Origin of the sequence: Microbacterium sp. NPDC058021 (genome assembly GCF_042885955.1) — a bacterium.
In the GTDB taxonomy this organism is placed as follows: Bacteria; Actinomycetota; Actinomycetes; order Actinomycetales; family Microbacteriaceae; genus Microbacterium.
Map to the genome: position 1 here is coordinate 132112 of NZ_JBHVRF010000001.1, position 110509 is coordinate 242620.

At 70.8% G+C, this 110509-nt stretch carries 122 protein-coding genes and 1 tRNA gene (2 of these 123 running past the window's edge); 67 read left to right on the forward strand and 56 right to left on the reverse strand.

From position 1 onward, the window contains the following. The 7 genes from rpsF to ACFVR6_RS00605 all read left to right on the forward strand — a co-directional run. Positions 1-87: the 3' portion of a 30S ribosomal protein S6 gene (gene rpsF / locus ACFVR6_RS00575; RefSeq protein ID WP_386958801.1), read on the forward strand. 270 nt of this gene lie to the left of the window's left edge; 87 of the gene's 357 nt are visible here — the last part of the coding sequence; its start codon lies beyond the left edge, outside the window; its stop codon occupies positions 85-87. Between the two features lie 5 nt (positions 88-92). Then, on the forward strand, positions 93-611 hold the full coding sequence (locus tag ACFVR6_RS00580; protein ID WP_386957806.1) for a single-stranded DNA-binding protein: 519 nt from the start codon (positions 93-95) through the stop codon (positions 609-611). A gap of 34 nt (positions 612-645) precedes the next feature. After that, positions 646-900 carry a 30S ribosomal protein S18 gene (gene rpsR / locus ACFVR6_RS00585; protein ID WP_133541417.1) on the forward strand — a complete coding sequence of 85 codons (255 nt, stop codon included), beginning with the start codon at positions 646-648 and terminating at the stop codon, positions 898-900. Positions 901-911: 11 nt separating this feature from the next. Continuing rightward, the gene (gene rplI / locus ACFVR6_RS00590) at positions 912-1364 is read left to right on the forward strand and encodes a 50S ribosomal protein L9 (RefSeq protein WP_386957808.1); all 453 of its coding nucleotides are present in this window, start codon (positions 912-914) and stop codon (positions 1362-1364) included. A gap of 380 nt (positions 1365-1744) precedes the next feature. Continuing rightward, positions 1745-3106 (forward strand): replicative DNA helicase, encoded by a 1362-nt coding sequence (gene dnaB, locus ACFVR6_RS00595; RefSeq protein WP_386957810.1) that lies wholly within the window; start codon positions 1745-1747, stop codon positions 3104-3106. Between the two features lie 125 nt (positions 3107-3231). Continuing rightward, positions 3232-3969 (forward strand): tyrosine-protein phosphatase, encoded by a 738-nt coding sequence (locus ACFVR6_RS00600; RefSeq protein WP_386957811.1) that lies wholly within the window; start codon positions 3232-3234, stop codon positions 3967-3969. Between the two features lie 111 nt (positions 3970-4080). Continuing rightward, on the forward strand, positions 4081-4485 hold the full coding sequence (locus ACFVR6_RS00605; RefSeq protein ID WP_386957813.1) for a DUF5684 domain-containing protein: 405 nt from the start codon (positions 4081-4083) through the stop codon (positions 4483-4485). Between the two features lie 63 nt (positions 4486-4548). On the opposite strand, the gene ACFVR6_RS00610 is transcribed toward ACFVR6_RS00605, so the two are convergent. Further along, positions 4549-5439 (reverse strand): aldo/keto reductase, encoded by an 891-nt coding sequence (locus ACFVR6_RS00610; RefSeq protein WP_386957815.1) that lies wholly within the window; start codon positions 5437-5439, stop codon positions 4549-4551. Between the two features lie 193 nt (positions 5440-5632). On the opposite strand from ACFVR6_RS00610, the gene ACFVR6_RS00615 reads away from it, so the two are divergent. Next, positions 5633-6583 carry a manganese catalase family protein gene (locus ACFVR6_RS00615; RefSeq protein ID WP_386957817.1) on the forward strand — a complete coding sequence of 317 codons (951 nt, stop codon included), beginning with the start codon at positions 5633-5635 and terminating at the stop codon, positions 6581-6583. Between the two features lie 132 nt (positions 6584-6715). On the opposite strand, the gene ACFVR6_RS00620 is transcribed toward ACFVR6_RS00615, so the two are convergent. From ACFVR6_RS00620 to ACFVR6_RS00635, 4 genes are all read right to left on the reverse strand, one after another. After that, positions 6716-7549: an MBL fold metallo-hydrolase gene (locus ACFVR6_RS00620; protein ID WP_386957819.1), complete on the reverse strand. Its 834-nt coding sequence runs from the start codon at positions 7547-7549 to the stop codon at positions 6716-6718. Between the two features lie 63 nt (positions 7550-7612). Then, positions 7613-8452 carry a DMT family transporter gene (locus ACFVR6_RS00625; RefSeq protein ID WP_386957821.1) on the reverse strand — a complete coding sequence of 280 codons (840 nt, stop codon included), beginning with the start codon at positions 8450-8452 and terminating at the stop codon, positions 7613-7615. 73 nt (positions 8453-8525) lie between these two features. Beyond that, positions 8526-8942, reverse strand: coding sequence for a TfoX/Sxy family protein (locus ACFVR6_RS00630; protein WP_386957823.1), 417 nt, complete (start codon positions 8940-8942; stop codon positions 8526-8528). Continuing rightward, positions 8867-9208 carry a YciI family protein gene (locus tag ACFVR6_RS00635; RefSeq protein WP_386957825.1) on the reverse strand — a complete coding sequence of 114 codons (342 nt, stop codon included), beginning with the start codon at positions 9206-9208 and terminating at the stop codon, positions 8867-8869. The genes ACFVR6_RS00630 and ACFVR6_RS00635 overlap by 76 nt, the downstream gene beginning before the upstream one ends. Before the next feature lie 156 nt (positions 9209-9364). On the opposite strand from ACFVR6_RS00635, the gene ACFVR6_RS00640 reads away from it, so the two are divergent. Further along, the gene (locus tag ACFVR6_RS00640) at positions 9365-9745 is read left to right on the forward strand and encodes a DUF2255 family protein (protein ID WP_386957827.1); all 381 of its coding nucleotides are present in this window, start codon (positions 9365-9367) and stop codon (positions 9743-9745) included. 189 nt (positions 9746-9934) lie between these two features. Here ACFVR6_RS00640 and ACFVR6_RS00645 read toward each other — a convergent pair whose 3' ends face one another. After that, positions 9935-11653: a long-chain-fatty-acid--CoA ligase gene (locus tag ACFVR6_RS00645; protein ID WP_386957829.1), complete on the reverse strand. Its 1719-nt coding sequence runs from the start codon at positions 11651-11653 to the stop codon at positions 9935-9937. Positions 11654-11782: 129 nt separating this feature from the next. Here ACFVR6_RS00645 and ACFVR6_RS00650 point away from each other — a divergent pair, with 129 nt between their 5' ends. Then, on the forward strand, positions 11783-12757 hold the full coding sequence (locus ACFVR6_RS00650; RefSeq protein WP_386957831.1) for a capsular polysaccharide synthesis protein: 975 nt from the start codon (positions 11783-11785) through the stop codon (positions 12755-12757). 15 nt (positions 12758-12772) lie between these two features. On the opposite strand, the gene ACFVR6_RS00655 is transcribed toward ACFVR6_RS00650, so the two are convergent. Together ACFVR6_RS00655 and ACFVR6_RS00660 are read right to left on the reverse strand one after the other, a co-directional pair. Further along, on the reverse strand, positions 12773-13615 hold the full coding sequence (locus ACFVR6_RS00655) for an SDR family NAD(P)-dependent oxidoreductase (protein WP_386957832.1): 843 nt from the start codon (positions 13613-13615) through the stop codon (positions 12773-12775). Then, complete coding sequence (locus ACFVR6_RS00660) at positions 13612-14214, reverse strand: TetR/AcrR family transcriptional regulator (RefSeq protein WP_386957834.1); 603 nt, start codon at positions 14212-14214, stop codon at positions 13612-13614. The genes ACFVR6_RS00655 and ACFVR6_RS00660 overlap by 4 nt, the downstream gene beginning before the upstream one ends. Before the next feature lie 82 nt (positions 14215-14296). Between ACFVR6_RS00660 and ACFVR6_RS00665 the strand changes: the two genes are divergently transcribed. Continuing rightward, the gene (locus ACFVR6_RS00665; protein WP_386957836.1) at positions 14297-15682 is read left to right on the forward strand and encodes an MFS transporter; all 1386 of its coding nucleotides are present in this window, start codon (positions 14297-14299) and stop codon (positions 15680-15682) included. Positions 15683-15744: 62 nt separating this feature from the next. On the opposite strand, the gene ACFVR6_RS00670 is transcribed toward ACFVR6_RS00665, so the two are convergent. The 3 genes from ACFVR6_RS00670 to ACFVR6_RS00680 all read right to left on the reverse strand — a co-directional run bounded on the left by ACFVR6_RS00670 (position 15745) and on the right by ACFVR6_RS00680 (position 18298). Continuing rightward, positions 15745-16527 (reverse strand): SDR family oxidoreductase, encoded by a 783-nt coding sequence (locus ACFVR6_RS00670; protein WP_386957838.1) that lies wholly within the window; start codon positions 16525-16527, stop codon positions 15745-15747. Between the two features lie 126 nt (positions 16528-16653). After that, a complete protein-coding gene (locus ACFVR6_RS00675; RefSeq protein ID WP_386957840.1) occupies positions 16654-17673 on the reverse strand; it encodes a zinc-dependent alcohol dehydrogenase family protein in 1020 nt (339 codons plus the stop codon). A gap of 34 nt (positions 17674-17707) precedes the next feature. Beyond that, positions 17708-18298 (reverse strand): NADPH-dependent FMN reductase, encoded by a 591-nt coding sequence (locus tag ACFVR6_RS00680; RefSeq protein ID WP_386957842.1) that lies wholly within the window; start codon positions 18296-18298, stop codon positions 17708-17710. Between the two features lie 207 nt (positions 18299-18505). On the opposite strand from ACFVR6_RS00680, the gene ACFVR6_RS00685 reads away from it, so the two are divergent. The 7 genes from ACFVR6_RS00685 to ACFVR6_RS00715 all read left to right on the forward strand — a co-directional run bounded on the left by ACFVR6_RS00685 (position 18506) and on the right by ACFVR6_RS00715 (position 23485). Then, entirely contained in the window at positions 18506-20023 is a 1518-nt protein-coding gene (locus ACFVR6_RS00685; protein WP_386957844.1) for an MATE family efflux transporter, read from the forward strand. A 117-nt stretch (positions 20024-20140) separates the two neighbouring features. Then, positions 20141-20521 carry a helix-turn-helix transcriptional regulator gene (locus ACFVR6_RS00690; protein ID WP_386958803.1) on the forward strand — a complete coding sequence of 127 codons (381 nt, stop codon included), beginning with the start codon at positions 20141-20143 and terminating at the stop codon, positions 20519-20521. Positions 20522-20525: 4 nt separating this feature from the next. Continuing rightward, positions 20526-20942 (forward strand): VOC family protein, encoded by a 417-nt coding sequence (locus tag ACFVR6_RS00695; protein ID WP_386957846.1) that lies wholly within the window; start codon positions 20526-20528, stop codon positions 20940-20942. A 2-nt stretch (positions 20943-20944) separates the two neighbouring features. Next, positions 20945-21400: an iron chaperone gene (locus ACFVR6_RS00700; RefSeq protein ID WP_386957848.1), complete on the forward strand. Its 456-nt coding sequence runs from the start codon at positions 20945-20947 to the stop codon at positions 21398-21400. Between the two features lie 103 nt (positions 21401-21503). Beyond that, on the forward strand, positions 21504-22406 hold the full coding sequence (locus ACFVR6_RS00705; protein ID WP_386957850.1) for a VOC family protein: 903 nt from the start codon (positions 21504-21506) through the stop codon (positions 22404-22406). A 102-nt stretch (positions 22407-22508) separates the two neighbouring features. Next, a complete protein-coding gene (locus ACFVR6_RS00710) occupies positions 22509-23165 on the forward strand; it encodes an acyl-CoA synthetase (protein ID WP_386957852.1) in 657 nt (218 codons plus the stop codon). After that, positions 23162-23485, forward strand: coding sequence for an amino acid transporter (locus tag ACFVR6_RS00715; RefSeq protein ID WP_386957853.1), 324 nt, complete (start codon positions 23162-23164; stop codon positions 23483-23485). The genes ACFVR6_RS00710 and ACFVR6_RS00715 overlap by 4 nt, the downstream gene beginning before the upstream one ends. Before the next feature lie 139 nt (positions 23486-23624). On the opposite strand, the gene purB is transcribed toward ACFVR6_RS00715, so the two are convergent. Continuing rightward, on the reverse strand, positions 23625-25010 hold the full coding sequence (purB, locus tag ACFVR6_RS00720) for an adenylosuccinate lyase (RefSeq protein ID WP_386957855.1): 1386 nt from the start codon (positions 25008-25010) through the stop codon (positions 23625-23627). Between the two features lie 34 nt (positions 25011-25044). Next, a complete protein-coding gene (locus tag ACFVR6_RS00725) occupies positions 25045-25551 on the reverse strand; it encodes a low molecular weight protein-tyrosine-phosphatase (protein ID WP_386957857.1) in 507 nt (168 codons plus the stop codon). Positions 25552-25664: 113 nt separating this feature from the next. On the opposite strand from ACFVR6_RS00725, the gene ACFVR6_RS00730 reads away from it, so the two are divergent. After that, on the forward strand, positions 25665-25937 hold the full coding sequence (locus ACFVR6_RS00730) for a hypothetical protein (protein WP_386957859.1): 273 nt from the start codon (positions 25665-25667) through the stop codon (positions 25935-25937). Continuing rightward, positions 25934-27268 (forward strand): hypothetical protein, encoded by a 1335-nt coding sequence (locus ACFVR6_RS00735; protein WP_386957861.1) that lies wholly within the window; start codon positions 25934-25936, stop codon positions 27266-27268. Before ACFVR6_RS00730 ends, ACFVR6_RS00735 begins: the two co-directional genes overlap by 4 nt. On the opposite strand, the gene ACFVR6_RS00740 is transcribed toward ACFVR6_RS00735, so the two are convergent. Next, positions 27237-27632: a phage holin family protein gene (locus ACFVR6_RS00740; RefSeq protein WP_386957863.1), complete on the reverse strand. Its 396-nt coding sequence runs from the start codon at positions 27630-27632 to the stop codon at positions 27237-27239. The two genes, ACFVR6_RS00735 and ACFVR6_RS00740, sit on opposite strands and share 32 nt — an antisense overlap. 85 nt (positions 27633-27717) lie before the next feature. Here ACFVR6_RS00740 and ACFVR6_RS00745 point away from each other — a divergent pair, with 85 nt between their 5' ends. The 4 genes from ACFVR6_RS00745 to ACFVR6_RS00760 all read left to right on the forward strand — a co-directional run bounded on the left by ACFVR6_RS00745 (position 27718) and on the right by ACFVR6_RS00760 (position 32401). Next, entirely contained in the window at positions 27718-28827 is a 1110-nt protein-coding gene (locus ACFVR6_RS00745) for a histidinol-phosphate transaminase (RefSeq protein ID WP_386957865.1), read from the forward strand. A 91-nt stretch (positions 28828-28918) separates the two neighbouring features. Further along, positions 28919-30046, forward strand: a complete 1128-nt coding sequence (locus ACFVR6_RS00750) for a thiamine pyrophosphate-dependent dehydrogenase E1 component subunit alpha (protein WP_386957867.1) — start codon at positions 28919-28921, stop codon at positions 30044-30046. Further along, the gene (locus ACFVR6_RS00755) at positions 30043-31026 is read left to right on the forward strand and encodes an alpha-ketoacid dehydrogenase subunit beta (RefSeq protein ID WP_386957869.1); all 984 of its coding nucleotides are present in this window, start codon (positions 30043-30045) and stop codon (positions 31024-31026) included. The genes ACFVR6_RS00750 and ACFVR6_RS00755 overlap by 4 nt, the downstream gene beginning before the upstream one ends. Positions 31027-31057: 31 nt before the next feature. Continuing rightward, positions 31058-32401, forward strand: coding sequence for a dihydrolipoamide acetyltransferase family protein (locus ACFVR6_RS00760; RefSeq protein ID WP_386957871.1), 1344 nt, complete (start codon positions 31058-31060; stop codon positions 32399-32401). Positions 32402-32572: 171 nt separating this feature from the next. On the opposite strand, the gene csrA is transcribed toward ACFVR6_RS00760, so the two are convergent. The 27 genes from csrA to ACFVR6_RS00895 form a co-directional block, all read right to left on the reverse strand. Continuing rightward, positions 32573-32836, reverse strand: a complete 264-nt coding sequence (csrA, locus tag ACFVR6_RS00765; RefSeq protein WP_386957872.1) for a carbon storage regulator CsrA — start codon at positions 32834-32836, stop codon at positions 32573-32575. Between the two features lie 19 nt (positions 32837-32855). Next, positions 32856-34856 (reverse strand): flagellar biosynthesis protein FlhA, encoded by a 2001-nt coding sequence (locus ACFVR6_RS00770; RefSeq protein WP_386958805.1) that lies wholly within the window; start codon positions 34854-34856, stop codon positions 32856-32858. A gap of 50 nt (positions 34857-34906) precedes the next feature. Further along, positions 34907-36001, reverse strand: a complete 1095-nt coding sequence (locus ACFVR6_RS00775) for an EscU/YscU/HrcU family type III secretion system export apparatus switch protein (protein WP_386957874.1) — start codon at positions 35999-36001, stop codon at positions 34907-34909. Further along, a complete protein-coding gene (locus ACFVR6_RS00780; RefSeq protein ID WP_386957875.1) occupies positions 35998-36759 on the reverse strand; it encodes a flagellar biosynthetic protein FliR in 762 nt (253 codons plus the stop codon). The genes ACFVR6_RS00775 and ACFVR6_RS00780 overlap by 4 nt, the downstream gene beginning before the upstream one ends. A 1-nt stretch (position 36760) precedes the next feature. Continuing rightward, complete coding sequence (gene fliQ, locus ACFVR6_RS00785) at positions 36761-37036, reverse strand: flagellar biosynthesis protein FliQ (protein WP_386957877.1); 276 nt, start codon at positions 37034-37036, stop codon at positions 36761-36763. Beyond that, on the reverse strand, positions 37033-37839 hold the full coding sequence (fliP, locus tag ACFVR6_RS00790; protein WP_386957879.1) for a flagellar type III secretion system pore protein FliP: 807 nt from the start codon (positions 37837-37839) through the stop codon (positions 37033-37035). The genes fliQ and fliP overlap by 4 nt, the downstream gene beginning before the upstream one ends. Continuing rightward, positions 37836-38246, reverse strand: coding sequence for a FliO/MopB family protein (locus tag ACFVR6_RS00795; RefSeq protein WP_386957881.1), 411 nt, complete (start codon positions 38244-38246; stop codon positions 37836-37838). The genes fliP and ACFVR6_RS00795 overlap by 4 nt, the downstream gene beginning before the upstream one ends. 49 nt (positions 38247-38295) lie before the next feature. Continuing rightward, the gene (gene fliN, locus ACFVR6_RS00800) at positions 38296-38946 is read right to left on the reverse strand and encodes a flagellar motor switch protein FliN (RefSeq protein ID WP_386957883.1); all 651 of its coding nucleotides are present in this window, start codon (positions 38944-38946) and stop codon (positions 38296-38298) included. Continuing rightward, positions 38943-39851, reverse strand: coding sequence for a flagellar motor switch protein FliM (locus ACFVR6_RS00805; RefSeq protein ID WP_386957885.1), 909 nt, complete (start codon positions 39849-39851; stop codon positions 38943-38945). Before ACFVR6_RS00805 ends, fliN begins: the two co-directional genes overlap by 4 nt. 43 nt (positions 39852-39894) lie before the next feature. Beyond that, positions 39895-40725, reverse strand: a complete 831-nt coding sequence (locus ACFVR6_RS00810; protein ID WP_386957887.1) for an OmpA/MotB family protein — start codon at positions 40723-40725, stop codon at positions 39895-39897. Then, positions 40722-41525, reverse strand: a complete 804-nt coding sequence (locus ACFVR6_RS00815) for a motility protein A (protein WP_386957889.1) — start codon at positions 41523-41525, stop codon at positions 40722-40724. Before ACFVR6_RS00815 ends, ACFVR6_RS00810 begins: the two co-directional genes overlap by 4 nt. After that, positions 41525-41743: a flagellar FlbD family protein gene (locus ACFVR6_RS00820; protein WP_386957891.1), complete on the reverse strand. Its 219-nt coding sequence runs from the start codon at positions 41741-41743 to the stop codon at positions 41525-41527. The genes ACFVR6_RS00815 and ACFVR6_RS00820 overlap by 1 nt, the downstream gene beginning before the upstream one ends. A 130-nt stretch (positions 41744-41873) precedes the next feature. Beyond that, positions 41874-43031, reverse strand: a complete 1158-nt coding sequence (locus tag ACFVR6_RS00825; RefSeq protein ID WP_386957893.1) for a flagellar hook protein FlgE — start codon at positions 43029-43031, stop codon at positions 41874-41876. A 21-nt stretch (positions 43032-43052) separates the two neighbouring features. Next, entirely contained in the window at positions 43053-43475 is a 423-nt protein-coding gene (locus ACFVR6_RS00830; protein ID WP_386957895.1) for a flagellar hook assembly protein FlgD, read from the reverse strand. Between the two features lie 14 nt (positions 43476-43489). Continuing rightward, positions 43490-44914 (reverse strand): NlpC/P60 family protein, encoded by a 1425-nt coding sequence (locus ACFVR6_RS00835; RefSeq protein ID WP_386957896.1) that lies wholly within the window; start codon positions 44912-44914, stop codon positions 43490-43492. Beyond that, entirely contained in the window at positions 44911-45333 is a 423-nt protein-coding gene (locus ACFVR6_RS00840; protein WP_386957898.1) for a hypothetical protein, read from the reverse strand. Before ACFVR6_RS00840 ends, ACFVR6_RS00835 begins: the two co-directional genes overlap by 4 nt. Beyond that, positions 45330-46625 (reverse strand): FliI/YscN family ATPase, encoded by a 1296-nt coding sequence (locus ACFVR6_RS00845; protein WP_386957900.1) that lies wholly within the window; start codon positions 46623-46625, stop codon positions 45330-45332. Before ACFVR6_RS00845 ends, ACFVR6_RS00840 begins: the two co-directional genes overlap by 4 nt. Further along, a complete protein-coding gene (locus ACFVR6_RS00850; RefSeq protein WP_386957902.1) occupies positions 46625-47224 on the reverse strand; it encodes a FliH/SctL family protein in 600 nt (199 codons plus the stop codon). Before ACFVR6_RS00850 ends, ACFVR6_RS00845 begins: the two co-directional genes overlap by 1 nt. Further along, positions 47214-48218, reverse strand: a complete 1005-nt coding sequence (fliG, locus tag ACFVR6_RS00855; RefSeq protein WP_386957904.1) for a flagellar motor switch protein FliG — start codon at positions 48216-48218, stop codon at positions 47214-47216. The genes ACFVR6_RS00850 and fliG overlap by 11 nt, the downstream gene beginning before the upstream one ends. Next, complete coding sequence (gene fliF, locus ACFVR6_RS00860; RefSeq protein WP_386957906.1) at positions 48215-49831, reverse strand: flagellar basal-body MS-ring/collar protein FliF; 1617 nt, start codon at positions 49829-49831, stop codon at positions 48215-48217. The genes fliG and fliF overlap by 4 nt, the downstream gene beginning before the upstream one ends. Continuing rightward, entirely contained in the window at positions 49831-50130 is a 300-nt protein-coding gene (gene fliE / locus ACFVR6_RS00865) for a flagellar hook-basal body complex protein FliE (protein WP_386957908.1), read from the reverse strand. The genes fliF and fliE overlap by 1 nt, the downstream gene beginning before the upstream one ends. Then, positions 50130-50522, reverse strand: coding sequence for a flagellar basal body rod protein FlgC (gene flgC, locus ACFVR6_RS00870; protein WP_386957910.1), 393 nt, complete (start codon positions 50520-50522; stop codon positions 50130-50132). The genes fliE and flgC overlap by 1 nt, the downstream gene beginning before the upstream one ends. Then, complete coding sequence (locus ACFVR6_RS00875; protein ID WP_386957912.1) at positions 50519-50860, reverse strand: flagellar basal body rod protein FlgB; 342 nt, start codon at positions 50858-50860, stop codon at positions 50519-50521. Before ACFVR6_RS00875 ends, flgC begins: the two co-directional genes overlap by 4 nt. Before the next feature lie 99 nt (positions 50861-50959). Beyond that, positions 50960-51235: a hypothetical protein gene (locus tag ACFVR6_RS00880; protein ID WP_386957914.1), complete on the reverse strand. Its 276-nt coding sequence runs from the start codon at positions 51233-51235 to the stop codon at positions 50960-50962. Beyond that, positions 51232-51618 carry a flagellar export chaperone FliS gene (fliS, locus tag ACFVR6_RS00885; RefSeq protein ID WP_386957915.1) on the reverse strand — a complete coding sequence of 129 codons (387 nt, stop codon included), beginning with the start codon at positions 51616-51618 and terminating at the stop codon, positions 51232-51234. The genes ACFVR6_RS00880 and fliS overlap by 4 nt, the downstream gene beginning before the upstream one ends. Further along, positions 51615-52994, reverse strand: a complete 1380-nt coding sequence (gene fliD, locus ACFVR6_RS00890; protein WP_386957917.1) for a flagellar filament capping protein FliD — start codon at positions 52992-52994, stop codon at positions 51615-51617. The genes fliS and fliD overlap by 4 nt, the downstream gene beginning before the upstream one ends. An 84-nt stretch (positions 52995-53078) precedes the next feature. After that, the gene (locus tag ACFVR6_RS00895) at positions 53079-53885 is read right to left on the reverse strand and encodes a sigma-70 family RNA polymerase sigma factor (protein WP_386957919.1); all 807 of its coding nucleotides are present in this window, start codon (positions 53883-53885) and stop codon (positions 53079-53081) included. A 237-nt stretch (positions 53886-54122) separates the two neighbouring features. On the opposite strand from ACFVR6_RS00895, the gene flgN reads away from it, so the two are divergent. From flgN to fliW, 4 genes are read left to right on the forward strand one after another with little or no spacing between them, the layout of a single operon-like run. Continuing rightward, complete coding sequence (flgN, locus tag ACFVR6_RS00900) at positions 54123-54605, forward strand: flagellar export chaperone FlgN (protein ID WP_386957921.1); 483 nt, start codon at positions 54123-54125, stop codon at positions 54603-54605. Between the two features lie 13 nt (positions 54606-54618). Next, positions 54619-56022, forward strand: coding sequence for a flagellar hook-associated protein FlgK (flgK, locus tag ACFVR6_RS00905; protein ID WP_386957923.1), 1404 nt, complete (start codon positions 54619-54621; stop codon positions 56020-56022). Between the two features lie 14 nt (positions 56023-56036). After that, complete coding sequence (gene flgL, locus ACFVR6_RS00910) at positions 56037-56918, forward strand: flagellar hook-associated protein FlgL (RefSeq protein WP_386957925.1); 882 nt, start codon at positions 56037-56039, stop codon at positions 56916-56918. Then, positions 56915-57286: a flagellar assembly protein FliW gene (gene fliW / locus ACFVR6_RS00915; protein ID WP_386957927.1), complete on the forward strand. Its 372-nt coding sequence runs from the start codon at positions 56915-56917 to the stop codon at positions 57284-57286. The genes flgL and fliW overlap by 4 nt, the downstream gene beginning before the upstream one ends. Positions 57287-57327: 41 nt before the next feature. On the opposite strand, the gene ACFVR6_RS00920 is transcribed toward fliW, so the two are convergent. Next, positions 57328-58395 carry a sugar-transfer associated ATP-grasp domain-containing protein gene (locus ACFVR6_RS00920; protein ID WP_386957929.1) on the reverse strand — a complete coding sequence of 356 codons (1068 nt, stop codon included), beginning with the start codon at positions 58393-58395 and terminating at the stop codon, positions 57328-57330. A 90-nt stretch (positions 58396-58485) separates the two neighbouring features. Beyond that, a complete protein-coding gene (locus ACFVR6_RS00925) occupies positions 58486-59313 on the reverse strand; it encodes a flagellin N-terminal helical domain-containing protein (RefSeq protein ID WP_386957931.1) in 828 nt (275 codons plus the stop codon). A 235-nt stretch (positions 59314-59548) separates the two neighbouring features. Between ACFVR6_RS00925 and ACFVR6_RS00930 the strand changes: the two genes are divergently transcribed. From ACFVR6_RS00930 to ACFVR6_RS00990, 13 genes are all read left to right on the forward strand, one after another. Next, positions 59549-60514, forward strand: coding sequence for a metal ABC transporter solute-binding protein, Zn/Mn family (locus ACFVR6_RS00930; RefSeq protein ID WP_386957933.1), 966 nt, complete (start codon positions 59549-59551; stop codon positions 60512-60514). Continuing rightward, positions 60511-61341, forward strand: a complete 831-nt coding sequence (locus ACFVR6_RS00935; protein ID WP_386957935.1) for a metal ABC transporter ATP-binding protein — start codon at positions 60511-60513, stop codon at positions 61339-61341. Before ACFVR6_RS00930 ends, ACFVR6_RS00935 begins: the two co-directional genes overlap by 4 nt. Beyond that, positions 61338-62207 carry a metal ABC transporter permease gene (locus ACFVR6_RS00940; protein WP_386957937.1) on the forward strand — a complete coding sequence of 290 codons (870 nt, stop codon included), beginning with the start codon at positions 61338-61340 and terminating at the stop codon, positions 62205-62207. Before ACFVR6_RS00935 ends, ACFVR6_RS00940 begins: the two co-directional genes overlap by 4 nt. Before the next feature lie 57 nt (positions 62208-62264). Next, positions 62265-62696 (forward strand): Fur family transcriptional regulator, encoded by a 432-nt coding sequence (locus ACFVR6_RS00945; protein ID WP_386957938.1) that lies wholly within the window; start codon positions 62265-62267, stop codon positions 62694-62696. Beyond that, positions 62693-63721: a permease gene (locus tag ACFVR6_RS00950; protein WP_386957940.1), complete on the forward strand. Its 1029-nt coding sequence runs from the start codon at positions 62693-62695 to the stop codon at positions 63719-63721. Before ACFVR6_RS00945 ends, ACFVR6_RS00950 begins: the two co-directional genes overlap by 4 nt. A gap of 49 nt (positions 63722-63770) precedes the next feature. After that, the gene (locus ACFVR6_RS00955; RefSeq protein ID WP_386958807.1) at positions 63771-64637 is read left to right on the forward strand and encodes a TIGR03943 family putative permease subunit; all 867 of its coding nucleotides are present in this window, start codon (positions 63771-63773) and stop codon (positions 64635-64637) included. Then, positions 64627-66048 (forward strand): hypothetical protein, encoded by a 1422-nt coding sequence (locus tag ACFVR6_RS00960; protein ID WP_386957941.1) that lies wholly within the window; start codon positions 64627-64629, stop codon positions 66046-66048. Before ACFVR6_RS00955 ends, ACFVR6_RS00960 begins: the two co-directional genes overlap by 11 nt. Continuing rightward, the gene (locus tag ACFVR6_RS00965; RefSeq protein WP_386957943.1) at positions 66045-66707 is read left to right on the forward strand and encodes a DNA-3-methyladenine glycosylase; all 663 of its coding nucleotides are present in this window, start codon (positions 66045-66047) and stop codon (positions 66705-66707) included. The genes ACFVR6_RS00960 and ACFVR6_RS00965 overlap by 4 nt, the downstream gene beginning before the upstream one ends. 256 nt (positions 66708-66963) lie before the next feature. Next, on the forward strand, positions 66964-67200 hold the full coding sequence (gene rpmB / locus ACFVR6_RS00970; RefSeq protein ID WP_386957945.1) for a 50S ribosomal protein L28: 237 nt from the start codon (positions 66964-66966) through the stop codon (positions 67198-67200). Then, positions 67200-67370 carry a 50S ribosomal protein L33 gene (gene rpmG / locus ACFVR6_RS00975; RefSeq protein WP_005051772.1) on the forward strand — a complete coding sequence of 57 codons (171 nt, stop codon included), beginning with the start codon at positions 67200-67202 and terminating at the stop codon, positions 67368-67370. The genes rpmB and rpmG overlap by 1 nt, the downstream gene beginning before the upstream one ends. A 3-nt stretch (positions 67371-67373) precedes the next feature. Next, entirely contained in the window at positions 67374-67679 is a 306-nt protein-coding gene (gene rpsN, locus ACFVR6_RS00980) for a 30S ribosomal protein S14 (protein ID WP_386957949.1), read from the forward strand. Between the two features lie 262 nt (positions 67680-67941). Then, positions 67942-68229 (forward strand): HU family DNA-binding protein, encoded by a 288-nt coding sequence (locus tag ACFVR6_RS00985; protein ID WP_257507304.1) that lies wholly within the window; start codon positions 67942-67944, stop codon positions 68227-68229. Positions 68230-68328: 99 nt separating this feature from the next. Continuing rightward, positions 68329-70311 (forward strand): cytochrome c oxidase assembly protein, encoded by a 1983-nt coding sequence (locus tag ACFVR6_RS00990; RefSeq protein ID WP_386957951.1) that lies wholly within the window; start codon positions 68329-68331, stop codon positions 70309-70311. Positions 70312-70341: 30 nt separating this feature from the next. Here ACFVR6_RS00990 and ACFVR6_RS00995 read toward each other — a convergent pair whose 3' ends face one another. Next, entirely contained in the window at positions 70342-71469 is a 1128-nt protein-coding gene (locus ACFVR6_RS00995) for a hypothetical protein (protein ID WP_386957953.1), read from the reverse strand. Positions 71470-71576: 107 nt separating this feature from the next. Here ACFVR6_RS00995 and ACFVR6_RS01000 point away from each other — a divergent pair, with 107 nt between their 5' ends. Beyond that, the gene (locus ACFVR6_RS01000; protein WP_386957954.1) at positions 71577-72932 is read left to right on the forward strand and encodes an ATP-dependent DNA helicase; all 1356 of its coding nucleotides are present in this window, start codon (positions 71577-71579) and stop codon (positions 72930-72932) included. 138 nt (positions 72933-73070) lie between these two features. Here ACFVR6_RS01000 and ACFVR6_RS01005 read toward each other — a convergent pair whose 3' ends face one another. Beyond that, entirely contained in the window at positions 73071-73727 is a 657-nt protein-coding gene (locus ACFVR6_RS01005; protein WP_386957956.1) for a biliverdin-producing heme oxygenase, read from the reverse strand. A gap of 74 nt (positions 73728-73801) precedes the next feature. Continuing rightward, positions 73802-74110 carry a DUF2470 domain-containing protein gene (locus tag ACFVR6_RS01010; RefSeq protein WP_386957958.1) on the reverse strand — a complete coding sequence of 103 codons (309 nt, stop codon included), beginning with the start codon at positions 74108-74110 and terminating at the stop codon, positions 73802-73804. Positions 74111-74164: 54 nt separating this feature from the next. Here ACFVR6_RS01010 and ACFVR6_RS01015 point away from each other — a divergent pair, with 54 nt between their 5' ends. Both ACFVR6_RS01015 and ACFVR6_RS01020 read left to right on the forward strand, forming a co-directional pair. After that, a complete protein-coding gene (locus tag ACFVR6_RS01015) occupies positions 74165-75475 on the forward strand; it encodes a serine hydrolase domain-containing protein (RefSeq protein WP_386957960.1) in 1311 nt (436 codons plus the stop codon). Between the two features lie 279 nt (positions 75476-75754). After that, the gene (locus ACFVR6_RS01020; protein ID WP_386957962.1) at positions 75755-76633 is read left to right on the forward strand and encodes an SDR family oxidoreductase; all 879 of its coding nucleotides are present in this window, start codon (positions 75755-75757) and stop codon (positions 76631-76633) included. Positions 76634-76785: 152 nt separating this feature from the next. On the opposite strand, the gene ACFVR6_RS01025 is transcribed toward ACFVR6_RS01020, so the two are convergent. Further along, the gene (locus ACFVR6_RS01025; RefSeq protein WP_386957964.1) at positions 76786-78825 is read right to left on the reverse strand and encodes a hypothetical protein; all 2040 of its coding nucleotides are present in this window, start codon (positions 78823-78825) and stop codon (positions 76786-76788) included. A gap of 29 nt (positions 78826-78854) precedes the next feature. After that, complete coding sequence (locus tag ACFVR6_RS01030; RefSeq protein WP_386957966.1) at positions 78855-79658, reverse strand: hypothetical protein; 804 nt, start codon at positions 79656-79658, stop codon at positions 78855-78857. A 109-nt stretch (positions 79659-79767) separates the two neighbouring features. On the opposite strand from ACFVR6_RS01030, the gene ACFVR6_RS01035 reads away from it, so the two are divergent. The 3 genes from ACFVR6_RS01035 (at position 79768) to ACFVR6_RS01045 (ending at position 83580) form a co-directional block, all read left to right on the forward strand. Further along, entirely contained in the window at positions 79768-81069 is a 1302-nt protein-coding gene (locus tag ACFVR6_RS01035) for a M23 family metallopeptidase (protein ID WP_386957968.1), read from the forward strand. A 118-nt stretch (positions 81070-81187) separates the two neighbouring features. Continuing rightward, entirely contained in the window at positions 81188-82942 is a 1755-nt protein-coding gene (locus tag ACFVR6_RS01040; protein WP_386957970.1) for a sensor histidine kinase, read from the forward strand. Then, the gene (locus ACFVR6_RS01045; RefSeq protein WP_386957972.1) at positions 82915-83580 is read left to right on the forward strand and encodes a response regulator transcription factor; all 666 of its coding nucleotides are present in this window, start codon (positions 82915-82917) and stop codon (positions 83578-83580) included. The genes ACFVR6_RS01040 and ACFVR6_RS01045 overlap by 28 nt, the downstream gene beginning before the upstream one ends. Positions 83581-83709: 129 nt before the next feature. Here ACFVR6_RS01045 and ACFVR6_RS01050 read toward each other — a convergent pair whose 3' ends face one another. Next, a complete protein-coding gene (locus ACFVR6_RS01050) occupies positions 83710-84378 on the reverse strand; it encodes a ThuA domain-containing protein (protein WP_386957974.1) in 669 nt (222 codons plus the stop codon). A 68-nt stretch (positions 84379-84446) separates the two neighbouring features. On the opposite strand from ACFVR6_RS01050, the gene ACFVR6_RS01055 reads away from it, so the two are divergent. Then, on the forward strand, positions 84447-85580 hold the full coding sequence (locus ACFVR6_RS01055) for a M24 family metallopeptidase (protein ID WP_386957976.1): 1134 nt from the start codon (positions 84447-84449) through the stop codon (positions 85578-85580). Between the two features lie 86 nt (positions 85581-85666). Then, positions 85667-86008: a hypothetical protein gene (locus tag ACFVR6_RS01060; protein ID WP_386957978.1), complete on the forward strand. Its 342-nt coding sequence runs from the start codon at positions 85667-85669 to the stop codon at positions 86006-86008. A 7-nt stretch (positions 86009-86015) separates the two neighbouring features. Here ACFVR6_RS01060 and ACFVR6_RS01065 read toward each other — a convergent pair whose 3' ends face one another. After that, entirely contained in the window at positions 86016-86597 is a 582-nt protein-coding gene (locus ACFVR6_RS01065) for an Lrp/AsnC family transcriptional regulator (RefSeq protein WP_386957980.1), read from the reverse strand. Positions 86598-86721: 124 nt separating this feature from the next. Here ACFVR6_RS01065 and ACFVR6_RS01070 point away from each other — a divergent pair, with 124 nt between their 5' ends. Genes ACFVR6_RS01070 through ACFVR6_RS01090 form a run of 5 tightly spaced genes read left to right on the forward strand, consistent with a single transcriptional unit; the run spans position 86722 to position 92023 of the window. Next, the gene (locus ACFVR6_RS01070) at positions 86722-88305 is read left to right on the forward strand and encodes an ABC transporter substrate-binding protein (protein WP_386957982.1); all 1584 of its coding nucleotides are present in this window, start codon (positions 86722-86724) and stop codon (positions 88303-88305) included. Position 88306: 1 nt separating this feature from the next. Continuing rightward, positions 88307-89371, forward strand: a complete 1065-nt coding sequence (locus ACFVR6_RS01075) for an ABC transporter permease (RefSeq protein ID WP_386957984.1) — start codon at positions 88307-88309, stop codon at positions 89369-89371. Beyond that, entirely contained in the window at positions 89368-90357 is a 990-nt protein-coding gene (locus tag ACFVR6_RS01080) for an ABC transporter permease (RefSeq protein ID WP_386957986.1), read from the forward strand. The genes ACFVR6_RS01075 and ACFVR6_RS01080 overlap by 4 nt, the downstream gene beginning before the upstream one ends. After that, a complete protein-coding gene (locus tag ACFVR6_RS01085; protein WP_386957988.1) occupies positions 90354-91178 on the forward strand; it encodes an ABC transporter ATP-binding protein in 825 nt (274 codons plus the stop codon). Before ACFVR6_RS01080 ends, ACFVR6_RS01085 begins: the two co-directional genes overlap by 4 nt. Beyond that, a complete protein-coding gene (locus tag ACFVR6_RS01090) occupies positions 91175-92023 on the forward strand; it encodes an ABC transporter ATP-binding protein (protein WP_386957990.1) in 849 nt (282 codons plus the stop codon). Before ACFVR6_RS01085 ends, ACFVR6_RS01090 begins: the two co-directional genes overlap by 4 nt. A 165-nt stretch (positions 92024-92188) precedes the next feature. Here ACFVR6_RS01090 and ACFVR6_RS01095 read toward each other — a convergent pair whose 3' ends face one another. Together ACFVR6_RS01095 and hpaD are read right to left on the reverse strand one after the other, a co-directional pair. Next, on the reverse strand, positions 92189-92908 hold the full coding sequence (locus ACFVR6_RS01095; protein ID WP_386957992.1) for an RraA family protein: 720 nt from the start codon (positions 92906-92908) through the stop codon (positions 92189-92191). Further along, positions 92908-93903: a 3,4-dihydroxyphenylacetate 2,3-dioxygenase gene (hpaD, locus tag ACFVR6_RS01100; RefSeq protein ID WP_386957993.1), complete on the reverse strand. Its 996-nt coding sequence runs from the start codon at positions 93901-93903 to the stop codon at positions 92908-92910. The genes ACFVR6_RS01095 and hpaD overlap by 1 nt, the downstream gene beginning before the upstream one ends. Positions 93904-94044: 141 nt before the next feature. Here hpaD and ACFVR6_RS01105 point away from each other — a divergent pair, with 141 nt between their 5' ends. Further along, positions 94045-94953 carry a LysR family transcriptional regulator gene (locus tag ACFVR6_RS01105; protein WP_386957995.1) on the forward strand — a complete coding sequence of 303 codons (909 nt, stop codon included), beginning with the start codon at positions 94045-94047 and terminating at the stop codon, positions 94951-94953. Between the two features lie 7 nt (positions 94954-94960). On the opposite strand, the gene ACFVR6_RS01110 is transcribed toward ACFVR6_RS01105, so the two are convergent. Together ACFVR6_RS01110 and ACFVR6_RS01115 are read right to left on the reverse strand one after the other, a co-directional pair. Beyond that, positions 94961-96268, reverse strand: a complete 1308-nt coding sequence (locus ACFVR6_RS01110; RefSeq protein WP_386957997.1) for a DUF3500 domain-containing protein — start codon at positions 96266-96268, stop codon at positions 94961-94963. Between the two features lie 5 nt (positions 96269-96273). Continuing rightward, positions 96274-97323, reverse strand: a complete 1050-nt coding sequence (locus tag ACFVR6_RS01115) for an amidohydrolase family protein (protein ID WP_386957998.1) — start codon at positions 97321-97323, stop codon at positions 96274-96276. Positions 97324-97524: 201 nt separating this feature from the next. Between ACFVR6_RS01115 and ACFVR6_RS01120 the strand changes: the two genes are divergently transcribed. From ACFVR6_RS01120 to ACFVR6_RS01165, 10 genes are read left to right on the forward strand one after another with little or no spacing between them, the layout of a single operon-like run. Further along, positions 97525-99063, forward strand: coding sequence for an ABC transporter substrate-binding protein (locus ACFVR6_RS01120; protein WP_386958000.1), 1539 nt, complete (start codon positions 97525-97527; stop codon positions 99061-99063). A gap of 51 nt (positions 99064-99114) precedes the next feature. Further along, positions 99115-100059: an ABC transporter permease gene (locus ACFVR6_RS01125; RefSeq protein ID WP_386958002.1), complete on the forward strand. Its 945-nt coding sequence runs from the start codon at positions 99115-99117 to the stop codon at positions 100057-100059. After that, a complete protein-coding gene (locus tag ACFVR6_RS01130; RefSeq protein ID WP_386958004.1) occupies positions 100056-101969 on the forward strand; it encodes a dipeptide/oligopeptide/nickel ABC transporter permease/ATP-binding protein in 1914 nt (637 codons plus the stop codon). The genes ACFVR6_RS01125 and ACFVR6_RS01130 overlap by 4 nt, the downstream gene beginning before the upstream one ends. After that, positions 101966-102829: an ATP-binding cassette domain-containing protein gene (locus ACFVR6_RS01135; protein ID WP_386958006.1), complete on the forward strand. Its 864-nt coding sequence runs from the start codon at positions 101966-101968 to the stop codon at positions 102827-102829. Before ACFVR6_RS01130 ends, ACFVR6_RS01135 begins: the two co-directional genes overlap by 4 nt. Before the next feature lie 33 nt (positions 102830-102862). Next, on the forward strand, positions 102863-103762 hold the full coding sequence (locus ACFVR6_RS01140; protein ID WP_386958008.1) for a LysR family transcriptional regulator: 900 nt from the start codon (positions 102863-102865) through the stop codon (positions 103760-103762). Between the two features lie 34 nt (positions 103763-103796). Continuing rightward, a complete protein-coding gene (locus ACFVR6_RS01145) occupies positions 103797-104564 on the forward strand; it encodes a dienelactone hydrolase family protein (RefSeq protein WP_386958010.1) in 768 nt (255 codons plus the stop codon). Next, the gene (locus tag ACFVR6_RS01150) at positions 104561-105841 is read left to right on the forward strand and encodes an FAD-dependent monooxygenase (protein WP_386958011.1); all 1281 of its coding nucleotides are present in this window, start codon (positions 104561-104563) and stop codon (positions 105839-105841) included. The genes ACFVR6_RS01145 and ACFVR6_RS01150 overlap by 4 nt, the downstream gene beginning before the upstream one ends. A 4-nt stretch (positions 105842-105845) precedes the next feature. Further along, a complete protein-coding gene (locus ACFVR6_RS01155; protein ID WP_386958012.1) occupies positions 105846-106310 on the forward strand; it encodes a nuclear transport factor 2 family protein in 465 nt (154 codons plus the stop codon). Beyond that, positions 106307-107161: a fumarylacetoacetate hydrolase family protein gene (locus ACFVR6_RS01160; RefSeq protein WP_386958014.1), complete on the forward strand. Its 855-nt coding sequence runs from the start codon at positions 106307-106309 to the stop codon at positions 107159-107161. The genes ACFVR6_RS01155 and ACFVR6_RS01160 overlap by 4 nt, the downstream gene beginning before the upstream one ends. 13 nt (positions 107162-107174) lie before the next feature. After that, positions 107175-107546, forward strand: coding sequence for a RidA family protein (locus ACFVR6_RS01165; RefSeq protein WP_386958015.1), 372 nt, complete (start codon positions 107175-107177; stop codon positions 107544-107546). A gap of 604 nt (positions 107547-108150) precedes the next feature. Here the strand turns inward: ACFVR6_RS01165 and ACFVR6_RS01170 are convergent. Continuing rightward, complete coding sequence (locus ACFVR6_RS01170) at positions 108151-108930, reverse strand: hypothetical protein (protein WP_386958017.1); 780 nt, start codon at positions 108928-108930, stop codon at positions 108151-108153. A gap of 192 nt (positions 108931-109122) precedes the next feature. Then, positions 109123-109196: transfer RNA gene (locus tag ACFVR6_RS01175), tRNA-Gly, on the reverse strand. Between the two features lie 72 nt (positions 109197-109268). On the opposite strand from ACFVR6_RS01175, the gene dcd reads away from it, so the two are divergent. Both dcd and ACFVR6_RS01185 read left to right on the forward strand, forming a co-directional pair. Beyond that, entirely contained in the window at positions 109269-109874 is a 606-nt protein-coding gene (dcd, locus tag ACFVR6_RS01180) for a dCTP deaminase (protein WP_386958019.1), read from the forward strand. 84 nt (positions 109875-109958) lie between these two features. Next, positions 109959-110509, forward strand: partial view of a BCCT family transporter gene (locus ACFVR6_RS01185; protein ID WP_386958021.1) — the 5' portion only. The gene runs 1186 nt beyond the window's last position; the window shows 551 of its 1737 coding nt (coding positions 1-551); the start codon lies at positions 109959-109961; its stop codon lies beyond the right edge, outside the window.

The following is a 110509-nucleotide window of genomic DNA, read 5'->3' on the forward strand; positions in this document are numbered from 1 at the left end:
ATCGCTATGGTCGCCTCCGAGAAGGAGCGTTCCGACGCGAAGGCTGCTCGCAAGGCTGCCGCGCCCGCGAAGGCCCCGAAGGCGTAACCACGATGGCTGGCGAGACCGTCATCACCGTTGTGGGAAACCTCACGGCAGACCCCGAACTGCGTTACACGCAGGGCGGACTGCCCGTCGCGAACTTCACGATCGCGTCGACGCCGCGCACCTTCGACCGTCAGGCGAACGAGTGGAAGGACGGCGAAGCGCTGTTCCTCCGCGCGTCCGTGTGGCGCGATTTCGCCGAGCACGTGGCCGGTTCGCTCACCAAGGGCATGCGGGTCATCGCCAGCGGTCGCCTGAAGCAGCGGTCCTACCAGGACCGCGAGGGGCAGAACCGCGTCTCGATCGAGCTCGAGGTCGATGAAATCGGCCCGTCGCTGCGTTACGCGACCGCACAGGTCACGCGCACCAGCGGCAGCGGCGGCAACAACAGCGGCGGCGGCGGGGGCGGACAGCAGTCCCGCCCGCAGCAGCAGCAGGTTGCCGACGAGCCGTGGGCGACGCCCGGTTCGGCAAGTCCCGACGCGTGGAGCGCCCCCGGCGCCTACGGCGACGACACACCCTTCTGATCCTCGGATCAACCAACACTCGTAAGGAAACACCATGGCTGGAAAGTCGAGCGGCGACCGCCGCAAGCCGCGGAAGGGCGCGAAGAACGCTGCCCCCGCGAAGGCGATCCGTGTCGGCGTCATTGACTACAAGGACGTCGCCACTCTCCGCAAGTTCATCTCGGAGCGCGGGAAGATCCGCGCCCGTCGTATCACCGGGGTCTCGGTGCAGGAGCAGCGTCTGATCGCCAAGGCGATCAAGAACGCACGCGAAATGGCGCTCCTGCCCTACGCCGGCGCTGGCCGGTAAGGGGTCCCGACATGGCAAAGCTGATTCTCACGAATGAGGTCGCCGGGCTCGGAAGCGCCGGCGACGTGATCGAGGTCAAGAACGGGTACGCCCGTAACTACCTCATCCCCCAGGGCTTCGCAGTGGCATGGAGCCGCGGTGGCGAGAAGCAGGTGGCGTCCATCCGCGCCGCTCGCGAATCGCGCGCGATCCACGACCACGAAGAGGCCGTGGCGCTGAAGAACTCGCTCGAGGGCACCAAGGTGCGCCTGGCTGTCAAGGCCGGCGCCGAGGGTCGCCTGTTCGGTTCGGTCAAGACCGGTGACGTCGCTGACGCGGTCAAGGCTGCCGGCCTCGGCGAGCTGGACAAGCGCAAGATCCACATCACCTCCCCGATCAAGTCGGTGGGCGAGCACGAGGCGACCATTCGCCTGCGTGACGACCTCACCGCCGTGATCACGCTGCAGGTGGTCGCCGCCAAGTAAGCGGTTCGACAGGACGGATGCCGTGGCCCCTCGGGTCCACGGCATCCGTCTTTTTTGGATGCACGAACCCGCCGTTTCTGCTACGCCTGCGGGCCGCAGGCTGTGCATAACGCAGATGTCATCCCCAACCTTCAACATCCACTTCAAGCACAATCCCATCCACAGGGTGTGAATTAAAAAAGCCCTGGTAGAAAGTAATAAATTGATCGTCGACTTGAGTGATCCCGGGCGTTTTCCACAGGTGTTGTACACAGGCAGGGCGGCGTTTCGCGCAATCTCTCCACAGAGTTATCCACAGGCTCGGTTGCGTGTGTCGGAGGCCGTGCATAGCGTGAGTTCGTCCCACCCCGACATCCCCAACCCGACGGAGGTACGCGCGCGTGTCGATCGCTGACATCTCCGACGAACGACTCGGTGGCCGCCGAGAGCACGAGCGCACCCCGCCGCACGACATCCTCGCCGAGCAGAGCGCCCTGGGCGGCATGCTGCTGTCGAAGGATGCCGTCGCCGACGTCATCGAGACGCTGCGCGGTGCCGACTTCTACGTGCCCAAGCACGAGCTGATCTTCGAAGCGATCCTCAGCCTCTACTCGCACGGTGAACCCACCGACGTCGTCGCCGTCACCGACGAGCTGATCAAGTCGGGTGAGCTGCAGCGCGCCGGCGGTGCCGACTACCTGCACTCGCTCACGTCGATCGTGCCCACCGCCGCCAACGCCGGCTACTACGCCTCCATCGTCTCCGAGCGGGCGCTGCTGCGCCGCCTCGTCGAGGCGGGCACCCGCATCGTGCAGATGGGGTACTCCGGTCAGGGCGAGGCCGTCGAGCTCGTCAACAACGCACAGGCCGAGATCTACGCCGTCACCGGCGCCGAGACCGCCGAAGACTACGTGCCGCTCGAGACCGCCGTGACCTCCGCCATCGACGAGATCGAGGCCGCCCGTGGCCGCGACGGGTCGATGACCGGCATCCCGACCGGCTTCGCCCAGCTCGACGAGCTCACCAACGGCCTGCACGGCGGTCAGATGATCGTCGTGGCCGCCCGTCCCGCCATGGGTAAGTCCACGCTCGCGCTGGACTTCGCCCGCGCCGCCGCGATCAAGCACAACATGCCCACGATCTTCTTCTCGCTCGAAATGGGGCGCAGCGAGATCGCCATGCGCCTCATGAGCGCCGAGGGCGCCGTGCCGCTGCAGAACATGCGCAAGGGCACCTTGGATTCCCGCGACTGGACCACCATCGCCGCGACCCGCGGCCGCATCAACGATGCGCCGCTGTACATCGACGACAGCCCCAACATGACGCTGGTCGAGATCCGCGCCAAGTGCCGTCGCCTGAAGCAGCGCGTGGGCCTGCGCATGGTGATCATCGACTACCTGCAGCTGATGACCAGCGGCAAGAAGGTCGAATCGCGCCAGCAGGAGGTCAGCGAGTTCTCGCGAGCCCTCAAGCTGCTCGCGAAGGAGCTGCAGGTGCCCGTGATCGCGCTGTCGCAGCTGAACCGTGGTTCGGAGCAGCGCACCGACAAGCGCCCCCAGGTCAGCGACCTGCGCGAGTCGGGCTCGATCGAGCAGGATGCCGACATGGTCATGCTGCTGCACCGCGACTCGGTGTACGACAAGGACACCCGTCCCGGTGAAGCCGACCTTATCGTCGCGAAGCACCGTAACGGCCCGACCGCGACGATCGAGATCGCCTTCCAGGGGCACTTCTCCCGCTTCACCGACATGGCGCCGGTGTAGCTCAGCACCGCGCGCAGGTTCTGTGGGGTTCCGCTCGGACCCGTCCATTTCGCCGACGAGGTGCCCGGTCCGTCCCCATCGGAGACCTCTGGGAGTGCCGCGCGCGCGTGTGAGAACCTGGCCGCATGCGTACGGCTCTCTCGGTGGACGGGCTCGCGAACGCACGCGACCTCGGCGGTATGGACCGCAACCACGGTTCGCTGACGCCGGAGGGCGTGTTCGTTCGGGCCGAGATGCTGGACCGTCTGGACGAGTCCGGGTGGACCTTCCTGCGAGCCCACGGGGTGCGCACCGTCATCGATCTGCGGCGGCCGGAGGAGACCACAGGGGCTGTGCCCGACGACATGGTCTTGCGGCGCGTAGATCTCGACGGTGATGAACGGAACTTCTGGTCGCCTTTCGAGGCGGATGGGCGGTGGGGAACCCCGCTGTACTACGCCGCACACCTGCAGCAGTTGCCGCATCGACTCGCCCAGGTCGTACAGGCGATCGCGTCAGCTCCCAGGGGAGCGGTGCTGTTCCACTGCGGAGCCGGCTGGGACCGAACAGGGCTCGTCGCCGCCTTCCTGCTGAAGTCGATCGGCGTCAGCGAGGATGCCGCAGTGGCCGACTACCTCGTCTCGTTCGCCAACGCTGACGCGATGGCCGCGCTGCATGGTCGGTCCTTCGACGTCGAGGAGCGTCACGCCGTGCTCGCCGCATTCGGCCACACGCCGGAGTCGGCCTTCCGCGGGATGTACCGGCAGCTCGATGTGGACGAGTGGTTCCGTCATGCACGAGTCGACGAGGACGCAGCCCGCGCGATCGTCACCTGGCGCGGACACGTCGACGCGAGCCCGGGTGGATCCGGGGAGGGCGATTAAGCCTCGGCGTCGTCGTCGTGGATGCGCAGGCTTCTCGGCGAGCCGAGGGGTGCGTTCTCGACCTCCGCCGCCGTCACGGGCGCGGTCCGCCGCGGCTCTAGACTCACGGACATGCACAGCTTCCTGCACGTCCTGCCGGTCCTCGCCGAGGTCACCTTCAACGACGACCCCGGGGCCGTCTTCGGCGGCGCCGCGGGAGGGTTCTTCGGCTACGTGCTGTTCGTCGCCGCCGTGTGGCCCTTCCTGAACAAGGCGGGTCAGCCCGGGTGGACGGCGCTCATTCCGTTCGTCGCCGCGTTCTTCATCGTGCGCGCCGCGGGGCTGTCGGCGTGGTGGACGCTGCTGTACATCGTCCCCATCGCGAACATCGTCCTCGCCATCGTCGTGGCGCTGCGGCTCGGGCGCGCGTTCGGGCACGGCGCGGTCTTCTCGGTCTTCCTCCTCTGGTTGCTCTCGCTGATCGGCTATTTCGTCATCAGCTACTCCAGCGACACCTACGACCCCGCGCGCATCTGAGCCCGGCTCCACCGCTCGCGGGCGACGAGCCGTGGGGCGGTGCGCCGCAGACCCGCCGTCGCGTCAGTCGAAGATCGCCACCGATTCCGACAGCCGAGTCACTTCTTCAGGGGTGAGCTCGAGGTCGGCGGCTTTCGCGGAGTCCGTGATGGATGCCGCACGCCGCGCGCCGGGGATCGGGATGACGTGCGGGTCGAGGGCGAGTTCCCACGCCAGCACGGCCTGCTGCGGGCTGACCCCGTGTGCATCGCCGACGTCACGGAAGGCCGAGAACCGGTCGCCGACGCTGCTGGCGCCTCCGCCGGTGCCGCCGAGAGGGCTCCACGGCAGGAAGGCGATGTCGTGAGCGGCGCAGAAGCGCAACTCGTCGATGCTTCCCGGATGCTTCGGTGAGAACTCGTTCTGCACGCTGGCGAGGTTTCCTTCGCCGAGCACGTCGAGAGCGATCTGGATCTCTTCGACACTCGCGTTCGAGATGCCGATCGCGCGGACGAGGCCGTCGTCCTGCAATGACTTCAGTCCCTTCATGATGTCGGCGTAGACACGGGTGCGGTCGGGACGGTGGTACTGGTACAGGTCGATCTGGTCGACGCCGAGGATCTCGAGGGACTTCTCGGCGGCCGAGCGCAGGTACGCCTCCGACCCGTCGCGTCCCTTGGCTCCGTCTTCTCCGAGCGTGATGCCGCCCTTGGTCGCGACGAAGATGTTCGAGGAATCCCCGTCCCAAGTGCGGAGCGCCTCGGCGACGATGCGCTCGTTGTGCCCCATCTCTTCGCCATCCGGGGCGTAGATGTCGGCCGTGTCGATGAGCGTCACGCCTGCGTCGAGGGCGGCGTGCACGGTTGCCACGGCATCCTCGAACGACGGATACCGCTTGTCGTTGTTCATGGACAGCGGCATGGCGCCCAGGCCGATCGCCGAGACCTGTCGTCCTGCCAGAGTGCGCTGCTTCATTGCTTCTCCTCGTCGCGTCTCTCCCAGACTGCCAGGCGTGCACCCGGGCAGGGGTGGGGCTGGACAGCCGGCGGGACGCCGTAGTAGCGCGGCAGGCGGGGAGGGTACGCGGTGTGCGGCGTCTTGGCGAGGGGGTTCGGTAGGTGCGCGCCCGCCCGGGAGTCTGGCCGGATCGAACCCATTGGAGGAAAACATGTACTTCCATGTTCAGCAGCTGATCAACGAGATCGACCAGGACGAGCCTGATCCCGATGCCGCCAACGCGCTGCAAGAGGGCCTCGGTGGCCAGTTCGGCGAAATGCGCACGATGATGCAGTACCTGTTCCAGAGCATCAACTTCCGCGGCCCCTCGGCCAAGCCCTACAAAGACCTCATCCAGGGCATCGGGACCGAGGAGATCAGCCACGTCGAGCTCATCGGCACCACGATCGCGCGGCTGCTCGACGGTTCGCCGCGCTACAAGGGCAAGCCGACCGACCCTGTGGACGCGCCCGGCGCGGGCGGGGCGACACCGCTGAAGATCGCGACGTCGGAGAGCAACATCCACCACTACCTCGTCGGCGCGCAGGGGGCCATGCCGGTGGATGCCGCCGGCAACCCGTGGATGGGAAGCTACGTCTACAACTCCGGCAACCTCGTGCTCGACCTGCTCTACAACCTGATGCTGGAGTCCACCGGACGCCTGCAGAAGTGCCGCCTGTACGAGATGACGTCCAACAAGACCGCCCGCAGCACGATCTCGTACCTGATCGTGCGAGACCAGGCCCACGAGAACGCCTACGCCAAGGCGCTGGAGACCCTGGGCGTGAACTGGCGCACCGCGCTGCCGATCCCGAAGACCAACGCGGAGAAGTTCCCCGAGGTCGCGCGGCTGCTGGAGCTCGGCCTGCAGAGCAAGCAGTACTCGTTCGACCTCAGCAACCTCTCCGAGGCGGGGAAGATCTTCCAGGGGCTGTCGCCGTCGAACGACGGCACGCAGCTGGATGCCAGTGAGCAGGCCCCGGCCGGCGTGCCGATGACGATCGCGGCGGAGCGGCCCGAGGAGTTCTCGCCCGGCGCCGACGACGACCTGCGGGCGCTGATCGAAGCCACAGCCGCGATGGAGATGGCCGACATCGAGCGCACGTTCGGCGAGATGTCCTGACATCGCCGGGAGGGGGCCGCGGCGACCGTCGTCGCCCCTTCCCGCTGAGCGGCCTCGGCGCGCACCGCCCTCGCCTTCCGACACGGCGGTCCCCCGCACCGCTGCGGCACGAGGCGATGTCGCCTGCCGCACTCACCCCGCGGCGTCCGCCTCCCCGGCCCGGCGTCGCGCATACGCCTCCACCTGCCCGGCGTGCAGGTCGCCGACCCACTCCCAGCCGGGTTCCGGTGCGTCGATGCGCGGATCCCGGAACTCCCCGCCGCCGCGAAGGGCCTCGATGTAGGCGCGGTCGCGTGTGAGCCGCTCCCGCAGCCCGGTCCCGTCTCCCGGCGATCCGTGCCCGGGGATGACGACGTCCACCTCGTCGGCGACGCCGGCCAGCACGTCCAGCCCGACGAGGTAGTCCGCCAGCGGATCCGCCGCGCCCTCGAGGTCGGGCATCGGCACGAAGACGTCCGACAGCATGTCTCCGGCGATCAGCACGCGGCATCCCTCGACCAGGAGAGCCGCGTGACCGGTCGCGTGCGCGGGATGCGCGAGCACCCGCACCGACGGGCCGTCCCACGGCAGGTGTGTGGCGTCCGCCGGCAGGGCGGTGAGCAGGCCGAACGGCTCGACGGGGACCTCGTCGACGATCTCCGGCGGCAGCGCTTCGCGCACGCGGTCGCGCCAGCCGGGCTGTGAGCGCAGGTCGCGCATGAACGACGCGGCGTCGGCGGTGGCCCAGCGCGGGGCGTCGCCGAGCTCGGGATGCCACAGCACGTGATCCCAGTCGGGGTGCGTCGCGAAGCCCGCGACGACCGGCAGACCGAGGTCCCGCAGGTCGTCGGCGAGGCACTGCATCTCGGCCCCGGTGATGCCGGGGTCCACCAGCAGCACACCCTCGGCGCCCTGCACGACGACGGTGTTGTTGCGCAGCAGGTCGCTCCGGTGCACGAACACCCCGTCGGCGACCGGGGTCAGCATGCGGGGCATCCCGTCGCGAGGGGTGGGGCGGTGACGGTCATGGGTCCTCCTTCGTGGTGCGGTTCAGTCCAGCGACAGCGCGATGATGGCGAGCGTGCAGATGCCGATGCCGGCGCCCTGCGAGGCGGTCAGTCGCTCCCGCAGCACGCCGGCGGCCAGCAGCACGGTGACGGCGGGGTAGAGCGAGGTGAGCACGGCGGCGATGCCCAGACTCGTCGCGCCGCTGGAGAGCACGAACGTGAGCGTGCCCGCAGCGCCCAGGAGCCCCGATGCACCACCCCAGGCGAGCACGTCGCGGGTGGGGCGCCAGGGCTGGCGCAGCAGGAGCGCGGCGCCGAGGGTGAGCACCGCCCCGGTGAGCTGGTTGGCGGCGAGGGGGAGCAAGCCGGCATCCGCCCGGATCTGAGCGAGGGCGATGAACAGCAGACCGAATCCGGCGCCGGCCACCGCGCCGTCGAGGAGGGCGGCCCACGAGCGCGGCGGCCGGTCGCGACCGGCTTCGCGGGACACGAGCCAGATCCCCGGGAGGGCGATGGCGATGCCCGCCCAGACCAGCCAGCTCGACCGCTCCCCCAGCGCGACGCCCACGAGCACCGGGAGCGTCGCCGCCCCTACGGCCGAGATCGGAGCGACGAGGCCCATCCTTCCGCGGGCCATGCCACGGAAGAGGAAGAGCCCGCCGGCAGCCGAGCCGACCCCCGCCAGCACGGCCCAGGCGAAGTCGGATGCCACGGGCTCCCCCCGCCGCAGCAACGCTGCGATGAACAGGGCCAGCATGCCCGCGACCTGCCCCACGAGCAGGATCTGCCAGGGTGAGGACCGCCGGGCGCCCACACCGCCGACGAAGTCGCTGGCGCCGTACGACACCGCCGATGCCAGCGCCAGCAGGATCCCGGGGTTCACGGCATCCAGCCTGGAGCCGGAGCGGTCGCGGCGGAAGGCCCGCGCGCGCGAGCCGCCGTGGCCGGCTGAGCGGTCAGCGGCCGTCGCGCCGGCGCAGCGCCTGCTCGAGCCAGAACTCCAGCATCCCGTCGTCGCGCACGGCGTCGCCGTCCACCCGGATCCATCCCTCGCCCATCGACCGGCCGGCGCCCATCTCGGCGCGGGCGGCCTCGGGGCGGGCCACGAGCGCGGCATCGTCGTCCACGGCGACGCGCACGAGCAGGCCGAGGTCCTTCTGCGCGGCGACGAGCATCGCCTCCTCGAACATCACCGCGATCGCCCCGAACATCGCCACCTCGCGCACGGCGCCCTCAGGGAGGCGCCGCTCGATGCGGTCGAGCAGTTCGCGCCTGGCATCCGGCTCCACCACGATCGTCAGCTCGCCGGGTCGTACATGAAGGCCCGCAGCTCCTGCGGGCACCGGCAGGCGGCCGCGATCTTCGCCGCCCACGCCTCGGCCTCGACCCGGGTGGGCACCTCCAGCACGGTGTACCCGCCCTCAATCCGGGCGGTCTGCGGGTAGGTCCCCTCGGTCACGGTGCCATCCGCGGCGACCCGCACCGGGGTGATGTCCTCGTCGATGCCGCCGCCGAACACCCACACGCCGGCATTCTTCGCTTCCTGCACCACGGCATGCGATGCCGCCGACACGGCCGCCATGTCGGCGGGGGTGGCATCCATCTCTCCGCTCGGGAACGAGATCAGGTATTTGGTCATGGCCCACTCCTTCGTCACGGCGGATGCCGGTCAGCGTAGGGCGCGGGCGTGACGACGTCGAGAGGGCGACGGCAGAGCACCCTGGCGCGGCTGACGCTGTCGTCGTAGCGTCGGACCCAGCCGCCCGCGCCCGGCCGGGCCGAACGAGGAGCACAGATGACCTGGGACGCCCAAGACCTCACCCGCGTCGGCGGAGCCGAAGAACTCCAGGTCTCCTCGCCCCGCAAGGACGGCAGCGACCGCCCGTTCGTGACCATCTGGACGGTGCGCGCCGGCGACGACCTCTACATCCGCTCCGCGTACGGCCCCGACAACCCCTGGTACCGCCGCGCGCGGCATGCCGGCATCGGGCGCATCCGCGCCGGCGGAGTGGACAAGGCGGTGACCTTCACGCCCATCGACGCGGCCGACACCGCGACGCAGGAGGCGGTGGATGCCGCCTATCACGCCAAGTACGACCGCTTCGGCCCGCAGATCGTGGGCACCGTCACGGGCGCGGCATCCCACGACACGACACTGCGCATCGACCCGCGCTGACCGCCGGTGGCCGCGCCTGCGGTGGATGCCGCGGCCGCGCCGGCCGGGACGAGGGGATCTGCCCGGATGCGGATGGTTCAGGCCCAGGGGTCCGCGTTTCGGCAGATCTCCGCATCTCGGGCGGGGGCCGGAGGGGCGGATGCCGCAGGCGGGCGAGCAGGCGGGCGAGCAGGCGGGCGCGCCGCCGGGTCAGCCCTCGTCGGGGAGGGCGCGCACGGCGTTGCGGTCGGCGATGAGGGTGTCGCGCACACGGCGGCGCAGCACCTTGCCGATGAGCGAGGTAGGAAGCTCCTCCCACACCCGGTAGGCGCTGGGGCGCTTGTACTCGGCGAGGTGCTCGCGCGCGGCGGCACGGGCGGCATCCTCGTCGAACGTGGCACCCGGCTCCAGCACGACGACCGCCGTCACGACCTCGGCACCGCCCCCGCGGGGGATGCCGACGACGGCCACCCCGGCGACGCCGGGGACCGCGCCGATGACCTTCTCCACCTCACTGGGGGCCACGTTGAACCCTCCCGTGATGATGATCTCCTTCTTGCGGTCCACGACCGTCACGAACCCGTCCTCGTCCTGCACGACGAGGTCACCGGTGCGCAGCCAGCCGCCCTCGAGCAGCGCCTGCGCGGTCTCTTCCGGCTTGTTCCAGTAACCCTGGAACACCTGCGGGCCCTTGATGAGCAGCTCGCCGGTCTCCCCCAGCTCCACCTCGCGGGTCGGCTCGTTCGGGTCGACGACGCGGATGTCGGTGGAGGGGAACGGGATGCCGATGGCCCCGATCTTGCGGGAGGAGTTGAACGGGTTCGCCAGGGCGACGGGGCTCGTCTCGGTGAGGCCGTAGCCCTCGTTGAGCATGCTGCCGGCCAGTTCCTCCCAGCGCTTCACGATCGCGGGGGTCAGCGTCATCGCACCGGAGATGGCGTACACGACGCCCGACAGGTCGAGCTTGCCGTCGCGGGCGACGCGGGCGAGCCGGTCGAACATCGGCGGCACGGCCGGGATGAACGTCGGCGGGTACTTCTCGGCCGCCTGCGAGACGAGCTCGGGGTCGAAGGTCGGGAAGAGCACCGCGTTCGAACCGGTCTCGACGGCGTAGATCACCGACAGCAGCACGCCGAACGAGTGGAACATCGGCAGCAGGCCGTAGATGCGGCCCTCGCCGTGCGCGAAGCGCGGCATCCACGCCGCGCCCTGGCGGGCGTTGGACCACAGGTTGCCGTGCGTGATGATGGCGCCCTTGGGGGTGCCGGTGGTGCCCGAGGTGTATTGCAGGCACGCGATGTCGGTGACGGAGGGCCGCGGAACCGAGGCAGGCAGCGGCGCCGCGCTTTCGAGGCGGGCGAACGGCACCGTGCCGGGCGCGGCGGCGGTGAGCTTCGCGCGCGAGGCCCGGGCCTTGGCCACCGGCAGGCGCAGCGCCAGGCGTGTGGTCCACGGCATGGCGCGGGTGATGTCGACCGAGACGACGGTGCGGATGCCGAGATCGGCGGGCAGCGACTGGATGACCGGCGCCACCTTGTCCCAGGCGATCACGTGCTGGGCGCCGTGGTCGCGGAACTGCACCTCCAGCTCGTCGCGGGTGTAGAGCGGATTGTGCTCGACGACGATCGCGCCCAGGCGCAGCACGGCGTAGAACGCCGCGAGGTGCTGCGGCGCGTTGGGCAGCACCAGGGCGACCCGGTCGCCGGCCTTCACGCCCAGCTCGGACAGGCCGCCCGCCACCCGAGCGACCCGATCGGCGAGTTCGCGGTAGGTCTGCGAGTTGCCGAAGAAGGTGACGGCGGGGCGGTCGGCGTACTGCGCGGCGCGTTCGTCGAGCAGATCGACGAGCGAACCCGTCGCCGGCTCGATGTCCACGGGGGTCCCCTCGGCGTAGAAACGGTTCCAGGCCCGGGATTCATTGAGCTGCACTCATCAAGATTACGGCGCTGCGAGGCCTGTGCGTTGCCATGATGGGGTCATGGCTACCCACACCTCGGCCCGCCGGAACCGTCCGGCGTCCGCCGAGCCGACCGCCCGTCTTGGTGAGGGCGGGTAGACATGGGCACCATCGGAGGCGAAGACGCAGCGGCGCAGCGACGCCGCGACGAGGGTGCACTCTCGGCGTTCGTCGCCGGGCTCGATGCCCAGTTCGCCCGCGTCGAGAAGTTCAAGGACACCGCCGACCCTGCCGCTGAGCGGCGAGCCGGCCGCCTCGTGACGGACTTCCTGCGGCCTCGGCTGCCGCAGCTGCGTGCCGCCGCCGGCCTCCCGGCCGGTCACGGCAGCCGGGCGCGAGGGCGGCAGCTGGCCCGCGAGGCGCGCATCCGGGCGGTCGAGAACGACCTCCCGGTGTTCTGCTACTGGAACTCCGGCGCCGACAACGCCCCCGAGGTCGCCCGCGCCTGCATGGCGCAGCTGCGCGAGCTGCATCCGGAAGCCCACATGCTCGACGCCGGCAGCGTGCGCGAGTTCATCGACATCCCCGCCCGCATCGCGTCGGTACTCGAGCACGACCGGCCCGCGCACTTCGCCGATTACGTGCGTGTCGCGCTGCTGGAGAAGCACGGCGGCATCTGGGTGGACGCGACCTGCTGGGTCCCGGAGCCGCTCGAACTCGCCGTGCTCCCCTACCTCGAGGCCGGCGTGGTCTATCCGCGCTGGACCTCGGGCCAGATCGGCAACTGGTTCATCGCCGCGGCGTCGGACTCGCTCGTCATCACGCTGCAGCGCATCGCCTTGGAGATGTGGTGGACCGAACGGTCCGACCTGCCCGACTACTTCCTGTACCACCGCATCTTCGAAACGCTCCACACCCTCGTCCCGGAGTTCCGCGGGCAGTGGGCTGAAGCCACGACACTGTCGAGCGCGGCGAGCCATCTGCTGCAGCTCAGCATGATGCAGCCCTGGTTCCCCGGGTTCGGGGACATCATGGACAAGCTGTCGATCGTGCAGAAGCTCAGCTACAAGTACGACCCGGCCAGCGTCCCCGACGGCTCGATCCTGCGGCACCTGCTGGACACGCGCTCGCTCTGATCGCCCCGCCCAGCGTCACGCCCCGGTGCGGCCGGTGAAGTGGTCCATCGACGAGTACACGTGGAAGACGCGGCCGCCCACGACATCCCAGACGCGGGTGGGCAGGATGCCGCGCAGTGCCATCGCAAGCTTGACCGTCCAGGGCCGCAGCACCATCGGGGTGCCCCGCAGCATCCCCTGCCATGCCGCGTGCGTCGCGTCGCGCGGCGTCATGATGGGGGTCAGCAGCGGCCCGCGGGCACCGGCGAACATGCCGGTGGAGATGTAGCTCGGGCAGAAAGTGGTCACCGCGACATGGCGGTGGCCGCTGCGCGCCAGCTCGAGCCGCATCGAGTCGCTCCAGCCGATCATCGCCCACTTGGATGCCGCGTAGACGCTCATGTTGGGGTTGGCCAGCGTCCCGGCGGCCGAGGCGATGTTGAGGATGCGCTTGGGGCGGGAGGTGTCGGCGATCATGGCCGGCAGCACCTCTCGGGTCAGCCACATCGCCGCGAGCGTGTTGACCTGGATGGTGGCCTCGATGTCGCGGTGCGGGTCGTTCTCCCAGAACACCCCGGCCCGCACGATGCCGGCATTGTTGACCAGCACGTCCGGCATCCCCATGTCTTCGCGCACGCGCTGGAGTGCCGCGACGATCTCGGCCTGCTGGGAGACGTCGACGCGGTAGGCGCGCACGTCGACGCCCGAGCGCCCGAGATCTGCCGCCAGGGCGGTTGCCGCAGCCTCGTCGACGTCCCACAGCGCGATGGCCCGGGCGCCGCCGGCGATCGCCCGGCGTGCGAACAGCTCGCCCATCCCGCGCGCTCCGCCGGTGATCAGCACCGTCGCGCCTCGTACCGCCGCGTCGTTCGTCGTCATGTGGGTTCCTTCCCCGCTTCGTCGTCGGGTGCGGCGCGCCACACGCCCTCGGCCGACCGCGCGATCAGCTCTCGTGCCTGCTCATGATCGATTTTGGCCGACAGCACCTGGTCGAGGGCGAGCTTCATGAGCGCATGGAGCGCGTCGATCAGCCACTCCGCCGGCAGGTCGGTGCGGAAGACCCCCGTCCGCTGTCCGCGCAGCAGCAGCGCCCGCGCCCGCTCGGCGGGTTTGTCGTGGAGCGTGCGGATCTGCGCGGCGGACAGCGACTCCCGTGCGGCGGCCCAGATGTTGCTGCTGACCGCCGACAGCTCCCACCCCGCCGCCACGAGGCGGTGCAGCGCCTGAACCGGGTCGCCGTCGAGGTCGACCCCCGACATCACGGCGTCGCCGCGGTCGATCACCCGCGCCAGCGCCGCCGACACCAGCGCCGTCCGCGAGGAGAAGTGGGCGTAGGCGGTGACCCGCCCCACACCCGCCTCGGCGGCGATCTGCTGCATCGTGGCATCCGGATTGCGGCTGAGGCAGACCACGGCTGCGTCGAGCACGCGATCGATGTTGCGCCGCGCGTCGGCCCTCAGTGCCTGCGGGTTGCTCATCAGCCCTCTTTCCGTACGGCCATGTACGGGTTATCGTACCGTTCTAAACCGTACACACGTGTTCGACTAATTGGAGGATGACATGACATCGCCCACTCACCGCGCGTCCATGCAGGCCGCGCACCCCCGCAGGTGGGGCATTCTGTGGCTGCTCGCCGTCGCCCAGCTCATGCTCATCCTCGACATCACCGTGGTCACCATCGCCCTGCCGCAGATGGGCGCCGACCTCGGGCTCGACCGTGAGGCGCTCACGTGGATCATCAGCGCCTACACGCTCACCTTCGGCGGTCTGCTGCTGCTCGGCGGGCGCCTGGCCGACGTCGTCGGGGCGCGCACCATCGTGCTCACCGGCCTCGCCGTGTTCACCCTGGCCTCGCTCGCGGTCGGCTTCGCGCCCGATGCGACGCTCGCCATCGCCGGGCGGGTCGGTCAGGGGGTCGGGGCGGCGCTGCTGTCCCCGAGCGCCCTGTCGTGGGTCGTGACGCTGTTCGAGGGCAAGGAGCGTGCCCGAGCACTGGGGGTGTGGTCGGCGCTCGGCGGCGGCGGCGCGGCACTGGGGGTGCTCGTCGGCGGTCTGGTCACCGCCTTCTTCGGCTGGCGGTGGGCGTTCTTCCTCAACGTCCCGATCGGGGCGGTGCTGTTCGTCGCGCTGGCGGTGCTGCTCCCCCATCGTGTGGGTGCGCCCGCCTCGCGCCGCATCGACGTGCTCGGGGCGCTGCTGGTGACCGCCGGCACCGGTGCGCTCATGTGGACGATCATCAGTGCGGCCGACCCTGTCGCGTGGAGCGTCGGGCTGATCGTGGCGTTCGCCCTGTACGCCGCGTTCGCGCTGCGTCAGCGGACGGCGGCGGTCCCCCTCATGGATCTGCGACTGCTCACCCGTCGGCCGGTTGTGGCGGGTGTCTTCCTCATCTTCATGGCCACCGCGCTCATGATCACGGTCTTCCTGCTCGGCTCGTTCTTCTTCCAGCAGCACCTCGGCTTCGGGCCGTTGCTGACGGGGCTGCTGTTCCTGCCGGTGGCGGTGGCCACCATGATCGGGGCCAACCTCGCCGGGCGCCTCGCCGCCCGCCTGGGCCTGGCTCCCCTGGCCGCCGCCGGCCTCGTCGCCGCAGCGCTCGGGCTCGGCATCGCCGTGATCTGGCTCGATCCGGTGGCCGTGACGATCGGCATCGCGTTGGCTGCGGCCGGCACCGGGGTGCTGTTCGTCGCGGCGTCGGCGACGGCGCTGGGCAGTGTCGCGCCCGAAGAGGCGGGCGTGGCATCCGGGGTGCTCAGCACGTTCCACGAGTTCGGTGCGTCGACGGGCGCCGCCGTGATGTCCAGCGTCGCCGCCGCCAGCCTGCTCGGCACCAGTCATGACGGCTACATCGCGGCGCTGCTGGTCGCGGCAGCTGCGGCGCTCGTGGCCGCGGTGCTCGCCGCGGTCATCATCCCGCGCGCGACGCCGGATGCCGCGACCGCGTGAGAAACGGATGACCGCATGGCCCCGACATCGCCGGGGACCACGCGGTCACGCCGCGGCGCGGGTCACCAGGTGGAGTCGCCCCGGATGACGGCGTCCGAGCCGCCGTCGATGAAGATCATCTGGCCGCAGAGGTGGGCGTTCTCTTCGCTGGCGAGCCAGGCGATGAGGTAGGCCACGTCGATGGCGTCGAAGATGCCGTTGAGCGGCATCGGCACCTGGGTGAGCAGGGCCGCCTTCGCTTCTTCGGTCGCGGTCAGGTCGCTCGTCATGGGGGTGGCGACGATGCCGGGCGCGACGCCGTTGAGTGCGATCCCGGCGCCGGCCCATTCGGGTGTCGCCGCCTGGCGCCGCAGCCATCGGGCCAGCGCCCGCTTGGACGTGCCGTAGATGAGCGACGCCTCCTGCGGGGTGCCGGCGGCCAGTTCGGCAGCCCGGGCCAGCGCGCCCTCCTCGTCGCCGTCGAGGAACGCGGCCAGCAGCGCCTCGTCCGGCGGGAACAGCGACGCCATCGAGGCCGTCGCCACGGCGCGTGGGGAGGCCGATGCCGCCAGCAGCGGCCGGAGCCCCTCGAGGGTCGCGACGGCGCCGAAGTAGTTCACGGCGGCGGTCGCGACCGTCGGCGAGGACAGCCCGGCATTGGCGACGACGACGTCGACGACCCCACCCGAGCGTTCACCGACTTCCTTCACGAGCGTTTCGCGGCCGGCGGCGGTGGTGAGGTCGACGTTGACGTCGGCGCCGGCGATGTCGACGCCGATCACGCGGTAGCCGCGTTCGGTGAGGAGTTCGGATGTGGCCTTGCCGATTCCGCTGGCGGAGCCGGTGATGACCGCTGTGCGGGCCATGGCTGTCTGCCTTTCGCTGCGAGGTCCGCTCCGGCGGAGAGGCTCCTCACGCTCATCCTTCCACGTGGTCAGACCATAGGGAAGGGGCAGTTCATGCCGCAATCCGGCCGGTTGCCGGTCGGTGTCTCAGAGCGTCAGCATCACCTTCGTGGCGCGCCTGGCGTCCATCGCGCGATAGCCCTCGGCGGCGTCCTCGAGTGGCAGCGTCAGGTCGAACACGCGGCCCGGATCGATCGAGCGATCCCAGATGCGTGCGATGAGGTCGGGGAGGAACCGGCGCACGGGCGCCGGGCCGCCGTGCAGATGCACGAGCGCGAAGAACAGTTCGCGCCCGGGCAGGGCGACATCGTGCGAGACGCCGACGAAACCGATGTGCCCGCCGGGCCGCGTGGAGCGGATGGCCTGCATCATCGACTCCTGGGTCCCCACCGCCTCGATCGCGCAGTGCGCGCCCAATCCGCCGGTGAGCTCCTTGACGCGTGCCACCCCCGCTTCGCCGCGCTCCTCGACGATGTCGGTCGCGCCGAACTCACGTGCCAGTGCCTGGCGGTCGGCGTGGCGGCTTATCGCGATGATGCGCTCGGCTCCGAGTTCGCGCGCGGCGAGTACCGCCATCAGCCCGACAGCGCCGTCGCCCACAACGACGACCGTCTTGCCCGGGCCCACGTCGGCCGCCACCGCGGCGAACCAGCCGGTGCCGAGCACGTCGGAGGCTGCCAGCAGCGACGGGATGAGGTCGGGATCGGGCTGGCCGGGCGTGGCCACGAGGGTGCCGTCGGCGAGCGGGATGCGGGCGAACTCGGCCTGCGTGCCGATGCGCCCCATCGGCACGGCGTGCACGCACCGGGACTGATAACCGGCACGGCATATGTCGCACGTGTTGTCGGACGCGAAGAACGATCCGACGACGAAATCGCCGACCGCGACGGTGCGCACCTCCTCGCCGATCTCGGTCACGACACCGACGTACTCGTGCCCCATCGGGGTGTGGTCCACGCGGTCCGCGCCGCGATACGGCCAGAGATCCGAGCCGCAGATGCAGCTCGCCGCGAGGCGGATGATGGCGTCGGTCGGTTCGACGATCGTGGGGTTCTCCCGCTCCTCGACGCGAACGTCGCCGGGGGCGTGCATGATGACGGCGCGCATGCGCTCTCCTGGGGTGTGAGGTGGTGGTGGGTGGTCAGCGTTGCGGTACGACGGTGAGCACGCGGCGGACGAACAGCGAGTACTCGGACATATACGTGCGAAGGAATTCAGCCGTTCCGTCGTCGGTGACGTCACCGTCGGGCGTGAACAGGCCGGGCGTCATGTGGATGTAGGCCTCGACCGAGTTGAACATGGGGGAGTTGCAGAAGGCCATCATGCCCTTGAGGCTCTGCTGTGCGACAGCCGTCCCGATGGCGCCGATCGACCCGCCGATGACCCCCGACGGCTTGCCGGCGAACGAGTTGGTCCCCCACGGGCGGCTGGCCCAGTCGATGGCGTTCTTCAGCCCGCCGGGCACCGACCTGTTGTACTCGGGGGTCACGAACAGCACGGCATCCACATCGGCGATGGCCTGTTTCAGCGCCCGCCCCGCAGGCGGGTAGTCGGCGTCGTAGTCGTAGCTGTACAGCGGCAGGTCGCCGATGCCGATCTCGCGGAACTCCAGCTCCGGCGGGGCGAGGGCGATGAGCGCCTTGGAGAGCGTGCGGTTGATGGACTCCTTCGCCAGACTGCCGACGAAGTAGCCGACGGTGTACGGCGGCTCGTGATGGATGATCTCGGTCATGACGTCTCCTGTCGTCCGGCGCCGATGCGCCCTGCTCAGTCTCATCGTGCGGCGGCGCCGACGGCAGGCCTTGTCGAGGCGACGAGGCAGTGGTAGCCGACACGCGCAGCCTCGATTCGAATCGATTCGATCCGTTGGATAGGATGGCCCGTCGGCATTCGCGGATGTCGCCGGATCCCCCTGTCTCGAACGTCGAAAGCCGCCGGTATGTCCACCTCCCTGACCACAGGCAGCCCCTGGCGCGTCATCCTCGTCTTCTCGGTCCCGCTGCTGCTGGGCAACGTCGTGCAGCAGCTGTATCAGCTCGCCGACGCGGTCGTCGTGGGACGCCAGCTCGGTGTCGAGGCACTGGCGGCGGTGGGTGCGACGGGAAGCATGTTCTTCTTCCTGCTGGGGTTCGTGTGGGGTCTCACGAGCGGGTTCGCCATTCCGACCGCGCAGGCCTACGGTGCCCGTGACGCGAAGGGCGTGCGGCGCTCGGTGGCGGCGGGGACGATCCTCACCGCCGTGGCCACCGTGATCCTGACGATCGTCGGGCCCCTGCTGTCGCAGCCGATGCTCGAGCTGCTGCGGACGCCCCCCGAGCTCATGGCGCAGGCCACCGTCTTCGCGCAGGTGAGCTTCCTCGGCTCCGGCGCCATGCTCTTCTTCAACTACCTCGCCGCGATCATCCGCGCCATCGGCGACTCGCGCACGCCGCTGATCTTCCTCACCGTCTCGTGCGTGCTGAACGTGGGCCTCGTCGTGCTCATGGTCGGCCCGCTCGCGTGGGGCGTGGGCGGCGCGGCGCTGGCCACCGTCATCGCGCAGGGCGTCTCGGTCGTGATGTGCCTGGAGTTCGTCCGCCGGCGCGTCCCCGCGCTGCAGATGCGCCGCACGGACTGGCGGGTGACCCGCGCCGACATCGCCGAGCACCTGCGACTGGGTCTGCCGATGGGCTTCCAGGCCTCGATCATCGCGATCGGCGCGCTGGCGGTGCAGGTGCGGCTGAACGAACTGGGCGCCGACGCGGTCGCCGCGTACACCACGGCATCCCGCGTCGACGGCCTCGCCGTCGCCATGCTGCAGTCGCTCGGCCTCGCCGTGTCGATGTTCGTCGCGCAGAACCTCGGCGGGCGCCGCCCCGACCGCATCCGCCGCGGGGTCGTGCAGGCCACCTGGATGTCCATCGCCGCCTCGCTCGTGCTCGGCGCCCTGCTGGTCGCGTTCGGGAGCCACATGGTGCGCCTGTTCGTGGGGGAGGGGTCGGATGCCGTGGTCGACCTCGCCGCGCTCATGCTCGTCATCAACGGCGTCGCCTACAGCCTGCTGGGCGTGCTCTTCGTGCTGCGTGGCGCCCTGCAGGGCCTCGGCCACACCCTCATCCCGACCGTCACCGGCGTCGTCGAACTCGTCATGCGGGTCGGCGCGGCGGTGATCCTGGGTGGTCTCATCGGGTTCGCCGGCGTCGCCTGGAGCAATCCGCTGGCCTGGTTCGGCGCCATCGTGCTGCTCGTGCCGGCGTACATCCGAGAGCACCGGCGCCTCGCGACCCTCCCGGTCGAGCCGACGACGGTCACCCCGACCGTGCCGATCCCGGTCGTCGGTCCCGTCGACGGTTCGATGATCGTCGACGCCGTGGTCACGCAGCCGGTGCCGGTGATCGCTGCGCCGACGCGGTCACGGCGACTGCAGCACCGGCTGCGCGAGCGAGGCACGCGCCGGCGGGACCGCGCCGGCCGCTGAGGCGACGCCGCGGGAGCCGTGGCAGGGCGGCATCCGCCGTGCGATCATCGGTGCGTGCCCTCCCGGACGCCGCAGGACCTGCAGACCCTCGTCCTCCTCCGGCGTGTGCGCGATCGCATGGACCGCGAATACGCCCAGCCGCTGGACGTGACCTCCCTTGCGCGCGACGTCAACCTGTCGGCGGGGCACCTCAGCCGGCAGTTCAAGCTCGCCTACGGTGAGTCGCCGTACTCCTACCTCATGACCCGGCGCATCGAACGGGCGATGACGCTGCTGCGCATCGGCGATCTGAGCGTGACCGAGGTGTGCTTCGCCGTCGGATCGTCGTCGCTCGGAACGTTCAGCACGCGCTTCACCGAGCTCGTCGGGGTGCCGCCGAGCGTCTACCGCGCGCAGGGCGCACCCTTCCGGCCCGGCATGCTGCCGTGCATCGCGAAGCACCTCACCAAACCGGTCAGGAATCGAGAAGCGCACCCGGATGCCGCGCTCGTAACGTGACGGCATGGAGATCACGATTCAATCGAGCTTCCTCCCGCACACCGACCCGGAGGCCTCCCTGGCCTTCTACCGCGATGTCCTCGGTTTCGAGGTGCGTCTGGACGTCGGGTACGAGGACATGCGGTGGATCACGGTGGGCCCTCCCGGCCAGCCGGACACCGCGATCGTGCTACACCCGCCGGGGGTCGGCAACGATCTCACCGAGGACGAGCAGCAGATGCTGCGCGAGATCATCGCGAAGGGCAGCTACTTCGGCGTGAACCTCGCCACCGATGACCTGGACGGCGCGTTCGCCGACATCCAGGCCCGCGGTGCCGACATCGTGCAGGAGCCCATCGACCAGGACTACGGCGTGCGGGATGCGGCGTTCCGCGATCCCGCAGGCAACCTCATCCGCATCCAGCAGAACCGAAAGGAATGATCATGGCCGACACCCGCACCGCCGCCGCCGACGGTACGTTCAGTGCCGACGAGCGAGCGGCGATGAAACAGCGCGCCACCGAGCTGAAGGCGCAGAGCGCATCCGGCAAGGGAGCCGCGAAGCGGCAGAAGGAGGCGCAGGCGTGCCTCGACGCGATCGCGGCGCTGCCCGAACCCGACAAAACCATCGCCGAACGCTTCCACGTCGCCGTCACCGAGACGGCCCCGCACCTGGAGCCGAAGACCTGGTACGGCTTCCCCTCCTACGCCCTGGACGGCAAGGTGCTGACCTTCCTCCAGCCGGCATCCAAGTTCGACACCCGCTACGCGAGCATCGGCTTCAACGAGGTGGCCGCCCTCGACGACGGCGACTTCTGGCCGACGTCGTTCGCGGTCACGGAGTTCACCGACGCCGTGGACGAGGCGGTGCGACAACTGGTCGCGCGCGCCGTCGCCTGACGGCGCGCCCCTCGGGCCCGGCCCCCCGCACCCGCGCCGGGCCTTGCGCGTGCGGGGGGCCGGGCGGATGCTGGGCGGTGACGCCATCGAGGAGGAGGCATCCGTGCAGAAGATCGTTCCGAACATCTGGTTCAACCGAAACGCTGCGGAGGCTGCGGCGTTCTACACCGCGGCGTTCCCCGGGTCGACCTCGACGGTCACCGCGCGCTATCCCGACGAGGGCCTGCCGGGGTTCCAAAGCGAGTTCGCCGGGGCCGAGCTCACCGTGGACGTCGAGATCGACGGCTACCGGCTGTCGCTCATCAACGCCGGGCCCGAGTTCACGCCGAACCCGTCGGTGTCGTTCATGCTCAATTTCGACCCGCTGCTGTTCCGCGGCGATGCGGACGCCGCCCGGGCGCGGCTCGACGAGCTCTGGGGGAGCCTCACCCAGGGCGGCACCGTGATGATGGAGCTGGGGGACTACCCGTACAGCCCGCGCTACGGGTGGGTGCAGGACCGCTACGGGGTGAGCTGGCAGCTCATGCTGAGCGACTCCGACGGCGATCCGCGCCCGTTCCTCATGCCGAGCCTGCTGTTCGGCGGCGCCGCGCAGAACCGTGCCCGCGAGGCCGTCGAGCTGTACACGTCGCTGTTCGAACGCTCGCGCGTCGGGACGATGGTCGAGTACACCGAGCAGACGGGGCCCGCGACGCCCGGCGCGGTGATGTTCAGCGACTTCCAGCTGGAGGGGCAGTGGTTCACCGCGATGGATTCCGGCGTCCCGCAGGAGGACTCGTTCACGTGCGGGGTGTCGCTGGAGGTACGGTGCCGCGATCAGGCCGAGATCGACCGGCTGTGGGATGCCCTGTCCGCGGTGCCCGAGGCGGAGCAGTGCGGCTGGCTCGCCGACCGGTTCGGGCTGAGCTGGCAGATCGTCCCCGAGAACATGGGGGAGCTCATGCGGCATCCCGGCGCCTACGCCCGCATGCTCGAGATGCACAAGCTCGTCATCGCCGAGCTGTGATCGCCGTCGGTGGCGGTGTGCGGCCGCCCCGCGACAGCCCGGCCGCCGGGCGGGGACGACCTAGACTGGAAGGGTCCCGCCTTCCGACCTGACGAGTTCACTGTGACTGACACCCCCGCCCGCACGTTCGACGTGCGCCACCTCCAATTGGCGCGCGCCCTCTTCGCGCTCGCCGCGGGGATCATGATCACCTTCTCGGGCGATCACTCCGCCCCCGTCGGGCTCGCCGTCTTCGGCGGCTTCGCCGTCGCGACGGCGCTCGTGCTGCTGCTGTCGGCGTGGCTCGTCTTCCCGGCGGGCAGCCGGTGGCCGTCGGTGCTGCTCGGCATCCTCACGCTCATCGCCGGCATGCTCGCCGGCGCACCGGGACTGCGCACCACCACGATGTTCTTCGTGCTCGTCATCGTCTGGGCGCTGACGACCGGCATCACCGAGACCGCCGCGGGCATCGCCGCCCGCCGCCGCGCCCGCGCGCAGGGCCTCGTCGACGGCGACGCGCGCGACGCGATGGTCGTCGGCGTCATCACGGTGATCCTCGGGCTCGCACTGCTGGCGGTTCCCGCCGGCTACCAGCTGGACTACTTCGTCGACGAAGCCGGTCAGTGGTTCACGCTCACCGGCACGACGATCGCGGTCGGGGTCTTCGGCGGCTACGCCGCGGTCATCGGCGTGTACCTCGGCATCGCCGGGTTCTCGCCGCGGCGTGCAGACATCGACACCGCTGACCCGGTCGTCACCGAAACCGGAGGCCAGTCGTGACCGAACCCACCCGTCCCACCCGCCGCGAGCTGCTCAAGCCCGTCCAGCTGCTGGGCCTCGCCTTCGCCGCCGCCGCCTTCGGTGGTCTCGTCACCCTGTTCTCGATGGGCGCGCTGCAGGAGGGTCCGGCCGATCAGCTGCAGCGGGCGGTCGTGGTCGCCCTCATCGTGGCCGGCATCTCGTTCATCGTCACGCTCGTGGGGCTCGCGCTGCTCATCCTCGTCGTCGACCCCGCCCAGGTCTCCAAGCCCATCGACCGCCCGGTCATGCGCACCGACGGCGACGACGACACCGCTCCCGGCACCGACGACCGCCGCTAGCGCGCCGCGCCTCTCACACCGACCGATCGCTGAGACGACAACCGGCGGCCGAAACCATGGGTGATACCCACTGTCTCGGCCGCCCGTTGTTGTCTCACCGGGGAAGGCGGATGCCACCGGCCACGCGGGCGCGGACCCGTTACGGCAGGCCGTCCACCAGGCGTGCGGCGAGGCCGGTGTAGCCGGCGGGCGTGAGCGCGAGCAGGCGCTGCTTGGCGGCGTCGCCGATGTCGAGACCCTCGACGAACTCCGCCAGCTGCGATGCCCCCACCCGGCGGCCGCGCGTGAGGTCCTTCAGCAGCGCGTACGGGTCGGTGATGCTCGACCGGCCGGCAGCGATCTCGGCGCGCACGACGGTCTGGATCGCCTCGGCCAGGACCTCCCAGTTGGCGTCGAGGTCGGCCAGCAGCACGTCGCGCGACAGCGAGATCTCGCCCAGGCCCCGCTCGAGGTTGTCCAGGGCCAGCAGCGAGTGGCCGAACGCGACGCCGATGTTGCGCTGCGTCGTGGAGTCGGTGAGGTCGCGCTGCTGCCGTGAGGTGACGAGCGTCTGGGCGAGGGTCTGGAACAGACCGCCCGCGATCTCGAGGTTCGCCTCGGCGTTCTCGAAGCGGATGGGGTTGATCTTGTGCGGCATGGTCGAGGACCCCGTCGCCCCCGCCACCGGGATCTGCGCGAAGAACCCCATCGAGATGTACGTCCACACATCGGTGGCGAGGTTGTGCAGGATGCCGCCGGCGTGACGTGCCCGGTCGTACAGCTCCACCTGCCAGTCGTGCGACTCGATCTGCGTGGTCAGCGGGTTGAACCCGATGCCGAGCCCCTCGATGAAGGCGCGCGACAGCTTGGGCCAGTCGACGTCGGGCTCGGCCACGACGTGCGCCGACCAGGTGCCGGTGGCGCCGGAGAACTTCGCCAGGTACTCGCCGCCGGCGATCTGCGCCGCAACGCGCTCGAGGCGCCACGCGAACACCGCGAGCTCCTTGCCCATCGTCGAGGGCGTGGCCGGCTGGCCGTGCGTGCGGGAGAGCATCGCGGCATCCTTGTGCTCCAGCGCCAGCGCGCGCAGCTTCGCGATCACGCTGTGCAGCTTCGGCAGCCACACCCGCTCGACGGCGCGGCGCACCGTCAGCGCGTACGACGCGGAGTTGATGTCCTCGCTCGTGCAGGCGAAGTGGGCGAGCTCGGCGATGCGGTCCAGCCCCAGCGTCGACAGGCGGTCGCGCACAAGGTACTCGACGGCCTTCACATCGTGGCGGGTGACGGCTTCCTTCTCGGCCAGCCAGTCGATCTCCGCCTGACCGAAGTCGAGGTAGAGGGCGCGCAGGGCCGCCTTGTCGGGGTCGGACAGCGCGGACGTGCCGAACAGCGACCGGTCGGTGAGGGCGAGGATCCACTCGACCTCGACCTCCACGCGTGCACGGTTGAGGCCGGCCTCGGAGAGGTAGTCGGACAGGCCCGCGACGGCGGCACGGTACCGGCCGTCGAGCGGGCTCAGCGGCTGAGGGGGGAGGGACGTGGGCACGGGACTCCGATCGCTGACGCGGGGGACAGATCGCTCAGCGAGGCTGACGGACTGCGGGTTCGAGCTGCCGGAACAGCGCCCGGCACGCGCTCTCGATCATACCGAGCACCTCATCGAACATCTCGGGCCCGGCGTAGTAGGGGTCGGGCACGTCCAGCTGGTCGCCGGCGTCGGCGTCGAAGGTGCGCAGCAGCGCGACCTTGTCGGCATCGCCGGGCGTGTGCGCCCACTCCAGCAGGATGCGTTCATGACTGCGATCCAACGCGACGACGAGGTCCGCGTCGCGGAAGTCCTGCTGCGTGAACTGCCGCGCCCGGTGGCGCTCGCCGTCGTAGCCATGCCGGGCCAGCGCGCCGAGGGTACGCGTATCGGCGCGTTCGCCCACGTGCCAGTCACCGGTTGCTGCGCTCCACGATGAGACGCGATGGTCGAGTCCCGCTTGTCGTGTGAACGAGCGGAACACGATGTCGGCCATGGGTGAACGACAGATGTTTCCGGTGCAGACGAAGACGACGCGGAACGGGTCCACGGCGACGGTCACCCCTCCATCATGGCGGCAGTGGCGCGCCCTGCACAGGCCCGAACATCCGTTGATAACCCCCAATCCGCGTCTCGGGGCGGTGGGGTGCGTCGGAGGCGGGGCAGAGTCAGGGGGTGACCGGCAGTCTCGAGATCCAGGTGGCGCGCATCGATGCCGCCAGGGCGGCGCTCGCCTCGGCGCAGGACGACCTCGCCGCGATCCGGGCGCGGGCCGGCGCCCTCGCGCACGCCACGGCATGGCAGTCGCCGGCGGCGGCGGCGTTCCAGGACGCGGTGGACGCGTGGCAGCAGGGCATCTCGCTGGCCGACTGGCGCATCGACCGCCTGCGCGACGACCTGCGGTCCACGCGCGACCGGCTCCTGGCGCAGGCGGGCCCCGGGTCGTGAGCGACCTCGAGATCCGCAGCGGGGGCGCGATCGCCGTCGACACCGCGTCGTTGGATGCCGCAGCGGGCGGGTTCGACCTTGTCGCCGCCGACCTCGACGATGCGGCGGCGCACGTGGCGGCGATCGCCGCCGATCTCAGCGCCGTCGCCTCAGCCGACCACGATGCGGTGGGGTGGCTGGCTGCCGACGCCACCGGCTTCGCCGACCGCGCGCGCCTGCTCGCCGGGCGGCTGCGGGAGGCGTCGGCCGTGTACGGGATCGTCGAGCTGCGCGCCCAGCTGCTGGCGGCGCAAGCCCAGGGCGACGAGACCGAGATCATGCGCGCGCGGGTGGCGCTGATGCTCGCGAGCACCACCGACCCCGAGGCGGCGCGCGCCGCCGACGCCGCGCTGGCCGTGTGGCGCACCGGCGCCGGCGCCGAGTTCGCCGCGCAGGCGCTCGCGCTCGCGCAGCATGCGGGGCCGTGGGCGCTCGGCGCGACGGCGGTCGGCCTGCCGCTGCTGCGACAGGCCGTGCGCGCCCACGGCGGCGGGACGATCGGAGCGGGAGAGCGTCTCACGGCATCCGCTGGTGCCGGCATGGCCGAGCAGCTGCGCCGGTACGAACGAGCCTCCGCGCCGGCAACGCTCGCCTCGGCGGCGTCGCGCATGCCCGGCGCGGGGGAGTCGCGGGTGCGGGTGGAGCGGTACGAGATGCCCGACGGCACCCGGCAGTTCGCGGTGTACATCGCCGGCACGCAGAGCATCGCGACCCGAGGGGGCGACGACCCCTTCGACATGCAGTCCAGCATCGAGCTCTACGGCGGACGGTCGGGGGCCTCGTACGACGCGGTCGTCGCCGCGTTGCGGGCGGCGGGAGCGGGCGACGGCGACGCCGTGCACGCGTTCGGGCACTCGCAGGGCGGCATGATCGCGGCGCGGCTCGCGACCGAGGGCGGGTTCGACACCCGCACCGTGGTCACCTTCGGCTCCCCGGTGGCCGCCGCAGTGGGCCCCGGCACCCTGAGCGTCGCCGTGCGGCACACCGACGACCCCGTCGTCGCGCTCTCCGCGGGCGGGCTCCCCGCCCCCACCGGCGCCCCGGGGAGCTTCATCGCCGAGCGCGTCGCCGACCCGCCGGCGAACGTCGGCGACCTGGCGCTGCCCAGCCACCAGATGACGGCCTACGTCGAGACGGCGGCGATGCTCGACGCCACCGACGATCCCCGCATGGACGCGGTGCGGGGCGTGCTGGGGGAGCTGGCCACGGCGGCATCCGTCGAGGCGACCGTATGGAGCGCGGCCCGGCCGGTCGAGCGGGTCAGTCGCGGCGGCGCTGCGGGCGCAGGATGATGCCGAAGATCCAGTTGATCAGCGAGATGACGATGGCGGCCACGACACCCCACCAGAACCCCTCGACGCGCAGGCCCCAGTGCCAGAAGGAGGTGATCCACGCCGTCAGCCACAGCAGGAAGCCGTTGATGACGAAGGAGATGAGGCCGAGCGTCAGGATGTACAGCGGGATCGCCACGATCCGCACGACCGTGCCGATGATGGTGTTCACCACCGCGAAGATCGCGGCGACGGCGAGCAGCGTCAGCACCAGCTGCAGCGTCTCTCCGGGCGGGAACGCGATGACGCTCACCCCCAGGACGGGCATGAGCGTGACGATCCAGATGGCGAACGCGTTGACGACGACGCGGATGAGGAAGCGCATCCCTGCAGTGTGCCACGCGCCCTCGGCGGCCGGCCAGGCGCGGCCGCGTGACGCGCCGTGCCCGCGACGCTTGTAGGCTCCTCTCGTGACCGAGGCCCCCTCTCCCGCGCCCGTCCGCATCCGTCCCGAGATCGCCGCGCTCCCGCCGTACCGGCAGGGCAAGCAGGCCGGGGCCGACGCGTTCAAGCTCTCCAGCAACGAGAACCCGTTCGAGCCGCTGCCGAGCGTCGTCGAGGCACTGCAGTCCGCCACGGCCGTCAACCGCTACCCCGACGCGTCCGCCTCGCGGCTGCGCGCCCGGCTCGCGGCGCGGTTCGGGGTGAGCGTGGATGCCGTGCACGTCGCGGCCGGCAGCGTGTCGATCCTGCAGCAGCTGGCGCTGGCGGCGGCCGGTCCCGGCGACGAGCTGATGTACGCGTGGCGCTCGTTCGAGGCCTACCCGGGCCTGGCCGCGGTCGCCGGGGCGACGGCGATCGCCGTGCCCCTCGCCCCCGACGGCACGCACGACCTCGACGCGATGGCCGCGGCGGTCACCGACCAGACCCGGCTGATCCTGGTCTGCAGCCCCAACAACCCCACCGGCCCGATCGTGACGCAGGCCGACTTCGACGCCTTCCTCGCGCGGGTGCCCGGTGACTGCCTGGTCGTGCTCGACGAGGCCTACGCCGAATTCGTCACCGACCCGGCGGCCGTCGACGGCGCCCGGGTGCTGGCCGCAGGGCACCAGAACGTCGTGGTGCTGCGCACCTTCTCGAAGGCGTACGGACTGGCGGGACTGCGCATCGGGTACGGCGTGGGACACCCGCGGGTCCTGGACGCCGCCCGCACCACCGGCATCCCGCTGTCGGTCACCGCCGCAGCCGAGGAGGCCGCGCTGGCGAGCCTGGATGCCGAAGACGAGCTCATCGCCCGGGTCGCCGTCATCACCGACCGTCGCGACCGCCTCGCGGCGGGCCTGCGCGCCCAGGGCTGGAACGTGCCCGACGCGCAGGGGAACTTCGTGTGGCTCCCGACCGAGGAGCTCACGCTCGACGTCGCGCCCCGATTCGAGGACGCCGGCCTCATCGTGCGCCCGTTCGCCGGCGACGGTGTGCGGATCTCGGTGGGTGAGGAGGAGTCGATCGCCACGGTGCTGGAGGTCGCGGCTTCGGCCCTCTCGCTCGTGCCCGAGGGGCACGCCGCACGCGCGAACTGACCGCGTCGCTGTGGGGCGGATACGGCGAATCGCCGGATCCGTTGTGGAATCCCTTGCGGTCGGTGCGGGCGGTGCACGTTAGCGTAGGAGCATGACCCTGCCCGACGATCCCGCCCTCGTGCGCGTCCTTGCGGCCGACGGGTCGTTCGCGCCGTCACCGGCCGCGGAGCCGTATCTCGAGGTGATCGACGCGCTCGCCGACGCCGACCTCGAGCGGTTCTACCGCGATATGGCCGTCAGCCGCGCCTTCGACCGGCAGGCCACCAACCTGCAGCGGCAGGGCCAGCTGGCACTGTGGCCACCGTCGTTCGGGCAGGAGGCCGCGCAGGTCGGCTCGGCACGGGCCGCGCGGGGGCAGGACCACATCTTCCCGTCGTACCGCGAGCACGTCGTCTGCACGATCCGCGGCGTCGACCCCGTCGACATCATCCGCATGATGCGCGGCCTCACCCACGGCGGGTGGGACCCGGCGGACCCGGCCAACGGCAACACCCGGCCCTACACCCTCGTCCTCGGCTCCCACACCCTGCACGCGACCGGTTTCGGCATGGGGCTCGTCTTCGACGGCCGCACCGCCACGGGCGACGCCGCCGTCGACGAGGCCGTCATGGTCTACTACGGCGACGGCGCGTCCAGCCAGGGCGACGTGCACGAGGCGATGGTGTTCGCGGCGAGCTACCGGGTGCCGCAGGTGTTCTTCCTCCAGAACAACCAGTGGGCCATCTCCGTCCCCGTCGCGACCCAGTCGCGCACGCCGCTGCACCTGCGCGCCGCCGGCTACATGCCCTCGGTGCTCGTCGACGGCAACGACGTGCTCGCCAGCTACGCCGTCACCAAGGTCGCCCTCGACGAGGCGCGTTCCGGCGCCGGCCCCCGCGCGATCGAGGCGATGACCTACCGCATGGGCGCGCACACCACGAGCGACGACCCCACCAAGTACCGCACCTCGGACGAGGAGGAGGGCTGGTCGGCACGCGACCCGCTCGTGCGCATGCGCGCCTTCCTCACCGCCCGCGGGGCGAGTGAGGCGCTGTTCGCCGACGTGGATGCCGAGGCAGAGGCGCTCGCCGACGACGTGCGCACCCGCACCAATGCGCTGGGGACGATCCCGGCCGAGTCGATGTTCGCGCACGTCTACAGCGACCCGCATCCGCTCGTGACCGAGCAGCGCGCGTGGCTCGCGGCGTACGAGGCATCCTTCGAGGAGGGGGCGTCATGACCGCGACGACCACCATGCCGCTCGGCCGCGCCCTCAACGCGGGGCTCCGCGCCGCGCTCGCCGCCGACGACCACGTGCTGCTCATGGGCGAGGACATCGGGCGACTGGGCGGGGTGTTCCGCGTCACCGAAGGCCTGCAGGCCGAGTTCGGCGACCGTCGCGTGCTCGACACGCCGCTGGCGGAGTCGGGCATCGTCGGCACCGCGATCGGGCTCGCGATGGCGGGCTTCCGTCCCGTCATCGAGATCCAGTTCGACGGCTTCGTCTTCCCTGCCTTCGACCAGATCACCACGCAGCTGGCCAAGCTCACCAACAGGTACGAGGGCGCGCTGCAGATGCCGGTCGTGATCCGCATCCCCTACGGCGGGCACATCGGCGCGGTCGAGCACCATCAGGAGAGCCCCGAGGCCTACTTCGCCCACACGCCGGGCCTGCGGGTCGTGGCGCCGTCGACGGCGAACGACGCGTACTGGATGATCCAGGATGCCATCGCCTCGCCCGACCCGGTGATCTTCCTCGAGCCCAAGGCGAAGTACTGGGCCAAGGGCGAGGTCGACATGTCGGCCCGCGCCGTGCCGCTGCACTCCTCGCGGGTCGTGCGCCGCGGCACCGATGTGACCCTCGTCGGTCACGGGGCGATGGTCACGGCGCTGCTGCAGGCCGCCGCCATCGCCGAGGGCGAGGGCACGTCGTGCGAGGTCATCGACCTGCGCTCCCTCTCGCCCGTCGACTACGGGCCCATCCTCGATTCGGTGCGCCGCACCGGCCGCATGGTCTACGCCCAGGAGGCGCCCGGCTTCGCCTCGGTGGGGTCGGAGGTGGCCGCCACCGTCATGGAGCGCGCCTTCTACGCCCTCGAAGCTCCCGTGCTGCGCGTGTCCGGGTTCGATGTGCCGTTCCCGCCCGCGAAGCTCGAGGGCGTCTATCTTCCCGATGCCGACCGCATCCTCGAGGCCGTCGATCGCGTTCTCGCCCATTGAGGCCGATCGGGCCGCAGCGAAAGGACCACGCATGAGCACGCAGACCTTCGTCCTGCCCGACGTCGGTGAAGGACTCACCGAGGCCGAGATCGTGCAGTGGCGCGTCGCCGCGGGCGATGTCGTCGCCGTGAACGACGTGATCGTCGAGATCGAGACCGCCAAATCGCTCGTCGAGCTGCCCTCGCCCTTCGCCGGCACGGTCGGCGAGCTGCTCGCCGCCGAGGGCGCCACGGTCGCCGTCGGCGCGCCCATCATCACGATCGAAGCCGCCGGTGCGGCAGCGCCGCCGACGCCCGCGGTCGTCGGTCATTCCGAGCACGGCGAGCCTGCGGCATCCGACGAGGGCGGGGGAGCGGTGCTCGTGGGCTACGGCACGGGCGGCGCCGTCGCGTCGCGCCGCCGCCCGGCACGGGCGCAGAGTCCGCAGCAGCAGGTGCGCGCCTCGGTGGGTGTCGTGGCGAAGCCCCCCATCCGCAAGCTCGCCCGCGACCTGGGCGTCGACCTCGCGACCGTCACCCCGACGGGGCCGTCGGGAGAGGTCACCCGCGAGGACGTGCTGGCGCGGGCGTCGCAGGCGAGCGTGTTCCGCAACCTGCAGACCCCCGACCTCCCGGAGGTGCGCGAGCAGACGATCCCGGTCGCCCCGCCCGCGCCGCCTGCCGCCACCGACGACGGGCGCGAGGAGACGATCCCCGTCAAGGGCGTGCGCAAGGCCACCGCCTCGGCGATGGTGCGCTCGGCCTACACCGCACCGCACGTGTCGGTGTGGACCGACGTCGACGCGAGCCGCACGATGGAGCTCGTCAAGCGGCTGAAGGCCTCACCGGACTTCGCCGACATCAAGGTGTCGCCGCTGCTGATCATGGCCCGCGCCGTCATCTGGGCGGTGCGGCGCACCCCGATGATCAACGCGGCGTGGATCGACACCGACGACGGCGCCGAGATCCGCGTGCGCAACTACGTGAACCTGGGGATCGCCGCGGCCACGCCCCGCGGCCTCCTCGTGCCGAACATCAAGGACGCGCAGGACCTCAACATGCGCGACCTCGCGCGGGCGCTCGAGCGGCTGACCCTCACTGCCCGCGAGGGGCGCACCGCCCCCGCCGACCAGCAGGGCGGCACGATCACGATCACCAACATCGGCGTCTTCGGCATGGATGCCGGCACCCCCACGATCAACCCGGGGGAGTCCGGCATCGTCGCGATGGGCGCGATCCGGCAGAAGCCGTGGGTCGTCGAGGGCGAGGTGCGGCCCCGCTGGGTCACCACGGTGTCGGGTTCGTTCGACCACCGCGTGATCGACGGCGACGCGATGAGCCGGTTCATCGCCGACGTGGCATCCGTGCTCGAGGAGCCCGCACTGCTGCTGGACTGAGTCGCGTCGGGGCGCCCGGGCGTGTCGCGACGGTAGGAGATGGGGCGGCGGGAGGAGATCCCGCGGGGATCGGTCCTACGCTCGGCCCATTTCCTACGCTCGTCGCGCGGGGGCCGCGCCGCGGCGGCGGATGCCGCGATGCCGCGGCGCGGCGGCGCGGGACCGACCGGGTCAGGTGGTCGGTTCGTCGGCCTGGGCGGCCTCGTGACGCCGGGCCAGGGCCCGTAGCAGCGCGGATTCGTCGTCGGCGCCGGGGTGCGCGGCGGAGACGTTCTCGGTCGCCACGGCGGCGAGGATCTCGGCCCGTTGGATGCGGGTCTCCCGCGGCGCCTGGATGCCGATGCGCACGCTGTCGCCCTTGACATCGAGGACGGTCACCTCGATGTCGTCGCCGATGAGCAATCGCTCACCGACTTTTCTCGTCAACACCAGCATTCGTTCACACTACTTCCCGTCAGGCCGCGCTGATCGCGTGGGCGTCGCCGGCGATGTCGCGCACGACGCCGACGGTGTCGATCACGAGACCCCCGGCGGTCGCTTCGTTGTAGGACAGCACCGGCAGTCCGTCGGCCTGCGCCGAGACGAGGCGGCGCACCGCGGCGCGCAGCGACGGTGCGCACACCAGCACCGGTTCCGGTCCGGGGCCGGCGGTGGCCACGGCCGCCCGGGTCGACTCGATGACCGCCTCCAGGCGGTGCGGGTCGAACGCGATCTGCGCGCCCTCTTCGCTCGGCCGCAGCGACTCGAGCATCGACTGCTCCAGCAGCGGATTGACCATCACGATCCGCAGGCGCCCGTCCTCGGCGAAACGCGCCGCGATGGCGGGGCCGAGCGCCGCGCGCGCCGCCTCGATGAGCCCCTCGGGCTCGGTGGAGGTCTTCGCGCGCAGGGCGAGGGCCTCGTAGATGCGCGCGAGGTCGTTGATGGCCACGCGCTCGGACAGCAGCCCCTGCAGCACCCGCTGGATCTCGGCGAGCGAGAGCAGCGCGGGGGTCAGCTCCTCCACTGCGGCGGGGCTCACCTGTCGCAGGCCGTCGGTGAGCTGGCGCACGTCTTCACGGCTGAGGAGCCTTGCCGCATGCGTCTGGATGATGTTGGACAGGTGCGTGATGATGACGCTCGCCCGGTCGATGACGGTCGCGCCGGCGAGTTCGGCGCTGTGGCGCATCTCCATCGGCACCCACTTGCCCTCGATGCCGAACACCGGTTCGGAGAACGAGGTGCCCGGCAGTTCGTCCAACCCCTGGCCGAGGGCGAGCAGCGCGCCACGCGGGGCGACGCCCCGGCCCGCCTCGACGCCGGCGACGCGGATGACGTACGTCGTCGGGGCCAGTTCGATGCTGTCGCGCGTGCGCACCGGCGGGACGACCAGGCCCAGGTCCGACGCGGTCTTGCGGCGCAGCGACTTCACCCGTGCAAGCAGGTCGTCGGGGCCGCCGGTGACGAGGTCGACGATGTCGGGTGCGAGCAGGATCTCGAGGGAATGCACCCGCATGCGCTCGATGAGCTCCTCCGTGGCATCCGGAGCCGGCCCGGCCGCCGCCGGGACGTCCAGCGCGTCGGCCTCGCGGGCCTGGTTCGCCTTGATGCGCTGGGCGACGAGCAGCAGGAAGCCGCCGACCGCCAGGAACGGCAGCATCGGCATGCCGGGGATGAACGACATCGCCGCGGCGCCGCCGGCGGCGATGAGCAGGGCGTTGCGTGACTGGCTCAGCTGCGCGGTGGCCTCCGCGCCCATCTCGGCCTCGGCGTTGGAGCGGGTCACGATCATGCCGGTGGCGACGGCCATCAGCAGGGCGGGGATCTGGGTGACCAGGCCGTCGCCGATCGTGAGGATCGCGTAGGTGTCGACCGCTTCGCCGACCTCCATGCCGTGGCTGATCACGCCGATGGCGATGCCGCCGACGAGGTTGATGACGATGATGACCAGACCCGCGATCGCGTCGCCCTTGACGAACTTCGACGCACCGTCCATGGCGCCGTAGAAGTCCGCTTCGGCGGCGACCTCGGCGCGGCGGTTGCGTGCCTCCGTGTCGGTGATGAGACCGGCGTTGAGGTCGGCGTCGATCGCCATCTGCTTGCCGGGCATGGCATCGAGGGTGAAGCGCGCGCCCACCTCAGCGACGCGCTCGGCGCCCTTGGTGACCACGACGAACTGGATGACGACGAGGATCAGGAACACGACGATGCCGATCACCAGCGACCCGCCGACGGCGATGGCTCCGAATGCGTCGATGACCTGGCCGGCGTGCGCTTCACCGAGCACGAGCTTGGTGGAGGCGACGTTCAGCCCCAGCCGGAACAGCGTCGCCACCAGCAGCAGCGAGGGGAAGACCGAGAAGTCCAGCGGTTTCCTCACGAACATGGTCGTCAGCAGCACCAGCAGCGCGAACAGGATGTTCACGATGATGAGCACGTCCAGGAGGGGCGGGGGGATGGGGACCACCAGCAGCATGATGATGCCGACGACGCCGATGGGCACCGCGGATTTGAGCAGGACGTTCTTCACTGGGCTCTCCTGGGTGGGAGGGTGTGGACACCGCGGGCGGCGCCGCGACGTTTGAGGTTGTCGATGAAGACGAGGACCCGGGCGACGGCCGTGTACAGCTCGGCCGGGATCTCCTGGCCGAGCTCGCACGCGCCGTGCAGGGTGCGGGCCAGGGGGATGTCGCGGACGAGGGGGACGCCGGCCTCCGCCGCGCGGTCGCGGATGCGCTCGGCGATGGCGCCGCTGCCCTTCGCGACGACGCGAGGAGCGGACTTGCCAGGCTCGTAGCGCAGCGCGACCGCGATGTGGGTGGGGTTCACCAGCACGACGTCGGCGTCGGCGACGGCCGCGAACATGCGGTTGCGGCTCATCGCCATCTGCCGTGCGCGGCGCTGACTGCGGATGAGCGGGTCGCCCTCGGTCTTCTTGTGCTCGTCGGTGGCTTCCTTCTTGGTCATGCGCGTGTGCTTGCGGTTGCGCTTGATCACCACGAGCACATCGACCGCCGCCAGCACGATGCCCACCGCGACCGCGGTCATCAGCAGCGACGCCGTGCCGGTGGCGGCGACGTCGAGCAGGTAGACGACGGAGTGGGCGCCGCTGGCGGTGAGCACCGGGACGAGTCCGGCGATGATGACGTACAGCGCCAGGCCGATCGCCGCCGTCTTCAGCAGGGCCTTGATGCCCTCCCACAGGGCCTGCATGCCGAACAGCCGCTTCACGCCGGCGATGACGTTGAACTGCTCGAAGCGGGTGGGCACCCCGCGCAGATGCACGCCGCCCTGGGCGACCGCCCCGATGAGGGTCACGATGGCCACCACCGCGAGCATGGGCCCCAGCGTCCCCGCGATCGACCCGAGGGCCGATTCGAGGGCGGCCACGGCGTTCTGCGGCTGCGGGTCGAGGATGACGGTGGTGACGGCGACGAACTGCGTGGAGCCGGCGGCGGCCCCGGCCGCGACGGCATTGGCCATCATCGCGGCGGCCGCGGCGATGCCGAGCCATGCCGTGAAGTCCTGGCTGCGCGTGAGGCGTCCCTTGCGGCGGGCCTCCTTCAGTCGCCTGTCGGTGGCCTTCTCGGAGCGCTCCCCGGAGTCGCCCCCCTCGCTCATCGCGTCCCTCCCGTGAGCAGGCCGAAGACGTCTTCGGCGAGGGCGCTGACGATGGCGGGGAGGGCCAGCACGACGGTGCCGGCCAGGAGGAAGGTGAGGAGGATCTTGACGGGGAAGCCCATCGCGAAGGCGTTCAAGGCGGGCGCGACGCGGGTGATGAGGCCCAGGCCGATGTCGGCGAGGAACAGCACGAGCACGAGGGGACCTGCGATCTGCACGGCGGCGAGCATCATCTGCGACGTGGTGTCGATCAGCAGCTCGACCGGGCGGGTGAGGTCCAGCATCCCGTCGACCGGGACGGCGTCGAAGCTGCGCACGACCCCGGCGAGGATGAGCTGGTAGCCGTTGGAGGCGAACAGCAGCGCCAGCGCGATCATCTGGAACAGGCGGGTGAACTGGGCGCCGTTGACCTGCATCTGGGGGTCGAATGCCTGCGCGAGCTGGAAGCCGCCGAACACGTCGATCAGGCTGCCGGCCGATTGCACGGCGGAGAAGCACACCATCACGAGCATGCCCAGCAGCGCCCCGGTGATCACCTGGATGGCCAGCGCCGCGAAGAAGGGCCCGGTGTCGAGGCTCTCGTAGCTCGCGGACACCGTGCTGCTCACGGCGAGGGCGACCCCGACGCCCAGCATGGCCTTGATGCGGGCAGGGAACGCGCGGAACGAGAACGGCGGCGCGATGACGAGGAACGCCGTCGTCCTCACCGCGGCCAGTGCGGTCGCCTCGAGCCAGGCGAAGTCGATGGGGATGTACATGTCATCCGCCGGAGAGCAGCTGGGGGATGCGCGCGAACATCTCGTGGGTGAACGCGATCGCCTCCGCGATCATCCAGTTGCCGCAGACGATGAGGGCGATGGCCACCGCGATCGCCTTCGGCACGAACGACAGCGTCACCTCCTGGATCTGGGTGATCGACTGCAGGAGCGAGATGGCGAAGCCGACCACGAGCGCCGTGATCAGCAGCGGGGCGGCGAGCTTGGCCGCGAGCATGAGGCCCTGCATGCCGATGTCGAGGACGGCTTCGGGGGTCATCCGCCGCCCCCGTAGCTCTCCACGAGCGTGCGCAGGATCAGCCCCCACCCGTCGACGAGGATGAACAGCAGGATCTTGAACGGCAGTGAGATCATCACCGGCGGCAGCATCATCATGCCCATCGACATGAGCGCGGCCGCCACGACGAGGTCGATGATGAGGAACGGCACGAAGATGACGAAGCCGATGATGAACGCGGCGCGCAGCTCGGAGATCATGAACGCCGGGATGAGCGTCTGCAGCGGCACGTCCGCCGCCGCCTCGGGGTTGTCGAACCCGGCGAAGCGCGTCATGAGCGCCAGGTCCTCCTCGCGCGTGTACGCGAGCATCCAGGTGCGCAGCGGGTCCGAGCCGAGCGCGACGGCATCCGTGAAGGTCAGCGTGCCCTCGACATAGGGCTGCACAGCGACGGTGTTGATGTCGGTGAGGACCGGCCACATGATGAACAGCGACAGGAACAGCGCGAGGCCGGACAGCACCTGGTTGGGCGGGATCGTCGGCAGCGACAGGGCGTTGCGGGTCATCGCGAGCACCACGAAGATCTTCGTGAACGACGACATCATCACCAGCAGCGCCGGCGCCACCGACAGCACAGTGATGCCCAGGAGCGTCAGGATCGACGCCGAGGGGGTGCCGTCGATGCCGTTGATGTCCACGCTCACCCCGCCGGTGGGCGGGGGAGTCGGCGCCACGACATCGGCGTAGGCCGGTGCGGCGCCCACGACCTGGAGCGCGATCGCCGCGACGAACGCCAGTGCGACGAGCGTGAGCAGTCGCACCGGGAACCGCCGCGCGGCCTTCACGCTCCCAGCGCCCGACGCAGGACCTCCGCGGCGCCGCGTGCGGGGGTGGTGGGGCGGCCGAAGGCCCGGGTCGTCGCGGTGCCGCGGGGGAGCGTCCGCCGCAGCGGCAGCGGGACCGGCGGGGAGAGTTCGTCGCCGGCGGTGCCGGCATCGCTCGTCTGCGTGGCGGGGGTCTCCACCGGTGCGGGCTGCGTCCGGTCGGCGGCGGGCAGCGGCAGCCGGTCGACGACGGACACCCCGCCCTCGGTGACACCGAGCAGGTAGCGGGCACCCTCCATGTCGACCACGACGATCTGCGCCTTGGGGCCCACGCCCTGCTTCGCGACGACGCGGATGGGCTCCTGCCTGCGGGGCCCCCCGGTCCGGCGGGACAGCCGGCGCTGGATCAGCCAGAGCGCGCTGAGCACCGCCGCCAGGGAGACGACGACGCGCAGGGCAAGGAGCAGATCGTCCAGCTCACGCCTCCGCGTTCTCGATGATCCGCGTGATGCGCACGGCGTAGTCCTGGTCGACGACCACGATCTCGCCGTGGGCGATGAGGCGCCCGTTGAGCTTCACGTCGGCGGGGGCGCCGGCCGAGCGGTCGAGCTCGACGATGCGGCCCGGTTCCAGGTCGAGGACGTCGCGGACGGTCATGCGGGTGCGGCCCACCTCGACCGTGAGGTCCATCTCGACGCCGGCGATGCGCTGCAGGCGGCGGGGAGAGGCCGACCGGGTCTGCGAGATGCGCACCGCGAGGCGGCCGATCGTGCGCTCGTTCTCGTCGACGAGGTCGAACACCTGTGCCGCCGGGTGGGAGAACAGCGCCGAGGCGTCGCCGATGACGGGCTCGCCCAGCACGGACGGGCCGAACGCCGTCGCCGCAGCGTCGAGGGAGTCGTGCAGCCGCTCGGTGAGCGGGGCGCCGGACAGGCCGTCGACCAGGGCGCTCTCGTCGAGCATCATGACCGCCAGCGCCGCGCTGGTGTCGCCCACGGAGGACACCATGACGGCATCCCCGGTCTCGCTCGAACCGCTCGACGGCCGCGCGGTCGTGGGGCCGGTGGTGGGCAGGCGGTCGGCGAAGGCGGCGGCTGCCGCGAACTCGTGGGCGGTGGTGCTGGTCATTTCTGCTCCTCGACGAGGGAGTGGGACAGATCGGATGAAGTGACGACGCACGCGAGGCGGGCGCCGTTGGCCCCGACGGCGGCGGACGCGACGACGTTGTCGCCCACGGCGAGGTCGAGAGGGCGGTCCTGGCCGTGGGGCAGCGGGATGACATCGCCCACCGACAGGGTCAGCACCTCGCTCGGGCGCATGCTGCGGGGCGTGAGGCGCAGGGTGAGTTCGACGGGGGTCTCCTCGACGTGCCAGCGCACGATCCCGGGGTCGCTGACCGCGTGCGGGGCGGATGCCGTGCGCGAGAGCCGCTCCAGGAGGGAAGCTGCGGGCAGGGCGATGGTCGCCGTTTCGGTGCGGTCGGCGAACTTCATCGAGAACCGGGCGACGACGACCAGTTCCTGCGCCGCGGCGATCTGGGCGAACGCGGAGTTGTACTGCACGGCGTTCACGGTCAGCTCCTGGGGGAGCAGCGCCCCCAGCGATCCGCGCAGGTGGGCGAGCGTCTCATCCATGAGCGCCCTCAGCAGCGCCTGCTCGACGGCGGTGAGCGAGCGGGTGTCCAGCCGTCCCGGCACGTCGCCGCCCAGCATCTTCACGATCCACGAGAGGGCGGTGTCCAGCGGGAACTCCACGATGATGCGGTCGTCGGAGTCTTCGGCGGCGCAGATGACGAGGGTCGTCGTCAGCGGCACGGTGGCGACGTACTCGTCGTAGGTCTCCAGGTTGACCCGCTCGACGGCGATGTGGGCGCGCAGACGGGTCTTCGAAGTCAGCTGGATCGCCCACTGCCGGGCGAACGCGTCGAACGCCCCCGCGAGAGCGCGGGTGTGCTCACGCGAGAGAGCGGCGGGGCGACCGAAGTCGTAGCGCTCCGGACCTGTGGTCGGGTGCGCGCGGTCGTCGATCTGCACGGATGGGACTATCGGACGGCCGACGCCGTGCGTAAGGGGCGGCTCAGCCCGACGCGTCCACGCCCGACATCTGCGGCAGGAGGGCGCGCACCTCTTCGTCGGCGTCGGACAGCACGACGATGTCGACGCGGCGGTTGTTGGCCAGTGCCTGCTCGCTGTCGCCCTCCGCGATGGGGCGCGAGGAGCCGTAGCCGACGGAGGTGACGCGCTCGCCCCCGACCGAGCGGGCGTCGACGAGGTACCCCATCACGCCGGTCGCCCGCGCGGTGGACAGCTGCCAGTTGTCGGCGAACGGGGCGAACGGCGGCCGATGGTCGGCGTGGCCCTCCACCGAGATGCGGTGCTCGTCGGCGGCGAGCACGCCGCCGACGGCATCCAGCACGGCGCGTGCTTTGTCGCTGAGTTCGTCGCTGTTGGTCGCGAAGTACGTCTCGGCGCTGACCAGGCCGATCGTCAACCCGCGGTCGTCGATCGTGAAGGTGGCCGCGTCGCCGAGCCCCTGGGTGTCGAGCGCTCCCTGCAGGCGCGCCCGCAGGTCATCGAGCCCGGCGTACTCCAGTTCCGCCGCCGTCGGCTGCGGGTCGGCCGCGGGGAGCGCGATGTCGAGGAAGCCCTCGCCGGCTTCGTCGAGGAGCTCGGGCGGGACGATCACGCCTTCGGAGACGTCGACCCCCGCGGAGGCTTCGCTGCCGAACCCGGTCGCCAGCGACGCCCGCAGCGCCTCGAACTTCTGCTCGTCGACGGTGGACATCGCGAACAGGACGATGAACATGCACATCAGCACCGTCACCATGTCGAGGTACGACGCCATCCAGCGCTCGTCGGGGCCTTGGTGGCCGTGATCGGGGATGCGTCGTGCGCGCCGGACGCTCATGCCCGCTCGTCCGCGCGCTGCGGGGACTTCTCTTTGCGCTTGCCGCCCTTGGCGACCGACTCGGGGGCCAGCGCCCGCAGGCGCTCCTCGACGAGGTGCGGCGGACTGCCCGACTGCACGGCGAGCATGCCCTCGGTGAGCAGCGTCATCCGGTCGACCTCGATCTCGGCGAGGCGCTGCAGACGGGAGCCGATGGGGAGCCAGATGAAGTTCGCCGAGAGCAGGCCCCAGAGGGTGGCGACGAACGCGGCCGCGATGAGCGGGCCGAGCGTGTCGGGCTGGTCGAGCTTCTCGAGCACGTGGGTGAGGGAGACGACGGTGCCGACGATGCCGACGGTCGGCGCGTAACCGCCGAGCGTGCTGTAGAAGCGTGCGGCGGTGCGGCGCTGGGACGCCGTGGTGGCCACCTGGTCCTCCATGAGGACACGCAGGTCATCGGCATCCGTGCCGTCGGCGATGTTCTGCAGCGCCTGCCGCAGGAAGGGGTCCTTCTCGTCGGCGACGGCGCTCTCCAGGGCCAGCAGGCCCTGCATGCGCGCGATCTCGGCGTAGTGGACGACCTTGTCGATGAGGTCTTTCGTCGACCCGCCGAGCCCGCGGAAGGCTCGGGGGAGGGCGCGCAGCGCGCCGGCGGCGTCGCTGAGCGTGCCGCCGGCGATGCCGATGGCGATGGTCGCGCCGAAGACGAGCACCATGGGCGCGGGCAGCAGGAGGGCGCTGACGTGGGCGCCTTCGAGGCTGATCATCGCGTAGAGCCCGCCGAAGGCGAGCAGGATGCCGATGAGCAGTGACGGGTCCATCAGCTCTCACCTTCCGTGACGCGTCGGCCGGCCGCCGTGGCGATCACCCGGGCGCGGTAGTCCACGATGCTGTCGATCACGGCGTCCATCGACTCGACGACGACGAAGGTGGCGCCGTCCACCATCACGAGGGTGGTGTCGGGGGTGACCTGGATGCGCTCGATGAGGTCGGGATTCACGGCGAAGGGCACACGGTTCAGGCGCGTGAGGACGATCATGCGCTCTCTTCCTTCTGAATCCGCCGGGCGCCGCGCGCGTACGCAGAACCCGCCGGTCGTGCCTGGCTGTGGATACGACTGTCGGCCGACGGCGCGCATCGGTTAGGGGCGCGCCGTCGGCCGGCCGGGATCACCGCTTGAGGTTGGTCAGCTCCTGCAGCACCTCGTCGCTCGTGGTGATGATGCGCGCGTTGGCCTGGAAGCCGCGCTGGGCGACGATGAGGTTGGTGAACTCCTGCGACAGGTCGACGTTCGACATCTCCAGGGCGCCGCTGACGAGCGAGCCCATGCCGTCGGCCCCGGCGGCGCCGACGGCGGCCTCACCGGAGTTCGCGCCCGCGCGGTACTGCGACGAGCCGGCCTTCTCGAGGCCTTCCGGGTTGTCGAAGGAGGCCAGTGCCACCTGGGCGAGCACCTGCGAGGCGCCGTTGCTGAACGCGCCGATGAGGCTGCCGTCGCCGGAGATCGTGTACGACACGAGGGTTCCCGGTGCGCGTCCGTTCTGCTCGCCGATCGCGACGGTGCGCAGGTCCGCGAAGCCGGTGACGGACGAGAGGTCGACGGTGACGCCGCCGGAGACGATGGATGCAGCGCCCGGGAGCTTGCCGTCGGTGAACGCCAGCGCCGTCGTCGCGGTGCCGTCGGTGACGTCCCAGCCGGCAGCGGTGCGGGTGAACGTGAGGGTGAGCTGGCTGGCGGTGCCGACCCCGTCGTAGACGGTGATGTCACGCACGAGCGACTCGCCCACGGCGGCATCCGACGGCAGGTTGCCCTTGACGCTCGCGGTGCTCGTCGGCTGCGCGGGGGCGGTGGCGGCGATGGGGAGCGAGATGTCCGACGTGGGACCGCCGGTCGCGAGCTGACCGTCCACGGCCGTCCACCCCTGCACGAGGGAGCCGTCGCTGGTGACCATGCGCCCGGCCGCATCGAACGAGAACGCGCCGTTGCGGGTGTAGAGGCTCTCGGCGCCGTTGCGCACGACGAAGAATCCGTCACCGGCGATCATGAGGTCGGTGGGCACGCCGGTGGCCTGCGGGGAGCCGGCGGTGAAGTTGGTGCGGATGCCGGAGACCTGCACGCCCAGGCCCACCTGGGCCGGGTTGGTGCCGCCGGCGCCGGCCTGGGCGGCGCGGGAGTTCTGCACGATCTGGGAGAGCGTGTCCTGGAACTGCACGGAACCGGCCTTGAAGCCGATCGTGTTGACGTTGGCGATGTTGTTGCCCGTCACATCGAGCATGGTCTGGTGCGAGCGGAGGCCGGAGATGCCGGCGTAGAGCGAACGGAGCATGAGAAGCCCTTCTGGTGCGGGTCAGGAAGCGGGGGGAGTGGTGACGCCGGAGACGGCGTCTAGCGGGACGGTCTTGTCGCCGATGGTGACGGAGGGGACGCCCTGTTCGAACGAGACCTTGGAGACGAGTCCCGATTTGGTGGTGCCGTCGGCGTCGAGGTAGGAGGCGTGCTGGCCCACGAGCCCCGCGGCGGCCTGGCGCATGCTGAGCGCGAAGTTCTCGTTGAACGTGTCGGTGAGCGCGGTGAGCTGCTCCATCATCGCGAGCTGGGTGGTCTGCGCCATCATCTCGTTGGTGTCCATGGGCGAACTCGGGTCCTGGTTCTTCATCTGGGCGACCAGGAGGGTGAGGAACACCTCGGCATCCATCGTCTGCTTCGGCGGCGGAGCGGTGAGGGTCTGCGGCGCGGAGGAGGCGCCCGAGACGGAATCGACGGGGGGCATGGTGCTCCTTCGGGTCAGGCGAACAGGTCGATGCCCGCGCCGACGGCGGCGGGGGCGGGTGCGGGGAGGGGTGCGGGGGTGTCGGCGGCGGTGTCGCGCTCGCCGCGGGACCCGGTGCCGGAGCTCCAGGCGCCGGACTGCCCCGAGGAACCGGAGGAGGACCCGAAGCCGCCCGGCCATGCGGGGCCCGACGGGTTCTGGTTCTGGCCGTTGCCGGTGGCCGACGTGTCACCGGCGGCGAGCACGATCGACGAGCTCGCGGCGAGTCCGGCGAGGTCGCGGCGGAGGTCGACGAGCAGCGCACGCAGCGCCTCGCGACCGGTCTCGGTGGGGGCGGCGAGCTCGATGACGATGGATGCCCCGGTGATCTGCGCCTTCACGGTGACCGGTCCGAGGTTCTCGGGCGACACCGTGAGGGTGAGGGTGTGCTCGCCCTCGCCGGCGCTGGCCAGCGACAGCACGGGGGCGGACACCTGCTGCGCGAACGGGGTGCGTGCCGCCGGGGCGGCCGCGGCCGGCTGCGGCGCGGCCGCGACCGGCTCGGCGGGAGCAGGCCCCGCCGATGACGCGCTCGCCGCCGCCACGGCCGCTGCGGCATCCGCCGCGCCGCGCTCGGATCCGGGGGCGGCCGACGGCATCGCGCGGGCGGCGGCGAACATCGTCGCGGGGGCACCGGACGCTGCGGCGGCGAACAGGGTCGCGGCGGCCGGAGTGCCGCCGACCGGGGCGGCGCTCAGCGCGGTGGCGGGGGAGGCGGTGGGGGTCAAGCCGGCGAGCATCGAGGCGGCGCGGGCGCCGGCGGCGGCGGACACGGGCGCGGCGGAGGCCATGACGGGAGCGGCTGCCGCGGCGAACATCGACGCCGCGCTGACGGCGGGCGCCGCCGCGGCGGCGATCTCGGCCCGTGAGGGCACGACGCGCCGGATGGTCTGGATGTCGGCGTCGGTGAGGTAGTTGTTGCGCAGTTCGACGTTCTTACCGGGGCTGGGGGCGTGGATGATCTTGCCGTCGCCGGCATAGATCACGATGTGCTTCTCGCCGTTGGTGACCAGCAGATCGCCGGGGCGCGCCTCGGCGAGGGACCCGACCTCGACCCCGATGTCGGCCTGGTCCTGCACGACGCGGGGGGCGTCGATGCCGAGATCGGCGAGCACCCGCTGCACGAGGCCGGAGCAGTCCATGCCGCTCATGTCCTCGCCGCCGAAGACGTAGGGGACGCCGAGGTAGTTCTTCGCCTGCGCGACGACGTCCTCGCCGCTGACGGAGCCGCCCGTCAGCGCGGCGGCGCCGATGACGTCCTGCACGGCGGTGGCGAACGCGCCCGCGCTCGTGCCCGAGGTCGCGCCGGCGTTCGCGGTGCCGCCGACCGGCTCTGCGGCGAGCGAGCGGATGCGGTTCTGGATCTCATCCACGCGCGCGAGGACGTTGACGATGCTCACGATGCCTCCTCGGTGCGGGATCTGACCCCGATCTCGTCCAGCTCGGTCTGTTCCGCATGCAACTCGCGCGCCAGCTCCCGCCGCGCGTGGGCTTCGGCGAGCAGGGCGAGGCCGCGCTCGTCGATGCGGGTGGCGGTGTGCCGTTCGCGCGCCTCCGCCACGGCGGCCTCCTGCATCTCCGCGAGGGTGCGCAGGTCCGCCAGCATGCTGCGCGAGGCGACACGGCTCGCGGCGAGGGCCGAGAGCGTGCGCACGTCCACGGCCTCATCGGCCGACGTCGACAGCGCGGCACGCAGCTGTCGCTCGCGCGCCTCGGTGCGCACGTGCTCCATCGACGCGCGCGACAGGTGCTCGGCGGCGGCACGCTCTTGGATGCCGCGCACGCGCAGCAGCCCGGCGAGGCGGAAGGGACGGCTCATGAGAGGTCTCCGAAGTCCATGACGAGGGCGCGCAGCCGCTGCCACGAGCTTTCCGCGGGGGCGTGTTCGTCCAGCGACTGTGTGAGGAACTGCTCGATCGTGCGTTCGTGGGTGAGCGCGGCATCCACGCGCAGGTCGGCCCCGGCCTGGTACGCGCCGATGCCGATGAGGTCGTGCGCCCCGCGCCGTGCCGACAGCACTGTGCGCAGCACCGTGGCGAGCTGCTGCTGCTCGGGGGTGGCGACCTTGCCGGCCAGGCGCGACACCGAGGCGAGCACGTCGATGGCCGGGTGGTGCCCGGTGAGGGCGAGCGAGCGGTCCAGCACGATGTGGCCGTCGAGGATCGAGCGCACGGTGTCGGCGACGGGTTCGTTGTGGTCGTCGCCGTCGACGAGCACGGTGTAGACGCCCGTGATGGAACCCTGCCGGTCGTTTCCGGCGCGTTCGAGGAGGTTCGCCAGCACGGGGAAGGTCGAGGGCGGGTAGCCGCGCGTGGCCGGCGGTTCGCCCGCGGCCAGCCCGATCTCCCGCTGGGCCATCGCCACACGGGTGAGGGAGTCCATCATGAGCATCACGTGCCCGCCGCCGTCGCGGAACGCCTCGGCGATGCGGGTGGCGGTGAAGGCGGCCCGCAGGCGTGCCATTGCCGGCTCGTCGGACGTGGAGACGACGACGACCGAGCGGGCGAGACCCTCGGGGCCCAGGTCGTCCTCGATGAATTCCCGCACCTCCCTGCCGCGCTCGCCGACGAGGGCGATGACGTTGAGGTCGGCCGCGGAGCCGCGGGCGATCATCGACAGCAGCGACGACTTGCCGACCCCCGACCCGGCGAACAGACCCATGCGCTGTCCGCGGCCGATGGGCGTGAGGGTGTCGATCGCGCGCACCCCCGACGAGAGGGGGACGTCGATGCGGGCGCGGTCCATCACCGGCGGGGTGTCATGACCGAGCGCCACCCGGGGCGCCTCGATCGGGCCGCGGTCGTCGATGGGGCGGCCGAGGCCGTCGATGATGCGCCCGAGCACGCCGCGTCCCACCGGCACGCTGAGCCCGCCCGCCAGCGGGGTGGCGCGGTCGCCGACGCGCAGCCCCGTCGTCGCCGACAGTGGCATGCACCGCAGCGCGCCGCGCTCGGCGGCGACGACCTCGGCATCCACCCGACCGCCGATCGTGATGAGGTCGCCCACGGCGGCGCCGATGCCGCGCACCTCGACACCCAGCCCGAAGATGCGCGACACGCTGCCGGAGCGTTCCGGGCGCGCGGCGTCGAGCACGGCGGACCAGCGGCTCATCAGCCCACCTCCGCCAGTGCCGCCCGCGCACGGCGGAGGGCGGCGTCGACGCGGAGGTCCACCTCGCCGTCGGGAACGCGCACCACGGCGTCGCCGGGGGAGAGCTCGCCCGAGGACTCGATGCGGATGGCGCCGGGGCGCTCGCCGAGGCCGTCGAGGGTGGCGAGGTCTGCGGGGCTCAGCACGATGACGGCGTCGGTGGTGTCCACGACGCGCTCCGCGCGGGCGTGCGCGGTGAGTGCTGCGCGCACGGGGTCGGCCAGCTCCCGGTCGAGGATCGTCTCGGCGAGTTCGACCGCGAGGGCCAGCACCCGCTCCTCGGCGACGTGCGCCAGTGCGGCGGTGCGTTCGGCGAGGGCCGTCACCGCACGGTCGAGCACATCCAGGGCGGCTGTCGTCGCCGCGACCGCATCGGCGGCGGCGATGCGGCGCTGCTGCGCCGCCCGCTCGGCTTCGCGCTCGGCCTCTTCGCGGGCGAGGCGCATGCCCTCGGCGTATCCCATTGCGTGGCCGCGACGGGCGGCGCGCTCGCGCTCGGCGTGCTCGGCGGGTCCGGACAGGCGCGGGATCTCGATCCGGGTGAAGACGTCAAGAGACATACTCCTCCTCGTCTCCCCGCTGCACGCGGATGTCGCCGACGGCTTCGAGCGCGCGGATGGTGCGGACGATCTCGGCCCTGGCCTCCTCCACCTGGGAGATGCGCACGGCGCCGATGGCCTGCGACTCCTCGTCGAGGGTGTCGCGGTTGCGCTCGGACATGTTGCGGCGGATGACCGCTGCCACCGCGGGCGGTGCGCCCTTGAGCGCGAGTGCGAGGACGCGGATCTCGATGCCGCGCAGCACCCGCTGGGCGTCTCGGTCCTCCAGCACCACGAGGTCGGCGAACGTGAACATGCGCGAGCGGATGTCCTCGGCCAGCACGCTGTCGCGCGCCTCCAGGTTCGCCAGCAGCGCCTTCTCGACCGTGGCCTCGGACCGGTTGATGATGTCCACCAGCGGCTGAACGCCGCCGAGGGTCTCGGGGGCGTCGCGGGTGGCGAACGCGCCGGAGCGGGTGCGCAGCGTCTCGGCGACGATCGCCACGGCATCCTGCGAGGCCGTGCCCATCGTCGCGATCGCGTGCGCGACGTCGGTGCGCACCGGGTCGGACAATTCCGCCAGCACCGCCGCGGCGCGATCGACGGGCAGATGCGCGATGACCAGGGCGATGGTCTGCGGCAGTTCGCCGTCGACGACGCTGGCGATCTGGGCGGGTTCGACGGAGATGAGGAAGTCGAAGGAGGACCCGGTCATCGCGGAGGACACCTTGGTGAGCACGCCCGCGGCCCGTTCGGAGCCGAACGATGCCTCCAGCAGCCCCGCGGCGATGTCGCGACCGCCCCGCGCAGGCGGCAGATGGCCCTGCAGCATGCGGTGGAAGTCCGACAGCGCGCGGGTCGTCGTCTCGGCGTCGAGGTGACGCAGCCGGATGATCTCGGCCGCCACTCCCTCCGCCTCGTCCTCGGTGAGGTGCTTCATCACCTCGACCGCGAGGGCGCGATCGAGGTTCATCATGACCACGGCGGCGGTCTGCGTTCCGGTGAGGGTGCTCATGCGTCCTGGCTCTCCCGGATGAGGCCGCGCAGCAGATCGGCGGTGCGGCTGGGATCGCGGCGGGCGAACTCGGCGAGCTCGGCCCGGCGGCGGTCGAGCGTGACCTGGGCCGGCTCCGGCTCGGGGTCCGGCTCGTAGTCGACGGGCAGCGGGATGGTCGGCGACTGCTCGAGCTGCGCCGTTGGGCCGCCCTGCACGAGCGCGGCGAACGGGTCGGCGGGGGCATCCACCTGCACGAGGTCCAGCGGGGTCGCAGCGGCAGCCGCGGCGCGGCGGCGCATGACGACGATGCCGGCCACGGTCGCGAGGATCAGCACGAGGGCGACGCCGCCGGCGCTGAGCGCGGTGCGGAACAGCTCGGCCTGGCGGTCGGCGGCATCCGCCTCGCGCGCGGCGTCGAGGGCCGCCTGGGCCGCGGTGGCGCCGGCATCGCTGAAGGTGACGAGCTCCACCGTCACGGCGTCGCCGCGCTGGCGGTCGATGCCCGCGGCGGAGGCGACGAGCGCTTCGAGCTGGTCGACGTCGATGTCCTCGGCCGCGGTGCGGTCCACGGCGACGGCGATCGCCTGCCGCGACAGGGCGCCGGCGGGGGTGGACGTGCTTTCGACGGTCTTGTTGATGACGCTGTTGCGGGTGGTCTCGGTGGATTCGTACGTGCCGTTGCCGCCCGCGATGCCCGCGCCGATCTCAGCCCCGAGCACCCCGGTGCCCGCGCCCGGGCCGGTGTAGGTCTCGGTGCTGGACTGCTCGCTGGTGGCGGATTCACCCTCGATGGGCGTGTAGGTCTCGTCGATGCGTTCGCTGGTGGCCTGCTCCATCTCGGCGGCGACGGTGACGGTCGCCATGCCCGCGCCCACGACGGTGTCGAGCATCTGCTGCACGCTCGCGGCGATGCGCGCCTCGTAGGCGCCGGCCTGCTGCGCGAGGCCGCCGGTCGACCCGGTGCCGACGGCGGAGAGGGTCTGGCCGCCCTGGTCGACGACCGCGACGTTCTCGGGCTTCATGCCGCTGACGGCCGCAGATGTCAGGTGGACGATGGCCTCGACCTGCGCGGTGGAGAGGGTGGAGCGGTTGTCCGTCTCGATGAACACCGAGGCGGTGGGCTCCAGCTTCTCGGAGACGAACACGCTCTCCTCGGGGATCGCCAGCTGCACGGATGCCGTCGTGACGCCTTCCAGCGCGCCGATGGTGCGGGCGAGCTCGCCCTCGATCGCGCGCTTGTAGGTGACCGACTGCTGGAACTCGGAGCTGGTGACCCCCATGGTGTCCAGCAGCGAGTAGCCGTCGGAGCCGGAGCCGGGCAGGCCTGCGACGGCGGCCGCGAGCCGCTGCTCGTACACGTCGCCCTCGGGGACGAGCACCGTCGAGCCGCCGTCGGCGAGCTCGTAGCTCACCGACGAGGCCTTCAGCTGCTCGACGACCGCGCTGGCGTCCTGCGCGCTCAGCCCGCTGAACAGCGGAGTGAGGGTGGGGCGGGAGAGCCAGGTCACGATCGCGAAGACCCCCATCACGAGCACGGCGATGCCGATGATCGCGATGGTCCGCTGCGCGAGCGTGAACGACGCCACCGCCCGCTGCAGGCGGGCGAAGACGGACGAGACGGCAGCGGGCATCAGGCCTGCATCCGCATGATCTCATTGAACGCGTCGACGCCCTTGTTGCGCACGGCCGCGACCAGTTCGAGCGTCACCGACGCGCGGGTGGACGCGATCATCGCCGAGTGGATGTCGTCGAGGTCGCCCGTGACGGCGGCGACGGCGAGCTCGTTCGAGGTCGACTGCAGGGACCGCAGCTCGTCGACGGCACCCGTGATGCTCTGGGCGAACGTGGTGTCGTCGCCCGCCCCGCGGGTCGGCGCGACGGGCAGGGAGATGGAGGGGGCGATCGCGTCGATCGCGGAGATCGGGGGCATCAGTTTCGTCCGATCTGGAGGGCGGCCTCGTAGGCGGTCTTGGCGCGGTCGACGACGGCGGCATTGGCCTGGTAGCCGCGCTGCGCCATGATCAGGTGCCCCATCTGCTCCCCGAGATCGATGTCGGGGTAGCGGACGTACCCCTCGGCATCGGCGAGCGGATGCGTGGGCTCGTAGACCAGTCGCCCCTCGGGGTCGCCGAACTGGGCACCGGCCACCCGCACGCCGCCGGCGGCGTCGTCGGACTGCACGGCCACGTAGCGCTGCTGGAACGCGGCGTCGTCGGTGGAGGCCGCCGTGTTGATGTTGGCGATGTTGTCGCTGAGCGCGTCCAGCCAGGTGCGGTGCGCGGTCAGGCCGGAGCCGGCGATGCCGATGGCGTCGAAGGTCATGATGTCCTCAGGGCGGTCTGGACCGACTTGAACGACCCGCCGACCGCCTGGGAGGCGAACTGGAAGCGCAGGACCGTGTCGATGTTCGAGAGCGTCTCGGTGTCGAGGTTGACGTTGTTGCCGTTGAGTCGGGTGGGGGCGAGGGATTCGGTGACGGTGGGCGCGACGGCGCCGTCACCGCGCTCGACAGAGGCTGCCAGGGCGTCCTCGAACGCGACGACCTTCGCGAGGTAGCCGGACGTGTTGACGTTGGCGATGTTGTCCGCGATGGCCCGCTGGCGCTGGGAGAGCCCGGTGAGGGCGCTGGTGAGCGCAACGGTGGTCACTGATTCGAGCACGAAAGCCGTTCCCGTCGACGGTTGCCGTGGCCGATCCCTGGCCGAAGGAGATGAGCGATCCGTGCTCAGGGAGATCTATCGGCCGCGGCGCGCGGTGCGTTAGCCGTCGAGGTCGAGATACGCGGCGGTGTCCGTGCGCAGCGCCGGCACCATGCCCACCGCGTCCAGGTGCGCGCGGGTGGCGATCATCTCCACCTGGAGGCGCGCCATGCGCTGCTCCTGGCGCGCGACGATGAGGCGCGCCCGATCGACCAGATGCTCCGGCAGCGGCGTGTCGATGATCACCGGCTCCCACGGCTCCCAGGCGTCCAGAGGGCTCTCGAGGTCGTGCTCGAAGCGTGCGAGCAGGTCGAGCCAGGTCTCCAGATCGCTCATGCGCGCTGGGCCACGGGCGCCGCTGCCGCTTCGTGCCAGGCGTCGCGCAGCGGCGCGATGAGCTCGCGGCATTCCCGCGTGCGCTCGGCATCCCGCCCGATGTTCGCGCCGACGAGCGTGCGGGTGAGGTAGGAGTACACGGCCTGCAGTTCGACGCTGCCCGACCAGTCGGGTGACAGCGAACCTGCCAGTGCCGCGATGATGGTCTGGGCATGCTGCAGTTCGGTGTTGGCCGTCTCCCAGTCGCCCGCGCGCTGAGCGCTCTCGCCGCGATCGACGTCGAGCAGGAGGCGGTCGTAGAGCATCGTGACCAGGCGTTCCGGGCTCGCCGAGAGCACCGCTTCGTCCCGGTAGCGCTGCTGCGCCCTCAGCGCGGCATTCACTTCGAGCTCGAGGGGTTGAGGGCGGCCAGCTGCGACGTCAGGTAGGAGGACTGCGACTGGAGACGGGAGAGCATCGTCTCCAGCGACGCATACGTGCGTTCGAGCGTGGAACGCCGCATCTCCAGGCGCACGTCCCAGCGTTCCAACTGGTCGGCGATGCGGTTCACCTCGCTCTCCTGGCCGGTGATGCGGGCGGTGACGAGGCCGTCGTACTTGTCGGAGTACTGCTCGGCGGTCTCCTGCACGCGCGCCGCGACACCGGCGAAGACCGCTTCGACGGATGCCTCGTCGGCCTCGAGTGCGGCGGTGAACTTCTTCTCGTCGAAGCTCAGCACGCCGTAGCGGTCGATCGAGATGCCGATCGTCGAGGGGGAGACGCCGTCGACGGGGTACTGCACGGCGTTGCTCAGCGCGAGCTGCAGCCCGCGCACCGTGCTGTCGCCGGTGAAGACGCCCAGCGTCGTGGTGCCGCCGGGAGTGGTCGGGGCCGTCGTCTTGGAGCCGTTCGCGATGCCGGTGAGCACCGCCTTGATCTGTGAGACGAAGTCGCCGGCGGCCTTGGCGCGCGCGGCAGGATCGGCGGAGACCGAGATCGTCACCGGTTCGGTCGACGCTTTCGAGACGGTGATGTCCACGCCGGGGAAGAGGTCGGCGAACGTGTTGTCGTCGGAGGTGACGGTCAGCTCGGCGGGCGTGCCGGCCCATAGGCGCACCTGCGCGTCCTGGCCCTGCGTGATGACCGCCGCCCCGGTCTCGGCGGCGAGGTCCGTCGCCGTGCCGGCGGTGACGGCCGCGGCATCCCCGCTGTAGACCCGGAAGGTCCCCTGCGCGCCGCTCTGCGTCGCGGTGATCTGCAGTCGGAAGAGGGGCTGCCCGGCCGCATCGGTGCCGGCCGACACGGCAGAGGCGACGATGCCGGCCCCCGCGGCGGTGAGGGCCCGGGCGACGTCGGCCGGCGCCGACGACGACGGATTCACCTCGATGAGGTCGCCCGCCGCGTTCTGGATCGTGAGGACGAGGGGCTGGTCGGTGAAGGCGGCGGTGGCACGCGTGACGACCGTGTGCGCCGTGGCGGTGCGGTCGACGATGATGTCGCTGGACACCGCGGCCGAGCCGGCGCTGGCGGTGACCGTGACGGAGGGGTCGGAGCTGCTGGTGCGCACCTGCGCGACGGCGCCCACGCCGGTGGCGTCCTTGGCGGCGGTGAACAGCCCCTGCAGCGCCGTGTTGAGGGAGCGCAGCTGGGTGATGATCACCTGCCGGTCGTCGGATTTCGCCTTCAGCAGCGTGCGCGGGATCGCCTCGACGTCCATCAGCGCATCGATGATCGCCTTGGTGTCGAGACCGGAGGCGAGTCCGTCGATCTGGAGACCCATGTGCGCGCCCTTCCTGTCGTCGTGCGGCTCGTCGGGAGTTCCCGAGGTGTCCGGAATCTCCTATCGGCAGCTCGACGGCGGGCGTTAGCTGGCGGCGGCCTTCGCGGCGTGGAGGGCGCCGTGGCGGGGCGGCGTCGCCGTGACGATGCGTGAGAAGTACGCTTCGCGTGCCGAGTCGGACACCCGCGAGATGGGGGCGGCGCCGGTGTCGAGGTAGAAGCGTTCGAGCGCGTCGCGCAACAGGCGCACGGCCTCCGCGCGCTGCTGCGAGATCGCGGAGTGCGAGACGCCGAGTTCCTCGGCGAGGTCCTTCACGGGGCGCTCGTCGATGTAGACCGCCTGCACGATGGCGCGCATCCGCTCGGGGAGGGCCGCCACGGCGCGGGTGAGGACCTCTCGCCGTTCCTGCAGTGCGGCGGATTCCGCCGGGAGGGCGATGGCGGCCGGAACGTCGAGCACGGCGGCGTCGTCGAGGCTCGTGACGGTTCTGGCGGCGTCGTTGAGCGACTCCACGACGGCGTCCCGCGGCAGTCCCATGGTCGTGGCGATCTCATCGGCGGTCGCGGTGCGTCCGAGGGCCGCGGTGAGGGTCTCCCGCACGGCCGTGATCTCCTTGATGCGCTTGCGGATGCCGCGGCTCGCCCAGTCCATGGAGCGCATCTCGTCGGCGAACGCGCCGAGGATGCGCCGGCGGGCGTACGCTCCGAAGGGGACGCCGAGTGTCGGGTCGAACGCCTCCGCCGCCGTGACGAGGGCGAGAGCGCCGGCCGAGGCGAGTTCCTCGCGAGGGACGTGCGTCGCTCGGGCGTGCACGTCGCGGGCGAGGTAGCCCACGAGGGGGAGATTCTCCTCGATGAGGCGATTGCGCTCCGCGCGGCCCGGGGTGTGCAAGGTCGGTCTCTCTTTCGATCTCTACGGCCATTCGGTCTTCCGAACGGTGAAGTGCACCGCAGAAGCGGGGAATCTCAGGTCCGCACGGTATGAATATGAGAAACCTCTCATGAAATCGGTCATAACACTATGTGCAATTCGGCCGATAGAAGAGAACAGCGGCTCTGGGACCGGTCGCTACTGGGGAAAGTCGCCGAAACGGCGAGAAAAATCATCGATCTGGGGAGATAGAGATAAATGGGAGCCAACGAGTTGTCCATGCAGCTGTGGCGGGAGCGGGAACTGCTGGAGTTCCTGCTCTTCAAGCTCGAGGAGCAGCGACTGCTCCTCGGAGCGGGCAGTATGCGATGGATTCACTACGCGACGCGCGAGGTCGAGCAGGTCCTCGAGCAGTTGCGCACCTCCGGACTCGGCCGTGATGTCGAGGTGGCCGCCGTGGCGGCCGACTGGGGTGTGCCCGAGGCGACGACGCTGTCGGAACTGATCGCGGCCGCACCGACGGATGCATGGCGCGAGGTCTTCACCGAGCATCGCGCCGCGCTGACCACTCGCATGTCGGAGGTGGCGCAGCTGAGGGATTCCAGCGAGGCGTACCTGCGCGCGGCGGTGCGTGCGGTGGAGGAGACCCTCGCGGGCCTTGCCGCCAGCACGGGCGAATACACGACGCAGGGCGAGCGGGCGCGGGAGGACACCGCCCGTCTCGTCGACACCGAGATGTGAGAAGAAGGACACGATGTCGACATTCAGCGGATTGGGCGCAGCTTCCAGCGCCCTCGCGGCCGCGCGCCGTGGCATGGACCTGGTGGGCCAGAACATCGCCAACCAGACGACCCAGGGCTACACGCGCCAGCGTCTTGAGACCTCCGCCGTCGGCGCCGTGCCGGTGATGGGCCGATTCGCCATGGGCGCGCAGCCCGGGCACGGCGTGTCGGTCGACGGCATCTCGCGCCTGGGCGATGCCGTGCTCGACACCCGCGTGCGGGACACGCTGGCCTCGAGTGGGTACTGGTCGACGAAGGCGAGCGCCGCCGCGGCTGCCGAGGCAGCGCTGGCGGAGCCGACGAAGAACGGGCTCGCCGATCGGCTGTCGGGCTTCTGGGCCGCATGGCAGGACGTCTCGAACACCCCTGACTCGACCGCGGCGGCGGCGGTGGTGCTCACCGGCGCCGCCACGCTGGTCGCGCAGATCGCCGACGGCTATCGCTCGGTCTCATCGCAGTGGTCCAGTGCCCGGTCCTCGGCCGACAGCATGGTGACGCAGCTCAACTCCGCGGCCGACCAGATCGCCGAGCTCAACGGTGCGATCCGCGTGGCCAAAGCATCGGGCGGCGCGCCCAACGATCTCGTCGACCGGCGCAATCTGCTCGCCCAGACCGTCGCGCGTCTGTCCGGTGCGGCCGGCACGCTGGAGGCGGACGGCACGATGACGCTGCGCATCGACGGCAACGCCCTCGTCTCCGGCGCGTCGGCGCGACACCTCACCATCGCCGGCCCTGCCTCGATCGAAGCGGGAACGGCCACCACACTCGCGTGGCAGAACGGACCGGCGGTCGCCATGGCCAGCGGTGAACTCGGTGGCGTGCTGTCGGTGCTCGCTCCCGCCGACGAGGGCGGCGTGCTCGCCGGCCTCGCCGCGTCGCACAACGCCCTGGCGACAGCACTGGCGACCGCCGTCAACGCCCAGCACCGGGCCGGCGTCACCGCCTCGGGAACGCCCGGCGGCGACTTCTTCGCCGTCGCGCCCGGCGGCCCCGCCGCCCTCGGTCTCAGCGTCGTGCCGACCGGGCGCGACGGCCTCGCGCTGGCGGCGCCGGGGGCCGGTGCGCTGGACAGCAGCAATGCCGACGCCCTCGCCGGCATCGGCGACCGCGCCGATGGTCCGACCGCGCTGTGGGCCGACGTCGTCTCCCGGTTCGCCGTGGCGACGGCGGCCGACCTCGGCCGTGCGACCCGCGCGGAGTCGGGTGCGATCGCCGCCGTCGCCGCCCAGCAGTCGGTCGCGGGCGTCGACAACGACGAGGAGACGCTCAACCTCCTCACCTATCAGACCGCCTACCAGGCGGCCGCCCGCGTGGTCACCGCCGTCGACGAAGCGCTGGACACCCTCATCAACCGCACCGGCGTCGTCGGTCGCTGACCCTCAGGAGCAGCATGATCTCTCGTGTGACGTCGCAGTCGTTGACGCAGACCGCTCTGCACAATCTGCAGACCGGCCTGACCGACCTTGCGCGGCTGCAGGCGCAGGCCACCTCGCAGCGCGCGTTCGCCGCCCCCTCCGACGACCCCGCCGCGGCTTCGGCCGCTGCGGATCTGCACGCCGCCCAGGCGCGCACGGCGCAGTACGGGCGCAACATCACCGACGGCCTGGCGTGGGTGACGACCGTGGACACCGCGATCTCGGCTTCCACGTCGCTCCTGGGACGCATCCGCGACCTCACCGTCCAGGGCGCCAACTCGGGGGCCCTGGACCCCACGGCGCGCGAGGCCATCGCGGTCGAGCTCGAAGGGCTCGGCAAGGAGCTGCTCGCTCAGGCCAACACGAGCCTGCTGGGTCGCTCCGTCTTCGCCGGCACCTCCGACACCGCCGCCTTCGCCGCGGACTACTCCTTCAGCGGCTCGCCCGGAGCCGAGGTGCACCGCAGGCTCTCCGAGGGTCAGACCGTGCGGGTGGATGCCGACGGCGCCGCCGTCTTCGGCGTGGGTGCCGGCTCCGTGTTCGCTCTGGTCGACTCGATCGTGGGCGACCTGCGCGCGGGGGTCAACGCCGGTCCCCGCATCGGCGAGATCGACACCCACCTGAACAACATGCTCGGCGTGCAGGGCTCCGTGGGCGCCCGCCAGGCGACGATCGAGCGCGCGAAGGAGGCGACCCTGGACGCCACCGTGTCGCTCGAAGCGCGCCGGGCCGCCGTGGAGGACGTCGACTCGGTGGAGGTGCTCGTGAAGCTCCGAGCCCAGGAGCTGGTGTACCAGTCCGCGCTCGCCGTGACCGGCCGCGTGCTGCAGCCGACCCTGATGGAGTTCCTCTCATGAGCGCTGCGCTGCAGTTCGTCTCCCCGCCTCCCGGGCTCGACCCGCACACCTCGTTCGTGCTCGAGCCGGTCTCGGATTCGGACGGCCTGTTCTCGCTGCGTGCCGTCGACGACGCCGAGGTGCGGCTGTTCCTCGTCGACCCGGGTGGCATCGTGCCCGACTACGAGCCGGTGCTCTCGGACGATCAGGCCGCGCAGCTGGGCCTGGAATCGGCCGACGAGGCGCAGCTGTTCGTCGTCGCGCGGGTCACCGAGCACGGCGTCGGGGTCAACCTGCTGGCGCCCGTGGTGATGAACCGGCGCACCGGCGGGGCGGCGCAGGTGATCCTCGAGGGTCAGGATCTGCCCGTGCGGGCGATCCTGGGCTAAGACGACGCGGACTCGGCAGGCCGAGGCCTGGCCGGGGCCCCCTACGCGGCGACCAGTTCGCGCTGCCGCTCCGCGGTGAGCGGGTGGGTCACCGCGCTCATCGCGGTGACGTAGCGCGACAGGTGACCGGTGCGGATGCCGGTGGCAGTCGGCTTGTTCTCGTAGACGCCTGCCGCCCAGTTGCCTTCGACCAGCACGGGTCCCTCGGGGCCCACCGCGATGTCCCACCCGACGTACCGCACCTGCGGGACGACGCGCGCGAGGCGGTCGACGAACGCGATGACCTCGTCGAAAAGGGGGAGCTGGAAGTCGGCGATGCGGATGCCGCTGTCGGGGTGCGTCTCGTACACCTCGCCGCGGGAGTCGTAGCCGGCTCCGGTGGCGCGCCCGGCGTCGTCGAGCATGACGTAGAAGCCGCCGAACGCGTTCTGGTCGCTCACCGCGCCGCGGCCGAACTTCTGCGCCATCGTGAGGATGTGGGTGGTCTCGCCGTCGAAGAAGGCCGTCACGCGCGTCGTGTTGACCGTGCCGGCGCACACCGCCGCGAGGTCGTCGTGCTGACGGATGAGCTCCTCGACGAGGGTCTCGCCGCGCTCGAGCAGGCCGCGGTGGAACGCCCCCCAGTCGCCGATGTCCGCGGCGTGGTAGCGGCGCACGCCCCTGCCCTGGTGACTGAGCGGCTCCTTGGTGACGATCGTGCCGTGGCTCTGCGTGAAGACGCGCAGGCTCTCGGCATTGTCTTGGTCGACGACCATCCAACCGCGGTGCAGGTGCTCGGCGAATGCGCGGTTGAAGGCGACCTTGTCGTGGAAGACGTGACGGTAGGCCGGGTCATCGAAGATGAGCGAGAACTGCGTGGCCACCGGATTGGTGATGTAGGTGGCGCGTTCGGCCGGGGTGAGGATCGCGAAGTCGTAGTCGATGTAGTCCTGGAACCCCACGCCGTGGAAGCAGGCCTGCCACAGCATGTCGACGATGATCGCGGGCGCCCACCGGCCGTGGCGGGCGGCGGCGGCGCGCGCGCGGCGCAGCAGGGATAGGACGTCGACGCGCCGCGCACGTCCTGCGAGGTAGCGCAGGCGGGGGGTGAGGTGCGTGAGGGACGTCATCTGTGCTCCTGGTTGTGATGTGTCGGCGTCCCCCCGGACGAGGAAGAGCCCCGAGCCACTCGGCGCGGGGCTCCTCCCTGTCGAGTGGGATCAGCGCAGCAGCTGCAGCACGCCCTGACCCGACTGGTTGGCCTGCGCGAGCATGGCGGTGCCCGCCTGCGACAGGATGTTCGACGCGGTGTACTTGACCATCTCCGACGCCATGTCGGTGTCGGTGATGCGGCTCTTGGCGGCCGACAGGTTCTCGGCCGAGACGGCGAGGCTGTTGATGGTCGACTCGAACCGGTTCTGGAGCGCACCGTAGCTGGCGCGAGCGGTGGAGACCGCCGTGATCTGGGTGTCGATCGCGGTGATGGTCGCCGCTGCGTTGGCGGCGGTGTCCACGGTCAGTGCACCGACCGTGGCGCCCAGCGTCCCGAAGTCCGTCAGGTTGATCGAGATCTGGTCTTCGGCGGCAATCGCGCCCGCGCCGACCTGGAAGGTCAGGGTGTTGGCCGCGCCCGTGAGCAGCTTGATGCCGTTGAAGTTCGTGCTGGCAGCGACACGGGTCAGCTCGCTGGCCAGGTCGTTGATCTCGGTCTTGATCGCGCCGCGGGATGCGGTGTTGTTCGAGTCGTTACCGGCCTGAACAGCGAGGTCACGCACGCGCTGGAGGATGGAGTGCACCTCCGTCAGGGCGCCTTCTGCGGTCTGGATGACCGAGATGCCGTCCTGGGCGTTGCGCTGGGCGACGTTGAGGCCGTTGACCTGGGACTTCAGTCCCTCGGAGATCGCGAGGCCGGCGGCGTCGTCTGCAGCGCGGTTGATGCGCAGGCCGCTCGAGAGCTTCTCCAGCGACTTGGACAGGTCGTTCTGCGTGGCCGACAGGTTGCGGTACGCGTTCAGTGCCGACACGTTGGTGGCGATCTGCATTCCCATGATGTTCCTCCGTGAGTTGGGGTGAAGCTGGAGCCCGTCCTGGGCTCCGAAGTCCGTCCGTGGACCTCTGAATCTTCCTATCGGCAGGCCCGAGCCGCGCGTTAGGCGTCACGGAAGAAGGAATTGTGACGGAGCTAGGACGTTCCCTGTGGCATCCGTCCTGCGCTCGCCCCATCTCCTACGCCCGTCACCGCGCAGGGTGAGAACGATTATCAATAGCGGCTACACTGGACCCATGACACGCAAGAGCCTCATCGTCGTCGCGCTCGCCGCGGCATCCGTCCTCGCGCTCGCCGGATGCGCCGGCGGGGCCACCGCGCCCGACGACGACACCCTGCAGGTGGTCGCCTCGACGAGCGTCTACGGCCAGATCGCCGAGGAGATCGGCGGCGACGCCGTGTCGGTCACCTCGATCGTCTCGTCGCTGTCGCAGGACCCGCACTCCTACGAGGCGAGCGCGCGCGACCAGCTGGCGGTGCAGCGCGCCGACCTCATCATCGAGAACGGTGGCGGCTACGACTCCTTCCTCGACGCACTGATCGAGGCGAGCGGGTCGGCGGCGCCGGTGATCACGGCCGCGGAGTTCTCGCACGACTGGCCCGAGAACGCCGGGCATGACGAGGCGGAGGCGACGGGTGACCACGATCACGACCACGTCGGCCACGAGCACGTCGAGGGCTTCAACGAGCACGTCTGGTACGACCCGCACGCCATGACCCACCTCGCCGAGGCCATCGCGGCCGATCTGACCGAGCTGCGACCGGAGGATGCCGCGCAGTTCGAGGCGAACCTCGCCGAGTTCGAGTCCGGAATCGCCGGCCTGGAGTCCGAACTGACCGCCATCGCCGCCGCGCACGCCGGTGAGGGGGCGTTCGTGACCGAACCCGTGCCGGTGTACCTCGTCGCCGCGGCCGGGCTCGTCGACCGCACCCCGGCCGCCTTCAGCGAAGCCGTCGAGGAGGGGCAGGACGTCGCGCCGGCCACCCTGCTGGAGGCGCTGGCGATCATCGACTCCGGTGAGGTCGCGGTGCTCATCGCCAACGCCCAGACCGGCGGAGCCGAGACGACCCAGACCATCGATGCCGCCGAGGCCGCGGGGGTTCCCGTGGTCGAGTTCACCGAGACGCTGCCCGACGGCACGACGTACATTGAGTGGATGCAGGACAACATCCACGCCCTCGCTGCGGCGCTGGACTCGTGAGCGCCCCCACCGCCACCGGCGCCGCGCCGCTGCGTATCACCGGGGCGGCGCTGCGCCGGGACGACCGCGAGCTGTGGGCGGGTCTGGACCTCGAGGTGCAGCCGGGTGAGCTGCTGGCCGTGCTCGGCCCGAGCGGATCGGGTAAGACGACGCTGCTGCGCGCGATCCTGGGCCTGGAGTCCCTCAGCGCCGGCCGTATCGAGGCGCTCGGTCGGCCCGTGCACGGCCGGGGCAACCGGGCGATCGGCTACATCCCACAGCAGCGGCCGCTCCCGCCCGAGACGGCGCTGCGCGGACGTGACCTCGTCGCCCTCGGCATCGACGGCCACCGGTTCGGCTTCCCGATCCCGCGCCGCGGTGACCGCGCCCGGGTGGAGGAGCTCGTCGACGCGGTCGGCGCCCGCGCGTTCGCCGATCGCCCGGTCGGCTTGCTCTCCGGCGGCGAGCAGCAGCGTCTGCGCATCGGGCAGGCGCTCGCCGACGACCCGCGGCTGCTCCTGTGCGACGAGCCGCTGACGAGCCTCGACCTCGCCAATCAGCAGGACGTCGTCGCCCTCATCGACGGGTACCGCAAGCGCACGGATGCCGCGGTGCTGCTGGTCACCCACGACATCAACCCGGTGCTCGGTGCGGTCGACCGTATCCTCTACATCGCCGGCGGCCGCTTCACCCTCGGCACCCCCGACCAGGTGCTCACCTCCCAGGTGCTCAGCGGCCTCTACGGCGCCCCTGTCTCGGTGCTGCGCGCGGGCGGGCGGCTCGTCGTCGTCGGCGCCCCCGACGCCGAGGTCTCCCACCACCATCACCACGACGAGGCATCCGCATGAACTGGGCCGACATCGGCGACGCGCTGTTCGGCGGCGTCGCCGACTACGGGGCGATCCTCGCCCTCGTGCAGAACTCCGTGTGGGCCGGCGCCGTGCTCGGCCTCGTCGGCGGCCTCATCGGCGTGTTCGTCATGCAGCGCGACATGGCCTTCGCCGTGCACGGCATCAGCGAGCTGTCGTTCGCCGGCGCCGCCGCGGCGCTGCTGATCGGCGTCGACGTCGTCACCGGCTCCATCGTCGGCTCGGTCGTCGCCGCCGCGATCATCGGGGGCCTCGGTGCCCGTGCCCGCGACCGCAACTCGATCATCGGCGTGCTCATGCCGTTCGGGCTGGGCCTGGGCATTCTCTTCCTCTCCCTGTACGACGGCCGCAGCGCCAACCGGTTCAGCCTGCTCACCGGCCAAATCGTCTCGGTGCAGTCCGGCCAGCTCGGCTGGCTCATCGCCATCGGCGCATTCGTGCTGCTGGGGCTGCTGTTCATCTGGCGTCCGCTGCGCTTCGACTCGCTCGACCCGCAGGCCGCCGCCGCCCGGGGCGTCCCCACGACCGCGGTCTCGCTCGCGTTCATGCTGCTGCTGGGCCTCATCGTCGCCGTCGCGGTGCACATCATCGGCGCGCTGCTGGTGATGGCGTTGCTGGTGACCCCGGCCGCCGCGGCCATGAAGGTCGCTTCCGGTCCGGTGTCGGTGCCGCTGCTGGCGGCCGTGTTCGGCGTGGCATCCGCCGTCGGCGGCATCCTGCTGGCGGTCATGGGAACCCTGCCGGTGAGCCCTTACATCACGACGATCTCGTTCGTGATCTACCTGGTCTGCCGGGTCGTCGGCAGCCGCCGCGGCAGGGTGGTGCGGGCAGTGACGGCCAGATGAGCCGGGATTTCCCTGCTCTCAGCCGGCTCTGCACAGCGCCCGCCTAGAATCGGAGCCATGGTCCAGCGAAACACGTGGCAGCGCGAGCGGGTGCGAGACGCCCTCGCCGACGCCTCCGGCTTCGTGAGCGCGCAGACCCTCCACGCGACACTGCGCGACGAGAACACCGGCATCGGGCTGGCGACGGTCTACCGGGCGCTCGCGGGCCTGGCCGCCGCCGGTGATGCCGACCAGCTGCAGAGCCCCGAGGGCGAGGCGCTGTACCGCGCCTGCACCAGCGGCGGGCACCATCACCACCTCATCTGCCGCAACTGCGGGCGCACGGTGGAGATCGCCGCGACCGATGTCGAGCAGTGGGCGCACCGCACCGCGGCGCAGCACGGCTTCACGCAGGCCGAGCACATCGTCGACATCTTCGGTGTGTGCGCGGCCTGCAGCGCGCTCCAGGCCGAGACGCCGGTTGCCGTCGCGAAGGAACCGCTCGCGTGACGAGTGCCCAGACGCGCCAGCCGCGCACCGCGCGACCGGCACCGGCGCGCAGCACGCGCCTGCTGGTGGCGCTCGGCATCGGCACGCTCGTGGTCGCCGCCCTCCTCGTCGTCGCCGCGCTCACCCCGGCCGCCACGCCGCTGCCCGCCCGCGCGCAGGACGGGCTGACCCTCGCCCTCAGCGTGCTGATCGAATCGCTCCCGTTCGTCGTGCTGGGCGTGGTGCTCTCGATCGTCATCCAGGTGTGGCTGCCGCCCGGCGTCATCGAACGGTGGATGCCGCGGCGCGCATGGGCCCGGCGGGCCGTGCTGTCGTTGCTCGGCATGCTCGTGCCGGTCTGCGAGTGCGGCAACGTGCCGTTCGCGCGCGGACTCATGATGCGCGGGTTCAGCGTGCCCGAGACGCTCACGTTCCTCATCGCCGCGCCCATCGTCAACCCGATCGTCATCATCACCACCCACCAGGCGTTCGGCTTCGACGACGGCATCCTCATCGCCCGTCTCGTCGGCGGCTACCTCGTCGCCAACCTCATCGGGTGGCTGTACAGCCTGCATCCCGACCCCGACGGCCTGGTCACCTACCGGTTCCGCGACACATGCGAACTGGTGGCCCTGGACACCCACGGCCGCGGGCGCCGCAGCCTTGCGCAGTTCGTCGTCGAGCTGCGCGCCGTCATGCCCGCCCTCGTCATCGGGTCGGCCCTGGCGGGAGCCGTGCACGTGCTCGTGCCCCGCGAGGCTCTCGTGGCGATCGGCTCGAACCCGGCGCTGTCGATCGCGGTCATGATCGCGCTCGCGATGATCGTGTCGATCTGCTCCAACGTCGACGCGTTCTTCGCGCTCTCGTTCGCCTCGACCTTCACGCCCGGCTCGATCGTGGCCTTCCTGGTGGTCGGGCCCATCGTCGACGTCAAGATGCTGGCGCTGCTGCGCACGACCTTCCGCACCCCCGTGCTGGTCGGGATGACCGTCGTGGTGGTGCTGTTCGCCTTCGCGCTCGGAACGGCGGTGAACCTCTTTGTCTAGTGACACCCTCACCCGGGAGCAGCACCCGCAGCGGGTGCACTCCGACCACCTGACCCGCGGACAGGCGCTCGCGACCCGCTGGCTGGGCGTGGGGCTGGCCGCCGTCGTCGCGGCGGTGACCCTGGTGCTGTGCGTCACCGGGCGGATCGGGCTGTACATCAACCCCGACACGGCGTGGTTCGCCGCATCGTTCGCGGTGGTCGCCCTCCTCGGCACGATCGCGAGCTTCGCGCTGCCCCTGGGCGCCGAGGCCGATCACGGGCACGACCACGGCGAGGCGCCTGCGTCGAGCCCGGCGACGGTGACGGATGCCGCCGGCACCCGCGCGCGCACCCGGGCCGACCGTCGTCGACAGGACGTGCGCGCCGAACACGACGCCACCGTAGACCGGGACGCGGTCGTCGCGGCCGGGTTCGGTCGCTCCGCCGCCACGGCGGCGACCGTCATCGGCGGGGTGCTGGCGACGGGCGTCGTCGGGGCGATGCTGGTGCTGCCGCCGGCCTCGCTCTCGGCGGAGCTGGCGATGTCGCGCGACTCCGGCACGCCGCCGCTGTTCCAGGGCGCGGATGCCGTGGCCCTCGCCACGACCGGCGACACGGGGAGCTTCGGGGTGGGGGAGTGGGCGACGGTGTTCGCCACCGCCACCAATCCCGACGCGTTCGAGGGCGACCACGTCACCCTCACCGGGTTCGTCACTCCGGGGGACCAGGGCTTCGACCTCAGCAGGCTCGTCATCACCCACTGCGTGATCGACGCCCAGCCGGCGGGAGTGCCCGTGCAGGTGGGGGATGCCCCCGAGACGGGGCAGTGGGTGACCGTCAGCGGCACGGTGCGCCAGGCCGACGACGGATCGCTCGTGATCGCGGCGACCGAAGTGACCCCCATCGACGAGCCGCAAGACCCGTATGAGTACTGACGTCACGCGCCGGGGCACGCGCCGCGGCGGCGATCGTCGCGGTGCCCGCCGGCGCCGCGTCTTCGCCACCGCGTTCGCCGTCGTCGCCGGCATCCTGCTCCTGGCGGGCCTCGGCGGCGCCGCCATCGCGAGCCTGCAGGGTCCCCGTGTCACCGACGTGCAGTTCGACCCGGAGGCCGCCATCGCGGCGTCCGGATCGCGGCTGATCCTCACCACCACCCGCGCACTGCAGGAGGTCGCGCCGGAGCAGGTCACCGTCAGCCCGGCGACCCCCTTCACCGTGGACACGTCGGGGCGCAGCGTCGGCGTGCGCTTCACGCTGCCGCTGTACGACGACACCGAGTACACCGTGCGGGTCGACGGGCTGCAGGCGGTCGGGGGAGGCCCGGTCGCGGACGCCGTCGAAACGCTGCAGACCCCGCCGCTGGAGCTGTTCATCCTGCGTCGCTCCGCCGACGGCGACACGGTCTTCCGCACCGACCTGACCGGCGAGAACGCCGTGCCGGTGTACGAGCATCCGCACATCGAGGACTTCCGCGCCACCTCGAGCCGCCTCGTCATCTCGGTGCTCGACGACGACGAACAGACGTCCCTGGTCGTGACCGACCTCGACGGCGCCGCCGCGACGCAGCTCCGGCTCCCGGGCGACGGACGCGTGACGAACCTGCAGAGCGCCGACCGGGGCGACCTGATCGGGTACACCTACACGGCGGACGACGTCGGCATCGGCGGCGGCGCCGAGAGCGTGCTGTACACCGCGTCGCTGCGGGACCCGGAGGCAGAACCGGTCGCTGTGGCGATCGCCGGCGACGAGCAGCGGGTGGCCGACTGGCGCTTCGTCCCCGACACCGACGCGCTGCTCGTGCTCACCTTCGACAGTCGTCTGCTGCTGTCGGCGTCGACGGGAGCCGGAGCGGTCGAGCTCGGCACCGCGATCGCGATCGACGGCATCGCGCGGGGGACACCGGTGGCCGCCATCGAGCGCGTCGACGGCCTGGTGCTGGTGAACCTCGTCGACGCCGCCGAGAGCCCCCTGCCCCTCGCGGCGGCCGACGTGCGGCCGAATCTCGTGCTGCCGCTGCCCGAGGATGCCGGCACGCTGCAGACCGTCACCCGGTTCGACGGCCTGACCCCCGTGGCCACCTCGGTGGAGGTCGTCGCCCCCGACGGCACGGCCAGAGCCGTCTTCGAGACCGGCGGCGCCGACGCCGTGCTGCAGACGTGCGTCTCGCCCAGCGGCCGATACGCGGCGGTGCTCGTGGCGCCGAACGTGGTGTCCAACCCCTACGACATGTACGACGTGCCGCTGCCGCAGACCCTCGAGACCCACATCGTCACCCTCGCCGACGGGGAGCTCGTCGTGCCCCTGACCGGCTTCGACGTCTCGTGGTGCCAGGTGCCCCCGCAATGACGGTCCTGCGCCCCGCAACCCGCGACGATCTCGCGGCGCTGCCGCTCGAGGTCGCGCCGCGCCTGCTCGGCGGGGTGCTGCGGGTGAGCGCGGCGGGGGAGACGGTCGCGGTGCGGCTGACCGAGGTCGAGGCCTACCACGGCCGTGGCACGGGCGCTCTGCCCGACCCCGGCTCGCACGCGCGCATGGGCCCCACACCCCGCAACGCCACGATGTGGGGCGAGCCCGGGCACCTCTACGTGTACCTGAGTCACGGCATCCACTCGTGCGTCAACGTGGTCTGCGGGCCCGACGGGGTGGCCGGCGGTGTGCTGCTGCGGGCCGGTGAGGTGATCGAGGGCCTCGATGCCGCGCGCCGCCGCCGTCCCGCCGCGCGGGTGGACCGCGACCTCGCCCGGGGTCCCGGGCGTCTGGGCGATGCGGTGGGCCTGCGGCATCCGCTCCACGACGGCATCGACGCGGTCACCGGAGTGCCGCTGCACGGCGCCGTCGCCCACCTGCTGCTGCCCGTCGACCCGCTGCCCGCAACCGCGACCGGCCCGCGCGTCGGGGTCGCCGGCGAGGCCGGCACGGCGGCGTTCCCCTGGCGGTTCTGGATTGCCGGCGACCCGACGGTCTCGGCCTTCCGCTGGGGTCGGGGCGCCGGGCCGGTGCGCTGAGGGGAGGAGATGTGACGGAGGGAGGAGATCTGCCCCGGCATCCGTCCTCCGCTCGCCCCATCTCCTACGCCCGTGGCGGTGACGGCCGGTGGATGCCGCGAGTCAAGGCGACACGCCCGCCCGTGCTAGACTGACTCTTCGTCTGCGCGCACTCCAGCACGCAGTTCGCGCCCTGCCACCGATCCCGGTGAACGGGGTGCAGACAAGGGATCTTGGGTGGCACCGTCCGGTGTCACGGTACTAAGGAGACATCACTATGGCAGCAGTGTGCCAGGTGACTGGAGCTGTTCCCGGCTTCGGTCACAACATCTCGCACTCGCACCGCCGGACGAAGCGCCGCTTCGACCCGAACGTGCAGAAGAAGACGTACTTCGTGCCCTCGCTCGGCCGCAAGATCACCCTGAACGTGTCCGCTAAGGGCATCAAGGTGATCGACGCTCGTGGCATCGAGTCGGTTGTGAAGGACATGATCGCGAAGGGTGTGAAGCTCTGATGGCCAAGAAGGCTCAGGACGTCCGTCCGATCATCAAGCTGCGTTCGACTGCCGGCACGGGGTACACCTACGTGACGCGCAAGAACCGCCGCAACAACCCCGACCGCATCGTGCTGAAGAAGTACGACCCGGTGATCCGCAAGCACGTCGAATTCCGAGAGGAGCGTTGATCCATGGCTAAGAAGAGCAAGATCGCGCGCAACGAGCAGCGCAAGGTGGTCGTGGACCGCTACGCCGCCAAGCGCGCCGAGCTGAAGAAGGCGCTCGTGTCGCCGGAGTCCACCGACGAGCAGCGTGAAGCCGCTCGCCTCGGCCTGCAGAAGCTGCCGCGCAACGCGTCGCCGGTGCGTGTGCGCTCGCGCGACGTCATCGACGGTCGCCCCCGCGGAAACCTCACAAAGTTCGGCATCTCCCGTGTGCGCTTCCGCGACATGGCACACCGTGGCGAGCTGCCCGGGGTGACCAAGTCGTCCTGGTGACACTCGGTCGCTGATCGTTTCGAAAGGCCCGGTACTGCTCGCAGTGCCGGGCCTTTCGGCATGCTCTGGGACGCCTCAGCAGCCACATCCGTCACCAATAGCCTGCGACACGCCGGTGAATGTGGCCCTGGATGGCCTCAAATCCGCGTGATTCCGCGGATCGTGGGTATATTCGGGCTCGGTCGAACTGACCAGCCCGGGGGCAGCAGCCTCCGGTCCGAAGTACAAGAAGGCGGCACTCACCGCCTTGGAGGACAACCCCATGGCTGACAAGTCCATCACCAAGACCGAGCTCGTCGCGAGCATCGCCAGCGCCACCGGTCAGAGCCAGGCCGCCGTCTCCGGCGTGCTCGACGCCCTCTTCTCGACCGTCGCCGAGGCCGTCGCCAAGGGCAGCAAGGTCTCGATCCCGGGCTGGATCGCCTTCGAGCAGGTCGCGACCTCCGCTCGCACCGGCCGCAACCCCCAGACCGGCGAAGAGATCAAGATCGCCGCGGGCAAGCGCGTCAAGGTCACCGCCGGCTCGAAGCTGAAGGCTGCGGTCAAGTAACCACTGCGTGACGAGGGGGGGGATGCCACTGCTGGCATCCCCCTTTCGCGTGTCCGGGCCGCGGCATCCGCCCGCAGCGGGCCGCCGTAGGCTTGTGTGGTGAACTCCCGAGCTCTGCGTCTTGCCGGTCCGGCGATCCTCGTGGTCGCCGCGATCGTGGTGATGCTGTGGGCTCTGGCCGTGGCCGGCGGCGCCGCGCCGCTGCGCCTGGGCGACCCCGGCCCCGTGGTGCGCTGGGGCCTGCCGATGGCCAAGCTCACCGTCAACCTCGCCGCCGCCGTGATGGTCGGCTCCCTCGTGCTGGCGCTGTACGCCCTGCGTGCCGGGTCCCGCGCGTTCGATGTGGCATTGGATGCCGCCTCCATCGGCGCGGCCGTGTTCACCGTGTCCGCGGGCGTCACGGGGTTCTTCACGGTGCTCAACGCCCTCGGCTCCACCCCCAGCGCCGACGCGCAGTTCGGGCAGCAGCTCGGCCGCTTCCTCATCGAGCAGGAATTGGGGCGGGCGTGGCTGATCACCACCATCGCCGGCGCCGTGCTGACGGTCCTGACCTTCGCGGTGCGCTCGTGGACCACGACGCTGATGGTCGCGATCCTCGCGATCGCGGCGCTCGTGCCGATGGCCACGCAAGGTCACTCCGGCGACGACGCCAACCACAGCGCCGCCGTCATGGCGGTCGCCCTCCACATCGTCGCCGCCGCCGTCTGGCTCGGCGGGCTCGTGCTGCTGGTGGTCGTGCGCCCCGTGCTCTCCCGGGCCGAGATGACCGACGTGCTGCGCCGCTACTCCTCGCTCGCCCTCGTCTCCTTCGTCGTCGTCGCGATCTCGGGCACCGCCCGCGCGGTCGCCGGCGGCATCACGCTCGAGCTGCTCACCTCGCCCTACGGCATCGTGCTGCTGGTGAAGATCGGAGCCCTCGTCGCGCTCGGGATCCTCGGCGCCTGGTACCGGGTGCGCCTCATCGACCGCATCGACGACGACGCGGCATCCCGCCGGTTCTGGGGCCTCATCGCGCTCGAGCTCGCCTTCATGGGCATCGCCAGCGGCGCCGCGGCGGCACTGGCGCGCACGCCCCCGCCGGTGGACACCTCACTGTCGGCGCTGACCCCGGCGCAGATCCTCACGGGCGCGCCGCTGCCGCCGGAGTTCACCGTCGAGCGGTGGCTCACCGCGTGGGACATCGACCTGCTGTGGGCCTTCGCGGTCGGCTTCGGCGCGTTCTTCTACCTCGCCGGCGTCATCCGCCTGCACCGGCGCGGCGACCGGTGGCCGATCTACCGCACCGTGCTGTGGCTCGTGGGACTCGCGCTGCTGCTGTGGGTCACGGGCGGCCCCATCAACGTCTACCAGGACTACCTGTTCAGCGTGCACATGGTCGGGCACATGCTGCTGTCGATGGCCATTCCGCTGTGCCTGGTCGCGGGGGCGCCGGTCACCCTCGCCATGCGGGCGATCCGCAAGCGCGACGACGGCACGCGCGGCGGCCGCGAGTGGATCCTGTGGGCTGTGCACAGCCCGTTCTCCCGGGTGGTCACCCACCCGCTGTTCGCCGCGGCGATGTTCATCGGGTCGCTGTGGGTGTTCTACTACACCGACCTGTTCCGCTGGTCGCTGTACGACCACATCGGCCACGAGTGGATGGTCGCGCACTTCCTCATCGCGGGGTACCTGTTCACCCTGTCGCTCGTGGGCGCCGACCCGGTGCCCTACCGGTACCCCTACCCGTTCCGGCTCGTGACCCTCATCGCGGTCATGGCGATGCACGCGTTCTTCGGCATCGCGATCATGATGCAGTCCGGCCTCATGGTGGCGGAGTGGTTCGGGGCCATGGGGCGCACGTGGGGTCCGACACCGCTGGAGGACCAGTACGCCGGCGGCGGTGTCGCCTGGTCGGTGGGGGAGATCCCGACCCTCATCCTCGCGCTCGTCGTGGCGATCCAGTGGAGCCGCAGCGACGAGCGGATGCAGCGCCGCCGCGACCGTCAGGCCGACCGCACCGGCGAGGCGGAACTCAACGAGTACAACGAGCGCCTCGCGCAGCTGGCCGAGCGCGACGCGCGCCGCGAACGCGCCGGGCGCTGACGCCGCGGCATCCCGTCGTCCGCGGCCGGGCTACTCCGCGCCGGAGACGACGATCGACGCGGTGCCGTCGGGGAGCACCGAGATGCTGCCGGTGAACCGGAAGGGCACATCCTCGGAGACGGCGCGCACCGAGCCGTCGAAGAGCGACTTGATGCCGACCTCGATGTGGGCGACCGCTTCGGTCGTGGGGATCTTCCAGCCGGCGCCGTCGGGCTCGAGTGTGACGACGGGGCTCTGCGCGATCGACCACACCGGCAGCGCGTCGAGGCGGTTGCGCACCGTGAAGCCGAAGGGGCAGCCGGCGGGCTGGAGGACCTGCTGGGTGGCGCACTCGGCCAGGAACTGATCGACGCGCTCCTGCACGACCCCGATGAACTCCTCGGTCGGCTGCGCCTGCAGTTCGATGGGGATGCCGGTCTGCGGAGCGTCCGACAGCACCGCGACCCCCGGGGTCGCCGACATGGCGGTGTCCACCGACACCGAGTACACGCCGGGGGAGAACACCAGAAGCGGCACCGGCGCCGCCGGGTCGGTCTCCGCGCCCGCGGAGGACACCTGACGCTTGTCCAGCTCGAACCCGTTGACGGTGAACTGCATCGAGCCGTGCACCGTGAGGTCGACGACGGCGAGGGGGGACTGCGCGAATCGCCAGGCGGGCGCGACCCCGATCCAGCCGTTGCGCTCCACACGGAACGTCGTGGTGCCCGGGTACGCGCCGGCCTGGTACGACACCGTGACCTTCGCCACGTCGTCCTGCATCTCCTCGGACACGACGGCGATGTCGGTGAGCTGGGCCAGTGCCGCCTGGCGGAGCAGAGCGTCGGATGCCGTCGACGGCAGGCCCGCGTCCTCGAGGTCGGCGGAGCTCACCGCGACGCCCGGCACGTCCAGGGCGTCGGCGGCGCGTCCCTCGCCGAGCATCGTGAGATACCGGCTGACGAAGGCGCTGGGGCTGTAGAACTGCGCGTACAGCGCGCCGGCGGTGGCGCCGAGGGCGCCCAGCAGCAGCACGCCGACGACGGCGAGGAGGGTGATCTCCAGCGCGAGGCGCTGCCGGGTGCGGCGTCGACGGGCTCGCGGCGCTTCGCGCGGGGCGCTCGTGGCGGGCGCGTCGGCACGCGCGCGCTCGCCGACGGGCTCGGCCACCCCCTGCTCCATGCACTCAGTCTAGGAAGTCCCGTGGCATTCGGCTCGGGGCATCCTCCCAGGTGGGGGCGCACATCCCCCGCGCGGCGAGGGCCCCGCCGGTGTGCGAGCATGAATCGGTGAGCACGCCGCCCCTTTCCGACGAACAGGAAGAGGTGTTCCGTCTCATCGAGGACACGAACGAGCACGTGTTCGTCACGGGGCGCGCCGGCACCGGCAAGTCCACCCTGCTGCGCCACCTCGCGTGGAACACCGACAAGCAGATCGCGGTGTGCGCGCCCACCGGGGTCGCCGCCCTGAACGTCGAGGGCCAGACGATCCACTCGCTGTTCCGGCTGCCGATCGGCCTCATCGCCGGCAGCGACCTCGACCAGCCCGACCAGACCCGTCGCATCCTCAATGCCCTCGACACCCTCGTCATCGACGAGGTGTCGATGGTCAACGCCGACCTCATGGATGCCATGGACCGCTCGCTGCGGCAGGCGCGCGGCCGGCGCAGCGAACCCTTCGGCGGTGCGCAGGTGGTCATGTTCGGCGACCCGTACCAGCTGGCCCCAGTGCCGCCGCGCGGCGACGAGATGCGCTACATCCGCGACCATTACCGGTCGTTCTGGTTCTTCGACGCGCATGTGTGGGCTGGTGAGTCGGGCGAGGGGGCCGACAGCGGCCTCATCGACCTCGGTCGCCACGGCGCGAAGCTCAACATCCGGGAGCTGCGCGACATCCACCGGCAGCCCGACCCGACGTTCAAGATCCTCCTCAACGCCGTGCGCCACGGTGTCGTGACCGCGGACATGGCCGAGGTGCTCAACACCGCCGGTGCCCGGCGCCCACCGGAGCCCAGCGGCGACGAGCCGCCCATCATCACGCTGGCCACCCGCAACGACATCGTCAACCGCATCAACCAGCGTCATCTCGACGCGCTGCCGGGCGCCGTCCAGACGGCGCGCGCAGAGGTGAGCGGAGACTTCGGTCGAGGCGACGCCTCGCTGCCCGCGGAGCGCGAACTGCAGCTGAAGGTGGGCGCGCAGGTGATGTTCCTCCGCAACGACGTGGGCGGGTTCGGCGAGCCGCCGCGCTGGGTCAACGGCACCATCGGCACCGTCACGCGCATTGCGGGGTCGACGGTGCGGGTCGACGTGGACGGCGAGGAGCACGACGTCGAGCCCACCGTGTGGGAGAGGTTCCGATACGCCTACGACGCGGCATCCAAGTCGCTCTCACGCGACATCGTGGCGGAGTTCACGCAGTTCCCGCTGCGGCTGGCGTGGGCCGTGACGATCCACAAGTCCCAGGGCAAGACGTATGAGCGGGCGATCGTCGACCTCGGCTCGGGGGCGTTCGCGCCGGGACAGACCTACGTCGCGCTCTCGCGGCTCACGAGCCTCGACGGTCTCTACCTCACCCGCCCGCTGCGTCCCAGCGACATCCGCGTCGACCCCGACGTGCGCCGCTTCATGCGCCCCCGCGCCTGACCGCCCCGCCCCCGGAAACCGTGAGACCACAGCTGGGCGCCGAGACAATGGTCGTTACCCACTGTTTCGGCCGCCGACTGTCGTCTCAGCGATCGTTGGCGCGACGCGGCGCGGCGCGGCGGCGCGAGCGCGCGGGGGTCAGGCGACGCGGACGTCGGCCTTTGCGCGGGCGAGGTCCTCGAACAGCTCGGTGTTGAAGCGGTAGGCCAGCAGCACCTCGTCGATGACCCGCTCCTTCTCGGCGTCGTCCCAGGGCGCGGCATCCAGCTGCTCGCGGTAGACGTCCTTGAAGGCCTTCGGGTCGGCGATGTCGGCGAACAGGTAGAAGCCGATGCCGTTGGTCTCGAATCCGAAGCGGCGGGCCATGAGCCGGCCGATGAACAGGCCGCCCGACAGGTCGCCGAGGTAGCGGGTGTAGTGGTGCGCGACGAAGCCGCCGGCCCACGTCGCGCCGACGGCGTTGATGCGGTCGACGTAGCGCTGGGTGGTCGGCAGCGGCGTCACCGTCTCGCGCCAGTCGTGGCCCACGAGGAACTCCAGGTCGGCTTCGAGGGCCGGCAGGCGCGTGAGGCGGTCGGTGATGAACACTGACGCCACCGGGTCGCTCTTCATGCGCTCGGCCACGCGCTCCAGGGCCTCGTAGATGAACCAGTGCTGCACGACCAGCGCGATGTAGTCCTCGCGGGTGCCGTCGCCCTTGATGAGGTCGGCCATGAAACCGGCGCTCTCGCTGCCGGAGTGGGCGCTGGTGGAGCGCTCGCGCAGGGCCGCGGAGAAGGGGATGGGTTCGGGCATGCGGTCATGCTAGCGCAATGAGGCTCAGCTAACCTGAAGCTATTTCGGTGCCCGTGATCGCGGCCGGATCCTGCTCAGTCGTGCGGGCGCGCGTCGACGCCCAACATGGCGCAGGCGGCGTCGTAGAGGGCCACGATCTCGCGCCGCACGTCGCGTCGCTCGGTGATGGAGCCGCCGGGCCAGGGCACCCGCACCGTCTCACGCGACCCGTCACCGCGCACCGCAAGCCACTCGCCGCCCTCACCGTCGAACCCCGTCATGACGGCATCCGTCGCGTCGGCTGCACCGAAGGCGCGCGCGATCAGCAGGTTGTCGGCGGCGTGATCGTGGTTCATATGGCCCAGCACGCCGGACACGGCGGCGTCGTCGAAGGTGTGCGGCATGCCCCCAGGTTAGGTGAGGCGTGCGGGGCAGGCTGCTCGGGTGTGTTTGAATCGATGGAGGACCTTTCGGGGGTGGAGATGCCGCAGTACAACCGCGCACGGCGCACCGCATCGGTGATCGCCGGTGCCGTCGGCATCGCGCTCGCGCTCGCCGCGTGTTCCACAGGCGGAGTGTCTGCCGTGCCAGACGTCCCCGAGCAGGTGGATGCCGCGCTTCCGGGGGAGACCCAGCAGCAGCTGCAGGCGGCAGTCGAACGCGCCATGGCCGCCACCGGCTCGACCGGAGCGATCGTGGGCGTCTGGGCGCCGTGGAGCGGCACCTGGGTCGCCGGACTCGGCACCACGACGGTCGGCGGCGAGGCTGTGAGCACCGACATGCGCTTCCGTGTCGGCAACGTGACGCGGGCGATGACCTGCGACGTGCTCGACGGCGCCGCGGAGCGCGGGCTCGTGTCACATGACGACTCGCTCACCGACTGGATCACCGGCATGGCCGGGTACGAGGACATCACGCTGGGCCAGCTCTGCGACTCCACGAGCGGGATCGCGGCGTTCGGCGGTGTCGTGAGCCCCCGGATGCTCGTCACCCCGCAGCGCGTGTGGAGCCCCAAGGAACTCGCCTCGTACGGCATGGGCGCCGGACGCACCGGTGGGCCGGGAGCGGCGTACTCCGACTCCGACACCGGCTACGTGCTGCTGGGCCTCGCCCTCGAGCGCGCGACGGGCATGGATGCCGCGGAGATGTACGAGACTTTCGTCACCGAGCCGCTCGGTCTGGACGACACACTGCTGCCGGCGCCGACCACCGACCTCACCGAGGCCGGCAGTCCGGTGCTCCACGGCTACTACTCGCCCCCGACGCCGGAGGGGCCGCTCAACTGCGCCGAGCCCACCGACATCACTTCGCTCTCCTCGAGCGCCGGCTTCACGGCATCCGGGGTCGTGTCCGACATCGACGACCTGGGCGTGTACCTGCAGGCCCTCGCCACCGGTGCGCTCCCCGGCGCGAGCGATGACCGCTTCGCCGCTCCGCTGCCGGTGGCTGCGGACCTGCCTGCCTGGTACACCACCGACGGCGGCGCCTACCAGGCGGGATCGCTGATCGGACAGTTCGGCTCGGTCCCCGGCTACATCACCGCCGGCTTCGCCGACCCCGCGACCGGGATGACCGTTGCGGTCGTGCTCAACAACTCTTCGGCGAACGCCGGCGTCGGCGCCTACCTCGCGTGGGAGCTCGCCGCGATCACCTCCAAGGCTCCTGCCGCATCGGGCCAGACCGCGCCGAGCGCGGGCCTGCCGTGGACGCCCGAGCAGTACGCCGAGTCGATCGTCGCGAACGCCGTCTGCCCCCTGCCCGAGGGCTGATCCGGCCTGCTGCGTCCCTTCCGCGGGTTGGGGGGGGCGGTCGTCCTTTCCTCTCGTTGAGTCGTCGCATCCGTCCCGCTGCGCATCGAAAAAGGTGCGTTCGCGACGACCGAGCCGCGGATGCCGCGTCGCGGTGCCCCGGCCCGATACTCACTCGGCGCGACGAATACTCACTCGGCGCGACGAATGCTCACTCGGGAGCGCGGGGTGGGTTGTCAAGGGGTTGGGCCGGGTCGTGGGGCTCCCACAGGGTGGAAGGAGGCCCACGGAAGGAGAACCATGACCACGCAGGATCCCCGCGACAAGCACCACGACGGCGAGTTCCCCGCGCAGAGCCAGGAGCAGCCGGGGCTCACCACCGAGACGACGCCCACCCCTGACCACGGTGAACAGTCGTACCGCGGCAGCGGCAGGCTCGAGGGACGTCGCGCACTCATCACCGGCGGCGACTCCGGCATCGGCCGTGCCGTCGCGATCGCTTTCGCGCGCGAGGGCGCCGACGTCGCCATCGCCTATCTTCCGCAGGAGCAGGAGGATGCCGATGCCACCGTCGCGCTGATCGAGGCGGCCGGCCGCCGTGCGGTCGCCCTGCCCGGTGACATCCGCGACGAGGACTTCGCCACGCGCATCGTCGCCGACACGGTCTCGCAGCTGGGAGGACTCGACGTCGTCGTGCTCAACGCGGCGTACCAGAAGGACCGCGACGGCATCGAGAACCTGCCCACCGACGGGTTCGACCGCGTCTTCCGTACGAACCTCTACGGCATGCTCTGGACCGCGCGCGCCGCAGTGCCGCACCTGCAGCCGGGGGCGTCGATCATCGTCACCTCATCGGTGCAGGCGTTCAACCCGTCGCCCGGACTCATCGACTACGCCATGACCAAGGCCGCGCAGGTCGCCTTCGTGCGGGCGCTCGCCGAGGAGCTCGGGCCCCGCGGCATCCGCGTCAACGCCGTCGCGCCCGGTCCCATCTGGACCCCGCTCATCCCGGCGACCGGGTGGGGAGAAGGGCACGTGTCGGAGTTCGGGCAGGACACCCCGCTCGGCCGCGCCGGGCAGCCGGCCGAACTCGCGGGTGCGTACGTGTACCTCGCCTCCGAGGCGGGGTCGTACACGTCGGGCGCCGTGCTGCCGGTCACGGGCGGCAAGCACCTGTAACGAACGGACGGGCCGGGGACCCATCGGGCGAGCAGTCCGATGGGCCCCCGGTGTCCCGCCGACGCCGGGGGGAGGCGTGGCGGTCCGGGAAACGGCCGGCGCGGGGGCGCGGTGACCGTCGGCGTGCGAGCCGTGCGCGGGAGCCGGTTCGATCAGCCCCGACGCAGTTCGATGAGCTCCTTCTTGCGTTCCTCGAGCTCTTCGTTCAGCGCCTCGAGGTCATCGGCGAGCACCGCGCGGGCGTCCTTGAGCAGGTCGGGGTCGAGGTCGAGCCCTCGAATGTGGGGCACCTCGTCGCCCCAGCTCGCGGGGATGTCGCACAGAGTGAGTTTCTCGACGGTCGGGTTGTGGAGGAGGACGTTCGCCCGCGCGGATTCCTTCCACGAACAGCGGAACTCCACGCCGCCGACGACCGGGGCCTCCTGCGCATCCACGTGCCCGGCGAACGTCTTCGACTCGGCACCGAACATCGAGGCGTCGACCGGAATCTTGATCGAGGTCCCGCTGAGGCGGTACCACGAGTTGCCCTCGCCGAAGAAGTACAGCTCACCCGTGTACACGTCCCAGGCCTCGTACTGCACCATTCTTCCCACGGCGCCGAACGGGATCCTCGGGTAACTCGTCAACGTGTATTCCAGCCCCTTGGTGAGGTCATATCCGTAGCTCGTCTCGGAGCTCAACTCGATTCCTTGCTTGAAGGTCTCGCCCGGCATCGGCTCATACTCTGCCTCGTAGCTGAGCTTGATGCCGAAGCTCTGCTCGACGGAGTCCGTGACCTCCTGCGACCAGGTGCGTTCGAACTTCCACTCCTGGGGCTCGTCCGCGCCCGCCGTGTGGGGTTGGGTGGCGATGGTCCGCGGGTTGCCTGCCTCGGCCGTGTCGAGCGTCGGCTCACCGATGGACTGGATGCAGCCATTCCCATGCTCGCCACAGGCGTCGACGATGCCGTTGTTCCTGGCATCCTGGTCGCTGTCCACCGTGTCCACCCTGGCCATCCGCACCTGGAACGTGGTGTCATCGTCGGTGTTGACGTTCGGCTTGCTCATCCCGGTGGGCTCGCACGTGAACGGCGTGTTCTCCAGCACGCGCACACCGGTCGTGTTCGGGTCGCCCAGGTAGATCGAACAGGTGGCTGAGGGCTCGCTGCCCGACAGGTACTTGTAGTTCTCCGCCCAGCCGCTGATCCAGTACGGGGTTCCCTTGCCATCGAGCAGGATGCGGTAGGCGAAGGAAGCCTGCGCGTGGGTGTCGGGTTCGGACTGTTCGCGACCGAAGTTCTGCTGCGCGGCGGACCAGGTGAGAGTTCCCCCATTGGGGATCGTCGCGTAGGGAAGAGCACGTTTCTCCTCCACGCTCGCGGCGACGGGGTACCAGGCCTCGCCGTTCATCACGATGCGCTTCTGCTGGTTCGCGGTGGAGAAGGTCCCCTCGGCGAGCGAGATGACCGGTCCGTCGCCGGCATTGCGCACGTCGATGATGCCGGTGATGGTGGACCAGTTGTGCAGCGCGACGTCCGCGGAGGCGATCACGGCACCCGATGCTCCCTGAGCCGAGGCCCCGTCACAGGCGAAAGGCGACTCGTTCTCGAAGTCCACCGGTGCGCCGTCTCGGAGGATGGCGCAGTCCGTTTCGACGCTCAGCGACCCGGCCGTCCGGTTCACGGTCGAGGTGTATTGGACGGTGTAGTCGGTGAGCGTTCCGTAATCGATCAGCTGCGCGGTGAAGGTCACTTCGTGGTGGCCGTCATCGGGCATGGGGTAGTCCCACGCCAGGTAACGGATGCCGGCATCCGACCAGTCATAGGGCTTCTCGGCGGTCACGTCGGACTCGTTGTGCGGGTTCGCGGGCTGCACGCCGGGCGCGAACGCATACCGCAGCTGGAACCCGGTCGCCCGTGTGGGCACGGCGCTGCGCTGCACGGTCTGTGTGGCGTGGGACATCACCGATACCGCGGCATCGCCGGCCGGCTCGGTCTCGGCCGCGGGTTCCGTCCCGGTATCGGTTTCGGGCTCCGCCTCGGACAGCTGAGGCGTCGCCGACGGAGCGGGTGTAGCGGGGTCGGTCTGCGGATCGGCGGTCTCGGCATATGCCGGCCCGGCCATGAGTCCCGCGGCGAGGACCGCCGCGAAGGGGATGGCCAGTGCAGCGCGTGCGCGGTGCGATGTCTGCCGTCGTCGAGCGTTGAATCTCATGTTCTTCGTTCCCTGAGTGATCGTGGATGTCAGCCGGACACGCTCTGGTGCCAGGCGGTGAAGGTGTCGAAAGCGGAGCGCAGCTCGGCGGCTGCCGCAGCGGCATCCTCGGTCTGGTCGTCGCGTACGGCGGCGTGCACGTCGTCGACGACATGCAGCGCGGGCAGCAGGCGGGTGAGCACCTGGTGGGCCTCATCCGGAACGTGAAGCTGAGCTGCCCGGATGACCTCGGCGAACGCCTCGGCGACGTCGCCTGCAGATCGGCGCACCGCGATGTGGTCGCCGGCCGCGATCGCCGCGTCGAGGGCGTCAAGATGCGGGAGCGCGTCATCGGCGGGAACCCGGGAGAAGGACCGATCGACGATGACGTCGGCGTACGGGCCCGGGTGCTGCGCCGACAGCGGAGCGTAGGCCGCCAGCGCTGCCTGCTGGTCGCCGTCGGAGACCGCATCGGCGATGTCGAGCACCTGGGTGAAGGTATCCACCCAATGCCCGTACTGCACGTCGTCGCGCGCCGCGTAGTCCAGCGCCGCGGCAGCGGCTTCCAGCGTGCCGGCCGTCGCGATCCATGCATGGTCGAAGTCGTCCTCGAGCCACGCGCCCAGCACCGGCAGCGAGAGGGCGTACGCCTGCTCGGGGGTCGCCGCGACTCTTCCGTCGGCCGCCGGCGCTCCCGACGGCTCCGCTGCGGACGAGGCCGGCTCTGCCGCCGGGGGCGACGCGGTCGACGCGCCGACGGCGATCGCCACTCCGACACCGACGACGACGGCAGCGCCGGCGGCGACCGCGACGATCTTCCAGGGGTGGACTCGGGACCTGCGCTTTTGCATCACGCCACGACGCTAGGGATCGCCGACCGGCGAAACAGGGGACCCAGGTCCCCACCGGTGCGCCGGCGCCCGTTGATAACTTCGCAGAAACCGCACGAACTGGAGCTTCAGCGTGACATCTCGCCGCATATTCCATCTGGCCGTCCCGCTGATCGCTGCGGTGGCGGTGCTGGCCACCGGCTGCTCCGCCGCCGCGCCGCCCGACGCCAGGGATGCGCCCCGCGCCGAGGCATCCGTCGACGGCGTGACGGTGCCGGACGCGTTCACCGCGGTCACCGTCGAGACCATCGGCGCACCGCCGCTGCCGTTCCCCGGGACCGACGGACGGTTCCACGTCGTCTACGATCTGCAGCTCACCAACGCCACGAAGATCCCCGCGACCCTGGGCCGGATCGACGTCGTCGACGGGACCGATCCGGAGCGGACGATCGCGAGCTTCTCCGGGGCGGCGCTGGTCGATCCGTCGTGCACGTTCGGAGAGTGCAACCGACTCCGGGACCTGCCCGCCGGCTACGTCGACAGCGCGGTCATCCCGCCCCAGACCAGCCGCGTGGTCTTCATCGACTTCACCCTCGATTCGCTCGACCAGCTCCCCCCGGTGCTCCTGCACCGCATCTCGGGCACCGGCGCGCTCTCCCCGGCGTTCGGCGAGCCGGGTGCCATGGAGTATCTGGCCGCGCCGCTGGAGATCTCCACCCGGACGCTGCCCGTCATCGCGCCCCCGGTGCGCGGCGATAACTGGGTCGCGCTCAACGGATGCTGCGAGCCCGGTTTCCCGCACCGCAGTTCCGTGATGTCGGTCAACGGCAAGCTCAACAACAGCCAGCGGTTCGCGATCGACTGGAAGCGGACGAACGACGCGGGCCAGTTCTACGCCGGCGACAAGACCAGCAACGACAGCTACATCGACTACGGCGCCGACATCCTCGCCGTCGCGGACGGCACAGTGGTGTCGATCCTCGACGGTATGGCGGATAACGCCCCGGGTGTGCTGCCTGCGCACGACCCCGAGCTGGCGGCGAAGCTCACCGTCGAGAACGTCGACGGCAACCACGTCGTGCTCGACCTCGGCGGCGGGGTGTACGCCATGTACGCCCACCTGATCGCGGGATCGGTCACGGTCAAGCCCGGCGACACCGTGACCGAGGGCCAGGTTCTCGGGCATCTCGGCAACACCGGCAACGCCAACGCGTCGCACCTGCATTTCCAGCTGATGGACGGGCCGAGCCTGCTGGATTCGGACTCGCTCCCGTATGCGTTCGAGAGCTTCGACTACGCGGGGCAGGTCGCCCCCGAGCTGATCGCCGATGCCGACGACTACCTCACGGGCACCTTCCTGCAGGGTGCGCTGTCCCGGCCCGATCCGCGCACCGGCGAGTTGCCGCTGGGCTTCGCCATCATCGACTTCCCGTGACGCGGCGGTGCGCGGCGGTTCCTCGAGCGGGCGGATGCCGCGCCACAGGCGACCTGGGTCGCTAGGTGTCCCGGCATCCAGCCGCCACAATGGAGTTCCCCGTCCCCTCTGGTGCCCGATGACCCAACCTCATGGCGGCCGTCCGGTACCCGTCCGTTCGGCGCTCGCCCGCTCGCTCGACCGCGCCCTCGCGATGGTCGCCGTGCTGGCGGGGATCCTCGGCGCCGTGTACCTCGCGCTGATCCCCGTCGAAGACCCGGCCTGGCCGCTCATCGCGGCGAGTGCGGTGATGTTCTGGGTCTACGTCGGCATCGGCGTGGTGGCGTGGCAGCGCAGGCCGAGCAACCCGCTGGGACTGCTCATCGTCCTGGCGGGGGTGATGATCCATCTGGGCACGGTGGGCAACACCAGTGTCCCGTTCCTCGTGGCCGTCGGAGCCGTCTGCGCGACGCTGGTCCTCCCCGCCATGCTGCATCTGCTGCTGGCCTTCCCCACGGGCTACCTCATCACCTGGCCGGCGAGGGCGGTGGTGATCGCCGGGTACACGCTGTCGACGGCGCTGCAGGCGCCGCAGTACCTGTTCGACGCGGACGGCCCGGCACCGGACCTGGTCATCGTCGATGCCCCCGACCTCGCCGCGGCCGCCCTGTCGGTGCAGGTGGCCGCCGGCGCGGTGGTCATGGGAGCGACGGTGGTGATCCTCGTCGGTCGGCTCAGGCGCGCAGACGCCGCCCACCGTCGCGTGCTCGTGCCGTTGTTCTCGTACGGCATCTTCGCCGCCGTCGCGACACCCCTCAGCGGCCGGCTGGTGTGGGCGCCGTTGGGCGTGGACCCCCTGATCGGCATCGCCCTGCAGTACCTGGTGATCACCGGGGTGCCCGTGGCGTTCGCGCTCGGCATGCTGCGCGGCGGGTTCGCCCGCACCGGCCAACTCGAGGAGCTGGGCACCTGGCTCGGGACGGCCGCGGCCAGTCGCGAGCTGCTGTCGGCGGCGTTGGCGCGGGCGCTGGGCGACCCGTCGCTGGAGCTGTACTTCTGGGCGGCCGCGCGCGGCTGCTTCGTCGATGCCGACGGGCACCCCGCTCCGGCGCCCGCCGCCCACCGAGGCTGGGCGCAGATCGTCCTCGACGGCCGGGTGATCGGTGCGATCGAGTACGACCGGGCGCTGCTCGTCGATGAGGAGCTCGTGCGCACCGCCGGCAACGTCGTGGCGATCGCGGTGGACCGGGAGCGCCTCACCGCGGAGCTGCGGGCGAACCGCCGCGCGCTGCTGCGCTCGCGCGAGCGACTTGTCGAAGCCGCCGATCGTGAACGCCGCCGCATCGCCAGGGACCTCCACGACGGGCTGCAGGCGCAGCTGGTCATGCTCGCCGTCGACGCCCAGCGACTGGCCTCCGCCGACCCCGACGCGGTCCACGCGCGTGCGACGCGGCTGCGTCACGACATCGACACGGCCGCGGCCGATCTGCGGCGGCTCGTACACGACCTCGTGCCGGCGGCGCTCATCGAGCGCGGGCTGTTCGCGGCCGCCGAGGAGCTCGCGGACCGCATGCCGATCCCCACGCGACTGGTCGGCGCTGTCGGGGTGCTGGGCGACGCCATCGCCGACACGGCGTACTTCGTGATCGCCGAAGGGCTCACCAATGTGGTCAAGCACTCCCAGGCCGGTTCGGCCGTCGTGCGGCTCGAGGTCCACGGCGACGAACTCGTGCTCGACCTGCGCGACGACGGCATCGGCGGGGCGCAGGTCGAGCGGGGCACGGGCCTTCGAGGGCTCGCGGACAGGGTGGATGCCGCGGGCGGGACGTTCGCGCTGACCAGCACCCCGACGGAAGGGACGCGCTTATGCGTGACACTGCCCTGCGGATCGTGATCGCAGAGGACGAGACGCTCATCCGGCGCGGTCTGCAGCTTCTGCTGGAGGAAGCCGGCCATGATGTCGTGGCGGCCGTCGGCGACGCCGGCCGGCTGCGGGAGGCGGTCGCCGCGCACGCGCCGGACCTGGTGGTCACCGACATCCGGATGCCGCCGACCCACACCGACGAAGGCCTCCTCGCTGCGCTCGCCATCCGCGCGGCGCACCCCGCGACCGGCGTGGTCGTGCTGTCGCAGCATGTGCAGCGCAGCTACGCCCGGGAGCTGCTCTCGAGCGGCGCCGGCGGCGTCGGGTACCTCCTGAAGCAGCGCATCTCCGACATCGAGACGTTCCTGCACGATCTCGCCGCCGTCGCCACCGGCGCAACGGTGCTGGATCCCGAGGTGGTGGCCGTCATGGTCGACCGCGCGAGCCGGGCGGCCTCGGCCGTCGGCTGCCTCACACCGCGTCAGCGCGAAGTCCTCGCGCTGGTGGCCGAGGGGTGCAGCAACGCGAGCATCGCCGCGAAGCTCTTCCTCACAGAGAAGGCGGTCGTGCAGCACATGTCCCGCATCTACGACGCGCTCGGGCTGCCGGCCGACGCAGATGTCCACCGGCGGGTGCAGGCCGTGATCCACTACCTCGACGACGCCTGAGCGCCGCGGCGCGGCATCCGGGTCGTCGCCGTTTCTTCGGGGATCGCCGGTATTTCGGATGCCGGTGGGCGTCCGGGACCGAAGAAGTGGCGATCTCCGAAGGTGTGGCGAAGGCCGGCGACGCGCGGGTCAGGCCGCGCCGGCCGCCGCCCAGCGGGCGAGGGTCGCGATCAGGTCGCGGTGCCCCGCCGAGCGGTACGACCGCTCGTCGTGACCGAGGGTGTCCACGGCGACGCGCGCCCGGCCGTGCGTGCGCACCCAGGCCGCCGGCATCCGCTGCCCTTCGGCCTCGTGTGTGGCGACGACGATGCGCTCGCCGAACTGCTGCAGCCGGCAGTACCGCTCGTCGAACACCGTGAATCCGGGGGCGGTCGTGCCGTCGGGGAGCGGCGCGGTCGCGATGTCGACGTCGCCGATCTCGGGATGCCACGACGCCTGCGGCACCCACATGCCGCCGATCGCCGGCGCCCACGACGGGTAGTCCCGCAACGACGCGACGGCGCAGTGCACGGCCAGCACGCCGATCCCGCGCTCGAGCGCGCGGTCGAAGCCGGCGACGGATGCCGCGGGAGCGAGGGAGGAGCGGTCGTCGCCCCACGGGTCGCCCGCGTTCACCACGAGCAGGTCGACGCCGTCGAGCCGGGTCATCGCGGCATCCACGTCGTCGTCGATTGCGGTGTCGAATCCGGCTCCGGTCAGCACCTCGGCCAGGAGCGGGCTCGTGCGCGCGAACGGATGCCACGGGTCGGCATAGCGACCGGAGCCGCTGAGGACGAGGGCGGTGGGGGAGCTCGGCATGGTGCTCACCACGGTAGCGGTGCCGGAGCCCGGTGCCGGCCGGCGGCCCGCGGTCGTAGGGTGTCGTCGTGAGCACCACACCGACGCCCTCGCGGTTCCCCTCCGACGTCTACGCCGACCGCCTCGCGCGTGCCGCCCGCGCCACCGGTGCCGCCGACCTCGACGCCCTCGTGATCACTCCGGGCCCCGACCTGCAGTACCTCGTGGGGGCGACGGCGTCGTCGCACGAGCGGCTGACCGCGCTCGTCGTTCCCGCCGACGGCTCGACCCCGACGGTCGTCGTGCCACGACTCGAGCTCGCCTCCCTCGGCCCCGCCGCTGTCGCCGAACTGGGGCTCCCGGTGCGCGACTGGACCGATGGCGACGACCCGTACCGGCTCGTCGCCGCGGCCGTGGGCGGCTCCGGCCGCATCGCCGTGGCCGACGCGATGCCGGCGCTCCACGTGCTGCCGCTGGCCGACACTCTCGGGGCGATCCCGATCCTCGCGACCGGAGTGCTGCGGGAGCTGCGCATGGTCAAGGATCCCGCCGAGATCGAGGCGCTGCGTCGCGCGGGGGATGCCATCGACCGCGTCCACGCGCGCATGGCCGAGTTCCTCCAGGTCGGTCGCACCGAGCGGGAGGTCGCCGATCTCATCGCCCGGGCGATCGTCGCGGAGGGCCACGAGGCGGCCGACTTCGTCATCGTCGGCTCCGGGCCCAACGGCGCCGACCCCCACCACGAGGTGTCCGACCGGGTCGTCGCAGCGGGCGACATCGTCGTGATCGACATCGGGGGCGCGGTGACTCCGGGCTACTACTCCGACTCCACCCGCACCTACGCGATCGGCGAGCCCGACGCCGACATCGCCGCCACGATCGCGGTGCTCGAGCGCGCCCAGCAGGCCGCGCGGGACGCCGCGCGCCCCGGCGTCACCGCAGCCGCCGTCGATGCGGCCGCGCGCGACGTGCTGGTCGCCGCAGGACTCGGCGACGCGTTCGTGCACCGCACCGGCCACGGCATCGGGCTGTCGGTGCACGAGGAGCCCTACATCGTCGCCGGCAACGACACCCCGCTGGCACCCGGCATGGCGTTCAGCATCGAACCGGGGGTGTACTTCCCCGGCCGGTGGGGTGCACGCATCGAGGACATCGTCGTGGTGACCGCCGACGGCGCCGAGGCGCTCAACCGCCGTCCGCGCGGACTCACCGTGCTCGGCTGACGGGCGCGATCGGGCGGCACCGCGGCGGCGTGGCATCCGCCCGCTCGGTTTGACAGCGCCTGCCCGGCTCGCGCGATACTCGGGGGATGCCCTCCACGATCGACCTCGACGGTCTGCGCTTCGCCATGGTCTCCTCCACAGCCAGCGTCGTCGACCCGCAGTCCCCCACGACCTTCACCTACCACCAGGACGGCCTGCTCGTCTGGGGCGAGTACACCGGCGACACCGTCACCGAGGGCCGTTTCGTCGGCAGCCTCGACGGGGACATCGTGGGCATCGACTTCGCCCACGCGCTCGTCGCCGACGGCCGGGTCGTGCGCGGCAGCGCCGACAGCCGCATCGAGCACGCCGAGGACGGTCGCATGCGCCTGGTCGAGAGCTTCGCCGTGCAGGGCGTCGATCACGAGAGCATCTGCATCCAGCTCTGAGCCGCGCTCACCCTGTGGGGCGATCCGAACTCGTCGCGACGAAGCTCATCAGCCCCTGTTCGGGCAGCACCGCCTCACGGCCCGGGATGTCGGTGGGCAGCACGTAGGGGCGCTGGAACACCTCGTTGAGCACGAGCACCGTCTCGACCTTCGCGACCTGCGGGAGCGAGGCGATGCCGCCGACGACCAGGGTGTGGATGCCCTCGACGTCGATGCTGCGCACGAGCAGCATGATGTCGTGCTCGCCGGTGGTGATCTTCGCCGACTCCACCTCGGGCAGCGCGCGCACCGCCGCGAAGAACTCCTCCCAGTTCTGCGGGTGCACCGAGCAGAAGACGAGGGCGCAGACCCCGAGGCCCGCCTTGGCCGGATCCACGCGTGCGGCGTAGCCGGTGATCACGCCGGCACGGGTGAGGGCTTCGACGCGCGTGTAGGCGCTGGCTCGCGAGATTCCCACCCGGGAGGCGAGTGCCGCAATCGAAACACGACCGTCATCTCGCAGCGCACGGAGGATGTCGTATCCGATTTCGTCGATCTGGACGGCTGATCGTCCAGCCGAGTGCATGCGCGATTCGGTCATGTTGGACATTTTGCACCCGGACATCAAGTCGGGTCAACGGATCACACGATAGGCCCTGTAGATGTCGGATATAGTGCCCCAAAACCCCCTTTGCACCCGCGAGATGTCCAGCATCCCTGTAGGAGGATCCGTCGTGACCCGACCCCACACCCGCGCCGCCGCCGCGCTCGTCGCCGTGGCTGCCCTCGCCCTCGCCGGCTGCTCCGGCGGCAACTCGGCCTCCAACGCCTCCGACGGCGGCGACGCCGGCACGCTCGTCGTCGACACCGCGTTCTCGCTCGAGACGGGCGACCCCGGCCGCAACTACGTCCCCACCGGCAACATGGTGCTGCACGCCGTCTACGAGACGCTGCTCACCCTCGAGGGCGACGACACCACGCCGCAGCCCGCGCTGGCGACGATGGAGCAGAACGAGGATGCCACCGAGTTCACCTTCACCCTCGACGCCGACCGCGTCTTCTCCGACGGCTCCGCCGTCACCGCCGACGACGTCGTGTTCTCGCTCGAGCGCGTCGCAGGCATGACCGACTCCAAGGCCAACTTCCTGATGTCCGGCATCACCGTCGAGAAGGTCGACGACGCGACGGTCGTGCTCAAGACGGAGAAGCCCTCGCTGCAGCTGCCGGCGATCGTGACCAACCCGTCGCTGTCGATCCTCAACGCCGACGAGGTCGAGGCCAACGGCGGCACCACCGGCACCGACGACCAGGCGCAGGCGTTCCTCGACGGCGCCTCCGCCGGCACCGGCCCCTACGTGCTCGACTCGATGGACATCGCCAGCCAGGTCGTGCTCGTGGAGAACCCCGAGTACAACGGCCCGTCGCCGGCGGCGTACGACAAGATCGTCGTGCGCAACGTCACCGAGAGCGCCACGCAGCTCATCAACCTCAAGGGCGGCGACTCGCACATCGCGGTCGACCTCAACGGCGACCAGGTCGATGGCCTCGGCGACGGCTTCACCGTCGACTCGGTGCCGTCGGCGGAGACGATCTTCCTGCTGATCAACCAGAACCCCGAGGTCTCGCCCGCCACGGCCAGCCCGGAGTTCGCCGAGGCCGTGCGCTTCGCCCTCGACTACGACAAGATCCTCGAGCTCGCCGGCGTCGGCGCTGCGCAGGCGACCGGCGTGATCCCGCCGATGTTCGCCGGCGCCCAGACCGAGGGTGCCGAGCAGGATCTCGACCGCGTCGCCGCGGCCCTGGCCGCCTCGGGCTACGCCGGTGAGACGGTCAAGCTGCAGTTCCCCAACGACAACCCGGTGGGCGGGGTGGAGTTCACGCCCGTCGCCGAGCGCGTGCAGGACCAGCTGAAGGCCGCCGGCATCAACGTCGAGCTCGCCCCCGCTCCGTTCGCGACCGAGATCGACCCGTACGTCAACGGCACCGAGGGATTCTCGATGTGGTACTGGGGCCCGGACTACGCCGACTCGTCGTCGTTCCTGCCCTTCGGCCCCGGCGAGAAGGTCGGCCTGCGCGCCGGCTGGGAGTCCGCGGCATCCGCCGAGATCGCCGAGCTCGTCGCCGCCGCACGCAACGCCACCTCCGTCGAAGAGCGCACGGCGGCCTTCAGCGCCTACTCCGCCGCCATGCAGGAGTCGGGCCCGTTCGTCCCGCTGATCGTCCCGGGCAACAACATCGCCAGTGCCGACTCGGTCACGGGCCTGTCGTACAACCCGACGTGGACGCTGGATCTCACCGTGCTCGCCCCCGCGCAGTGACGTGACCGCATCCACCACGCCCGTCCGTCGCATCGGGCCCCGCCGGCATCCGCTGGCCGGGTTCCTGGTGCGGCGGGCGGGCACCTCCGTCATCCTGCTCCTGGGCGTCGTGCTCGTGACGTTCCTGCTCACCGTCATGGTGCCCGGCGATCCCGTGCGCGCCGCTCTCGGCGAAGGTGCCTCCTCCAACCCGGCCACGGTCGCGGCATACGAGGAGAAGTACGGGCTCGACAAGTCGGTGCCCGAGCGGTTCGCGCTGTACCTCGGCAACCTCGCGCAGGGCGATCTGGGCACCTCCATCACGACGGGCCGCCCCGTCGCGGCCGACCTCGCCAAGGCCGTGCCCGCCACGGGGGAGGTCGCGTTCTTCGCGATCATCCTGAGCCTGGCGGTGGCCGTCGTCCTCGGCACCCTCGCCGCCTACCGTCGCGGCAAGGCGACCGACCAGGTCGTGCGCGTCGTGTCGCTGGTGGGCCTGAGCATCCCCACGTTCTGGATGGCGATCCTCGCCTACAACTTCTTCTTCCTCGAACTCGGCTGGGTGCGGGGGTCGGGGCGGCTGTCGCCGACCATGACGCCGCCGCCGCAGGTGACCGGCTTCTACACGATCGACTTCCTGCTCAACGGCGACTCCGTGGGCTTCTTCGATGCGATCGGGCACCTCGCGCTGCCGGTGCTCGTGCTGAGCCTGTTCACGATCGCGCTGCTGACCCGCTTCATCCGCACGTCGGTGCTCGAGGTGCTCGACGCCGACTACGCCCGTGCCGCCCGCGCCAAGGGTCTCAGCGGCCCGCGCGTCGTGTTCGGCTACGTGCTGCGCGGCGCGGCGCTGCCGATCCTCACGATGGTCGGCATCGCGTTCGGCACCCTGCTGTCGGGCACCGTGCTGGTGGAGGCGGTCTTCGCGTGGCCGGGCCTGGGCACCTACGCCTACAACGCCGCCAAGAACCTCGACCTCCTCGCCGTCACCGGCGTGGGACTCGTCATCGGCGTCATCTACCTCGTCATCAACCTCGTGATCGACATCCTGTACGGCGCGCTGGACCCCCGGGTGAGGCTCTCATGAACCTGCTGCTTCCCGCCCGCGTCGCGCCCCGCCGGCGTCGGCGCATCCCCGCCGCGTGGCGCACGCCGCTCGCCGTCGTCGGACTCGTCATCGCTGCCGGGTGGCTCCTCGTGGCGCTCCTCGCGCCCTGGATCACCCCCCACGACCCGCTCGCGCAGGAGATGCCGCGCCTGCAGGCGCCCAACGCCGAGGCGATCATGGGGACGGATGCCAACGGGCGCGACGTCTTCTCCCGTCTGCTGGCAGGCGCGCAGACCACCATTCCGCTCGCGCTCATGCTCGTGGTGTGCGCGATGCTCATCGGCACCGTCGTCGGTGCGGTCGCAGGCTACCTCGGCGGGTGGGTCGACGAGGTGCTCATGCGCATCACCGACATGGTGATGGCGTTCCCCACCGTCATCCTCGCGATGGTCATCGCCGCCGCCCTCGGTCCCTCGATCATGAACGCAGTGATCGCGGGCATCATCGTCGCGTGGCCGCAGTACGCCCGCATCACGCGGTCGCTCGTGCTGAGCCTGCGCCACCAGAACTACGTCATCGCGGGACGGCTGCTCGGCTACTCGCCCTTCCGCTCGCTGCGCGTGGACATCCTCCCCAACGTCGGCGGACCCGTGCTCGTGCTCGCCGCCCTCGACATCGGCACGGCGATCCTGCTGCTGTCGGGGCTGTCGTTCCTGGGCCTGGGTGCACAGCCGCCCACCCCGGAGTGGGGCGCGATGATCTCCGCCGCGATGCAGCACATCGACGCGTGGTGGCTCGGGGTCTTCCCCGGACTTGCGATCCTCACCGTCGTCATGGCGTTCAACTTCATCGGCGATTCGCTGCGCGACGCGCTCGACCCGCTGGCCGCCGCCGAGCGCCCGGCCGAGAACGCCGTCGCCGTCGCCGCTGCGGCAACGGATGCCGCGCCGGGCGGCGCCGCTGCGGCATCCGCTCCGGTGGCATCCGCCCCCGCCGCGGGACTCCCCGAGGAGGCGGTGCGATGAACGCCCTGACCATCAGCGACCTGCGCGTGGAGCTCGGCCCCCGTGGCGCCCGCAGCGAGGTCGTGCGCGGCATCGACCTGGCACTGCGCCGGGGCGCCGTGCAAGGCCTCGCCGGTGAATCCGGCTCGGGCAAGAGCATGACGGCGATGGCGGTGCTCGGCCTGCTCCCCGCCGGCGGCACCGCGACCGGGTCGATCCGGCTCGGCGACGAGGAGCTCATCGGCATGTCCACGCGTCGCTACCGCACCGTGCGCGGCCGCCGCATCGGCATGGTCTTCCAGGATCCCTCCGCCAGCCTGCATCCGCAGCTCACCGTCGGCGCCCAGCTGACCGACGTCATGCGCGCCCACCTCGGGCTCTCGCGCAACCTGGCCCGCACGCGCGCCGCGGAGCTGCTGGACCGCGTACGCGTGCCGCACCCCGAGGCGGCGCTGAAGAAGTTCCCGCACCAGTTCTCGGGAGGGCAGCGTCAGCGCGTCGCGATCGCGATCGCCCTGGCCTGCGACCCCGAGGTGCTGCTGGCCGACGAGCCGACCACGGCGCTGGACGTCACCGTGCAGGCGGGCATGCTGCATCTGCTGCGTGATCTCGCCATCGAGCGGGACCTCGCCGTGCTGCTGGTCACCCACGACCTCGGCGTCATGAGCGCCGTAGCCGACGACGTCGCCGTCATGCGTCACGGGCGCATCGTGGAATCGGGCACGCGCGCGCAGGTGTTCACCGCGCCCGCCCACGAGTACACGCGGGAGCTGCTGGCGGCCATGCCCGACGCGCAGGAGCCGCTCATCGACACCACCATCGCGGGGGAGGACCACCGATGACCGCACCGATCCTCGAGGTCGAGGACCTCGTCGTGGAGTACGGCGGTCGCGCGGCACTGCGTGCCGTCGACGGCGTCTCACTGCGCATCGCGCCCGGCGAGGTGCTGGCGCTGGTGGGCGAGAGCGGCTGCGGCAAGTCATCGACGGCGCGCGCCGTCATCGGCATGGAGAAGCCCCACTCCGGGGTCGTGTCGTACCGCGGGGGAGGGGTGCCTGCGCTGGGGCTCCGCACCCGGCCGGCGGAGTTCACCGCCATGCAGATGGTGTTCCAGGACCCGAACTCGTCGCTGAACCCCCGCGTGCGGGTGGCGCAGCAGATCTCCGACGGCGCCCGCGCGGCGCGCAGCCGCGGGGTCGCCTCCGCCCGCCCGGAGGAGTGGCTCGAGGCGGTGGGCCTCGCGGCATCCTTCGCCCGGCGCTACCCCCACCAGCTCTCCGGCGGTCAGCGTCAGCGCGTCGCGATCGCCCGGGCGCTGGCCGCACGCCCCGACCTCATCGTCGCCGACGAGCCGATCTCGGCGCTGGACGCGTCGGCACAGGCATCCGTCGCCGGCATGATGCGCACCCTCTGTCTCGATTCGGGCGCCGGGATGCTGTTCATCTCGCACGACCTGTCGGTGGTGCGGCTCATGGCCGACCGCGTGGCCGTGATGTACCGCGGCCGCATCGTGGAGTCGGGTCCGACGCCGCTGGTGTGGGCCGACCCGGTGCACCCGTACACGCGCGACCTGCTCGCGGCGATCCCGCACCCCGACGGCACCGGCACTCTGCCGGCGGCGCCGGCCGCGGAATCCCCCACCGCCTGGTCGGAGCACATCCCCGCGGCGCTCGACCGCGCCGCCTGAGCGCGGGGCGGGCGCGTCGCGGCGCCCGCCGTCGCCACCGCCCGCCCGCCGTCGCGGCGCCCGCCGTCGCGGCGCCCCCGTCGCCACAACTTCGGGGATCTGCAGTACTTCGGATGCCACCGGCATCCCGGCTCCGAAATACCGGCGTTCTCCGAGGTTGCGGCGTCAGGCGCCCGCGGCGGCGGTATCGGCCTCGAAGCGGGCCCGCCAGTCGGCGTCGAGCGGGAACAGTCCCGCGAGAGGGTGCCCGTCCCGAACCCGCGCCGCGATCCACTGGTCCTCGGCCTCCTGCGCGAGCGCCGCGTCCACCACGTCCTCGGCCATCGCCCGCGGGATCACGATCACGCCATCCCCGTCGCCCGCGATCACGTCGCCCGGCTGCACCGTCGTTCCGCCGCAGCCGATCGTGAGATCCGCGTCCCACGGCACGTGCCGGCGGCCGAGAACGGCCGGGTGGGCGGATGCCGCGAACACAGGCAGCCCGATCGCGGCGACGGCATCGTGGTCGCGCACCCCGCCGTCGGTCACGATCCCCGCCGCGCCGCGGGCGAGGGCGCGGAAGGAGAGGATGTCGCCGAGGGTCGCGGCATCCGTCACCCCGCGCGCCTCGATCACGATCACCTCGCCCGGCAGCACCGCGTCGAACGCGCGCTTCTGTGCGTTCTGGCCGCCGCCGACCTGCGCGAACAGGTCTTCGCGCAGCGGCAGGTAGCGGATGGTCTTCGCCGTTCCCACCAGCACCGTCCCCGGCAGCAGCGCATGCACGCCGTCGATCGACGAGTTGTCGATGCCCCGGCGGCGCAGCTGGGCGGAGAGTGCCGCCGTCGGCGTCGCGCGCAGCTTCGCTTCGAGAGCGGCGCCCAGGCGCCCGGTGTCGGTCATCATCAGTGCACGCCGAGGTACTGCTCGAGCGTCATCGGGCTCGCGGTCAGCGTCGGCTCGTGCACCGCCTCCCCGGGGAACTCGCTCGCTTCGAAGAACCAGCGCCGCGATGCCGGCATGCCCCACAGCTGAGCGCGCTTCGGGTTGCTCACGTCCCAGCGGATGGGCTGCTCCTCGAGGTCGATGAACTGGTAGTGCGTCGTGAACAGCTCGATGCGGTGCTGATCGGGGTCGCGCAGGTACAGGAAGAGGGCGTTGGAGATGCCGTGGCGGCCAGGCCCCCGGTCGATCTCCTCACCGAAGCCGAGGGAGCCGGCGACATCCGCGGCGTGCAGCAGCGCGGTGGCATCGGGCACCGTGTACGCGAAGTGGTGCAGTCGCGGCCCGCGGCCGTTGGTGAACACCAGGTCGTGCGTGTTGCCCTTCACCTCCATCCACGTGCCCCACAGCTCGTCGGTGCCGTCCGTCGCGGTGTATTCCGACATGCGCATACCCAGGCCCGTCCAGAAGTCGGTCGCGGCCTGCACGTCGTACGAGACCACCTGGAAGTGGTCCAGTCGCTGCGGAGCGCCGGCGGTGAACTCGTGGAACTCCTGCATCTTGCGCGGCACCTGCTCCATCGACGAGGTCAGCTCGATGTGCGTGCCGACCGCGTCGCGGAACTGCAGCGTGGGCCCCTGATGCGGCCTCTCGACACGGCGGTGCTCGATGCCGGCGGCGGCGAAGTGCCTCTCGGCGGCGACGATGTCGGCGTCGGTGCGCACGCGCAGCCCGACGTGCACGGCCAGCGCCTCATCGCCCCGCTCCAGCACGAGGCTGTGGTGCGCCGACTCCTCGAGTCCGCGCAGGTACACCGCGTCCTCGGTCTCCGCGGTCACGACCAGGCCGATGACGTCGCGATAGAAGTCGCGGCTGCGTTCGAGATCGGTCACCGTGAGGGCGACGTGGCTGGCTCGCGTGATCGCGAACGGCGGGTGGGAATTGGTGATCGGCAGCATCGTCGACTCCTCGTGTCGGGACCGCGGTCACCGCGGTGGTCGCCTTCAGCCTGGGGGCGGCGGGCTTCCGTGGGAACTACCGATGATCCATGGCATCCATAGATTCAATGTATGACCGATGGATACCAGTAACCTCTGTGCATGGATCTGAGGCGCCTCCAGTACTTCACGGTCGTCGTCGAGACGGGGTCGCTCACCGCCGCCGCGGCGCAGCTGCACCTGTCGCAGCCGGCGCTGAGCGTGGCGATCCGCAAGCTCGAGGCCGAGGTCGGTGTGGAGCTGCTCCGCCGCAGCGCGCGGGGCGTGGAGGCCACGAGCGCCGGGCGCTACCTGCTGGACGCCTCGACCCGCCTGTTCGGGGAGCTCGACGACATCACCGCCGCGATGCGCCGCTTCGGCGCGGGCACAGCGGGATCACTCGCCATCGCTGCCGTCCCGGTTCTGATGTGGCAGCGCATCCCCGACCTTCTGCGGCGATACGCCCACGAGGCTCCGGACGTCGCGATCCGGCTCACCGACCCGCCGCCCTGGACCGCGATCGAGCTGCTGCAGCAGCGCGCGGTCGACGTCGCCGCCGTCAACGTGTTCCGACCGGATCGCTTCATCGAGCGTCACGGCGGCGCACTGTCGATCACCGACTGGGGTGAGATCCCACTCGTCGCGGTCTTCGCCGCCGGAAGCGATCTGCCACCGCGGGAGGCGGTGCCGTGGAGCGTGTTCCACGGCCGCACCGTGCTGGTGCCGCGGCGGACCGCCGGGGTCCCGAGTCTGCCCGAGGCCGTCGATCACGCCTTCGCCCTGCACGAGGTGACCCCCGCGGAGATCCGCACGGTGGAGACGATCCAGACGAGCATCCCGCTCATCGAGGCGGGCCTCGCCTGTGCCCTGCTGCCCGATCCTGATCGGCGGAGCCTCGCGCGCTTCCCGATCTCGGTGGCCGCGCTCGCCCCCGAGGGCCCGACCCTGCGCGCGCTGCTGCTCACGCGCGCCGACGGTGCCGAGGAGCCGGCCGTGCGCCGTCTGCTCGACCTCGCGGCCGCGGTGGACTGAGCCGGGGTCAGGCCCCGCCGCGCCGCTTCCGCCACTGCGCGATGTACGCACGGGCGTAGTCGTTGCCATAAGGAAGGCGCAGCGTCGTGTGCACGTGGAAGCGCGCCGGAAGGCGGTTGGTGAGCCACACACCGGCGTGGTTGTCGAGTTCTGCGAGGATCACCGGGCTGTGGATGCGGAAGTAGATGGGCTGCGAGCCGTCGGTGGCGCCGTACCAGGAGAACCAGGTGTCGTCGAGGTGGGCGTCGATATCGTCGAGCGCGGCATCGCGGTGCGGCGTGCGCAGCAGCAACAGGAAGTCGGCCACGATCGATCGCAGGAGGGTGCGTTGCCGCCCGTCCAGCTCGACCGCGCGGATCCCCTCGTATGGCACGACCCGGTTGTCGTGGAAGGCGCCCGCGACATGGCGCTCATCAGCGGGATGCACGCGGTCGGCAGGCATCGCGGAGTCGAGGACCGACTCGTAGACCACGGCCTTCGACCGCTGCTCGGCAGTGAGTGAGGAGGCGAGCGCGATGGCCATGCGCTCACGCTCGTCGAACAGCGGAGGGCGTTCCCCGTCGGCCAGTGCCGGCTCGGCACCGATGAACGCGGGGGCGATGACGTCGCGGCCACCCACGGTGACGAAGTTCAGTGCGACGTGATGCCCGAACAGCTGCCAGCCCCAGGGCTCGCCGGCGGCGGGATCGCCGTAGAGGGCCACCCAGTAACTGCGGTCGTTCATGACCTGGGGCAGGCCCACGAGCTCACCGAGGAAGCCGTTGAGTCCCATCGCCTCCCTCACCCGCTCGTAGCCCTCGGCGCTGAGCGAGGCCCGCAGCAGCGCGAACACCGCCTGCGCCTTGTCCTCTTCGAGGTCCTCGAGCCGCAGGCCCACCCGGTGGAAGACGAACTCCGGGTTGCTCCAGGCACGCCACTCATGGGCGTCGAGGGGGTACTGCAACCGTCGGCGTTCCTCGTCCGACAGCGCGGCGAGCAGGGCCTGCCCGGCCGCGACGAGCTCAGGATCGGCGGCACCGTCGTCGGGGAGCCGGTACAGGCCCTCGCGCGCCGCGCCGTCCGCTGTGATGCCGCGGAACGGTTCGGCGTACAGGTCGTTCCAGGTGCGCAGCAGCTCCTGGAGGAAGGGGTTGTCCTGACGTGCCGCGGTGAACTGCTCGTAGTCCAGGCCCCGCCACGGTGCCACGGCGTCGTCGTCGAGGTCGTAGAGGAAGTCCCGGAACGACTGCCCGGACAACAGGATGGCTTCCTCGCGACCGCGCGTGCGGGCCGTGGAGAAGAACTCGTCGAGGTCGTTGGGTGGCTCGTGGCTCATGGCCGTCAGATCGGCAGGTTGAACAGGCGCTTGGCGTTACCCGAGAGGATCGCCTCGCGGTCGGCATCGGAGATGTCCAGGTCGTTCTTGATGAAGTCGACACCCTGGCTCATCCAGCTGCGGAACACCGGAAACGACGAGCCGAACAGATAGTGGTCGGCGCCGCTGATCTTCAGCGCCGCCTCCACCTGCGTCTTGCCCCACGAGTGCGGGTGGGTCATGTCGTAGAAGATGTTGTTGTCGAGGTAGCTCTTGATCTTCTCGCCGCCGGTCGGATCGAGGCGGTTGAGCGACTCCTGCTTGGTCGTGGCGTGCGGCGTGAGCAGATCGGCGTTGGCGAACCAGTTGCCCCCCATCATCGTGTGGATGAAGCGGAGGTTCGGGAACTTGTCGAACATCCCACTGAACAGCTCGCGGCCCACGGCGATGCCCTGGTCCATGATGCGCCCGTACTCGCGGCGCAGGTTGGTGTAGTCGATGACCGACTTCCACTCCACCGGCAGCGGGGTGTGGTGCACGATGACGGGCAGCCCGAGCTTGTCGAGCACGGCGAGGTAGGGCTCGAAGACCTCGTCGTCGAGGTAGAGCTGGCCGTAGTGGCAGGCGACCTGCACGCCCACGACCCCCAGTTCGCCCGCGCACCGCTCGAGCTCGTAGATGTTCTCCTTGCCGCCCCACGGCGGCACGCAGGCCGTCGAGAACAACCGCCCATCCGAACGCTGAACGATGTCGTGCGCGTTGTCGTTGACGGCGCGACAGGTCTCCAGGCTCAGCCACTCCTGCCACACCGGCACGCGCATGATGCCGTAGTCGACACCGGCGTCGTCCATCGCGGCGAGCTTCGCCTCGGCCGAGTAGTCGCCGTCGATGTAGTTGAGGTTCTGGAAACCCCGGGGCTTCTCGAGGATCAGCTGCTTCTTGCCGTCGGGGGTGGTGTCGACACGGGCGATCTCTCCGAAGCCGCGCGGAGCGCTGTCGAGGAATCCGTTCAGGATCTTCTCGTTCGTGAAGAGGTCTTCGGGCAGGTGGTGGATGTTGATGTCGACGACCGTCATGTGATGGCTTCCTCTTTGAACGCACGGGTGATGAGTCACCTTCACGATAGGGAACGCGGCAGTCCTCGATGTTTACGATCCTGCATAGTTATGTTGCAGCTGCACGCCATCCCATCCGACCCGAACGCGGATAGCGTGCAGTTCACCCGGAACCGTCGGCACTGTCGCCGAACGTTCGCGTCACGATGCAAGGAGGCAAGCGTGCAACGCAAGAAGAGAAGTGGCTGGCTGGTCGGCGCCACAGTGCCCATCGCCCTCACCGGACTGCTCCTGACCGGCTGCAGCGCCGGCGGAGACACCGCGGACAGCTCGAACACCAGCACGACGGCGAGCAGCACGCTGCGTGTGAACTTCGGGCAGTTCCCCGAGAACTGGTCTCCCGGACAGGAGATGGAAGGCGGGCCGCTGCGCATCCCGTACGAGACGCTGCTGGCGCGCGGCGCCGACGGCTCCATCCAGCCGTGGCTCGCCACCGGGTGGGAGCTGACCGAAGAGTCCCTCACCCTCACGCTGCGCGACGACGTCACCTTCCAGGACGGCGAGCCGTTCGACGCGGAGGCGGTCAAGGTCAACGTCGAGCTGGTCCGCGACGGCAGCACCGCGTATTCCGGACCGCTGCAGGCGGTGGAGTCGGTGGACGTCGTCGATGACTACACGGTGCGACTCAACCTCACCGGTCCCACCCCGTCGCTGCCGACCACGCTCACGTCCCGCGTGCTGCCGATCGGCAGCCCGGCCGCCATCGCCGACGGCTCGATCGCGCAGTCGCCCGTGGGCACCTCGCCCTGGGCGTACGACGAGGATGCCTCGGTGATCGGCACCCGCATGGTCTTCTCGAACTTCGCCGACTACTGGGGCGAACAGCCCGGGTTCTCGGCGGTCGAGCTGTACGCCATCTCCGAGCCCGAAGCCCAGGCGGCCGCCCTCGTCGCCGGCGAGATCGATGTCACCGACACCGAGTTCGAGGTCTTCCCCCGCTTCGAGAACACCTCGGTGGAGACGGTGGAGTACCCCGCCATCCGCAACAACCTGTTCTTCTTCGACCGGGGTGCCGGCGGCGCGTTCGAGTCCACCGATCTGCGCCAGGCGATCTGCTCCGCCATCGACGTGACCCAGATGGCCGAGATCACCGGCGAGGGCGACGGCGCCACGCAGCACTTCGCCGAGGGCGAGGTCGGATACAACGCCGACATCCTCGGCTTCCCGACCGACACCGCGCTCGCCGCAGAACTGCACGCCGCGGCGGGTAGCCCTGCTGTCGAGGTCGAGATGGTCGCCGCCCCCTACAACGGCCGGCAGATCTCCATCTACACGGAGCAGGTGGCATCTGCGCTGCCCGGCGTGAAGATCGCCGTCACCGAGCTGCCCCCGCCGGAGTACAACAGCACCTGGAACTCGGGCCGCTACCCTCTCGGGCTTTCCAGCAACGAGGAGCAGACCGCGTTCGAGTGGTACCGCGCCTGGTTCGCCGCCGACGCCCCCGGCAACCCGTCGGGGATCGAGAGCGAGCAGCTGGCCGCGGCCGCGTCGGCCGCCATCGCCGCCGGAGACTCCGAGGATGCCGCAGCGCTGTGGGCCGAGGTGACCAAGATCATCTCCGACGAGGCGCTGACGTGCGCCCACTACCGGGCGCCGGAGCTGCTCGCGTGGAACACCGACACGGTCACCGGGGTCGCCGCCCCGGTCGAGCCGTGGGAACCCAAATCGGTCAACTACCGCGAACTGACCCCCGCATCCTGACCCCCCCACCCCCCACCCGCCGGGGCGAGACGAGAGAACCGCACGACGCTGATGTTGAAGCTGATCCTGTACCGTCTCGCCCTGGCGATCCCGCAGCTGCTGCTGCTGTCGCTGCTCGTGTTCCTGCTGATGTACATGATTCCGGGCAGCCCCGCCGCCGCCATCCTCGGTGTCGCAGCGAACCCCGAGAGCATCGCCCGGCTGGAGCAGCAACTGGGGCTCGACCGCTCGTTCTTCGAGCGGCTCGGCGAGTACTACGCGGGGCTCGTGCGGGGCGACTTCGGCACGTCGTTCGTGTCGGGCCGCCCCGTGATCGACCTGTTCCTCGAGCGGCTGCCGGCAACGCTGTCCCTCATCTTCGGCGGACTCGTCGTCGCGATCGTGCTGGGACTGTCGCTGGGTCTCATCGGCGGCACCAAGCCCGGTTCGTTCCGCGACCGGGCGGCCACCACGTTCAGCTCCATCTCGATGGCCCTGCCGGAGTTCTGGGTGGGCATCATCCTGCTGCTGATCTTCGCGGTGCAGCTGAAGCTGCTCCCCGTGGTCTCCTACGTCCCGCTGTCGGTCGACCCGGCGGCATGGGCGCTCGGCCTCATCCTCCCGTCGATCGCCCTCGGCATCGGCGGCGCTGCCCTCATCGCCCGCCAGACCCGCACGGCCATGGCCGTGACCATGTCGTCGCGGTTCGTCGACTCGCTCACCGCCGTCGGCGTGCCCCGAGGCCGGGTGGTGATGCGGTACGGCTTCAAGAACGCGCTCGTCCCCGTGCTCGCCTCCACCGGGCTCACCCTGAGCATCATGCTCGGCGCGAGCTTCTCGGTGGAGAAGGTGTTCGCCTACCCCGGTATCGGTGCGCTGATGTTGCGCAGCGTCACGGGCAAGGACTTCGCCGTCGTGCAGGGCGGAGTGCTCCTCATCGCCGTCATGGTGATCCTCGTCAACCTCATCCTCGATGTCAGCTATGGCCTCCTGAACCCGAAGTCGCGACCCTCATGAGCCAGACCCAGACCACCCGCATCCGCTTGGCCGAAGGCCGGCGGCATCACTCCAACACCGGCCGCATCCTGCGGCGGATGCTGCGACAGCCGGCGACCATCGCTGCGGCGGCGTTCATCGTGCTGCTGTTCGTGACGGCGATCTTCGCGCCGATGATCGCGCCGTATCCGCCCACCGAGGTGCACTTCGACAACGTGCTCGAGCCGCCCTCGGCGCAGTTCCTGCTCGGCACCGACGACCTCGGCCGCGATCAGCTCAGCAGGCTCATCTACGGCGCGCAGGTCGTGCTGATCGTCGCGCTCGGCGCCGTCGTGATCGCGGCCTTGATCGGGGTGCCGATCGGGCTGCTGCTCGGATTCAACGGTGGGTGGTGGGACCGCGTGGGCATGCGGTTCGTCGACATGGCCCAGGCTCTTCCGGGCATGCTCATCGGCCTGACGGTCGTCGCCATCCTCGGTCGCAACATCATCATCCTCATGTTCGCGATCGGGCTGATCGGAGCGAGCATGTTCGCCCGGATGACCCGGGCCGTGGTGCTGGTGGAGCGCAGCAAGCTCTACGTCGAAGCGGGCGAAGTCGCCGGCCTCAGTCGGCTGCAGCTCGTCTTCGGGCAGATCCTGCCCAACCTCGTCGGTCCGATCGTGACCCAGGCATCCGTGTTCCTCGGCTCGGCGATCATGATCGAGTCCGCCATGAGCTTCCTCGGCGTGGGACTCGACTCGGAGGTGCCCACGTGGGGGGCGATGCTGAGCCTCGCCCTGGACAACCAGGCATCCGCGCCCTACCTGACCTGGCCCCCCGGAATCGCGATCGTGCTGACGGTGCTCTCGTTCAGCGTCTTCGGCGACGGCCTCAACGACGCTCTCACCGGGGAGCGTCGGCGGCTGCCGCGGCTCGGCCTGCGTGCGCCCGGCAGCGACGCGGAGGCATCCCTGCCCGTTCCGCCGAACGCCGCGCGCGTGGCCCGGGCGCAGACGACGGATGCCGGCTCGGATGTCGCGCCTGCACCGGATGCCGCCGAGAACGTCCCCGCGGCGCTGACCACACGCGACGTCACGGTGGCGCTCGCGCGCCCGGACGGCTCCAGCGTCGACATCGTGAAGCACGTGTCGCTGGACGTCGCCAAGGGCGAGATCGTCGGCCTGCTCGGCGAGTCCGGCTCGGGCAAGTCGACCTTCGCGCGCAGCGTGCTGGGCATGCTGCCGCCGGGTACCTGGCTGTCGTCGGGTTCGATCCGGCTGCAGGGCGAGGAGATCGCCCACCGTCGCGAACGCGACCTGCGTCACATCCGCGGCACCCGCATGGGCGCCGTCTTCCAGGACCCGATGAGCGCGCTCTCGCCCGTGCACACGGTCGGCATGCAGTTGACCGAGCCGCTGCGCATCCACAAGGGGATGAACCGCAAGCAGGCGCGCAGTCGCGCCGCGGAACTGCTCGAGCGGGTGGGGGTGCGTGACGCCGCCTCGCGGCTCGACGACTACCCGCACCAGTTCTCCGGCGGCATGGCCCAACGCGTCGCGATCGCCATGGCCCTCGCCGCCGACCCCGCGCTGCTCATCGCCGACGAGGCCACCAGCGCCCTCGACGTCACCACCCAGGCGCAGGTGCTCGACCTGATCCTCGATCTCCGGCAGGAGTACGGCATGGGCGTCCTCATGATCACCCACAGCCTCGGCGTCGTCGCCGAGACGTGCGACCGGGTTGCGGTCATGTACAACGGCCGCATCGTCGAGGACGCGCCCGTGGCGCAGCTGTTCGCGCACCCGCAGCACCCGTACACGCGGGCACTCCTGGGCGCGAACCCCCTCGGGGCGGCGCGCGGTGGCCGGCTGCCGACGATCGACGCCGACCTGCGCGCCCAGATCGACGCGGCCATGGACGATGTGCAGGCGGGGGTGGTGCGCCGGTGAGCATCGATCGGGAACAGACCCCGCTGCTGGAACTGCGCGGCGTGTCGGCGGACTACGCGGCCTCCGGCCGCCTGCTGCGCCGGCGGCCGGCGGCTCCCGCGATCAGCGGCATCGACTTCGAGATCCACCCCGGCGAGACGCTCGCTTTCGTGGGCGAATCCGGCTCGGGCAAGAGCACCACCGGCCGCGTGGTGCTGCGGCTCCTCCCCGTGATGGCCGGCAGCGTGCACTTCGCCGGGCGGGATCTCGCGGAGTGGGGCGCCAAGACCCCGCTCGAATACCGCCGCCAGGTGCAGGCCGTCTTCCAGGACCCGAGCGCTTCCCTGAACCCGCGGCATCTCGTCGCGAGCGCACTGGAGATTCCGCTGCGCCGCCACGGGGTCACCGATCGCCGCGACATCCGCATGCGCATCGACCGTGCCTTCGAGATGGTCGGGCTCGACCGGGACCACATCGGCCGCTTCCCGAACGAGCTGTCCGGTGGCCAGCAGCAGCGCGTGGCGATCGCCCGGGCGCTCGTGCTCGAGCCGCGCCTGGTCGTCTGCGACGAGGCCGTCAGCGCGCTGGACATGTCCACGCAGGGTCAGATCATCAACCTGCTCAAGGAACTGCAGGAGGAGACCGGCGTCGCGTACCTCTTCATCGCGCACGACCTCGGGCTGGTGCGGCACATCGCCGACCGCGTGGGGGTCATGAGCCAGGGACGGCTGGTCGAACTCGCCGAAACCGACGCTCTGTTCGCGAACCCGCGGGACCCGTACACCCGGCGGCTCCTCGACGCGACGCCCGCCTCGAGCCCGGACGGCCGCGACGACCGGCGTGCGCAGCGCATCGCCGACCGCGCGGGGGTGGCAGGATGAGCGCAGTACTCAGCGCGCAACGGAGGGAGCCGAGTGGACCGATTCGTCGTCATGCGCACCTTCGCCACGGTGGCCCATTCCACGACCTTCAGCGGTGCCGCGACCGATCTCGGCATCTCGCCGTCGCTGGTGTCGCGGCACGTCGCCGACCTCGAGAAGCAGGTCGGGGTGCGGCTGATCAACCGCACGCCCCGCTCGGTCACGCTGACGCCCGCCGGTCTGGAGTACGCGGCCTTCGCCGAGCGCATCCTGCAGGAGATCGAGGATGCCGATGCGCAGCTGACGCAGTCGCAGGGCACCGCGGAGGGGCAGCTGTCTATCATCAGCCCCAAATGGATCGGCCTGATGGATCTGGGCACGGCGATCGGAGCGTTCGTGGAGACGCACCCGCGCATCCGCATGAGATTCGAACTCGGCGGGATCTCCGACCGTCCCTACGACTTCCTCGACCGCGGCTTCGACGTGGCCTTCCACGCGCGCGACCCGCGGGATTCCCGGGTGCGGGTGCGTCGCATCACGGAGCTGCCCTTCGTGCTGGCCGCATCACCGGACTACCTGCGGCGCCGCGGCACCCCGGAGGACATCGCCGACCTGAACTCCCACGAGCTGGTCGCGCACTCCAACGACACGGCCTGGCGGCTGGGGCGTGGCGAGGACCTCAGCCATTTCAAGGTGCACGACGCGGTCGTGACGACCAACGCGTACCTCGTGATCGAGCAGCTCATCGAGTCGGGGCGCGGCATCGGCCTCATCCCGCGGCTGTCGGCCCAGCGCGCCCTCACCGAGGGGTCGCTGGCCGAGGTGCTCCCGCACCTGCCGCCGCAGTCGCGATCGCTCTACGCGGTGCACGGACCGGGCGGGAAGACGCCGGAGCGGGTCAAGGTGTTCCTCGACTTCATGACCGATTGGTTCCGCCGGCGCCAGGCCGGCTGACGCATCGGAGCACCGTCCAGCGGGAGGTGCGCCGATGATCCCCCGCGACGTCGACTACTCCTTCGACGGCATCCGCATGAGCGGCCTGCTGTTCGACGGGCGCCCTGGCGCTGCCACCGTGGTGCTGCTCCACGACGCGTTCGGGCTCGGCGGGTTCTCGCTGGATGCCGCAGGCCGGTACGCGGCCGAGGGCTTCACCGTCTTCGCCGCCGACGTCTGGGGCGATCGGAGCCTGCCCCGCGACGAGAGCGAGGTCGGTGCGCTCATAGGGTCGATGGTCGCCGACCGTGCCGCTTGGCTCGGCCGGGTGGGCGCCGCCGTCGACGCCGCCCGCGCGCAGGATGCCGTCGACCCGGAGCGTCTTGCGCTCGTCGGCTACTGTTTCGGCGGCTCCAGCGCCCTGGAGTACGTCCGTGCCGGCGGTCGGGCGCGCGCCGTGGCCGCCATCCACCCGGGGCTGGACCTGCTCGATCCCGACTCCTCGTGGGTGCCGTCGCCGGGTGTCGAGGTGCTCGTGTGCACGGGCGCGGACGACCCGATGGCGACCCCGACGCAGCGCGAGCGACTGCAGTCGGCCCTCAGCGCGGCATCCGCCGACTGGCTCGTCGAGCTGTACAGCGGCACGACACATGCATTCACCAACCCGCGGCTGGCGCGCTCGCCGCATCCGGAACTGTTCGCCTATCACCCGCGCAGTGCTCGTCGCGCGTGGGAGTCGACCCTGCGGTTCCTGCACGACACCTTCCCGACCCCCGCGGACGCCGAAGACGGCGTGACCGCTGACGCGAAAGAGGAAAGATGACTGACATCGCCATCATCGGCGCCGGGCCCGGTGGGCTCGTGACGGCACTTCGACTGCACCAGCAGGGGATCCGCCCGACGATCTACGAATCGGTGCCCGAACTCAAGCCCCTCGGCGTCGGCGTGGACATCAAGGTCTACGGCACCCGCGAGATCGAAGAGCTCGGGCTCCTCGAGGAGTTCCGAGCGATGTCGGTCGACGCGAAGGACTCCATCTTCTTCAACCATCACGGCCAGGAGATCTACGCGGAGAAGTGCGGTGTGCACATGGGCTACCTGCACGAGCAGCGGTTCGTGCACCGTGGCTACCTGCAGATGATGTTCTACCGGGCTGTGCTCCAGCGCATCGGCGCCGACCGCGTCGTGCTGGGGGCGAAGGTCACCCGTTACGAGCAGGATGCCGACGGCGTGACACTGCACCTCGAGCACCGCGACGGTGCCACCGAGACCGTGCGGCACGACGCGGTGATCGCGGCCGACGGCATCAAGTCCGCAGTGCGCCGGCAGATGCATCCCGAGCTGTCGGAGCCGGAGTACTCCGGCATCACGATGTACCGCGGCACGACCCTGCGCGAGCCGTTTCGGGATGGGCACACCATCCTTCACATCGGCAACCCCCACATCTCGTCGATGATCGTCTACCCCATCGCGAACGACTTCGAGGGCACAGGCAAAGACCTCGTGAACTGGGTCGTCGAGTACGAACGGCCCGAGACCGTGGAGGACTGGAACGCGATCGGCACGGTGGACGACATCGTCCCGCTGTACGACAGTGTCGACATCCCCTTCCTCGACGTGCAGGAGCTGATGCGCGAAGCGCGTGAGGTGTACCTCTTCCCGCTCATCCGGCATGACCCGCTGGACACCTGGGTCGACGGGCGTGTCGTGCTGCTCGGCGACGCGGCCCACGCCATGTACCCGCGCGGCGGGAACGGCGTCTGCCAGGCGTTCCTCGACGCCCGTGTCGTGGCCGAGAAGCTGGGTGAGTTCGCCGACCCGCACGAGGCGTTCCTCGCGTACGACGACGCGCGCCGGGGGCCGGTGAACAGGATCGTGCAATCGATGCGCGGCGAGGGCTACGAGGTGATCCGCAGAATCGTCGCCGATCGCACCGACGGAGCTCCGTTCACAGACATCGAGGATGTGCTGCCGCTGGCGGAGGCCGACGAGATCTTCAGCGGCTACCACGCGCTCGTCGGTCAGCCGCGGCCAGGTTTCGATGCCGGCGAGGCAACGGGCTTCCGCACCTGGAACGACAAGATCTCTTCGGTTTCGTGACGGCATGACGATGCAGGAATACGACATGAACAACATCAACGAACCGGACGAGGCGACGCGTGAGGCCATCCTCGCGGTCGAGGAGCGGCGGCAGCGGGCGCTGCTGGAGGTCGACCTCGAGACGCTCGACGCGCTGTACGACGAGTCGCTCGTGCACATCCACGCCCCCGGGGTCGCCCACACGAAGGCGCAGCTGCTCGAACACGTGGCGACGCGGCAGGCCTACCTCGACATGGCGCGCGGGGAGCTCACGATCCGAATGGTGGGCGACGTCGCGATCATGACCGGGCGCCTCACCAACCGTCTCGGCTCCGAAGACGGCACCGAACGGGTCGTCGAAGGAATGGTGACGCAGGTGCTGCGACGTTGCGACGACGGACAGTGGAGGTTCGTCAGCTTCCAGATGACGCCCGACGGCACGCAGGCGTGGGGTGCGCTCCCCTCGGAGAACGGGGAGGACTCCGAATGAGGCTCGCCCGCTACCGCCGGGGCGCGGGGGCCGTGCGGCTCGGTCGGATCGACGGAGACCGGCTCATCGACGTCTCCGACGTCCCCGGCGTCGGCTCGTCGTTGCGGGCGATCCTGCCCCGCCTCGACGAGCTCCGCCCCGCGATCGTCGCGGCGACGGGGCCCGCCTTCGCGCTCGAGGATGTGACGCTGGAAGCGCCCATCGACGACCCGCAGAAGTTCCTCGGCATCGGCATGAACTACCGCGAGCACGCCGAAGAGGCGCGCGCCGCCGGCATCCCGATCCCGACCAGCCAACTCTGGTTCAACAAGCAGGTCTCGTGTATCAACCGTCCTCACGGGGACATCGTGAGGCCGGCGGTGAGCGAGCAGCTGGACTACGAGATCGAACTGGGCGTCGTGATCGGCGCCGAGTGCCGCCACGTGAGCGTGGAAGACGCCCGATCGGTCATCGCCGGCTACGTGGTGGTCAATGACGTGTCGGTGCGTGACTGGCTGCACAAGCTCTCGCCCACCTTCACCCTGGGCAAGTCGTTCGACACGCACGGGCCTTTCGGTCCGTGGCTCACGACCGACGACGACATCGCCGACCCGCTCGATCTGCGTATGACGCTCACCGTGAACGGCCACGTGCGCCAGGACTTCGACACGAGCGACATGATCTATGACATCTACGAGCAGATCGCCTACCTCACGCAGGTGATGACGCTGTACCCGGGCGATGTGCTGGCCACCGGCACCCCGTCGGGCATCGGCGCCCCCACGCAGACCTGGCTGCGCCCGGGCGACGTCGTGCGGGCGGAGATCGCCGGTCTCGGGGCGATCGAGAACCGCGTCGTCGACGAGGGGTGACGTGAGCGGGCGCGTGAGTATCGAGATCGCCGGGTTCGCCCACGCCAACCCGGTGCCGGCCGCCTGCCGCATCGGCCCGTTCCTGTTCACGGGCGTGCTCGCCGGGCGCGACCCGGTGACGACACAGATGCCCGCCTCGCTCGAAGCCCAGTGCGCCAACGTGTTCGCACACATGCGCGAGGTGGTCGCGGCGGTCGGCGGGTCGACAGACGACATCGCCAAGATCACCTTTTGGGTCGCGGACTACCGCGATCGCGACGCCCTGAACCGCGAGTGGCTGCGGATGTTCCCGGATGCCGCATCCCGCCCGGCCCGGCAGGTGATGGCCGCGACGCTCGACGGCGGCGCCCTCATCCACGCCGATCTGATCGCGGTGCTGGACTAGCGCGAGCGGCGAGCGGCGAGCGGCGCGTTGCGTGAAGGCGTCCGCGGCGGTGGGCGCGCCGCTTCTTCGGAGAAAGCCACTTCTTCGGATCCCTGGCCGGGTTCGTCTCCGAAGCACGGCAGATCTCCGAAGTCGTGGCGGGATGCCGACAGGCTGGACCGCGACGACGATCGCCCTGCGGCAGTACGCACCGCGCATCCTTTCGTGTACTCGACGGCGGTGCGCGCTCGCATCCACCCGCAGGTCGGCCATCACCCGAAGGGTATATGGGCCACCGCGCACGAGGCCGCCACGCCGACCTGGGCCTCTCCCGTGAGCCACTGCGCCGTCGCGGCGTAGCGATTGAGGCTAGCGAGCTCGAGAGCGTCTGATGCCGCTACTGACGAGGGATGACATCGTCAGTAGCGGCAAGCCAGGAACCATCCAGATCGGTGGCGGTGCAGCGAGGCGCTGTGCGCTCAGGAGCAGGAGTCTCCACCTCCCCATGAGCCGCCCGCGCTGACCTAGCTCCGGCTGCCCAGTGCGCTCGCGCACGGAGCGCAAACGACACACGCGCCGCCTCCCGCCGCTGGCGGATGAGCTGAGTGTCCTCTGCGTGCCGAGCTCACTCGCAGGGCATGGTGCCGCCCATGCCGTTGTCGGTCAGGCACGGTGCGTCATTGGGGCCGCCGACGCCGACGCCGAAGCTGCCGCCGTTCGGGAATGAGGGCGCGGGGTGGCCCCCTCCGTCGGAGCCAGACCCGCCGGAGGGACGCCACGTCTGACGTTGGGCGGCAGCCTGACGTGCGGCTTCCGCCTCAGCGGCGACACGTGCGGCCTCCGCCTCAGCGGCGACGCGGGCGGCCTCCTCGGCAGCGATGCGAGCCGCTTCGATCTCGGCTGCGATACGGGCAGTCTCCTCCGCCTGGAACAGCTCGAAGTCGACGTTCAAGGCCGCCACGCTCTCGTCGAGGGACGCGACCGCGTTGGTCGCGACCAACGCGGCGTCAGTGATGACCTTCGCCTCATCCCGGTCGACACAGTCCTTCGGCACCGAAGCGTCCTCGACGGTGGTGCGCGCGTCGATGACGCTGCTGGTGAGCTCTGCTCCCGCGGGCCGGTCGCCGTATGCGCCGCTCGTCCACCCGTCGGTGTCTGGCAGTGCGGTCGTCTCCACCGCGGTCAGGCTCGCGTCAGCGTTCGCCAACGCCTCCTCCGTCTGCGTGGTGGCGGTTGTAGCCAGATCCAGCGCCGCAGCGCACTGGCGGGCGGTCTCCTCCGCCTCGGCGTTGGTGACGACCACAGCGGTGACCACGCCGCCGGCGACGAGCGCCGCAGCCGCTGTTGCCACGATGATGGCGACGGCACGTCGGTTGGGGCGCCTCTTCGAGCGAAGTTCGTTCATGTCAGTGGTCCTCCGGGTCATCTATCGACCACCCGTCACGCCGGGTTAGCGGAGACCTCCGTGCGCGCGCCTGATCGGCGAACGTCGCGGGCGGAAGCCGTGGCCCTGCTGGTGGCCGGTAGCTCGCTAAGCCCGCGAAATCATCGGTCCGGACTAGCTCTGGATAGTCCGAACTGGCTCTGGAAGTGACAGTGGAGGGGCTGACGGGAATCGAACCCGCGCTATCTGCTTGGGAAGCAGAAGTTCTGCCATTGAACTACAGCCCCGAGCATCGCCGAAGCGACGCGCGCCCCAGCTTAGCAAAGGCCGTCATGGCCGCGCGCCGCTAGGCTGACACCGTGCTGCTCAGCGACCGTGACATCCGACTCGAGATCGACGGCGGCCGTATCGGCCTCGACCCGTGGCAGCCCGACATGGTGCAGCCGTCGAGCGTCGATGTGCGCCTCGACCGCTACTTCCGGCTGTTCGACAACCACAAGTACCCGTTCATCGACCCGGCGGTCGATCAGCCGGATCTGACGCGCCTGATCGAGGTCGATCCCGATGAGCCGTTCATCCTTCATCCGGGGGAGTTCGCCCTCGGCGCGACCTTCGAGCAGGTGACGCTGCCCGACGACGTCGCCGCACGCCTGGAGGGCAAGTCGTCGCTCGGCCGCCTCGGCCTGCTCACGCACTCGACGGCCGGCTTCATCGACCCCGGCTTCACGGGGCACGTGACGCTCGAGCTCTCCAACGTCGCGACGCTTCCGATCAAGCTGTGGCCGGGCATGAAGATCGGCCAGCTCTGCTTCTTCCGGCTCTCGTCGGCCGCCGAGAACCCGTACGGCTCCGGCCCGTATGGCAACCGGTACCAGGGTCAGCGGGGGCCGACGGCATCCCGTTCGTCGCACAACTTCCACCGCACCGACGTCGGCTCGACCGACGTGGGATCGCGCGGCGCCTGACGGCTGAGCGGCCTCCCCTGCCATAGCGGGGATGCCGCGCGCAACCGCAGGCGCCTGGCCGCCCGCCGGGCTAGCTTGGTCGCCGTGAGCAACCCGAACCTGCCCGCAGAGCACGCCGCCGCCGCGCCCGCCGCTGCAGAGCCCGCCGCTGCCGCGCCCGCCCCCGCCGATTCCCCGGTCGACGCCCGTCGCTTCCGCCCGAGCCCCTGGGTCATCGGGCCCGCGGCGGTCGTGACGCTGGTGTTCAGCGCCTTCGCGATCATCTTCCCCACCCAGGCCGAGACGTTCTTCGGCACGATCCAGGGCGCCATCGTCGACGGCTTCAGCTGGTACTACGTCGCGATCACCGCCTTCTTCGTCGCCTTCTGCCTCTTCCTCGGCTTCAGCAGGTTCGGCGACATCCGCCTCGGCCGTGACGACGACCGGCCGGAGTTCTCCACCCCCGCCTGGTTCTCGCTGCTGTTCGCCGCCGGCATGGGCATCGGCCTCGTCTTCTACGGCGTCAGCGAGCCGCTCAGCCACTTCGTGACCCCGAAGCCCGGCGTCGAGGGCACGACGGCCCAGCTCACGCAGTCCGCGCTGACCCAGACCTACCTGCACTGGGGTGTGCAGGCGTGGGCCATCTACGTCGTCGT

Excerpts from the sequence above, each read along its gene's own strand:
- ACFVR6_RS00580 (WP_386957806.1), top strand. The coding sequence starts at position 93 with ATGGCTGGCGAGACCGTCATCACCGTTGTGGGAAACCTCACGGCAGAC.
- rpsR (WP_133541417.1), top strand. The coding sequence starts at position 646 with ATGGCTGGAAAGTCGAGCGGCGACCGCCGCAAGCCGCGGAAGGGCGCG.
- rplI (WP_386957808.1), top strand. The coding sequence starts at position 912 with ATGGCAAAGCTGATTCTCACGAATGAGGTCGCCGGGCTCGGAAGCGCC.
- ACFVR6_RS00600 (WP_386957811.1), top strand. The coding sequence starts at position 3,232 with ATGCGTACGGCTCTCTCGGTGGACGGGCTCGCGAACGCACGCGACCTC.
- ACFVR6_RS00605 (WP_386957813.1), top strand. The coding sequence starts at position 4,081 with ATGCACAGCTTCCTGCACGTCCTGCCGGTCCTCGCCGAGGTCACCTTC.
- ACFVR6_RS00610 (WP_386957815.1), bottom strand. The coding sequence starts at position 5,439 with ATGAAGCAGCGCACTCTGGCAGGACGACAGGTCTCGGCGATCGGCCTG.
- ACFVR6_RS00615 (WP_386957817.1), top strand. The coding sequence starts at position 5,633 with ATGTACTTCCATGTTCAGCAGCTGATCAACGAGATCGACCAGGACGAG.
- ACFVR6_RS00620 (WP_386957819.1), bottom strand. The coding sequence starts at position 7,549 with ATGCTGACCCCGGTCGCCGACGGGGTGTTCGTGCACCGGAGCGACCTG.
- ACFVR6_RS00635 (WP_386957825.1), bottom strand. The coding sequence starts at position 9,208 with ATGACCAAATACCTGATCTCGTTCCCGAGCGGAGAGATGGATGCCACC.
- ACFVR6_RS00640 (WP_386957827.1), top strand. The coding sequence starts at position 9,365 with ATGACCTGGGACGCCCAAGACCTCACCCGCGTCGGCGGAGCCGAAGAA.
- ACFVR6_RS00650 (WP_386957831.1), top strand. The coding sequence starts at position 11,783 with ATGGGCACCATCGGAGGCGAAGACGCAGCGGCGCAGCGACGCCGCGAC.
- ACFVR6_RS00655 (WP_386957832.1), bottom strand. The coding sequence starts at position 13,615 with ATGACGACGAACGACGCGGCGGTACGAGGCGCGACGGTGCTGATCACC.
- ACFVR6_RS00660 (WP_386957834.1), bottom strand. The coding sequence starts at position 14,214 with ATGAGCAACCCGCAGGCACTGAGGGCCGACGCGCGGCGCAACATCGAT.
- ACFVR6_RS00665 (WP_386957836.1), top strand. The coding sequence starts at position 14,297 with ATGACATCGCCCACTCACCGCGCGTCCATGCAGGCCGCGCACCCCCGC.
- ACFVR6_RS00670 (WP_386957838.1), bottom strand. The coding sequence starts at position 16,527 with ATGGCCCGCACAGCGGTCATCACCGGCTCCGCCAGCGGAATCGGCAAG.
- ACFVR6_RS00675 (WP_386957840.1), bottom strand. The coding sequence starts at position 17,673 with ATGCGCGCCGTCATCATGCACGCCCCCGGCGACGTTCGCGTCGAGGAG.
- ACFVR6_RS00680 (WP_386957842.1), bottom strand. The coding sequence starts at position 18,298 with ATGACCGAGATCATCCATCACGAGCCGCCGTACACCGTCGGCTACTTC.
- ACFVR6_RS00685 (WP_386957844.1), top strand. The coding sequence starts at position 18,506 with ATGTCCACCTCCCTGACCACAGGCAGCCCCTGGCGCGTCATCCTCGTC.
- ACFVR6_RS00690 (WP_386958803.1), top strand. The coding sequence starts at position 20,141 with ATGGACCGCGAATACGCCCAGCCGCTGGACGTGACCTCCCTTGCGCGC.
- ACFVR6_RS00695 (WP_386957846.1), top strand. The coding sequence starts at position 20,526 with ATGGAGATCACGATTCAATCGAGCTTCCTCCCGCACACCGACCCGGAG.
- ACFVR6_RS00700 (WP_386957848.1), top strand. The coding sequence starts at position 20,945 with ATGGCCGACACCCGCACCGCCGCCGCCGACGGTACGTTCAGTGCCGAC.
- ACFVR6_RS00740 (WP_386957863.1), bottom strand. The coding sequence starts at position 27,632 with ATGCGCTTCCTCATCCGCGTCGTCGTCAACGCGTTCGCCATCTGGATC.
- ACFVR6_RS00750 (WP_386957867.1), top strand. The coding sequence starts at position 28,919 with ATGACCCTGCCCGACGATCCCGCCCTCGTGCGCGTCCTTGCGGCCGAC.
- ACFVR6_RS00755 (WP_386957869.1), top strand. The coding sequence starts at position 30,043 with ATGACCGCGACGACCACCATGCCGCTCGGCCGCGCCCTCAACGCGGGG.
- ACFVR6_RS00760 (WP_386957871.1), top strand. The coding sequence starts at position 31,058 with ATGAGCACGCAGACCTTCGTCCTGCCCGACGTCGGTGAAGGACTCACC.
- csrA (WP_386957872.1), bottom strand. The coding sequence starts at position 32,836 with ATGCTGGTGTTGACGAGAAAAGTCGGTGAGCGATTGCTCATCGGCGAC.
- ACFVR6_RS00770 (WP_386958805.1), bottom strand. The coding sequence starts at position 34,856 with ATGCTGCTGGTGGTCCCCATCCCCCCGCCCCTCCTGGACGTGCTCATC.
- ACFVR6_RS00775 (WP_386957874.1), bottom strand. The coding sequence starts at position 36,001 with ATGAGCGAGGGGGGCGACTCCGGGGAGCGCTCCGAGAAGGCCACCGAC.
- ACFVR6_RS00780 (WP_386957875.1), bottom strand. The coding sequence starts at position 36,759 with ATGTACATCCCCATCGACTTCGCCTGGCTCGAGGCGACCGCACTGGCC.
- fliQ (WP_386957877.1), bottom strand. The coding sequence starts at position 37,036 with ATGACCCCCGAAGCCGTCCTCGACATCGGCATGCAGGGCCTCATGCTC.
- fliN (WP_386957883.1), bottom strand. The coding sequence starts at position 38,946 with ATGACCAGCACCACCGCCCACGAGTTCGCGGCAGCCGCCGCCTTCGCC.
- ACFVR6_RS00810 (WP_386957887.1), bottom strand. The coding sequence starts at position 40,725 with ATGAGCGTCCGGCGCGCACGACGCATCCCCGATCACGGCCACCAAGGC.
- ACFVR6_RS00815 (WP_386957889.1), bottom strand. The coding sequence starts at position 41,525 with ATGGACCCGTCACTGCTCATCGGCATCCTGCTCGCCTTCGGCGGGCTC.
- ACFVR6_RS00820 (WP_386957891.1), bottom strand. The coding sequence starts at position 41,743 with ATGATCGTCCTCACGCGCCTGAACCGTGTGCCCTTCGCCGTGAATCCC.
- ACFVR6_RS00825 (WP_386957893.1), bottom strand. The coding sequence starts at position 43,031 with ATGCTCCGTTCGCTCTACGCCGGCATCTCCGGCCTCCGCTCGCACCAG.
- ACFVR6_RS00830 (WP_386957895.1), bottom strand. The coding sequence starts at position 43,475 with ATGCCCCCCGTCGATTCCGTCTCGGGCGCCTCCTCCGCGCCGCAGACC.
- ACFVR6_RS00840 (WP_386957898.1), bottom strand. The coding sequence starts at position 45,333 with ATGAGCCGTCCCTTCCGCCTCGCCGGGCTGCTGCGCGTGCGCGGCATC.
- ACFVR6_RS00845 (WP_386957900.1), bottom strand. The coding sequence starts at position 46,625 with ATGAGCCGCTGGTCCGCCGTGCTCGACGCCGCGCGCCCGGAACGCTCC.
- ACFVR6_RS00850 (WP_386957902.1), bottom strand. The coding sequence starts at position 47,224 with ATGTCTCTTGACGTCTTCACCCGGATCGAGATCCCGCGCCTGTCCGGA.
- fliG (WP_386957904.1), bottom strand. The coding sequence starts at position 48,218 with ATGAGCACCCTCACCGGAACGCAGACCGCCGCCGTGGTCATGATGAAC.
- fliF (WP_386957906.1), bottom strand. The coding sequence starts at position 49,831 with ATGCCCGCTGCCGTCTCGTCCGTCTTCGCCCGCCTGCAGCGGGCGGTG.
- fliE (WP_386957908.1), bottom strand. The coding sequence starts at position 50,130 with ATGCCCCCGATCTCCGCGATCGACGCGATCGCCCCCTCCATCTCCCTG.
- flgC (WP_386957910.1), bottom strand. The coding sequence starts at position 50,522 with ATGACCTTCGACGCCATCGGCATCGCCGGCTCCGGCCTGACCGCGCAC.
- ACFVR6_RS00880 (WP_386957914.1), bottom strand. The coding sequence starts at position 51,235 with ATGAGCGATCTGGAGACCTGGCTCGACCTGCTCGCACGCTTCGAGCAC.
- fliD (WP_386957917.1), bottom strand. The coding sequence starts at position 52,994 with ATGGGTCTCCAGATCGACGGACTCGCCTCCGGTCTCGACACCAAGGCG.
- flgN (WP_386957921.1), top strand. The coding sequence starts at position 54,123 with ATGGGAGCCAACGAGTTGTCCATGCAGCTGTGGCGGGAGCGGGAACTG.
- flgK (WP_386957923.1), top strand. The coding sequence starts at position 54,619 with ATGTCGACATTCAGCGGATTGGGCGCAGCTTCCAGCGCCCTCGCGGCC.
- flgL (WP_386957925.1), top strand. The coding sequence starts at position 56,037 with ATGATCTCTCGTGTGACGTCGCAGTCGTTGACGCAGACCGCTCTGCAC.
- fliW (WP_386957927.1), top strand. The coding sequence starts at position 56,915 with ATGAGCGCTGCGCTGCAGTTCGTCTCCCCGCCTCCCGGGCTCGACCCG.
- ACFVR6_RS00920 (WP_386957929.1), bottom strand. The coding sequence starts at position 58,395 with ATGACGTCCCTCACGCACCTCACCCCCCGCCTGCGCTACCTCGCAGGA.
- ACFVR6_RS00925 (WP_386957931.1), bottom strand. The coding sequence starts at position 59,313 with ATGGGAATGCAGATCGCCACCAACGTGTCGGCACTGAACGCGTACCGC.
- ACFVR6_RS00930 (WP_386957933.1), top strand. The coding sequence starts at position 59,549 with ATGACACGCAAGAGCCTCATCGTCGTCGCGCTCGCCGCGGCATCCGTC.
- ACFVR6_RS00940 (WP_386957937.1), top strand. The coding sequence starts at position 61,338 with ATGAACTGGGCCGACATCGGCGACGCGCTGTTCGGCGGCGTCGCCGAC.
- ACFVR6_RS00945 (WP_386957938.1), top strand. The coding sequence starts at position 62,265 with ATGGTCCAGCGAAACACGTGGCAGCGCGAGCGGGTGCGAGACGCCCTC.
- ACFVR6_RS00960 (WP_386957941.1), top strand. The coding sequence starts at position 64,627 with ATGAGTACTGACGTCACGCGCCGGGGCACGCGCCGCGGCGGCGATCGT.
- ACFVR6_RS00965 (WP_386957943.1), top strand. The coding sequence starts at position 66,045 with ATGACGGTCCTGCGCCCCGCAACCCGCGACGATCTCGCGGCGCTGCCG.
- rpmB (WP_386957945.1), top strand. The coding sequence starts at position 66,964 with ATGGCAGCAGTGTGCCAGGTGACTGGAGCTGTTCCCGGCTTCGGTCAC.
- rpmG (WP_005051772.1), top strand. The coding sequence starts at position 67,200 with ATGGCCAAGAAGGCTCAGGACGTCCGTCCGATCATCAAGCTGCGTTCG.
- rpsN (WP_386957949.1), top strand. The coding sequence starts at position 67,374 with ATGGCTAAGAAGAGCAAGATCGCGCGCAACGAGCAGCGCAAGGTGGTC.
- ACFVR6_RS00985 (WP_257507304.1), top strand. The coding sequence starts at position 67,942 with ATGGCTGACAAGTCCATCACCAAGACCGAGCTCGTCGCGAGCATCGCC.
- ACFVR6_RS00995 (WP_386957953.1), bottom strand. The coding sequence starts at position 71,469 with ATGGAGCAGGGGGTGGCCGAGCCCGTCGGCGAGCGCGCGCGTGCCGAC.
- ACFVR6_RS01005 (WP_386957956.1), bottom strand. The coding sequence starts at position 73,727 with ATGCCCGAACCCATCCCCTTCTCCGCGGCCCTGCGCGAGCGCTCCACC.
- ACFVR6_RS01010 (WP_386957958.1), bottom strand. The coding sequence starts at position 74,110 with ATGCCGCACACCTTCGACGACGCCGCCGTGTCCGGCGTGCTGGGCCAT.
- ACFVR6_RS01015 (WP_386957960.1), top strand. The coding sequence starts at position 74,165 with ATGGAGGACCTTTCGGGGGTGGAGATGCCGCAGTACAACCGCGCACGG.
- ACFVR6_RS01020 (WP_386957962.1), top strand. The coding sequence starts at position 75,755 with ATGACCACGCAGGATCCCCGCGACAAGCACCACGACGGCGAGTTCCCC.
- ACFVR6_RS01025 (WP_386957964.1), bottom strand. The coding sequence starts at position 78,825 with ATGAGATTCAACGCTCGACGACGGCAGACATCGCACCGCGCACGCGCT.
- ACFVR6_RS01040 (WP_386957970.1), top strand. The coding sequence starts at position 81,188 with ATGACCCAACCTCATGGCGGCCGTCCGGTACCCGTCCGTTCGGCGCTC.
- ACFVR6_RS01045 (WP_386957972.1), top strand. The coding sequence starts at position 82,915 with ATGCGTGACACTGCCCTGCGGATCGTGATCGCAGAGGACGAGACGCTC.
- ACFVR6_RS01050 (WP_386957974.1), bottom strand. The coding sequence starts at position 84,378 with ATGCCGAGCTCCCCCACCGCCCTCGTCCTCAGCGGCTCCGGTCGCTAT.
- ACFVR6_RS01060 (WP_386957978.1), top strand. The coding sequence starts at position 85,667 with ATGCCCTCCACGATCGACCTCGACGGTCTGCGCTTCGCCATGGTCTCC.
- ACFVR6_RS01065 (WP_386957980.1), bottom strand. The coding sequence starts at position 86,597 with ATGTCCAACATGACCGAATCGCGCATGCACTCGGCTGGACGATCAGCC.
- ACFVR6_RS01080 (WP_386957986.1), top strand. The coding sequence starts at position 89,368 with ATGAACCTGCTGCTTCCCGCCCGCGTCGCGCCCCGCCGGCGTCGGCGC.
- ACFVR6_RS01085 (WP_386957988.1), top strand. The coding sequence starts at position 90,354 with ATGAACGCCCTGACCATCAGCGACCTGCGCGTGGAGCTCGGCCCCCGT.
- ACFVR6_RS01090 (WP_386957990.1), top strand. The coding sequence starts at position 91,175 with ATGACCGCACCGATCCTCGAGGTCGAGGACCTCGTCGTGGAGTACGGC.
- ACFVR6_RS01095 (WP_386957992.1), bottom strand. The coding sequence starts at position 92,908 with ATGATGACCGACACCGGGCGCCTGGGCGCCGCTCTCGAAGCGAAGCTG.
- hpaD (WP_386957993.1), bottom strand. The coding sequence starts at position 93,903 with ATGCTGCCGATCACCAATTCCCACCCGCCGTTCGCGATCACGCGAGCC.
- ACFVR6_RS01105 (WP_386957995.1), top strand. The coding sequence starts at position 94,045 with ATGGATCTGAGGCGCCTCCAGTACTTCACGGTCGTCGTCGAGACGGGG.
- ACFVR6_RS01110 (WP_386957997.1), bottom strand. The coding sequence starts at position 96,268 with ATGAGCCACGAGCCACCCAACGACCTCGACGAGTTCTTCTCCACGGCC.
- ACFVR6_RS01115 (WP_386957998.1), bottom strand. The coding sequence starts at position 97,323 with ATGACGGTCGTCGACATCAACATCCACCACCTGCCCGAAGACCTCTTC.
- ACFVR6_RS01125 (WP_386958002.1), top strand. The coding sequence starts at position 99,115 with ATGTTGAAGCTGATCCTGTACCGTCTCGCCCTGGCGATCCCGCAGCTG.
- ACFVR6_RS01130 (WP_386958004.1), top strand. The coding sequence starts at position 100,056 with ATGAGCCAGACCCAGACCACCCGCATCCGCTTGGCCGAAGGCCGGCGG.
- ACFVR6_RS01145 (WP_386958010.1), top strand. The coding sequence starts at position 103,797 with ATGATCCCCCGCGACGTCGACTACTCCTTCGACGGCATCCGCATGAGC.
- ACFVR6_RS01150 (WP_386958011.1), top strand. The coding sequence starts at position 104,561 with ATGACTGACATCGCCATCATCGGCGCCGGGCCCGGTGGGCTCGTGACG.
- ACFVR6_RS01155 (WP_386958012.1), top strand. The coding sequence starts at position 105,846 with ATGACGATGCAGGAATACGACATGAACAACATCAACGAACCGGACGAG.
- ACFVR6_RS01160 (WP_386958014.1), top strand. The coding sequence starts at position 106,307 with ATGAGGCTCGCCCGCTACCGCCGGGGCGCGGGGGCCGTGCGGCTCGGT.
- ACFVR6_RS01170 (WP_386958017.1), bottom strand. The coding sequence starts at position 108,930 with ATGAACGAACTTCGCTCGAAGAGGCGCCCCAACCGACGTGCCGTCGCC.